Here is a 111,181-nt window from a genome sequence, read left to right as displayed (position 1 = left end):
CCCGGGTGGCCGCCCAGGTCGAGGAGATCGAGCGGATGGGCCGGCTGCGCCGCTTCCTGTCGCCGCAGCTGGCCGACGTCGTCGTCGACGACGAGAGCCTCCTGGCCAGCCACCGGCGTGAGATCGTCGTCGTCTTCTGCGACCTGCGCGGCTTCACGCCCTTCGCCGAGGCCTCCGAGCCCGAGGAGGTGATGCACGTCCTCGGCGAGTACCACCTGGCGCTCGGTGCGCGGATCGAGGAGCACGGCGGCACGCTCGAGCGGTTCACCGGCGACGGCGTGATGGTGTTCTTCAACGACCCCGTGCCCGTGCCCGACCCCGCCGGTGCGGCGATCTCGATGTCGCTGGCGGTGCGCGAGGACGTACGACGCCTCGCCGTGGGCTGGGAGCGCCGAGGACACGCCCTGGCACTGGGGATCGGCGTCGCACAGGGCTTCGCGACGCTGGGTCGGATCGGCTACCCCGGTCGCTCGGACTACGCGGCCATCGGCAGCGTCACCAACCTCGCGGCCCGCCTGTGCTCCGACGCCGGTCCGTGGCAGGTGCTGGTGACCGACCGCGTGCTGGCGCAGGTCGAGGAGCAGGTGTCTGCGCACGCCGTGGGCGACGTGCAGCCGAAGGGGTTCAGCCGGCCCGTGCGGGTGCACGACGTGCTGGCGCAGAAGACCGGGAGGTAGGCGGATGGACCAGTCAGGGACGGCGTTGGCGGACCTGGACGAGGAGCAGCGGTACGCCGCGTTCGACGTCCTCCAGGAGCAGCTGCCGCGGGTGTGGGAGGCCATGCGGCGCGACCGGCCCGAGGAGTCGGCGGTCGTGGTGCCGTCGATCAGCCTGGAGCGCACGACGGCGACGAGCGGGACGCTCATGCAGGCGATGGAGGAGCGCGCGCTGTTCCAGCTGCTGCTCCTGCGGCAGCCGATGCTGACCCTGGTCTTCGTCACCTCCTCGCCCATCGCCGACGAGATCGTCGACTACTACCTCGGCCTGCTGCCCGGCGTCATCCCGAGCAACGCGCGCCGCCGCCTGCGGCTGGTGTCGGTCGGCGACGCCTCCACGCGACCGCTCAGCCAGAAGGTGCTGGACCGGCCCCGCGTGCTGCGCCGGATCAGCGAGCTCGTCCCCGACCGGTCCGTCAGCCACCTCATCCCCTACACGACGACCGAGCTGGAGCGGGACGTCGCGATCAGCCTCGGCATCCCGATGTACGGCGCCGACCCGCGCCTCGCGCCGCTGGGCAGCAAGTCCGGCTGCCGGCGGCTCTTCGAGGACGTGGGCGTCCGGGCGCCGGCAGGGGCCGAGGGTCTCCGGACGGTGGACGACCTCACGACCGCGGTGACGCGGATCCGGGCCGACCTCCCGTCGGTGGCAGAGGTGATCGTGAAGATCAACGAGGGCGTGTCCGGGTCGGGCAACGCGCTCGTCGACCTCGCCGGCCTGCCCGCCTCCGGCGTCCCCGATGAGGGGGCCGCCGTGGCCGCCCGGATCCGCGAGCTGCAGCCCGAGGCGGTGGGCCTCGGCGTGGAGGAGTTCCTCGCGGCCTTCGAGCGCCTCGGCGGCGTGGTGGAGGAGCGGATCACCGGGAGCGCGCTCACCAGCCCGAGCGTCCAGATGCGGGTGCTGCCCGACCGAAGCGTCGAGCTGCTCTCGACCCACGACCAGCTCCTCGGGGGCGCGAGCGGCCAGCAGTACCTCGGTTGCGTCTTCCCCGCGGACCCCGCGTACTCCCGCTTCATCTCAGAGCCGGCCATGGCCGTCGGGCGCGACCTCGCCGAGCGCGGCGTGCTGGGGCGGTTTGCCGTCGACTTCGTCACGGTCCGCGACGCCACCGACCACTGGACGGCTTACGCGATCGAGCTCAACCTCCGCAAGGGCGGCACCACCCACCCCTTCCTCACCCTGCAGTACCTCGTCGGCGGGGCGTATGACGGTGACGCGGGGCTCTACCGCGCGGCGTCGGGCACACCCAAGTTCCTCGTCGCGACCGACCACCTCGAGGACGACCGGCTCATGGCGCTCACCCCCCGCGACGTGTTCGACGTCGTGGCACGCAAGCGGCTGCACTTCGACCACTCGCGCAAGACCGGCGTCGTGTTCCACATGATCAGCTGCGTCACCGAGTGCGGCCGCCTCGGCATGACGGCGATCGGGGACAGCCCCGAGCAGGCCTGGCAGACCTACCAGGACGCCACCGACGCCCTGCTGGAGGAGGCCGAGCTGGCGTGCACGCCGGGGGAGCTGCCCACGTGAGCCATGGCGGTCCTCTCGTCTGGTACGCCGCCTACGGGACGAACCTGTCGATCCCGCGGCTGGCCTGCTACCTCTCGGGCGGGCGCCCCCCGGGAGCCGCCCGACGCTACGACGGGTGCCGGGATCCCTCCCCGCCGCGGGACCACCGGCCGGTCGAGCTGATTGGGCGGCTGTCCTTCGCCGGCGAGTCGGGGGTGTGGGGCGGCGGCATGGCGTTCTTCACGCCCGGCTCCACCCCCGGTGCCCGACACGTCGTCCACGCGCGTGCGTACCTGCTGCGCCTCGAGCAGCTCGGCGACCTCGTCGCCCAGGAGGCGCGGCACCCGGTCGGGACGGACCTGTTGCTCGCCGGCGACGGCCGACCGACCCACCACGGGCTCTCCCGCACCTACGACGTGCTGGTGGATGTCGGTGAGCTGGACGGGCACCGCATGCTGACCCTGACCGGCACGACCGTCCCGACCCCCAACGCCCCGTCCGCGTCGTACGTCCGCACGATGCTCGAGGGGCTGGCCGACGGGTTCGGGCTCGACGCGGACGCCCGGGTCGCCTATCTTGCGACCGCCGACGGGGTTTCGCCTCGCTGGACCGCGCAGACGCTTCGTCGAATGTTGCCCCCGTGAGCCGGCTCCGGGATAGGTTCCCCCGGTGCCGAACCGAGGAGCAGCGCGCCTGCTCGTGCTGCTGCTCGCGGCGACCCTGCTGTCGATCGCCGGTCCCGCGTCCGCCGAGGAGTGGGTGCCGCGCCCCGTGCTCAACGTCGACTTCCCCGATCCCGCGGTCGTGGCCGCGCCCGGCGGACTGGTCGCCTACGCCACCGGTGACCTCGTCCCGCACGCGTGGTCGCGGCAGCCCGACGGGCCGTGGCGACGCGGGCCGGGCCTGCTGACGCACAAGCCGTCGTGGTCGCGCGAGGGCGGCGTGTGGGCGGTCGACGTGGCGCGCGTCCGCGGCCAGTGGCTCCTCTACTACGCGACCCCGGTGAAGGGGATGGGTGAGCACGGACGCTGCATCGGTGTCGCCCGTTCGCGCGCCGCGCGCGGGCCGTTCCGGCCGGTCGGCAGCGCTCCGCTCGTGTGCCCGTCGTATGCCGGCACGCCCACCGCGCAGGACCCGCTGCTGCCCCGCGACCCGACGCTCCCGCGCGCCGGGGTGATCGACCCGTCCTACTTCCGCGACGCCGACGGGTCGTCGTACCTCCTCTACAAGACCGATCGGATCCCCTCCACCGTCCGCGCGGTCGCCCTGACCCGCGACGGCCAGTCGGTGCAGACCGGGGCGACCAGCGTGGAGCTGATCCGCTCGGAGGGCGTGCTGGAGAACCCCGCGCTCACCCTGCGTCCCGAGGGCTACGTGCTGCTGGCCTCCGAGGGCGACTGGACGCGTTGCGGCTACCGGACGACGTGGCGGCGTTCGACCGTGCTGCTCGACTGGACCGCGGCCGTCGGCGGGGTCTTCCTCGACACGACGACCACCGGCCTCTGCGGCCCGGGCGGTGCCGACCTGGCGGAGCGCAAGGACGGCGAGCTGACGGCGTTCCTGCACGGCTGGACCTGCCGCGACACCGTGCTCCCGTGCACCGGCACCGGCAAGTGGGACCACAAGCCCGGCCAGCGGGGCCGGCGGGCGCTGTACGCCGCCGAGCTGGGCTGGCTCGACGGTGTGCCGCAGGTCACCCGCTGGCTCCGCGCCCGCTGACCAGGCTCGGACCTAGGCTCGGAGGATGGCCTCCGAGTGGGACACCCACACCTCCCTGACCGCGGCCGGTGACGGCCTCTTCGGCGCCGAGCTCGACCCCGGGTGGGTGGTCGGAGGTGGCGTCAACGGCGGCTACCTCCTCGGCGTCATCGGCCGGGCGGTCGCCGAGGCCGTGCCGGCGAAGCCGCACCCGCTGGCGGTCAGCGCCTACTACCTCTCCGCCTCGCGGCCCGGATCCGCGCAGGTCTCCACGCGCGTGCTGCGCGAAGGCGGCTCGGTCGCAACCGTCGCGGCCGAGCTCGGCCAGGAGGGCACCACCCGGATCACCGCCCTGGCGACGTACGGCGACCTGCGGACGATGCCGTCCGACGTGGGCACCACGGCCGAGGAGCCCAGCCTGCCGCCGATCGACGAGTGCGTCCCGGCGTCGCTCGCCCCGGAGGACGTGCGCCGGATGGCGCCGCTGCTGGAACGTTTCGACATGCGCTTCGACCCGGCCTGCGTGGGGTGGGCGATGGGCGCCCCGAGCGGCAACGGGCACATCCAGGCGTGGTTCCGGATGGCCGACGGCCACGACGTCGACCCGGTCGGCCTGCTGATGGTGTGCGACGCCCTGCCCCCGGTCACCTTCGACCTCGGCCGCCCCGGCTGGGCGCCGACCCTCGAGCTCACCGTCCACGTCCGCGCCGTCCCGGCGCCGGGGTGGTTGAAGGTCTCGCACCGCACCCGCAACGTCGCGGGCGGGATGTTCGAGGAGGATTGCGAGGTCTGGGACTCCGCCGGCCGCCTCGTCGCCCAGAGCCGCCAGCTGGCGATGCAGCCGCGCGCCTGACGACCGTCCACTGCACACTGAGTCGCCCAGAGACTCAACGTGCAGCCCGGGCGTGTCGTGGCGGCCGCTGGACAGTGAGTCGCCCAGAGACTCAACGTGCAGCCCGGGCGTGTCGCGCGACCGCTGGACAGTGAGTCGCCCGGAGACTCAACGCGCAGCCCGGGCGTGTCGCGGCGCGGGGTCAGTCGAACCAGCGCCGGTCCATCGACAGGATCCAGCGGCGACGGGGGTGCTCGGTGACCGACCAGATCCGGTCGGTCGAGGGCCAGTAGGTCAGGTCCTCCGGCCCCATCGGCAGCGCCCAGCGCCGCTCCCGCATCGAACCCGGCCGACCGGCGAAGACGCTGCCCGGCATCCACGGACCGTGGGACACCGTCACGTGGTAGCGGCCCGCGGCCAGGACGGCACCCTGCATCTGCCGCACCCCGCCCTCGTCGACCGCCAGCGGCCGCGAGAAGCCGTCGTCGCCGGTGGCGAGCTGCCAGGTCGCCGGGTCGAGCGCGTAGCGCGCGAGCCGGGTCGTCGCGTCGGGGTTCAGGGCGTACTCACCCGCGAGCAGCGCCGGCGGCTCCGAGCGCCGGTCGAGCGACATGAAGGAGTAGCGCAGCTTCTCGTGGCCCTTGTCGGCGAAGGCCTGGTAGGTGAAGCGGACGGGCAGGACGTAGCGGTGCCCGTAGGAGTAGAGCGAGGTCCCCTCGATGCCGAACCGGTCGGGGTGGTCGTCGTCCCCGGCCACCCGCATGATGTCGTCGACCCGCGCGGTGACGAAGCCGCGGCTCGTGGCCGCGACGTGGAGGTAGGGGCCGGCCCACACGATGCCCCCGGCGTGGATGCTCATCGGCCGCAGGGTGAGGTGGCCGGCCTTGTCGAAGACGGGCGAGACCAGCAGCACGTGGCGGTACTTCCCCGAGTCCAGGTCGACGAAGGTCACGCGCGAGCCGCGCTTCACGCCGTCCTTGCCCGTGGAGTACCACGTCGTCACCACGACCCGGCGCCCCCCGATGTCCTCGGTGTCGGAGGAGTCCGCGCTCGTCGAGATGCCCTGGGGGTACCACTGCTCGTCGCGCTCGTCGTAGTCGTCCCAGCGGTACGCCTCGCGCACCGCCCGGCCGAGGAGCCGGGGCACGACCCGCGCCCGCCGCACGTCGTACTTGAGGTCGTCGAGCAGCCCGTCGAGACCGGTGGGCTCGCCGAGCACCGAGGCCAGGGCCGCGATCTCGCGGACGTTCTCGTCGGTGCGTCGCAGGTGGACGCCCTGGACGTTCGGCGACTCCGAGGCGGTGGTCATCCTCCGACAGTAGCCAGCGGCCGCGGTGGAGAATGACCTCCGTGAGGGCGATCTTCTTCGACGAGGACGATGCACGGGCCGTCGTGGCCCGGCTGCGCGCCGACGGCTTCGAGGCCGACGCCGCGCGGGAGCGGCTGGCGGGCGAGGACGACGACGAGGACCACCCGTGGGCGGTGTTGAGCGACGCGCCGGCGTTCATGCTCGAGGTCCTCGTCGACACCCACGACGGCTGGCTCGACGAGGGGGAGGGCCCGGACGAGGTCGGCGGCACCGCGCGGGCGCTGCCCCCACCGTTGCACCTGCCGACCGCGCCCCGGCGGATCAAGCGGCCCGATCTAGGCTCTGACCCATGACCGACCACCGCATGCTGCTCGTCCACGCCCACCCCGACGACGAGTGCATCAACAACGGCGCCACCATGGCGCGCTACGTCGACGAAGGCGTCGGCGTCACCCTCGTGACCTGCACCGCCGGCGAGATGGGCGAGGTGCTCGTGCCGGAGCTCTCCTACCTCGCCTACGAGGAGAAGGGCGGGCTGGGGGAGCACCGCCGCGGCGAGCTGGACGAGGCGATGGAGGTCATCGGCGTCACCGACCACCGGTTCCTCGGCGGCTTCGGCCGCTTCCACGACTCGGGCATGGCGTGGCACGAGGAGGGACACGCGATCCCGGCCGAGGAGATCCCCGAGAACGCCTTCTGGAACGCCGACCTCACCGAGGCGGCGGACGAGCTGGTGAAGGTGATCCGCGAGGTGCGGCCGCAGGTGCTCGTGACCTACGACCAGTTCGGCGGCTACGGCCACCCCGACCACATCCAGGCCCACCGTGTCGCGATGTACGCCGCCCAGCTGGCGGCCGTGCCGTCCTACCGGCTCGAGCTCGGCGAGCCGCACGACATCGCCAAGATCTACTGGACCGCGATGAGCGAGTCGCGGATGCGCGAGAGCCTGCGCGAGCTGCGGGAGTCCGGTGACACGGAGACCTTCAAGGGCATGGAGCCCGACGGCAAGCTGCCGCCGTTCGTGACGCCCGACGAGCTGATCAGCGCGCGCGTCGACGGGCGGGCCACGGTCCAGCGGAAGATGGACGCGCTCGCCAAGCACGCGACCCAGGTCGAGCAGGACGGCCACTTCTTCTCCGGTGCCGAGAGCGGCCACTCCTGGTGGGCGGACGAGTACTACCGCCTGGCGAGGGGCACCGCCGGCACGACGGGTGCGGACGGGTTCGAGGAGGACCTGTTCGCGGGGCTGTGAGGACGGCGTACGGGCTGGCGGCCCTCGCCGTCGGGCTCGTGTCCGGTGTTGCGGGCACCCTCGTCCACCAGCGCTGGTGGGGCCTCGTCCTGGCCCTCGCCGCGGCGCTGGCCACGTTCGCCTGGCTGCCGGCGGGAGCCGTGCGGCTCGCGTTCGCGGTGGGCTGGTGCGTGCCGGTGCTGCGCGGGGCGCTGGAGCGTCCGGGCGGCGGCTTCCTGATCAGCGCGGACGCGGCCGGGTGGTCGTTCCTGGCCGGCTCCGCGGTGCTGCTGGTGGCCGCCTTCGCGACCGCCGGGGCGGGACGTCGTACGCCCGGGGAGACGGCGCTGGGGCGCGCCGACGATCCGGCAGTTCGGGGTCTGCCCTCCTAGACTCCCCGCGTGCCGACGAACCAGACCAGTGACGCTCAGCCCCGCGAGAAGGCGGGCGCCAAGGTCGTGCTGTGGCTGCTCCTCGGGCTCGTGGTGCTGTTCGGCGGGCTGTACGTCGCCGCGCACTACGTCGCCGCCGACAAGGTCCCGCGCAACACGACCGTCGCCGGTGTCCGCATCGGTGGGCACCCCCAGGACGAGGCCGCGGAGCGGCTCCGCGCCGGGCTCGCCGACCGGGTCGCGCGCGACATCGCGACGACCGTGGACGGCGAGGAGGTGGCCGTCGACCCCGCCAAGGCCGGCTTCTCGGTCGACTACCGGGCCTCCGTCGCCGAGGCCGGGGGCGAGGAGAGCTGGGACCCGGTCCGTCTCTGGAACTACTTCACCGGCGGCGAGGCCTTCGACGCCGAGGTAGAGGTCGACGAGCCCACCTACAACGCGTTCCTGACCGGTCTCGACGAGCAGTACGGCGCCACGCCTCGCGACGGGGCGATCGCCTTCACGGGCGAGCAGATCGAGACCACCCAGGCCCGGACGGGCCGGGCGCTCGACCCCAGCGACACGCTGACCGCGCTGCGGGACGCGTTCCTCGACGAGGACCCCGGTGTCGTGGCCCTGACGATGACCGAGGTGCAGCCCGACATCGACGGCTCCGACGTCCAGGAGGCGCTCGACGGCTTCGCGTCCCCGGCGGTCGCAGCGCCGGTGACGCTGACGTTCGAGGGTTCGACCGTCAAGATCTTCCCGGCCGACTACACCGCCGCCCTCACGCTGGTCCCGACCAACGGCGAGCTGGTGCCGACCCTCGACCCGGCGAAGCTCAACGAGGTCGTCGGCGCCCGGATCACCCAGGGCGCACCGGTCGACGCCACCGTCGCGCTGGTGGGCGGCCGACCGCAGGTCGTCCCGGCCAAGCCGGGCGTGACCTTCGACCCGGCCGAGCTCGAGGCCGGCTTCCTCGGCGCCGTCGCCAAGCCGCAGGGTGAGCGGACCCTGGCCCTCAGTGCCACGGTGGCCAAGCCCGACTTCACCACCAAGGAGGCCCGCGCACTGGGAGTCCGCGAGCGGGTCTCGACCTTCACGACCTACTTCCCCTACGCGGAGTACCGCAACGTCAACATCGGTCGTGCCGCGGAGATCATCGACGGCACCCTGCTCAAGCCCGGCGAGACCTTCTCCCTCAACGACACCGTCGGCGAGCGCACCGAGGCCAACGGCTTCACCAAGGGCTACGTCATCAACGACGGCATCCTCGTGCAGGACCTCGGCGGTGGCGTCTCGCAGATGGCCACCACCTTGTTCAACGGCATGTTCTTCGCCGGGCTCGAGGACGTCGAGCACAAGCCGCACTCGTTCTACATCGACCGCTACCCGGTGGGCCGCGAGGCGACCGTCGCCTGGGGCGCGGTCGACCTGCGCTTCCGCAACGACACCCCCTACGGCGTGCTGATCGACACCTCGTTCACCAACTCGACCCCGTCGTCGTCCGGTGCGGTGACCGTGACCATGTACTCCACGAAGTACTGGGACATCACCACCACCACGGGCGAGCGCTACAACCTGACCCCGCACAAGACCCGGCGCATCGACTCGCTGACGTGCCACCCCAACGAGGGCTTCGGCGGCTTCGACATCGACGTGGTCCGCTACTTCCGGCCGGTCGGTGAGAACACCGAGACGCGCGACGACGAGGTCTTCAGCACGACCTACACCCCCAGCGACACGGTGATCTGCACCAACCCCGACGCGGTCGACGAGTAGCTCCTAGGGACTTAGCCGGTTCAGGTCGCGCGGGAAGAGCGTGACCTCACGGATGTTGGCCGCTCCGACGAGCCGGCCGACCCACCGCTCGAGGCCGATGGCGAACCCGCCGTGGGGCGGCATCCCGTGACGGAACGCCTGCAGGTAGGCGTCGTACGCCGCCGGGTCCTCCCCGCGGGCGCGGATCGCGCGCTCGTAGTCCGACGCCCGGTGCAGCCGCTGGCCGCCCGTGACCAGCTCCAGCCCGCGGAAGAGCAGGTCGAAGGAGTTCGACCACTTCGCCGGCGCCTCCGCTCCGGTCCCGGGTCGGTCCCCGGTCCAGGGGTGGGTGTAGAACGGCCGGTTGGCCATCGGATAGCCCTCGACGGCGAGGAAGTCGCTGCCGTGCTCGGCGAGCGCCCAGGCGCCGAGGGCCCGCTCGTGCTCGGGCGCCAGGTCCGGCTCGTCGGCCGGTGCCCCGGCGAGCGCGAGCGCGTCGGCGAAGTGGAAGACCGGGACCTCGTTGGGGACCACCGGCAGCGACGCTCCGGTGCTGGCGACCGCAGCCTCCTCGGACGCCGCCGCCTCGACCATGCCGGCGAGCACGTCCCGCAGCACCGTCAGCACCTCACGGTGGTCGCGGACGGAGCCGAGCTCGACGTCGAGCGAGCGGTACTCCGCGAGGTGCCGGACGGTGTCGTGCGGCTCGGCGCGGAACACCGGGCCGACCTCGTAGACCCGCTCGAAGACGCCGACCAGCTGCTGTTTGTAGAACTGCGGACTCTGGGCGAGGTACGCCGGCCTCCCGAACCAGTCGACCGGGAACACGTTCGCCCCCGACTCGGTCGCCGTGCCCACCACCTTGGGAGTGGTGACCTCGGTGAAGCCCAGTCCGTCGAGCGTGGAGCGGAAGCCGCGCAGCGACGCGGCGGCGAGCTGCCAGCGTGCACGCTGGGCCGGGTGGCGCCACAGGACCGGGGCGTGGTCGAGCAGCGTGGGGAGGGAGACGTCGAGGGAGGGGCGCCAGAGCTCGGCCGGCGAGGTCTCGGCCGGCTCGGTGAGGGGCTCGAGGACGGCGCCCGTCACCTCGACGCCGCCGGGCGCCTGCTCGTTCGCGGTCGCCGTGCCGGTGACCCGGACCGTCGTCTCCTCGGGTGGGACCGCGGTGCCGGCCGGCAGGACGACCTGGGCGAACCCGCTGCGGTCGCGCAGGACGACGAAGGTGATGCGCGCGAGCTCGCGTCGGCGGTGCACCCACCCCTCGAGCGTGACGGCGGTGCCGGGCGCGGCACTCGGCAGGTGGGAGCAGAGCGTTCTCGGTGGGGTGGTCATGGTTCCTCCAGGGTGTGAGGCCCGGGAGGTGTGGGCGGAGGGCTGGGTCGCGGTGCCACCACACCTTCGCCGGCGGCCCGGGAGGGTGCCGGCCTCTCGTCGGTGACGCCGGACGCGCGGACGGCCGCTGCTCTGCCGGTGGGCAGGGGGTTCGTCAGGCCCCGCGGTCGTCGGGACGACCCTAGGTCGGGCGCCCGACCGGGTGCCACGTGTTTTCCGGCCGCCGCCGTCCTGCCGCGGCGGGTGGTCAGTCCCGGACGGCCGCCCGGGCGGTCAGCCCGAGCACGGCCACGGCCGCGATCGCGGCGACGACCCCCACGAGGGTGGAGGCCGGCTCGTCGGTGAGCCTGCCGACGGCGATCCAGGCAAGCCCCCAGGCGGCAGCCGCGGCCACGCTCCAGCGCGGACCCGTGCGGGCCACGACGACCGCCGCGACCACCACGACGACGGCGATCACGAGGACTGCGACGACCTCGCCCACCAGGGCCGAGGTCTCCACACCCTCTGCCACGAGGGTGGCGGTGATGTTGGCGCACGTCGCCACCGCGACCCAACCCAGGTAGAGGCCGAAGGTGCCGTCGACCACGACGCGTTGCACCAAGGACGGAGCGGGGCCGAGGTCGGCCAGGCGCTGGACCAGCACGCCGAGGACGACGACGAGGGCGAGGATCACCACGACGCTCGCCCACAGCCAGCCCTGCTGGGTGACCAGCAGCCAGGAGGCGTTCAGCACCATGGAGGCGGCAGCGAGCCACCCGGTGCTGCGGGCGCGCGGGTCCGTGCTCGAGGCGGGCAGCCACTGCCAGAGCGTGTAGGCGGCCAGTCCGGCGTACACCACCGACCAGATCGAGAAGGCCGGACCCAGCGGGGCGAGCAGGGTGGCGTCGGCGGAGAGAGCGCCGCCCGAGCTCTCCGCGACGCGGGTGCCGATGACGCCGACGCCGACGAGCGTGCCGACGATGCAGAACACCTCGGCGATCGTGACGCCGACCTGGCGGCCGCGGTCGGCTCCGGTCGGTGCGGGTGCGGTGGTGCGCTGCGCGGTGGTCACCCCGCCATCCAACAGGACGTCGGGTGAGGGCGAGCGGGGCTACGAGGCGACGAGGTAGCGGTTGGTGTGGTGAGTGACGAAGCCGTGCCGCTCGTAGAGCGCGATGGCGCCCTCGTTGTCGGTCTCCACGTGCAGCAGCGCGGTGGTCGCACCCAGCGACGCGCCCCAGTCGAGGAGCTCGGCCAGGACGGCCGTGGCCAGGCCGCGACGCCGTTCGGCGGCATCGACCACGACCGACTCGACGAGCAGCCAGTCGCCCGACAGCACCCCCCGGCCGGTCGCGGCGCCGGAGGCCAGCGACACCGTGGCCGAGCCCGGCCGCTCGTCGAGGGTGGCGGGGACGTCGGCGGCAGCCGCCCGCACCGAGCGCAGGGCGCGGGCCACGGACGCCAGCTGGGCGTGCGCGTCGCCGTCGCCCATCGGCGTGAAGCCCAGCGGGGCGAGGGTCTGCTCGACGTCCGAGCCTCGCTGCACCTGCACGAGCGGCGTCTGCTCGAGCTCCTCGTAGAAGCGGCGTACGCCGAAGGCCGCGTCGGCCCAGCCGATGCCGGGCTCGCGCATCGCGAGCGCCGAGTTGCCCCGGCGCCGCAGCCGGCCGCCGTGCGGGGGAGAGGCACGCAACAGCCAGCGGCCGAGCGGCTCGGTGGTGACCGACGCCCACAGCGCCGCCACGTGCTCCTCCACCTCCTGCGCCGGGACCCGCGACCGCACGGACGCCCGCGGCGGGACCGGCTTGCCGGTGACCACGTCCGCGAGCGCGATCACGACGGGTCCGGCCTGGCCGGGCGGGCCGTCCCGGTCGATGGTGAGCGAGTCCGTCCCCCACGACGTGCAGGTGCCGAGGACGTCGGTCGCCCGGCCGTCGGGCAGCAGGTGACGCACGACGACGCGCTGGCCCACCACGTGGGGGCCGAGCGCATGGCGCCCGGTCGTCTCGCTGGCATGGGGTTCCGACGTGTCCGGCACCCGCCGGATACTAGAGTGGAGCGACTGCAAGACCCGATCCGACCACCCCGACCCCACCCCGATCACACCCCGATCACATCCGCCTTTCAGGAGGACCTGGTGACCTACGTCATCGCCCAGCCGTGCGTCGACCTCAAGGACCGCGCGTGCGTCGACGAGTGCCCCGTCGACTGCATCTACGAGGGCAAGCGGATGCTCTACATCCACCCCGATGAGTGCGTGGACTGCGGTGCCTGCGAGCCGGTCTGCCCGGTCGAGGCGATCTTCTACGAGGACGACACCCCGGAGGAGTGGAAGGGCTACTACGACGCCAACGTCCACTTCTTCGACGACCTCGGCTCGCCCGGTGGCGCCGCCAAGATGGGTGTCATCGACAAGGACCACGAGCTCGTCGCCGCGCTTCCCCCGCAGGAGCACGACGAGTGACCGACCTTCCGTTGGTCGAGGAGGTCGCCCAGCGGCCGTCACGAGACCACCGGAAGGTCTCCCAGCGCCTCCCGGACTTCCCCTGGGACAAGCTGACGACGTACGCCGCGACGGCGCGCGCCCACGGCGGCGGCGTCTGTGACCTCTCCGTCGGCACCCCCGTCGACCCCACGCCTGACGTCGTCCAGGACGCCCTGCGGGCGGCGTCCGACTCGCCGGGCTACCCCACGACGATCGGTCTGGAGGCGACGCGCCAGGCGGCGATCGACTGGCTGGCGCGCCGGCACGGCGTGACGGGTCTCGGCCTCGACGGCGTGCTGCCGGTGACCGGCTCCAAGGAGCTCATCGGGTCGATGGCGCTCCACCTGGGCATCGGTCCGGGCGACCTGATCGGCTACCCGGCCCTGGCCTACCCGACGTACGAGGTCGGTGCGGCGCTGGCCGGCGCCGACAGCCTGGCCACCGACTCGCTCACGGCGTTCGGTCCTCGCACGCCACGCCTGCTGTGGCTCAACAGCCCGGCCAACCCGACGGGTCGGGTGCTGCCGCGGGCCCACCTCCGCAAGGTGGTCGACTGGTGCCGCGAGCGCGGCACGGTGCTCGTCTCCGACGAGTGCTACATCGAGTGCGGGTGGTCCGACGACCCCGCGGAGCGGCCGCTGTCCGTCCTCGACCCGCAGGTCAACGGCGGCTCGCTCGACGGCATCCTCGCCGTCCACTCCCTCTCCAAGCGGTCCAACCTCGCCGGCTACCGCTGCGCGTTCCTGGCCGGCGACCCGGCGCTGGTCGGGGAGCTGCTCGCGGTCCGCAAGAACCTCGGCCTCCAGATGCCCGGCCCGCAGCAGCGCGCGATGATCGCGGCCCTCGACGACGACGCCCACGTCGACGAGCAGCGCGCGACGTACGCCGCCCGCCGGCTGCTGCTGAAGGACGCGCTCGAGGCCGCCGGCTTCCGCATCGACCACTCCGAGGCGTCCCTCTACCTCTGGGCGACCCGGGGCGAGGACTGCTGGCAGACCGTCGCCTCGCTCGCCGAGGAGGGGATCCTCGTGGCGCCCGGTGAGTTCTACGGCCCGACCGGCCGCCAGCACGTACGCGTCGCCTTCACCGCCACCGACGAGCGGGTCGCCGCCGCGGTCGCCCGGCTCTCCGCCTGACCGGGACCGGCCGGCTACCGGCGTGCTGCCGGACCGCCCATGGCGGCGCGGGCCACGTCGCGGCCCGGCTCCCGGCGCAGCTCCTCGCCGATCGCCCGGGCCAGGTGCGGGGCAGGGCCGTCGAGGACGGCGCGCACCGCGGCACCGAGCTCGGTGGTCGTGGCCCGGTTCGGGTCCAGCGCGGTCCCCACTCCGGCGGCCTCGATCGCTGCGGCGCCCGCGAACTGGTCGGTGGAGAACGGCAGCACCACCATCGGCACGCCGGCGGTGAGCGCCTCGGTCACGCTGTTGTTGCCGCCATGGGTGACCATCACCGCCGCCCGCTGCAGCAGGGCGACCTGCGGAAGGTACGGACGCAGCAGCCAGTCCGGCGGCACGTCCGGCAGGCTGGTCGCGGAACCGGTCGCCACCGCGACCCGCAGGCCGAGCGGGCGCAGCGCGTCGAGCACTGTCGCCAGCACGTCGCCGCGCGCAGATAGGAAGCTGCCGAAGCTGACGTAGACCACCGGCCGGTCGTCGGCCGCGAGCCAGTCGCGGACGGCGTCGGTCGCCGGCTCGTCCCGCACGGCGGAGCCGAGGAACGCGTGCGCTGGCAGCAGCGCCGTACGTGCCGGGTCGTGCAAGTCCGCCGGGTAGTTCAGCATCAGCAGGTCACCGTGCTCGGCGAACGCGTCCGCCGACGGCGTTGCCCCGGGTGAGAGAACGCGGAGGGCGGCGTTCCACTCCGCAGTGAAGGCGTCGCGGACCTCGCAGCACAGCCGGTGCAGTGCGACGAGGTCGGATCGCGGCGCGGCGAAGGCGGCCGGCCAGGCGGGCGGGTAGCCGTACACCTCGTCACCGACCGGCAGCGCGGACGGGTGGCCGAGGACCACGTCGGCGTGCGGGACCTCCGCCACGGCGAGCGCGAGGCGGGCGCTGAACGCCAGGTGGTCGACGATCACCTGGTCGGGCCGCACCCGCTCGACGACGTCCAGGACGGCCCTGGCCCGATCGACCGGCTCCCACAGCAGGTCGGTGCGTCGCGCCTCGGCCTGGTAGCCCAAGGTGGCCACCATGCCGTGCCGAGTGGCCGCGAAGAAGCCACGCAGCGCGGCGTCCTCGCCGGGTGGCTGCTGCTCGGCCCGGATCACACCGGGGTTCGACCCGCGGCCCAGCACGAGATCGGCACGGTCGAAGCCGAACCCGGCGACGATGCCGGCGGTGGCCGGACCGGTCGCCACCACCACCGACTCACCGGCGTCGCGCCAGGCCGTCGCGAGCGTCGCCAACGGCAGCAGGTGCGAGGCGTAGTCCGGGCTGATCACCAACAGCGTCATGCGACGAACCGTGTCACGAGCGGTCCGCCGTACGGGCGGCCCCGGCATAGATCGCGCTCAACCGGTCGGCCATGGCCTGCACGGTGAAATCGGCGCGCACCCGTTCCACGGCTCGGTCCACCCGCTCGGCCTGGCCCGGCGCGGTGGCCAGGTCGAACGCGGCTCGGATCGCTCGGGCCACGTTGTCCGGTCGGCGGCTGTCGACGAGCACGCCGGTCACTCCGTCGTCGACGTAGGTGGCCGGTCCGCCGGCTGCCGGGCCCACCACCACCAGACCGGAGGCGAGAGCCTCCAGCAGGGCGAGGCCGAACTCCTCCTTGAGGCTGCTGCACACGTACACCCCGCCCGCACCGATGCCGCCTGCCCGGCCCGCCCGCGCGACCGCCAGCCACACCGCCACCACGTCGTTGGGGCGGTGCCCGGGCATCAGCAGGCCCGCCGCGGCCGCGGGGAACCGCGTCAGCACCTCGGCGATCAGGTCGAGCTGCTCGCGTTCGTCCTGGGAGGGATCGTCCAGGTCACCCCCGACGATGAGCAGGTTGCACCGCGAGGCCAGCTCGGTGTCGCCGGCCCACGCCTCGACCAGGGTCGCCATCCCCTTGACCCGGTGCAGGCGCCCGACGCTGATCACCAGCGGCAGCCGCCTGCGGTGCTCGGGCAGCGCGGCGACGAGCGCGTCGAGCTCGGCCAGCGCCGGGCCGGGCGTCCCGGGCCGCTCCAGCTCGGCTGCGGCCGCGGCCGTGACCCGCAGGTCGACGCCCTCCGGCACCACGGTGAACCGGTCGGGCCGAGCGGCCACGTCGAGGCCGAGGAGCTCGCGCATGTCGTGCTGCAGCTCCGGACGGGGGAAGAGGACGACGTGCGCCGACTCCACGGCCAGTCGCTGCACCAGGCGGGCACGGAACCAGTAGTGCTCGCGTTCGTCCTCGGTGCCGAAGTTGCCCCGGTGCAGGCCGCCGGTCATGTCGAGGGCATGGATCACGGCGTGCGGGTCGGGCGCGAGCGTGAACACCACCGGGATGCCCAGCTCGCGTGCCACCTCGGCCGCGGCCAGGCTGCCGACCTCCGCCATCCGCAGGTGCAGCACGTCGGCGCGGTGCGTCCGCAGCACGCGGCGGATCGCGCGCTCCGCCCTGACCCGCGACGGCCAGGCCTGCGCGGCCGACGCGGCCTCGGTGAGCAGCGGGACCGGGGTCAAGAGGTGACCCTCGGCCGGGGTCAGGGCGTCGAGCGCGGCGTGGGCGGCGCCTCGCGACAGCGTCAGCACCCGGTGGACACCCGGCCCGGACGCCAACGCGTCCCCGAGCCGGACCAGCAGGGTGGCGACGCCGCCGTTGTCACCCGCGCCCGCCTGACTGAGGTCACGGTCGATGTCGGCGTGCAGGAAGAGCTGGGCGACGGTCAGGCCGGGTGTGGCCTCACCTCGCTCGGTGGTATCGATGCCCAGGTCGAGGGCGGCGAGCCGGGCCACGACTCCCAGGTCGCCGTCGGCCTGGCTGAGCGCACGGACCACCGCCTCCGCGGCGGCCTCGGCCGGGCGGTCACCGAGAGCGGCGACGGCGGCCAGCCGGACGCTCGGGTGCTCGCCGCCGTCGGCGGCGAGCAGGAGCAGCGCGCGACCGGCGGTCGGACCGGGCACGAGGCCGAGGGTCTCGACCAGCCTGCTGCGGACCGCCGGCTCGGCTGCTCCCGTGAGCGCACCGTCGATGGCGTACGCCACCTGCCGGGGCGCGGACGACTCCCAGCGGGCGAGCGTGCGCTGGGCGAGCATGCCGGAGAACCCACCGCTGAGGACCACCTCGACCAGCCTGCCGATCGCGTCGAGGCGGGGGAGCCGGGCCTCGAGCGCCCAGCTCGCGTGCTCGCGCAGGAACGGCCGGGGGTGCGAGAGCAGATCGGACAGGACCGCGTCGGCGCCGTCGTCCGACACCTGGGCCAGGGCGTGCACGGCCGCCACCGCGGTCAGCTCGTCGTCCTCCTCGACCACCGTGGCCAGCAGCCGCACCGGTTCGGCCCCTCGCTCGCGGGCGGCGGCGGCCGCGAGCCGGTCGCCGCTGCGGAGGACATCCACCACGAACGGTCCTTGCTGGACCTCGTCCAGAGCCTGCCGAAGAGAGAGAGCCACGGTGCTTGTTCGGTGCCGGGCACCGCATCGGATTGCCGGGAGCCGGTGATCTGGACCACCCGACAGCAGGTAGTCGCCGTCAGACGTCAGTCGAAGACGTCGACGTGCACGTGGTCGCGGTGCTCCAGGATCGCCCGGTCGCCGCCTGAGGACGACGGCACGCGGTAGTCGCCCCACCCGTCGCCCGACCACGAGCCGGCGCGCCAGATGCGGTCGTCGAAGATCACGGTCTTGACGTCGAGCCGGTCGGCGTTGGCGACGAGGTAGGAGGCCATCGCCCAGCCGCGCTTCTTGTTCTCGTCGGTGACGGGTCGGAAGAACACGTCGATCGCGCGGCCCTCGTAGTGGGCCGAGCCCTCCATGTGGCCGCTCGACACGCCGCCGGGTTGGAACCCGCCGAGCGACAGTGCGCCGAAGCGCGTCTCGAGGTCACGGCGTACGACGGCGGCGCGCGACACCAGGCCGGTCTCGTCGATCGTGTCGTCCGCCTCGTCGGCGTCGCCGGGGACGTCGCACCACAGGGCGGCGCGCGAGTTGCCGGTGAGCGCGGAGGCGAGCGCGCGGCCGTCCTTCTCGTGGTCGGCGTACGCGTCGGGGTAGCCCGAGCGCTGCACCTCCTGCGCGGCGACGGTGATCTCCATGCTGTCGTAGCCGTCGACCTTCTGCAGGGCGTCGTAGAAGGCGTTGGTCGCGTACACGGGATCGGTCAGCTGCTCGACGCTGCCCCAGCCCTGGGAGGGCCGCTGCTGGAACAGGCCGACGGAGTCCCGGTCGCCGTAGTCGATGTTGTAGAGCTTCGACTCCTGGTACGCCGTCGCGAGGGCGATGCTCGCCGCCCGGGCGGGCATGCCGCGCTCGACGGCGACGGCTGTGATGAGGGAAGCGTTCTCGGCCTGCTCGAGGTCGACCTCGACGGTGTGGCCGTCGACCTCGGCGGTGCAGCCGCTGGTGTCGAGGATGGGCGGCACGGCCCCACGGTCCACGAGCACCACAGCGGTCGCGACGGCCCCGAGCGCGACCACCGCGCCGACGGCGGCCGTGCGGAGGGATGGCACGGCGGCCCTAGTTGGCGTGCAGTGCCGCGTTGAGGGCGATGCCCTCGCCCTTCCACGGCACCGCTTCGACGGCGCCGCTGACCGAGTTGCGGCGGAAGAGGATGTTGTCGACGCCCGAGAGGGTGGCGGCCTTCACGACCGCGGGCTTGCCGTCCATGTCGGTGACGGTCACCTTGGTGCCCGCGGTGACGTAGCAGCCGGCCTCCACGACGCAGTCGTCGCCGAGCGAGATGCCGATGCCGGCGTTGGCGCCGATCAGGCAGCGCTCGCCGACCGAGATGGTCTCCTTGCCGCCGCCGGACAGCGTGCCCATGATCGAGGAGCCGCCGCCGACGTCGGAGCCGTCGCCCACGACGACGCCCGCCGAGATGCGGCCCTCAACCATCGACGCGCCGAGCGTGCCGGCGTTGAAGTTCACGAATCCCTCGTGCATCACCGTGGTGCCCTCGGCCAGGTGGGCGCCGAGCCGCACCCGGTCGGCGTCGGCGATGCGTACGCCGGCGGGCAGGACGTAGTCGGTCATCCGTGGGAACTTGTCGACGCCGAAGACCTGCACGACGTGTCCGGGCACGACGGTCCGCAGCTTGGCGCGGACCTGCTCGAAGCCCTCGACGGCGCACGGGCCGGCGGAGGTCCACACGACGTTGGCGAGCAGGCCGAAGACGCCGTCGAGGTTGACGCCGTGCGGCTTGACGAGGCGGTGGGACAGCAGGTGGAGCCGCAGCCAGACGTCCTCGGTGCTCGCGGGCGCCGCGTCCAGGTCGGCGATCTCCACGAGGCGCACCACGCGGGTGACGCCGCGGAAGTCGTCCTCGCCGCCGTCGAGGTGGGCGAGCTCCTCCGACGGGTCTCCCTCGGTCGCGCCGAGGACGGGGGAGGGGAACCAGGCGTCGAGCACCGTGTCGCCGTGCAGGGTCAGCAGGCCGTAGCCAGAGGCAGCAGTCACCCGCACAGCCTACGGAGGTCGCCCCACCCGCCCGGGTGGCGGCCTACTGGCCGGCGCGGCCGTCGATGCACTCCCGCACGAGGTCGGCGTGCCCGCAGTGGCGGGCGTACTCCTCGATCATGTGCACCACGATGTCCCGCACCTCGGTGGGCTCACCGTGCACGTCGACCACGGCGTCGAGGTCGGTGCGCTCGAGCACCTCGCGGGCGTAGGAGATCTCCGACTGCCACAGCGCGTGGCTCGCGCGGACCAGCTCGTCGTCGGCGTCGGGGAAGGTGAAACCGGCGTCCTCGGCCTCGTCCTGGAACAGCCGCGGGAGGTCCATCCGCGCCTCGATCACCCGACGGAACCAGCTCTGCTCGACGCGCGCCATGTGCCGTACCAGGCCGAGCAGGGAGATGCTCGACGGCGGCACCGCCCTCGTCGCCAGCTGGTCGGCGGTGAGGCCATCACACTTGAGCGCCAGCGTCTGCCGGTAGTGCTCCAGGTAGCCGATGAGGCACTCGCGCTCGCCGCGCGTCGGCCCCATCTGCATCCGCGGGTCCTGGTCGGTCGGGAGCCACATGCCGTCGTATCCGGGGTTCGCCATGGCAGCAGCCAACCGCATGCCCGTCGGACGGACCACAGGGTTTCCGCGCGTGACGGCGCACGCGTCGGGCCGTCCCCGCCTCCCGGCATGGGTCCGCCCGACGCGACCCGTCAGCGCAGGCGCCTGCGGTAGGTCGCGTTGGCCCAGGCGTACGCCACCACGAGCAGGCCGACGCACCACGCCAGCGCCACCCAGAGGTCACCACCGGCGGGCTGCGCGTCGAGGAGCGCCCGGACCGCGTTGACGATCGACGTGACCGGCTGGTGCTCGGCGAACCACGCTACCGGGCCGGGCATGGAGTCGGTGGGCACGAAGGCGGAGCTGATGAAGGGAAGGAAGATCAGCGGATAGCTGAACGCGCTCGCACCGTCCACGGTCTTCGCCGACAGCCCGGCCACGACGGCCAGCCAGGTCAGGGCGAGGGTGAAGAGGAGCAGGATCCCCGTCGCGGCGGCCCACCCCGCGAGACCCGCGTCCGAGCGGAAGCCCATCAGGACCGCCACGCCCACCACGATGGCGAGCGAGACGGCGTTGGCGACCACGGAGGTCAGCACGTGGCCCCAGAGCACCGCGGACCGGCCGATGGGCATCGACCGGAACCGCTCGACGATGCCGCCCCGGAGGTCGAGGAACAGCCGGTACGACGTGTACGCGACGCCCGAGGCGATGGTCATCAGCAGGATGCCGGGAAGCAGGTAGGTGACGTAGGGCTCGTCCGAGCCGGTCTCGATGGCGCCGCCGAGCACGTAGACGAAGAGCAGCATCATGGCGACCGGCGTGACGGCCGTGGTGACGATCGTGTCGGGGCTGCGAAGGATGTGTCGCAGCGACCGGCCCGTCAGGGCGGCGGTGTCGGCGACGGCGTGAGCGGTGGACATCAGGACTCCTCCCGGCCCACGCCGGCGGCCGCCTCGCCGACGAGCGCGAGGAAGACGTCTTCGAGGCTGGGCTGCTTCTCGACGTACTCGACCGTGGCCGGGGGCAGCAGCCCCTTGAGCTCGGCGAGCGTGCCGTTCTGGATGATGCGGCCTCCGTGGAGGATCGCGATGCGGTCGGCGAGGTGCTCGGCCTCGTCGAGGTGCTGCGTGGTCAGCAGCACCGTCGTGCCGGAGGCGGCGAGCTCGCGCACGGTGCGCCACACCTCGATGCGCGCCTGGGGATCGAGCCCGGTGGTGGGCTCGTCGAGGAAGACGACGGCCGGGTCGCCGATCAGGCTCATCGCGATGTCGAGGCGTCGCCGCATGCCGCCGGAGTAGGTGCCGGCGCGGCGCCCGCCCGCCTCGGCGAGGTCGAAGCCCTCGAGGAGGCGGTCGGCCACGTCGCCCGGCCGCGGCACGTGCCGCAGCCGGGCGACCAGGACGAGGTTCTCGCGTCCGGTCAGCACCTCGTCGATGGCGGCGAACTGCCCGGTGAGGCTGATCGACTCGCGGACCTCGACGGCCGCGCCGGCGACGTCGTGGCCGTCGACTTCCGCGGATCCGGCGTCGGCCTGCAGCAGGGTCGAGAGGATCTTCACCAGCGTCGTCTTGCCGGCCCCGTTGGAGCCCAGCAGGGCGAAGATGCTGCCGCGGGCGACGTCGAGGTCGACCCCGCGGAGCACCGGCAGGTCGCCGTAGGCCTTCTCGATGCCCTGCACCCGGATCGCCGGAGCGAGGGTCGCGGTGCTCATGACCGGTCGCCCTTCTCGAGCTCCTCGAAGGCCTGGACCAGGCGAGCGCGCTCCTTGTCGATCCAGCGCCTGCCGCCGTAGGACTCCGCGTAGGTCTCCGCGAACTCGACCGGGTCCTCCCCGACGATGTCGCGGACCGGTGTCCCGTCGATCGCTGCGCGCTCCCACAGGTCGGCGAGGTCGACGAACATCCGCACGATGACGTCCCCGTCGACGACGCCGCCGAAGTACGTCAGGTAGCGGTTGAGGGCCTCGGCGGCCGAGGCGTACGGCTCGGGCAGCGACTCCAGCCGCGCCTTCGCCTCCTTGTAGTGCTTCTTCTGCTCCAGCGAGCCGGTGATCGCCTCGAGCCACCTGGCGGCCATGTCAGCCCTCCTTCTCGAGTGTGTCGATGCGTGCGGCGAGGAACTCCCAGTTCCTCCAGAACTCGGCAAGGACCGAGCGGCCCTCGGCGTTGAGCGTGTAGACCTTGCGCGGCGGCCCCTTCTCCGACGGGACCTTCTCCACGTCGACGAGCCCGCGCTGCTCGATGCGTACGAGGACGGCGTAGACCGTGCCCTCGACGATGTCGATGAAGCCCTGGTCACGGAGCCTCGCGGTGATCTCGTAGCCGTAGGCCGGCCGGGTCGCGAGAACCGCGAGCACGATCCCCTCGAGGGTGCCCTTGAGCATCTCGGTGAGCTGCTTGCTGCCCATGTCGTCGTCCCTCCTCTCGGTAGTCGGTAACACTGAATACCGGGCAATCGATTGGCGCGTGCGCTCGCCCCGGCCGTACGATCGCGGCAGGCGTCTGAGCCGTCATCAGCGGCGAGCCTCGAGAAGAACAGGTGCGGCGAGCCGGCCGTCACCTCACTAGAACTCGACGGGTGCGGCCCGACACAGCCGGAACGAAGCGGTCGTCTCCCCGCCGGGAGCGGCAAGCGAGGTGGTACCGCGGTCGGCAGATCGTCCTCGTGGTGAAGACCCGAGACGTACGACGCACCGCGAGGAGCACCGCAGATGACCTACCCCAAGGTGAGCCACACCGACGCGACCTCGGTCGCCGGCAGCCCCCGCTTCCCGGAGATCGAGGAGGCGGTGCTCGCCTACTGGGAGTCCGACGACACCTTCCGGGCGAGCGTCGAGCAGCGCGACGCCGGTGCCGACGGCGCGAACGAGTTCGTCTTCTACGACGGCCCGCCGTTCGCCAACGGTCTCCCGCACTACGGCCACCTGCTCACCGGCTACGTCAAGGACCTGATCCCTCGCTACCAGACGATGCGCGGCCACAAGGTCGAGCGCCGCTTCGGCTGGGACACCCACGGCCTGCCCGCCGAGCTCGAGGCGATGCGCCTCAACGGCATCAAGACCACCGACGAGATCGTCGAGCTGGGCATCGAGAAGTTCAACGAGGCGTGCCGCCAGTCGGTCCTGAAGTACACCGGCGAGTGGCGCGACTACGTCACCCGCCAGGCGCGCTGGGTCGACTTCGACAACGACTACCGCACGATGAACCCGGAGTTCATGGAGTCGGTCATCTGGGCCTTCAAGCAGCTGCACGAGAAGGGCCTGGTCTACGAGGGCTTCCGCGTGCTGCCCTACTGCTGGCAGGACGAGACGCCGCTGTCCAACCACGAGCTGCGGATGGACGACGACGTCTACCAGATGCGCCAGGACCCGGCCGTCACCGTCGGCTACGACGTCACGACCGACGGCCCGTTCGCAGGCGTGAAGGTGCTCGTCTGGACGACGACCCCGTGGACCCTCCCGTCCAACCTCGCGGTGATGGTCGGCGAGGACATCGACTACGTGGTCGTCGAGTCGGACGGACCGACCGGCAGCGCCGAGCGCTACCTCCTCGCCGAGGCCCGCCTGGCGTCGTACGCCCGCGAGCTGGGGGACGACCCGCAGGTCACCTGGCGCGGCAAGGGCAGCGACCTCGTCGGCCTGGAGTACGCCCCGCCGTTCTCCTACTACGCCGGCCACGAGCGCGCGTTCCGCCTCGTGCCCGCCGAGTTCGTCACGACCACCGACGGCACCGGGCTCGTGCACACCGCCGGCGCCTTCGGTGAGGACGACAAGGTCGTCACCGACCGCGAGGGCATCGAGGCGGTCATGCCGGTCGGCAGGGACGGGCGCTTCACGTTCCCGGTCACCGACTACGAGGGCATGCAGGTCTTCGACGCCAACCTCCAGATCATCGACCACCTCAAGGCGGCGACCCGCGCCCCGTCGGTCGAGGAGGGGGCCCAGCGCCCGTCACGAGACCAGGGCTCGGTCACCCCCGGCACCGTCCTGGTGCGCCGCGAGACGTACGACCACTCCTACCCGCACTGCTGGCGCTGCCGGCAGCCGCTGATCTACAAGGGCGTCTCCTCGTGGTTCGTCGAGGTGACCAAGGTCAAGGAGCGCCTGATGGAGCTCAACCAGGACATCCGCTGGGTGCCCGAGCACATCAAGTTCGGCCAGTTCGGCAAGTGGCTGGAGAACGCCCGCGACTGGTCGATCACCCGCAACCGCTTCTGGGGCAGCCCGGTGCCGGTGTGGAAGTCCGACGACGAGCACCACCCGCGCGTCGACGTCTACGGCTCCTTCGAGGAGATCGAGCGGGACTTCGGCACGCTGCCGCGCGACAAGGACGGCAACCCCGACCTGCACCGCCCGTTCGTCGACGAGCTGACGCGACCCAATCCCGACGACCCGACCGGGAAGTCCACCATGCGCCGCGTCACCGACGTCCTCGACGTGTGGTTCGACTCCGGCTCGATGTCCTTCGCGCAGGTGCACTACCCGTTCGAGAACAAGGACTGGTTCGACAACCACTTCCCCGGGGACTTCATCGTCGAGTACATCGGCCAGACGCGCGGCTGGTTCTACACGATGCACGTCCTGGCGGGCGCGATCTTCGACCGGCCGGCGTTCTCGACGTGCCTGAGCCACGGCATCGTGCTCGGCAACGACGGCCAGAAGATGTCGAAGTCGCTGCGCAACTACCCAGACGTGCGCGAGGTCTTCGACCGCGACGGCGCCGACGCGATGCGCTGGTTCCTCATGTCGAGCCCGATCCTGCGCGGCGGCAACCTCGTCGTCACCGAGCAGGGCATCCGCGACTCGGTGCGGCAGGTGCTGATCCCGCTGTGGAACAGCTGGTCCTTCTTCAGCCTGTACGCCAACGCGGCCAAGGGCGGCGAGGGCTACGACGCCACGTGGCGCACCGACAGCGGCCACCCGATGGACCGCTACATCCTGGCCAAGCTGCGCGACTACGTCGCCGCGATGACCGACCAGCTCGACAACTACGAGGTGGCGGCGGCGTGCGACTCGACGCGCAGCTTCCTCGACGTGCTGACCAACTGGTACATCCGACGCTCGCGCGAGCGCTTCTGGGACGAGGACTCCGACGCGTTCGACACCCTCCACACGGTGCTCGAGGTCGTCTGCCGCGCCACCGCGCCGCTGATGCCGCTGACCACCGAGGAGGTCTGGCGCGGCCTCACCGGCGAGCGCTCGGTCCACCTCGCCGACTGGCCGTCCGCCGACGACCTGCCCGCCGACGAGTCGCTGGTCGCGTCCATGGACACGGTGCGCGACGTCTGCTCGGCTGGCTCGGCGCTGCGCAAGGCCGCCAACCTCCGCAACCGCCTTCCGCTGGCACGCCTGACCGTCGTCACCGACGCCGACCTCGACGGCTTCGAGCAGCTGGTCGCCGACGAGCTGAACCTCAAGGCCGTCCAGGTCCTCGCGGTCGACGCGCCCGAGGCGGCGTCGTACGGCGTCTCGCAGCGGCTCACGGTCAACGCCCGCGCGGCCGGTCCGCGCCTCGGCAAGGACGTCCAGCTGGCGATCAAGGGCTCGAAGTCCGGTGACTGGTCGGTCGCCGACGACGGGACGGTGACCGCCGGCGGGCTCGCGCTCGTCGAGGGGGAGTACGCCCTCGAGACCGTCGCCGGGTCGTCGGACGCAGGCTCCGCGCTCGGCATGCTGCCGCGTGGCGGCTTCGTCGTCCTCGACACCGCCGTCACGCCCGAGCTCGAGGCCGAGGGCGCCGCCCGCGACCTGGTCCGCGCGGTGCAGCAGGCCCGCAAGGACGCCGGCCTGCAGGTCAGCGACCGGATCAGCCTCACGATCACCGGTCCCGAGGCCACCCTGGCCGCGGCCCGGACCCACGAGGCCCTGATCGCGGACGAGACCCTGGCCACCGCGGTGTCCTACGTCGACGCCGCCGAGCTCGCGGTCGAGGTCGTCGGCGCCTAGGCCGACAACCGTCGGAAGGCGCGCGCCGAGAGCGGCACGAACACCGCGGCCAGCACCAGCGGCCACACCAGCGCGACGGCCACGGCGTGGTCGGCGAGGATGCCGTCGGTGATCCCCGAAGGGTTGCCGAACAGCTCGCGGCACGCGGCGGCCGTGGCGGAGACCGGGTTCCACTGCGCGAGCAGGCCCAACCAGTGCGGCATGTCCTGCGGGGAGACGAACACGCTGGACAGGAAGCCGATCGGCCACACCAGGATCTGCACGGCCATCACCCCGCCCTCGCCGCGCAGCACGAGCCCGAGGAAGATCCCCAGCCACAGCACGGCGAAGCGCAGCCACAGCAGCAGGCCGACCGCGAGCAGCGACTCCGACCACGACCCGCCGGCCTGCCACCCGATAAGCAGGCCGCCCGCCATCAGCACCAGCAGCTCGACGGCCGAGTTGGTCAGGTCGGCACCGGCGCGGCCGAGCGGCACCGCGACGCTGCTGATGGGCAGGGAACGGAAGCGGTGCGTGACACCCTTCTTCGAGTCGTTGGCGATCGCGCTCATCGTGGCCTCGACGCCGAACAGCATCGCGAGGGCGAACATCCCGGGCATCAGGTAGTCCAGGTAGTCACCGCCGCCCGGCAGCGCGATCGACCCGCCGAAGAGGTAGCCGAAGACGAGCACGAGCATGATGGTGAAGGCGATGCCGAACAGTGGGGTCCACGGCTCCCGCTGCCAGTGCTTGAGGTCGCGGAGCATGATGATCCAGCTCTGTCGCAAGGTGGTCGTCGCAGTCATCGGTGACCTCCGTCACGGGTGGTGGGCCGGTCCGTGAGGTGCAGGAACACCTCGTCGAGCGTGGGCTCGCGCAGCTGTACGTGGGTGGGGGTGATCGCCGCGGCGTCCAGGGCACGCACGACGGCGAGGAGGGCGGTCGTGCCGCCCGCGGTGCCGGCCTCGACCACGAGCTCGGACCGCTCGTCGTCGAGGTGGACCTCGCTGGCCACCGCCGCCGCGACAGCGGCGCGGGCAGCGGCCGCGTCCGGCCCCGTCGGGAGGCCGACGATCACCCGGTCCCCGCCGAGCGTGGCCTTCAGCTCGGACGGGGTGCCCTCGGCGACGACCCGGCCGGCGTCCATCACCGTGATCCGGTCGGCGAGGCGGTCGGCCTCCTCGAGGTACTGCGTGGTGAGCAGCACCGTGGTGCCCAGCGCGACCACGCGGCGGACGGCCTCCCAGACGTCGGCCCGCCCGCGCGGGTCGAGCCCGGTCGTCGGCTCGTCGAGGAAGAGAACCGCCGGTCGGGTGAGGAGCGCGGCGGCGATGTCGAGGCGACGCCGCATGCCGCCGGAGTAGGTGGACACCTTGCGGTCCGCCGCGTCGGCGACGTCCATCGCCTCGAGCAGCTCGGCGGCGCGGGACTGCGCCGCGGCGGCGTCGAGGCCGTGCAGGCGGGCGAACATCACGAGGTTCTCGCGCCCGTGGAGGATCTCGTCGAGCGCGGCCGACTGCCCGACCAGGCCGATCACAGAGCGCACCTGCGCGTGCTGGGTGCGGACGTCGAACCCGGCGACGCGGGCCTCGCCCTCGTCGATGCGGGTCAGCGTGGCGAGGGTGTGGACGGCCGTGCTCTTGCCCGCGCCGTTCGGCCCGAGGAGCGCGTGCACCGAGCGGGCCGACACGTCGAGGTCGAAGCCGTCGAGGGCGAACGTGTCGCCGTACCTCTTGCGCAGTCCGCGGGCTTCGATGGGTGGTGGAAGTGGCATCAGGCCTCCAGTTCGTACGGTGTACGGAGTTCAACGGCTCCACGGTAGCATTTGTTCCGTACGGCGTACGAAGAAGTTAGGGTGGGCCCGTGCCCGACCCTGATCCCGTGCTCCGGCTGCTGTGGCGGCACAGCCTTCCCAGCCCCGAGGGCGGTGCCGCGCGCCGCGGCCCGAAGCAGAAGGTCACGGTCGACGACGTGGTCGACGCCGCGATCGACCTCGCCGACCGAGACGGCCTGGCCGCGTTGTCCATGCGGGGCCTGGCCCAGCACCTCGGGCTCGGGGCGATGACGCTCTACACCTACGTCGCCACCCGCAACGACCTCCTCGTGCTCATGGTCGACCAGGTGCTCGGCCGCACGGTGCTGCCCGCGCACGCCGTCGACCTGCGCGAGCGGCTCGAGCAGCTGGCCCGCGTGCAGTACGACGACTACCGGGCCCATCCGTGGCTGCTGGAGGTGACGGGCGTACGCGCCTGGCTCGGTCCGCACATGGCCGACCGCTACGAGTGGCAGCTCGAGGCCGTGGAGGGGATCGGTCTCGACGACATCGAGATGGACCAGGCCGTCACCCTCCTGGCGTCCTTCGCCGCCGGGGTCGCCCGCGCCGAGCAGGTCGTCCGCCACGCCGAGCGCGAGTCCGGGATGAGCGACGCCGAGTGGTGGGAGGCCAACCACGAGGCCCTCGGCGAGGTCATGGCGGGACGCGAGTACCCGCTCGCCGGCCGGGTCGGCACCGCCGCGGGGGAGGCCTACCAGGCCGCCAGCGACCAGCGGCGCGAGCTCGACTTCGGACTGGCCCGCATCGTCGACGGGCTGGTCGCCCACCTCCCCGACGGGTCCTGACGCCCGCGGTGGGCCGACGCTGACAAGATGGCCGACATGGCCCACCTCGACCTGTCCGCCGACGTCGTCTCCCTGACCCAGCAGCTCGTCGACATCGAGTCGGTCTCCCACCACGAGCAGGAGATCGCCGACGCCGTCGAGGCTGCCCTGACGTCGCTGCCGCACCTCACCGTGACCCGGCGCGGCCACACGATCGTCGCGCGCACCGAGCTCGGCCTGGGGGAGCGGGTGGTGGTCGCCGGCCACCTCGACACCGTCCCGCTCAACGACAACCTGCCGTCCCGCCTGGAGGACGGCGTCCTGCACGGGCTCGGCAGCTGCGACATGAAGGGCGGCGACGCGGTGATGCTGAAGCTCGCCGCCGACATCACCTCGCCCAACCGTGACCTCACCTTCATCTTCTACGAGGCGGAGGAGGTCGACTCGGTCCACAACGGCCTGCGCAAGCTGACCGAGAGCGACCCCGACCTGCTGCAGGCCGACTTCGCGATCCTGATGGAGCCCAGCAACGCCTCGATCGAGGCGGGCTGCCAGGGCACGATGCGGGTCGACGTACGCACCACGGGCGAGCGGTCGCACAGCGCACGCAGCTGGAAGGGCGTCAACGCCATCCACCTCGCCGGTCCCGTGCTGGGCCGGCTCAACGACTACGTCGCGCGGCAGCCGGAGATCGACGGCCTCGCCTTCCACGAGGGCCTCAACGCGACCGGCATCCGCGGCGGGGTCGCCGGCAACGTGATCCCCGACGAGTGCGTCGTCGAGGTCAACTTCCGCTTCGCCCCCGACCGCAGCGAGGCCGACGCCGAGGCGTTCGTGCGCGACTTCTTCGACGGCTACGACGTCACGGTGACCGACATGGCCGCCGGCGCGATGCCGGGGCTGGACCGACCGGCGGCGAAGGCGTTCGTCGAGGCGGTCGGCGGCGAGGTCGCGCCGAAGTTCGGTTGGACCGACGTCGCACAGTTCACCAGGCTCGGCGTACCTGCGGTGAACTTCGGCCCCGGAGATCCGATGTTCGCCCACAAGCAGGACGAGCACGTCCCCACCGAGCACATCGAGCGGTGTGAGCGGATCCTCAAGGAGTGGCTGGCATGAACCCCCGACGCAACGACCGGCAGGCCGACCGCGTGACGGGTCCCGTCATCGAGCGTCGCGGCCAGGTGCACGAGGGCAGCACCACCGACCAGCGCCTCCTCGACTCCCGCGGCAGGACCGACTGGGTCCACACCGACCCGTGGCGTGTCCTGCGGATCCAGGCGGAGTTCGTCGAGGGCTTCGGCGCGCTCGCCGAGACCGGTCCGGCCATCGCGGTCTTCGGCTCCGCTCGCACACCGGTCGACCACCCCTACTACGCGATCGGCGAGGAGGCCGGCCGCAAGCTCGTCGAGGCCGGCTTCGCGGTGATCACCGGGGGCGGCCCCGGAGCGATGGAGGCGGCCAACAAGGGCGCCTGCGAGGCCGGTGGCGCGAGCATCGGCCTCGGCATCGAGCTGCCCTTCGAGTCCGGCCTCAACCAGTGGGTCGACAAGGGCATCAACTTCCGCTACTTCTTCGCCCGCAAGACGATGTTCGTCAAGTACTCCCAGGGCTTCGTGGTCCTGCCCGGCGGCCTCGGCACCCTCGACGAGCTCTTCGAGGCGCTGACGCTGGTGCAGACGCGCAAGGTCACGTCGTTCCCCATCGTGCTCATCGGCACGGCGTACTGGTCCGGCCTGTTCGACTGGCTCCGGCAGACGGTGCTGGCAGAGGGCAAGATCAACGCCACCGACCTCGACATGATGGTGGTGACCGACGACGTCGACGAGGCGGTGGCGCTGATGGTGGCCGCGCGTGAGGACCGCTGGCCCTCCCCTGAGCCGGAGCGGCCCGAATGATGATGTGGTTCTTCGCCGTCCTCGTCGTCCTCGCCATGGGTGGCGTGGCGATGGTGGCCTCCGGTCGCGGCGGCTCGATGGCGCCGGCGTACGACGACCGCCCTGACCTCGCGCTGCCCGACGACCGACCGATCGCGGCGCAGGACCTGCGCGCGGTGCGGTTCCCGCTCGCGTTCCGCGGCTACCGGATGTCCGACGTCGACGAGCTCCTCGCCCGGCTGGCGTCCGAGCTGGAGGAGCGACACCCCGACGAGCCGTGGCCCGACGCCTCGTCTGGCGAGCCGCCGCGCGACTAGGGCAGACTGCCGCGTCATGTCGTTCCCGATCGTCGTCTGGATCCTCACGGGGCTCGCTGCCGTGGCGATCGTGCTGACGCGGCTCCGCCTGAGCGGCGCCGCAGCGGCGGGTCGCTTCTCGATCAGCCGCCGCGTGCCCCTCACGCACTTCGTGGCCGGCATCGTCGCCCTCGTTCTGTGGCTGGGCGTACTGGTGGCGCCGGAGGACTCCCTGCTCGGCGGGCCGCTCGTCGGCATCCTCGCGATCGCCTGCTGGTGGCTCACCGCCATCTGCGGGCTGCTGATCCTCGCCCGCTGGCTGCCCGCCAAGGGGCGGCACGCCCCCGAGGCCGCCGGCGACTCGTGGAGCGACGGACCGGGGCTGTCCCTTCTGGCACACCTCGGCATGGTGCTCGGCGTCCTGGTCTTCACCTACGCCTACCTCACCGCAGCCGTCTGATGCGCGCGCTGCGCACCCGGTCGGCGTACGCCGCCGTGCTGGCGACCGCGGCCCTGACCGCCGCGGGGCTCACCCAGCCCGCACCGGCCGCGCCCGCCTCCGCAGCCGCGCCCGGCGACCGCCCGGCCGTCGTCGAGGTCCGCACGATCGGCCACTCCGTCAAGGGACGTCCGATCCGCGCGTGGCGGCTCGGGGAGCCGGGCAGGCGACGCATCGTGCTGGTCTCGACGATGCACGGCGACGAGCCGCACACCCGCCGGATCCTGGAGACCCTGCGCGACGGGCGGCCGGTGCGCGGCGTCGACCTCTGGGTCCTCCCGACCTACAACCCCGACGGGCTCGCGCGGGGCACCCGCCGCAACGCCCGCGGCGTCGACCTCAACCGCAACTTCCCGCACCGGTGGAAGGACCTCGAGGGCACCTACGAGTCCGGCCCCCGCCCGGCGAGCGAGCCGGAGACCCGGGCGGTCATGGCCTTCCTCGAGGAGGTCGACCCGCGCCGGGTGATCAGCTTCCACCAGCCGTTGCACGGCGTCGACACCGACACCAAGGACGCCGGCTTCGCGCGGCGCCTGGCGCGTGCGCTGCGGCTGCCCCGCACGTCCCTCGACTGCGGCGGGCTCTGCCACGGCACCATGACGATGTGGTTCAACCACCGCTTCCGCGGGTCGGCGCTCACCGTCGAGTACGGCGGCCGGCCCTCGCGGCACCGGATGGCCGTCCAGGCGCCCCGGCAGCTGCTCGGCGCGATCGGCGCCCACCGCACGCGCCGCGGCTGAGGCTCGGCGGCCGTGGCTCAGCGACCGTGGAAGGCCGGCTTCTCCTTGGCCATGAACGCGTCCACCGCGGCGAGGTGGTCCTCGGTGCCGCCGGTCAGCGCCATCTTGCCGGCCTCGAAGGCCAGTGACTCCTCCAGGGGGTGCGCGGCGGCGTACGCCACTGCCTGGCGGATCGAGCCGAACGCCACCGTCGGGCCCGACGCCAACCGTGCGGCGAGCTCGCCCACGGCCTGCGGGAGCTCCTCGGCGGTGACGACTTTCGTGGCCAGGCCCAGCTCGAGCGCCTCCTGGGCCGAGACGGTGCGCGGGAAGTACAGGAGCTCCATCGCCTTGGCGCGACCCACGAGGCGGGGGAGCGTCCAGCTCGACCCGGTGTCGCAGGAGAGCGCGACGCCGGCGAAGGAGGTGTTGAAGCCGGCCGAGTCGACGACGACCCGGAAGTCGGCGGCGAAGGCCAGGCTCGCCCCGGCGCCGGCCGCGACGCCGTTGACGGCCGCGATCACAGGCTTGGGCATCGTCGCGAGCGCCAGGGCGATCGGGTTGTAGTGCTGCTCGACGGTCTCCGACAGCGGGACGTCCGCCTCGCCCTTCAGCCCGGCGAGGTGATCCTTGAGGTCCTGTCCTACGCAGAAGGCGCGGCCGCTGCCGGTGAGCACGACGCACCGCACCTCCGGGTCCGCGGCGACCCGGTGGACGGTGTCGCGCAGCAGGTCCTTGGTGGCGACGTCGAGGCCGTTCATCGCCTCCGGTCGGTTGAGCGTGATCGTCGCGACGCCGTCCTCCACGTGGAGCAGGACGGGGTCGGCGCCGGTGCTGTCGACCGCGCTGGGTCCGGCGGCACGGTCGGGCTGGGAGGTCGTCATGGCCGCAGTCTGCCTGACCAAGTCGGGGTGTTACTGCCCTGTGGTGCCGATCACGCGGGTCATGGGGGATAATGGCCGTCGTACGACGCCGATCGAGGTGGCCGAACCAGTCAGCCGCCTCGATTCGCATGTGATGAGCCACATCCAGTGATGGCTGAACAGGAAGAGGTGCGCCGATGGCCGCCATGAAGCCCCGCACGGGCGACGGACCGCTCGAGGTCACCAAGGAAGGACGCGGCATCGTCATGCGCGTCCCGCTCGAGGGCGGTGGACGGCTGGTGGTGGAGCTCAACGCCGAGGAGGCCTCGGCTCTCGGTGACGCCCTCAAGGACGTCGTCGGCTGATCGTGCCCAGCACCGCACTGCCGCCCCAGGTCTCGCCGCCCGAGTTCGCCCTGAGCCCCGCGCTGCCGCACCAGATCGGCGGCGCGGAGGTCTGGGCGTTCCCGGTCCTCCCCGACGACGACGGGCCGCTGCTCGGACCGGGTGCCGACGAGGCCGGTGACGCCCTCGGCGTCGACCTCCTCGCGGCGCTCGAGGCATCGCGAGCCACCGGTCGCGCCGGCGAGCTGACCTCGGTACCGGTCGCCGGCCGCGCCGCCGGGGACGCGGCGCCCGACGGGCCCGGCCTCGTGCTGCTCGTCGGTGTCGGCGAGGCGACCCCGACGGACTTCCGTCGTGCCGGTGCTGCGCTCGCCCGCGCCACCAAGGACCGCGGCAACGTCGTGACGTCACTCGCGGCGATCGCGCCCGACGAGGGCCTCGGCGCCTTCGTCGTCGGGGCGATGCTCGGCTCGTTCGCCTTCCACTGGCGCTCCGACGGACCCAAGGAGCGACCGGTCGCCCAGATCGTGCTCGCCGGCGTGGACGGCGACGGCGCCGACGACGAGCTTGCCCGGGCGATCGCGCACGGCGGCGCCGGCTGGCGCTCACGCACCCTCGCCACCGTCCCGGCCAACCTGAAGACTCCCGCCTGGTTGGCCGAGCAGGCCGTGGAGGTCGGCGAGGAGACCGGCCTCGAGGTGCAGGTCTGGGACGACGCGCGGCTCGAGGCCGAGGGCTTCGGCGGCATCCGCGCCGTCGGCGGCGCCTCCGTCAACGAGCCCCGGCTCATCCGCATGGACTACACCCCGCGCGGGGCGACCAAGCGCATGCCCACGGTGGTCCTCGTCGGCAAGGGCATCACCTTCGACACCGGCGGCCTCGACATCAAGCCCAGCGAGAGCATGCTGACGATGAAGCGCGACATGAGCGGCGGCGGCGCCGTCATCGCCACCATGGCTGCGCTCCGCGACGTCGACTGCCCGGTCCGCGTCATCGGCCTGGTGCCGACCGCGGAGAACGCCGTGAGCGGCTCTGCGATGCGCCCCGGCGACGTCATCACCCACTTCGGTGGTCGCACGTCCGAGGTCAACAACACCGACGCCGAGGGCCGCCTCGTGCTGGCCGACGCGATGGCCTACGCCGTCAGCGAGCTCGCGCCCGCCGTCCTCGTCGACATCGCCACCCTCACCGGTGCGATGAAGGTGTCGCTCGGGCAGTGGACCGGCGGCTACTTCGCCAACCACGAGGGCCTGGCCGACCAGGTGCAGGCCGCGTCGGCCGCGTCGGGCGAGACCACCTGGCGGATGCCGCTGGTCGCCGACTACGAGGACAAGGTCGCCTCCGGCATCGCCGACGGCGACAACGCCGCGGGAGGCGCCGGCGCGATCACGGCCGCGCTCTTCCTCCAGCACTTCGCCGGCGACGTGCCGTGGGCCCACATCGACTTCGCCTCCGCCGCGGAGTCACCGACCGACCGCCACGAGTGGACGGCTGGCCCCAGCGGCTGGGGTCCGCGCCTGCTGCTGAGCTGGCTCGGCTCCGACGACCCCTTGGCCGGGATCGTCTGATGCTCGGGCTCACCGTCCGCTGGTCCCTGGCCGAGGCGCCGGAGGGGGTCGAGGAGCAGCTGGCGTCCTACGTCGCCGAGACCTCCCACGCCCGGTTCACCGGGATGGCCGGTCTGCGGTTCAAGACCTGGCGCCAGGTGCCGGGGGAGTGGTTCGAGGGCTGCTACGTCTTCGCCACGAGCGAGGCGCGGGAGGACTTCCAGCGCAGCTTCACCGAAGGTGCCGCCGACGCGCCCGGCAGCCGGATCATCGGGAGCCCGCCGATCCTCGTCGAGGCGTGCGACATCGTCGCGATCGCCGAGGGCTGGGAAGGTTTCGAAGCCTGGGGTAGGGCCTGACAACCCCTGTTGCCCAACCCTGCCCACCCTCCCAAGCCACCGAGCACGCGCGAGCGGAGCGAGCGCCTATGTTTCTGGCGCCCATTCCTTCTTGGCCGCCAACAGGCCGTCGCCGACGGGCAGCAGCACCGGCACGAGTGCCTCGTGCTCGAGGATCGTCCGGCCGAGGTCGCGGATGGTGACGGTCTCCTCGTCGCGCTGGGCCGGGTCGGCGACCCGGTCGTGCCACAGCGCGTTGTCGAACGCCACGACCCCGCCGGGACGCAGCAGTCGCAGCGCCTCCTTGAGGTAGGCGGCGTACTCGCGCTTGTCGCCGTCGCAGAAGACGAGGTCGTAGTGGCCGTCGGTCAGGCGGGGCAGCACGTCGAGCCCGGCTCCCGCGATGGTGCGGGCGCGGTTGCCGGGGATCCCGGCCTCGGTGAACGTCTCCTTGGCGAGGCGCTGGTGCTCGGCCTCGATGTCGACGGTCGTGAGCACGCCGTCGGCGCGCATGCCGCGCAGCAGCCAGAGCCCGGACACGCCGGTGCCGGTGCCGATCTCGACGACCGCGCGCGCGTCGAGCACGGACGCGAGGAAGCGCAGGGCGGCGCCGACGCCGGGCCCGACGGGGGCCACGCCCACCTCCTCGGCGCGGCTGCGGGCGGCGGCCAGGAGCTCGTCCTCGGCCACGAACGTCTCGGCGTAGGTCCAGCTCGCGGGCTTGATCGGCGCGGTGTTGTTCGGCACGCGGCGACTCTATCGCGCAGCAACCGCCGGACGTGGCCGGGAACACACGGACCCCCTCGGTCGTTGGAGGCGGTGACCCGGGGAGAAGTTCTTGGTCGGTCCGCATGCGGTTCACAGGGAACTCTCAGGCGGGATACCTAGCGTCAGGAAGGACATCGAACCGTTGCAGCTGCGGTCGAGGAAGACGAGCCAGGGAGCACCCGTGGGTGATCACGTCGACGCCACAGCCGATGCCGTCGCCGTGCCCACCTGGGACGAGGTCGTGGAGCAGCACTCCGACCGGGTGTTCCGGCTGGCCTACCGCCTGACCGGCAACCGGCCCGACGCCGAGGACCTCACCCAGGAGGTGTTCGTGCGGGTCTTCCGTTCCCTCGACACCTACACGCCGGGCACCTTCGAGGGGTGGCTGCACCGCATCACCACCAACCTCTTCCTCGACGGTGCGCGCCGCAAGCAGCGCATCCGCTTCGACCCGCTGTCCGACGAGCGCGCCGCCCGGCTGACCAGCGCGGCCCCGGCGCCCGAGCTCGCCGTGGCGGACCGGACCTTCGACGACGACATCGAGACGGCACTGGCGACCCTGCCGCCCGACTTCCGCGCCGCGGTCGTGCTGTGCGACGTCGAAGGCCTCAGCTACGAGGAGATCGCCGAGATCATGGATGCCAAGCTCGGCACCGTGCGCTCGCGCATCCACCGCGGGCGCACGATGCTCCGCAAGGCTCTCGCGCACCGCGAGCCGGCCGCGGGGCGCTCGCGCTACTCGGGTCCGGTCGCCGCCCCCCACCCCCGCGGGCCGGTGTCGTGATGAGCCACCTCGGATCACGGGTCAGCGCACTCCTCGACGGTCGTCTCGCGCCGGAGGAGGAGGAGCGCTGCTGGAGCCACGTCCACGAGTGCCACGCCTGCCGTGACCTCGTCGAGCAGGAGGGATGGGTCAAGACCCAGCTGGCCCAGCTGTCCTTCGGTCCGGGCCAGCCCTCCCACGACTTCAAGTCGGAGCTGGTGGGCCGCTGCTCGGCCATGCAGCCCGGCGATGGCCACGGCCTGGCCGCGCCCCAGTTCTCGACGTCCAGCCACCGACCCCGCCGCGGCCTCGTCGCCATCGGCGGCGGCGCAGCGAGCGCCTGCGTCGTGGGCGTGCTCGTCCTCGGCGCGGCCGGCGCCCCGCGCGTCGACCCCCGGCCGCCGGTCACCGACCTGAGCCGGCCGACCGGTCCCGCGAGCCCGGCCGTCACGGGTGACGACCGCGCCTCCCGGGGACCGGTCTCACCCTCCCGGACGCCCCTGGCCGAGCGCCTTGTGGCGATCCGGGAGAAGATTGCTCCGTGAGCGACGAGCACAGGCACGACGAGCAGTCCCCGGACGAGCAGGTCACCGACCAGCCGCTTCCGGGTGCGCACGACGAGGAGCCCACCCAGCCCCTGGCCGGCTGGCGCCCCACCGAGCCCGAGCCCGCTCCCGCCGTGCAGCCGGAGGGCCGCGCCTACGGCGCTCGCGACGACGGTGACCACACGCGCGCCGGTGACGATCCGGGTCCTGACGGTGTCGGTCCGGACGCCGCCGGCCCCGACGACGGCGCTTCGCCCCGGGCCGGGATGCTCGGCGGCCCGCCTCCGCACCGGACGCCGTTCGGCGAGCAGCAGGCCCCGCTCCAGCACCAGCCGGGCGCCGCCCACGAGCCCGCGGCGCCGACCACGCCGTACCCGACCCAGGGTCCCTACCCACAGCAACCGGGCCAGCCGTGGTTCGGCCCGGGTGCCCAACCGCGCCCGATGTACGCCGGTCCGACGACGGTCTCGCGCAAGATCCCGCTGTGGGTGTGGCCGGCCGTCGCCTGCCTCGCCGTGGTCGTCGGCATGCTCGGCGGCCTCGCCGGCGGCGCGATCCAGGACGAGCTCGCCGCCCGCCCGGGCACCAACGACAACGGGATCAACGGTGTGCGGACGCAGACCGCCGCCCCGCTCGAGGCCGACAACGGCTCGGTCGCCGCGGTGGCGCAGGCGCTGCTCCCCAGCACCGTCCAGATCGTGGCCGAGCTCGACGGACGCGAGGGCGGCGCCACCGGCTCTGGCTTCGTGCTCGACCGCGAAGGCCACGTCGTGACCAACGACCACGTGGTCGCCTCCGCGGCCGAGGACGACGGCCCGATCGTCGTCATCGACCACCGGGGCCAGCGGCTCGAGGCGACCGTGGTCGGCCGCAGCTCGGTCTACGACCTCGCCGTGCTGGCCGTCGAGGGTGGCGGCAAGCTCGAGCCCGCGGCGCTGGGGGCCTCGCAGGTCCTGCGCGTCGGTGACCCCGTAATCGCGTTCGGCGCGCCGCTCGGGCTGAGCCAGACCGTGACCTCGGGCATCGTCAGCGCCCTCAACCGGCCGGTGACGACCTCGGGGCAGTCCGAGGACAACTCCTCCTACATCAACGCGGTGCAGACCGACGCCGCGATCAACCCGGGCAACTCCGGTGGGCCGCTGGTCAACCTCGCCGGCGAGGTCGTCGGGGTGAACTCCGCGATCGCCACGAACGGCGGCGCGTCCGGCGAGGCGGGCAACATCGGTGTCGGCTTCGCGATCCCGATCGAGCAGGTGCGCACGACCGTCGACCAGATCCTGCGCACCGGCAAGGCGGAGTACCCCGTCATCGGCGCCCAGGTGCGCACGGGCAACGAGCCCGATGCCGAGGGAGCCACGATCACCGAGGTCATGCCCGACACCCCGGCCGAGCGCGCGGGACTGGAGGAGGACGACGTCATCACGGCGGTCGGGGGCCAGCCGGTCAACGACGGCATCGCGCTGATCGTGGCGATCCGCACCCACCTGCCGGGGGAGACCGTCGAGATGTCGGTGGTCCGCGGCGGCGAGGAACGGGTCGTGCAGGTGGAGCTCGACGGCAAGGTGGGCTGACGTCCGTCAGTCGGTGTCGGGCTCCGCATCCACGAACGGGTGCTCGTCGACGAACGTGCGCGTCTCGGCGTACATCCGCTCGATGAACTCCTCGAGCTGCACCCGCTCGACGCGCCACTGGCCGCGTCCGCCGATCTTGATCGCCGGCAGCTCGCCACGACGGACCAGCGCGTAGACCTGGGCTCCGGAGGTGTTGAGCACCTCCGCGACGTCGGCGAGCGTCAGGAAGCGGGGGTCGTCGGCCATGGGTCCATCGTGCCACCGGGCGTCCCGCTCCCGTCGCCGCCCGGCCGTCCCCTGTGGAGAGACAGGTGTGAAGTCCGGCCGGGGCGGCAATGATGGCGTCGTGCCTCGGACCACCTCTCGGACCTCTTCTCGCGGCTCCTCCCGCCACGCGCCCTCGCCCGACGTCCCGACGACGGCCCGCGCCACCGGCGTGCCGCCCGCGACCCGGGCCACGACGCCCGGGTGGCGCGACCCGCGGCTGTGGATCGGGGTGGCCCTGGTCACGGGGTCGGTGGTGGCGGGCGCGCGCATCCTGTCCGGTGCCGACGACATGACCTCGGTGTGGGCCGCCTCGTCCGACCTGGTGGTGGGCCAGACGCTCACCGCCGACGACCTCCAGGCGACCCGGGTGCAGTTCGACGAGTCCGCCGACCACGACCGCTACCTCGCCGTCGACGAGGAGCTGCCGGCAGCGCTCACCCTCACCCGGCCCCTCTCGGCGGGCGAGCTCGTGCCGGCCGCCGCGCTGGGGGAGCAGACGGCCGACGACACCGTGTCGCTGTCGATCGCGGTCGCGCCCGAGCACGTCCCCACCGACCTGGCCCGCGGGTCGCGGGTCGACGTGTGGGTCGTGGCCGACCGGACCGTCGCGCAGCGCCGCGGCGGCGCGGCCGCCGAGCTCGTCCTCGGCGACGTCGCGGTCCTCGACGCGCCGGTGGTGTCCGACGCCTTCGCGTCGGCGACCAGCCGCCAGCTGGTCCTCGCCGTCCCCGAGGTCGACGAGGAGCAGCTCGGCGAGGTCCTGGCCGCCGTCGGCGACGACCGGGTCCGGGTCGTCGGCAGGGGGTGACGACGTGATCTGCGTGCTGTTGCTCGCGGCGGGCGAGGCGTGGGAGTCGCCGGCCCTCACCGACCTCGAGGCCCACCCGGGGGTGGTCGTCCTCAAGCGCTGCGTCGACGTCGACGACCTGCTCGCGGCCGTCACGAGCGGCCAGGCCGACGTCGCCGTCGTCTCCCTGGACGCCCCGGGCCTCGACCCGACGAGCGTCGCCCACCTGCGCCGCCACGCCGTGCGCCCGGTAGCCGTGACCTCGGCGCTCCCCGAGGACCCCGACGCCCGCGAGCACGCGGGACGACTGGGCATCACCGCGCTGGTCGGCCGGGGTCAGCTGTCGTCGCTGCCGCGGGTGGTCACCACCGTCGAGGACGTTGCTGACACCCGCGTGCGCGAGGAGGTGCCTGCGCACGACGTGGAGGTCGACCACGCGCCGGCGGCCGATCCGGGGCGCCTCGTGGCCGTGTGGGGTCCGGCGGGCGCCCCCGGGCGTACGACGGTCGCGACCAACCTGGCGTGTGAGCTCGCCCGGCGCGACGCGACGGTGGTGCTCGCCGACCTCGACCCCTATGGCGGCGCGGTCGCCCAGCAGCTCGGGATCCTCGACGAGGTGTCCGGCCTGCTGTCCGCCTCGCGCCTCGCGGCGGCCGGCCAGCTCGACGATCGCTTCCCCTCGGTCTGCCGGGGCGTCGGCGACCACCTGGCCGTGGTCACCGGCCTGCCGCGCGCCGACCGGTGGCGGGAGGTGCGGGCGGCACAGGTCGACCAGCTGCTCGAGCGGGCGCGCGCCCACGGGCAGGTGGTGGTCGACACCGGCTTCAGCCTGGAGGACGACACCGGCTCCGACTTCGGCGGCCGTCCCGGGCGCAACGCCCTGACACTCACCGCCCTGGAGCAGGCCGACGAGGTGGTCGTCGTGGGCTCGGCCGACCCCGTGGGACTCACCCGGCTCGCTCGCGGCCTGGTCGACCTGCGCGACCGTGCTCCCGGCACGCCGGTGCGGGTGGCGGTCAACCGGATGCGGCCCTCGATCGGGTGGTCGGAGAGGGAGATCGCCGGCATGGTCGAGGGCTTCAGCCGGGTCGCCGGCCTGCACTTCCTCCCCGACGACCGCGCGGGGCTCGACCAGGCGCTCGTGAGCGGTCGCCCGGTGGCCGACCTGGGCGCCTCACCGCTCGTGCACGCCCTCGCCGCTCTCGCCGACGCCGTGTTCCCGGCCCACGCCCGCGGAGGCGCCGACGGACCGTCCGTCCGTGCCTGCCTGCGTCGGGGCCGCGTCCCGACCGGCCACGGCGGGGGACGACGGTCCGCGCGGTCGAGATGAGGCAAGGCTGTGTCAAAATTCTGAAAAGCGTAAAGATTTGACGTAATTTGGGTCCTGATCCAAGGGAGAACCCATATGTCACGTCATCACCGCATCGTCGCCATCTCCAGCCTCGCCGTCGTCCTGGCTGCTTCGCCCGCATCGGCCAAGCTGCTCCAGGGCACCACCGGCGACGACACCATCAGGGGCAAGAACCGCGCCGACAAGATCATGGCCATCGGCGGCCAGGACGAGGTGACGGCCCGCGGCGGCAACGACAAGGTCTACGCCGGCAACGGGCACGACACGGTCAGCGGCGACGACGGCGACGACTGGATCACCCTCCAGCCCGGCAACGACTGGGGCTCGGGCGGGCTCGGCAACGACTCCGTCGACGGTGGCCAGGGCGACGACCTGATGTACGGCGGCGAGGGCAACGACAAGCTGACCGCCGGCGCCGGCAACGACGTCCTGCACGGCGAGGGCGGCAACGACCTCGTCGGCGGCGGCGAGGGCGACGACCAGCTCTTCGGCGGAGACGGCATCGACAAGCACATCGGCAACGACGGCATCGACTGGATCGACGCGGGCCCCGGGGACGACGGAGCGATCCAGGGCGGTCCCGGCAACGACGTGCTGATCGACGGCGACGGCAACGACGTCAAGATCAAGGGCGACGAGGGCGACGACACCGTCTTCCTGGGGCCCGGTGCCGACAAGGTCTTCACCGAGCAGGGCAACGACACGATCTACGTGCTCCCGGACGGCCAGCAGGACAAGATCCACTGCGACGACCCGACCCAGAACGACAGCGGCAACGATGACCGGGTGGTCTTCATCGGCTGGCGCGACGCCGCCGACGTGATCGACTACCGCGGCTCGTGCGAGGTCGTCGAGGTCACCGACGCGCTGCCGGCGGGCTGGCCCTACGGCCCGGTCCAGCGCTGAGTCAGGCCGCGAACAGCAGGTACAACCCGCCGACGGTGAAGGCGACCATCGCCACCAGCAGCGGCAGCTGACCGGTGAGCTGGTGCCGTCGTGGCAGCAGCCTGATCGCACGGTCGTGGGCGGCCACCACGCCCACGACGTGGCCCAGCGTGACCGCAGCGACCTTGCTCACCGCGAGGAACGTCGGGTGCGTGGAGAGCCAGTAGTTGACCTGCAGGTCGGCCGTGCCGAGGTAGTCGTCGCCCCGGCTGAACGGGTCGCTGAGCTGGATGAGCGTCTGCTGGCCGTACTCCACGAAGTAGGTCAGGTAGTGGGCCACGATGTAGCCCACGATGATCGGGATCACCGAGTGGGCGAACAGGTTGGGCAGCGTCCGGCGCGGGATGTCGCTCCTGACGCCCGTCGCCATGGTGGCGACGGTCAGCACCAGAGTGACGCCGGCCGAGAAGGCGATGAGCGCGAGGGTGTCGGGCCACACCCGGGACGTCGACATCGACTGCACGAGCTGGAGCCAGGGCGTCGACTCCCGGAAGGAGTCGAACGCGGTGCTGCCGAACAGGACGCCGACCACCATCACCAGCCCGGGCCGCGGGACCACGGTGTCGAGGTTGGCGAGCGGGCTGCGCAGCACCAGCACGCCGTCGCGACGCCCCCAGATCGAGAGCTTGGCGACCAGCGAGGAGTAGACCTCGAACGGGTCGGCGCGGGCCAGGAACGTCGTACCCCACAGGGCCGAGCCGATGAACATGATGCCGAGGTAGGCCGCGAACCAGAGCCGGACGGGCCCGACGTCGGTGGAGTAGGGGTAGACCAGCTCGAGCCAGACGAAGGCGAACAGGCCGGCTGCGGCAGGCCAGTAGCCGAGGCGGGCGGGGTAGGCGTACAGGCCCTCGCCCTCGGGGACGCCGGAGATCTTCGCGAACAGCATGCTGATCGTGCGTGCCGGGCTGATCGCGCGGAACACCGGCCCGAGCAGCAGCGACGCCGGCACCAGGCCGACCCACAGGATCACGTAGACGGTGCCGAGGAACGGGTTGATCAGGGTGTCCTCGCCGAACACCGCGGCCGCGGCGACGTAGAGGAAGAACGCCATCCCCAGCACGCGGGCGGCGATCGCCAGCGCGCGCGACGACACGATGCGGTCCAGCCACTCCGGAGCCGGACGACCGCTGGTCGCCGGGTCGTAGCGCGGCTCGCGCCACGCCACCGCAAGCACGGTGAAGGAGACGACGAGCGCGGCGACGGCACCGGCGATCGCCAGCTCCGACGGGATCGGCAGGTCCTTGGCACCGCCGAGGCCGTGCGCCGAGATCGAGCCGCCGACGGCGAGGGGGGTCACCGGACTTCGAGCTGGAGCAGGATCACGTCGGGCTCGTGGCTCTCCACCTCGACGACGCCCGGACGGTCGATGACGATCTCGTGCTCCGAGGTCCCCGCGTCGTAGGCGATCTCCTGCTCGGGCGTGCTGTGCACGTGGAGCTCACCGGCCTCGTCGGCCTCGATCGTCAGGACCAGAGCCTGGTCGATCCCGAGCTCGACGCGCTCCCCGTTGGGGGTGAAGGAGTCACCCTCGCGCGTCACGGTCACGGCGACGCCCTCGTCCGTGCTGCTGGACGGGGAGCCGGAGGGGGAGGAGCTGGCGCTCTGGTCGGTGGCCGGCGCGTCGGTGTCCCCGTCTCCTCCGCAGGCGCTGAGCGAGGCGGCCAGGACGAGGACGAGGGGGACGAGGCGCGTGACGACGCGACCGGACACGAGTGATCTCCTTCTGCAGCTGCACGGGAAGGCAGCGGCCACGGCACCCGCCTGGTCACTGCCTCTGCCAGAATCCCATGAGGGACAACATCGTCGACGAGAGGGCACCAGATGAGCGAGCGGAGCGAGCGAATAGTTCAGCGCCGCGCGATTCGTGCCTCATGCGCGCACGGAGCGAAGCGAGTACGTGCATGAGTGTTCGGCTCCGGCCGCGGGACCTGGCCATCCTGGCCGCAGAGTCCCCCACGACGCCCATGCACAACGCGACGGTGGAGATCTTCGACCCGGGGGATTCCGGCTTCGACCACGACCGGCTCGTGCAGCTGATCGCGGACCGGATCGCCTTCGTCCCGCGCTACCGGCAGCGCCTGCAGCTGGTGCCGGGGCGGCTGGCCAACCCGGCCTGGGTGGACGACGACGGCTTCGACCTCGGCTACCACGTACGACGCTCCGCGCTGCCGCGCCCGGGATCGATGGACCAGCTCCGCGAGCTCGTCGCGCGCATCGCGTCGCGGCCGCTCGACCGGAGCCGTCCGCTGTGGGAGTGCTACTTCGTCGAGGGCCTCGAGCACGGCCGCGTCGCGCTGCTGACCAAGAGCCACCAGATCCTGGTCGACGGCCGCGAGACCGTCGACATCGGCCAGGTGCTGCTCGACACGTCCCCCGACCGGTCGACCCTCGGGCACGACGACGACTGGCGCCCGGGACGGCCGGCCGGACCTGTGGGCGCTGCCGTCGCCGCGGTGACGGACAGCCTCGAGAGCCCCCGCACCCTCTGGATGACCACTCGCGCCAACGCCGAGTCCATCGGCCGCGCGGCCTCGGCCTCGGGCGCCCGGGTCGCCGAGGTCGCCAACGCCCTCGCCGGACGCGGCCCGGTGCACTCCACGCCGGTGCACCGTCGGCTCTCGCAGCAGCGCCGGTTCGTCACGGTGCACACCGAGCTCTCCGACTACCGCGCGATCCGCGAGGTGCACGGCGGCACGGTCAACGACGTCATCCTGGCCACCATCGCCGGCGGCCTCCGCGGCTGGCTGATGGCGCGCGCCGAGTCGCTGGGCGGGCTGCGGACCATCAAGGCGATCGTGCCGATGTCGGTCATCGACGACGAGCTCGAGCCGACATCGCTCGGCAGCCAGATCACCGGGCACCTCGTGCACCTGCCGATCGGCGAGCCCAGCCCGGTCGTGCGGCTGCACCAGGTCAGCTACGACCTGCGGGCACACCGCGACAACGGCCGCAACGTCTCGGCCCGTCGGCTCTCCGGCATCGCCGGCTTCGCGCCGACGACGTTCCACGCCCTCGGGGCGCGGCTGGCCACGGCCGAGCTGCGACGCGGCTTCCACGTGTCCGTCACCAACGTCCCGGGGCCGCAGTTCCCCCTCTACGCCGACGGCGCCCGGATGCTCGAGTCCTACCCCGTCCATCCGCTGCTGCCCGACCACCCGCTCGCCATCGGCGTGACGTCGTACGACGGCGGCGTGTTCTACGGCATCACGACCGACCGCGACGCCGTGCCCGACGCCGACGTCCTGCGCCAGTGCGTGCTCGAGGCGCTGGACGAGCTGAAGGACTCGGCCTCCGACACCAGGCCGCGCGCCCCACGCGGGCGCAGGAACGCAGCCGCGAAGGAGAAGACGTGACCCGCCGCTACCTCCCGTCGTCCCTGCCGCGGCTGGCCGAGGACTGGGCGGCCGACGGCCCTCGCGTCGTCGACGCGGTGCTTGCCCCGGACGACGGCGAGGAGAGCGAGTACGGCGCCCTGATGACCGCCGCGGACGCGTCCGCCGAGCTGGTGGCCGGCCTGCCCGACGGCAAGCGCCGTCGGGTCGTGGTGGTCGCCGAGACGTCCGCGGCCGACGGCGCGGTCCGCTGGCGCGACGTGGTCGCGGTGCACGTCGACACCGAGGACGACGCGGACGCCGACGACGACCTGGCGTGGTGGGCCACCCAGGAGATCGGCGACCTCGTCGCCTCGCAGTAGTCGGCACTTTGGGGCGTGCAGACGGGTCTGACACCATCAGCCGCATGGACGCGATCACCTTTCCTCCGGCTCCCACCAACGAGCCGAACCTGACCTATGCGCCGGGCGCCCCGGAGCGCGAGGCGCTGGTCACCGAGCTCGCCCGGCTCGAGGGCGAGCAGCACACCTTCCACGCCGTCATCGGCGGTGAGCACCGCGAGGGTGGCGGTGCGGAGACCGCCGTCGTCCAGCCCCACGACCACCAGCACGTGCTGGGCACGCTGCGGGGTGCGACGACCAAGGACACCGAGGACGCGATCGCGGCCGCGGCCGCGGCGGCGCCTGGATGGCAGGCGATGCCGTTCGACGAGCGGTGCGCGATCATCCTCAAGGCCGCCGACCTGCTGGCGGGTCCGTGGCGCCAGCGGCTGAACGCCGCGACGATGCTGGGCCAGTCGAAGACGGCGTTCCAGGCCGAGATCGACGCGGCGTGCGAGCTCATCGACTTCTGGCGCTTCAACGTCCACTACGCCAAGCAGATCCTCACCGACCAGCCGATCGCCAACAGCCCCGGCATCTGGAACCGCACGGACCACCGCCCGCTCGAGGGCTTCGTCTACGCGATCACGCCCTTCAACTTCACCGCGATCGCGGGCAACCTGCCCACCGCGCCGGCGCTGATGGGCAACACGGTGCTGTGGAAGCCGTCCCCGACCCAGCAGCTGGCCGCCTCGCTGACCATGGAGCTGCTGGAGGAGGCCGGCATGCCGCCGGGCGTCATCAACATGCTCCCCGGCGACGGCCTCGACGTCTCGAAGGTCGCCCTGGCCCACCGCGACCTGGCGGGCATCCACTTCACCGGCTCGACCCCGACATTCCAGCACCTGTGGCGCACCGTCGGCGAGAACATCACCGGCTACCGCGCCTACCCGCGCATCGTCGGTGAGACCGGTGGCAAGGACTTCATCGTGGCCCACCCGTCGGCCGACCCCGACGTGCTGCGCGTCGCAATGATCCGTGGCTCCTTCGAGTTCCAGGGCCAGAAGTGCTCGGCCGCCTCGCGCGCCTACGTGCCACGGTCGGTCTGGGTCAAGATCAAGGACCAGCTCATCGCCGACACCGAGGCGCTGGCGATGGGTGACGTCACCGACCTGTCGAACTTCATGGGCGCAGTCATCGACGACCGGGCGTTCGCCAAGCACAAGACCGCCATCGAGCGGGCCAGGGCCACCGACGGGCTCGACGTCCTGGCCGGCGGCCAGGTCGACGACTCGGTCGGCTACTTCGTGCGGCCCACGATCGTCGAGGGCGGCGACCCCACGGACGAGATGTTCAGCACCGAGTACTTCGGCCCGATCCTCACCGTCCACGTCTACGACGACGCCGACTTCGAGAAGGTCGTGGCGCAGATGGAGTCGTTCGCCCCGTACGCCCTCACCGGCGCGATCATCGCGCAGGACCGCTCCGCCATCGCGTGGGCGCGCAAGACGCTGCGCTTCGCCGCGGGCAACTTCTACATCAACGACAAGCCCACCGGCGCGGTCGTCGGGCAGCAGCCCTTCGGCGGCGGTCGCGCGTCCGGCACCAACGACAAGGCCGGCGCGCCGGTCAACCTCCTGCGCTGGACCTCGCCGCGGTCGATCAAGGAGACCTTCGTCCCGCCGACCGACCACCGCTACCCGCACCAGGGCTGACGTCCCGACGCCCGAGCGGATGGGGGAGGATGGGGGCGTGCTCGCCCCCGTCCTCCCGCTCCGCCCTCTGTGGCACATGGGGGCGCTGCATCCCTACGAGCAGGCGCTCACGCTGCTGCTGGCGTTCGGGCCGTTCGTCGTGCTCGGCCTGGTGATCTGGCGCCGGCGCGGCGAGGACGACGAGCACCTCAGCTGAAGACGGGCACGACCAGTCCCGCTAGCGCGTCCCGCTCCACGGCGGTCGGCTCGGCGCGGCCGGTGCCGACCAGGACGACCCGCTCGGCCGACCACCCGTCGAGGGTCCGGCCGAGCAGGGCCTCCACGACCCGGCGCGCCTCGTCGAGGCCCGCGGCCGGGGGGCCGGGGGCGTCGAGGTGGGCGACGAGGTCGGCGTGGTGGAGCGTGGCCTCCACCGCCAACGTGCTGACGAGGTCGTCGACGCGGAGGGCATGCCCCTGCGTCGCGACCACCTCACCGGCAGGCACGGCGGCCACCGCACGGACGGTCGCGGCCGCTGCCTCGAGGTAGCGCTCCCGCAGGGCGGCGAGCTCGTGGAGCCCGGCCTCGACGCGGGTCAACCGGCGGCTGCGCTCGTCGGCGTCCGGGTCGCTGCCCCACGACCGCCAGTAGGCGACCGCGTCGCAGTCGGCGGGGCGACCGGCCGGCGTGTGCGCGGCCACCAGGCCGCGTACGGCATCGGCGTGCAGGTGCCACAGCAGGTCACGCACGCTCCAGCCGGTGCACCCCGTGGGCGCCCAGGCGTCCTCGTCGCGCAGCCGCGACGCGACGGCGGCGAGCGCGTCGTACGACTCGGTGAGCAGCGCGCTCATCGAGAGGCGAGCCACTCCACGCCGGTGCGGTGCTCGGTGTCGAGCGCCTTGCCCAGCATGTCGGCGACGAGGCCCTCGAGCTTGCCGCCGACCAGCGGCAGCCGCACGGTCACCTCGAGGTCGACGCGCTCGGTGGTCCGCCCGCCCGACTCGACCAGCGTCGCGGTGCCGGCCATCTCGCCCGGCTTGCCGGGGATGGCGACCTCGACGTCGGCGTGCTCGGTCGTGCGCCAGGACTCGACCTGCACGATCCTGATCTCGTCGCCGACGAGCTTGGTCGCGAACGATGGCAGGCTGGAGGACGACTGCACCTGCTCGATCGTCACGACGCCGTCCACGACGGTGACGCTGCCGCGCACGACCCGCATCCGCTCGAGCACGCGCTCGCGGAAGGTCCGGTCGGTGAGCATCGCCGCGACCTCCTCGAGAGAGGCGTCGTAGGTGAGGTCCTTGACCACGCGCTTGCCCATCCAGGGTCCTCCGGGGTGCTCGTCCGAGCGGCCGGGGCGGACGCCCCGGCCGGTGCCGACATCATGGCCGACGGGGCAGCCGGGGGCGAGGACCGGCACCCCCTTCCACGCCCCGACGGGCGAGGTGACCGCCGGGTACCGACCCGTGTTGTGACGGTCACAGTGGGGGTCCTAGTGTCGGAGCGTGGCGACGCCTGAGGAGACCAAGGACCAGCAGCTCGACGCAGCGACGGCGGCACGTCCGGAGTGGGGTGACCTCGTCCGCGCCTACTACCGCCACGTCGCTCCCGAGGAGGTCGCCGAGCGCTCCCCGGAGGACCTGCTCGGCGCCGTCTCCTCGCACCGCGAGCTCGCCTCCTCCCGCCCGCAGGGCACCGCGGCCGTTCGCGTCGTGACCCCCACGATCGCCGACGCCGGCTGGTCGGCGTCGGGTCGATCGGTCGTCGAGGTGGTCACCGACGACATGCCGTTCCTCGTCGACTCGGTGACGATGGAGCTCAACCGGCTCGGGCACAACGTGCACGCGATCATCCACCCGCAGCTCGCCGTCGAGCGTGACATCACCGGCGAGCTCCGGCAGGTGCACGCCTACGAGGCGCGGGGCGGTGCCCGGGCCGCCGTCCAGGCCGAGACCCAGCCCTCCGCCCAGGCGGGCGCGGAGTCGTGGATGCACGTCGAGATCGACCGCACCGACGACGACGAGGCGGCCGAGATCACCGAGGCCCTCCAGCGGGTGCTGCGCGACGTCCGTGAGTCCGTCGAGGACTGGGAGAAGATGCACACCCAGGCGCTCGCCGTGGTCGACGAGCTCGACCAGGACCCCCCGCCGCTCGGCGCCGAGGAGCTGCGCCAGGGCCGCGAGTTCCTCACCTGGCTGGCCGACGACCACTTCACGTTCCTCGGCTACCGCGAGTACCAGCTCGAGGCGGAGGAGGGGGCGCCCGAGGAGTGCGGGCTGCGCGCCGTCCCGGGGTCCGGCCTCGGCATCCTGCGCCACGACCAGGACCTGTCCGCCTCGTTCGCCAAGCTGCCCCCGATCGTGAAGGCCAAGGCCCGGGAGAAGAAGCTGCTCGTGCTGGCGAAGGCCAACTCGCGCTCCACCGTGCACCGCCCCGCCTACCTCGACTACGTCGGCGTCAAGACGTTCGGCCCTGACGGCGAGGTCGTGGGGGAGCGCCGCTTCCTCGGCCTGTTCTCCAGCGCCGCCTACACCGAGTCGGTCACTCGCATCCCCGTGCTGCGCGAGAAGGTCACCGAGGTCATGCGCCACGCAGGCTTCGACCCGCGCAGCCACGCCGGCAAGGCGCTGATGGACACGCTGGAGAACTACCCGCGCGACGAGCTGTTCCACACCTCGCCCGACGAGCTGGCGCCGGTCGCGCAGGACGTGATGAGCGCCCGCGAGCGCCGCCAGCTGCGGGCGTTCGTGCGCCGCGACACCTACGGCCGCTACGTCTCGGTCCTCGTCTACCTCCCGCGCGACCGCTACAGCACCGCGGTGCGCGAGCGCTTCTCCGAGATCCTGCGCGACCAGCTCGGCGGCGAGCACGTCGAGTTCACCGCGCGGGTCAACGAGTCGACGACCGCGCGGGTGCACTTCGTCGTCCATCCGCCCAAGGGCAGGCAGGTCCCCGACATCGACGTCGCCGACCTCGAGCGCCGGCTGATGGAGGCCTCACGGTCGTGGCGCGACGACTTCGTGGCCGCCGTCGTCAGCGAGTACGGCGTCGACGAGGGGTCGCGGCTGGCGCGGGCCTGGGCGCGCGCCTTCCCCGAGGCGTACAAGGAGGACTACCAGCCCCAGCGCGGATCAGCCGACCTCGGCCGCATCGAGGCCATCCAGGGTGAGGTGGGCATCGACCTCGCGCTCTTCGAGCAGGACGAGCGCGGCGGCCACTACCGCCGCGGCGAGTCGCGCCTCAAGGTCTTCCGGGTCGGCGAGCCGCTGTCGCTGAGCGCGATGCTGCCGATGCTCACGTCGATGGGCGTCGAGGTCGTCGACGAGCGCCCCTACGAGCTCACCGGGCTCGCCCGGCCCTCCTTCATCTACGAGTTCGGCCTACGTCACGGTCGGACGCTCGCTCCCCGCGAGCGCGTGCTGTTCGCCGAAGCGCTGCGCGCGGTGTGGGACGGCTACAACGAGATCGACGGGTTCAACCAGCTCGTCCTCGCCGCCGGGCTGACCTGGCGCCAGGCCACCGTGCTGCGCGCGTACGCCAAGTACCTCAAGCAGGGCAACTCGCCCTTCGCCCTCGACTACATCGAGGAGGCGCTCCGCAGCAACGTCGACATCACCCGGCTGCTGGTCGAGCTCTTCGAGTCGCGCTTCGACCCGGGTCGCGGCGACCGCCTGCTGGAGCACGACGCCGAGGCGCGGGTGGCCAAGGTGGAGGCGGTCGAGGAGCGGCTCGCCAAGGCCCTCGACGACGTCGTCAGCCTCGACCACGACCGCATCCTGCGCTCCTACCGCACGCTGGTCCGGGCGACGCTGCGCACCAACTTCTTCCAGCGCTCTGCTGACGGCGAGCTCCACCCCTACATCTCCTTCAAGCTCGAGCCGTCGGCCATCCCCGACCTGCCCGAGCCGCGTCCGCGCTTCGAGATCTTCGTCTACAGCCCCCGCGTCGAGGGCTCCCACCTCCGCTTCGGCGCGGTGGCGCGCGGCGGCCTGCGCTGGTCCGACCGTCGCGACGACTTCCGCACCGAGGTGCTCGGACTGGTCAAGGCGCAGATGGTGAAGAACACCGTGATCGTGCCCGTCGGCGCGAAGGGCGCGTTCTTCTGCAAGCAGCTCCCCGACGTCTCCGACCGCGACGCGTGGCTCGCCGAGGGCGTGGCCTGCTACAAGACCTTCATCTCCGGGCTGCTCGACATCACCGACAACCTCGTCGACGGCGTCACGGTGCCGGCCCGCGAGGTCGTGCGGCACGACGGCGACGACTCCTACCTCGTCGTCGCCGCCGACAAGGGCACCGCGACGTTCTCCGACATCGCCAACGGCGTGGCCAAGGACTACGGCTTCTGGCTGGGCGACGCGTTCGCCTCGGGTGGCTCCGTCGGCTACGACCACAAGGCGATGGGCATCACCGCCAAGGGCGCCTGGGTGTCCGTGCAGCGCCACTTCCGCGAGATGGGCGTCGACTGCCAGGCCGAGGACTTCACCGCGGTCGGCATCGGCGACATGTCCGGCGACGTCTTCGGCAACGGCATGCTCTGCTCCGAGCACATCCGGCTGGTGGCGGCCTTCGACCACCGCGACATCTTCATCGACCCCTCGCCCGACGCCGCGTCGTCGTACGCCGAGCGGCGCCGCCTCTTCGAGCTGCCGAGGTCGAGCTGGAAGGACTACGACGCCTCCCTCATCTCCGAGGGCGGCGGGGTCTGGCCGCGCTCGGCCAAGTCCATCCCGGTGTCCGCCCAGGCGCGCAAGGCCCTCGGGCTCGCCGACGACGTCACCTCGCTGACGCCCGCCGAGCTGATGAAGGCGATCCTGGTCGCGCCGGTCGACCTGCTCTGGAACGGCGGCATCGGCACCTACGTGAAGTCGTCGGAGGAGACCAACGCCGACGCCGGGGACAAGGCCAACGACGCGATCCGCGTCAACGGCGAGGACCTGCGCGCCCGGTGCGTCGGCGAGGGAGGCAACCTCGGCTTCACCCAGCTCGGGCGGGTGGAGTACGCCCGGTTCGGGGTCAACGGCGACGGAGGCCGGATCAACACCGACTTCATCGACAACTCCGCCGGCGTCGACACGTCCGACCACGAGGTCAACATCAAGATCCTCCTCGACCGCGTCGTGCGGTCGGGGGCGATGGACGAGGACGCCCGCAACGGGCTGCTCGCCGAGATGACCGAGGAGGTCGGCCAGCTCGTCCTGCGCGACAACTACGAGCAGAACCTCGCGCTCGCCAACGCCCAGGCCCACGCGCCGTCCCTGCTGCACGTGCACGAGGACTGGATGCGCGCGCTGGAGAAGCGCGGCGTGCTCAACCGTGAGCTGGAGGGACTGCCGAGCACCCGTCAGGTCCGGCGTCGCCTCGACCGCAAGCAGGCGCTGTCGGCGCCCGAGCTGTCGGTGCTGCTGGCGTGGACGAAGATCGTGCTGGCTGACGAGCTCGTCCACTCCGACCTGCCCGACGACCCGTACCTGCGCGAGGACCTGCTCGCCTACTTCCCGAGCCGCATGAAGCCCGACCTCGAGGCGGCCATCGAGGACCACCCGCTGCGGCGCGAGATCATCGTGACGCAGGTGGTCAACGACCTCGTCAACGGCGCCGGCATGACGTTCTGGCCCCGCCTGCAGGGCGAGACCGGGGCCAGTCCGGCCGACCTGACGCGGGCCAACTTCGTCGCCCGCGAGATCTTCGGCTCGCTGCCCCTGCGCCAGGAGATCGCCGCGCTGGACAACCGGGTGCCGGCCGAGCGCCAGACCCGGATGCGCATCGAGATGCGCACCCTGGTCGAGCGCGCGTCGCGCTGGCTGGTCACCACCCGGCGACCGCCGCTCGACTCCAGCGCCACGGTCGCGTTCTTCCGCGGTCCCGTCCAGAGGGTCATGGCCGAGCTGCCCCGCATCATGAGCGGGCGCGAGCTCGACGACTACCGCGCCCGCGAGAAGCGGCTCACCGACCACGGCGTGCCCGCCGACCTCGCCTCCCGCGTGGCCGTGCTGGCGTCCGCCTACGCCCTGCTCGGCATCGTCGAGACCGCCGACCGGCTCGGCCTCGACCCGGTCGACGTGGCACGGGTCCACTTCGCGCTCGGGGAGCGGCTGGGCCTGCCGGCGCTCGTGGAGCGGATCTTCGCCCTGCCCCGCGACGACCGGTGGCAGACGATGGCGCGGGCCGCGGTGCGCGACGACCTCTACGGCGTCCACCAGCAGCTGACCGCCCAGGTCCTCGAGTCCACCGACGCCACCGACTCGGCGCCGGCCCGGGTGGCCGCCTGGGAGGACGCCGACGAGGAGCTGGTGGGCCGCGCCGCGTCGACGCTGGAGGAGATCTGCCGCGAGGAGACCGCCGAGCTGGCCCGCCTGTCCGTCGGTCTCCGGGTGGTGCGCGGGCTGCTGTCCTGACGGACGGGTCGGGTCGTCAGAACAGCAGGAGCGCGGCGACGACGCCGGCGGCGACGACCGCCCACCGGAAGACCGCGTCCGGGAGCTTGCGGCCGATGCGGGCGCCGACGTAGCCACCCACCAGTGAGCCGGCCGCGAGCAGGACGACGACGTCCCAGCGAGGGTCGGCCACCACGATGAAGATCAGGCCGGCGACGACGTTGCCGACCATCAGCGACAGGGTCTTGAGGCCGTTGACGATGCGCAGCTCGAGGTCGGTGCCGATGCCGAGGACCGCCACCATCATCACGCCCGCGCCCGCCCCGAAGTAACCGCCGTAGACGCCCGTGATGGTGGCGAACGCCGTCGTCGCGGGTGACATGTGCCGGCGCTCGGCCAGGGCGACGCCGTGTCGCGCCTCGTGGCGTGCCCGTAGCCACCTCGCGATGCGGGGCTGCACGCCGACGAGCAGGCAGGTGAAGAGGATGAGGTAGGGGACGATCGCCTCGAAGACGCCGGGCGGCAGCCCGAGCAGCAGGGCCGCGCCGACGACGGCCCCCAGGGCGCAGACCAGGATGATCGTCCTCGCGATCGGGCCGGCCTCGCGGACCTCGGTGCGGTAGCCCACCACCCCGCCGAGACCGCCCGGGATCAGGCCGAGGGTGTTGGACACGTTGGCCACGACCGGTGGGAGGCCGAGCGCGACGAGCACGGGGAAGCTCAGGAGGGACGCCACCCCGACCGTGGACGAGAGCACGCCGGCTCCGAACCCGGTGACCAGCACCAGGAGCGCCTCGAGAGAGGTCACTGCGCCTCGCGGATGATGGCGACGTCACTGACCATCGCGACGTGGGCGTGCATCGCCTCCGCCGCCGCGGCCGGGTCGGCGGCGCGGATCGCCTCGGCGATCGCACGGTGCCCGGCCAGGGAGTCCTGCGGTCGGCCGGGCTGGCCGAGCGACTCGAGCCGGGTCTCCTTGATCAGGTCGCCGATCTCGTCCATCAGGCGGGCGAGGAGGAGGGAGTGGGAGGCGGCGGTGACGGCGCCGTGGAAGCGCTCGTCGCCCTCCACGCCGCGGCCGCCGGCCTCGATGTCGGCCGCCATGAAGGCGAGCGCGTCGTCGATGCGGGCGAGGTCGTCGTCGGTGCGTCGTACGGCGGCGAGCGAGGCGATCTTGGTCTCCAGCGCGTCGCGGGTCTCGATCACCTCGGGCAGCCGGTCGGCGTGGCTGCGGATCGCCTCGACGATGCGGCTCGACTTCTGGTGGCGCGCGGTCACGACGGTGCCGTCGCCGTGGCGTACCTCGACCACGCCGACCACCTCGAGCGCCACCAGCGCCTGGCTCAGCGTGGCGCGGCTGACGCCGAGGCGCTGCGCGAGCTCGCGCTCCGGCGGCAGCTTGTCGCCGGCCTGCAGACCGTTGTCGTCGATCCACGACGAGATCTGCCCGGCCACCTGCTCGTAGAGGCGCGTGCGGAGCAACCGCGGCGGGAAGGGGGACGACTCGGACATGGGACCAGCCTATTGACGATCGGCTCATTGTCCTATTGGCTAGGCCACTGAGCCAGCAATGTGACGAGGGCCACCCCCCGCGACCCCGCCGTGCCGGCCTTCACTCGGAAGGTGACCGCTATGGGTCCGGAATGGATTGCGATCATCGCGCTCGTCGCGCTGTTCGTGGTCGGCACCGTGCTGCCGATCAACATGGGAGCGCTGGCCTACGTGGCCGCGTGGTTCGTGGGCATGTACGCCCTCGACCTGGACGAGAAGGAGATCATCGCCGGCGTCAGCGGCGACCTGATCCTGACGCTGATCGGCGTCACTTACCTGTTCGCCATCGCCCGCAACAACGGCACCGTCGACCTGATCGTGCGCACGGCGGTGCGCGGCGTGGGTGGCCGGGTGGCGCTCATCCCGTGGGTGATGTTCGCCGTCACCGCCGTCCTCACGGGCATCGGCGCGGTGAGCCCCGCCGCCTGCGCGATCATCGGCCCCATCGCGCTCGGCTTCGCCGGCCGCTACGGCATCAGCCCGCTGATGATGGGCATGTTCGTCGTGCACGGCGCGCAGGCCGGCGGCTTCTCGCCGATCAGCATCTACGGCGTCATCACCAACACCGTGATGCAGGACGCAGGCCTGCCCTCCAGCGAGATCACCGTCTTCCTCGCCAGCCTGGTGGTGAACACCATCATGGCGGCGATCCTCTTCGTCGTCCTGGGTGGCCGCAAGCTGATGGCGATGCGCATCGATCCCGACGAGCCCGACACGCTCGACGCGGACCTGCACCGCGGCGGCGCGACCGTCCCGGCGCGCGGAATGGGCGCCAACGCGCCGGTGGGCACGCAGGCCCACGGCGTGCGCCGCGACCAGATCCTCACCCTTCTTGCCTTCGTCGGCGTCGCGCTCGTCGCGCTGGTCTTCGACAAGAACATCGGCTTCGTCGCGATCACCGCCGCGGTCATCCTGGCGATGCTGAACGCCCAGGAGCACAAGGACGCGGTCAAGCAGATCGCCTGGCCGACCGTCCTGCTGGTGGCCGGCGTCAGCACCTACGCCACCATCCTCACGACGGCGGGCTCGCCCGAGTTCGTCGGCAACTGGGCCGCCGGCCTCGGCGCCGCGGCCATCGGCGCGCTCGTCCTCTGCTACGTCGGCGGTGTCGTCTCGGCGTTCGCCTCGTCGACGGCGCTGCTGCCCGTCATCATCCCGATCGGCGTGCCGCTCGTCGCCGACGGTGGCATCAACGCGGCCCTCTTCGTGGCCGCGCTCGCGGTCTCGTCGACGATCGTCGACGTCAGCCCGTTCTCGACCAACGGCGCACTGATGCTGGCCAACAGGCCCGACTCCATCAGCGAGCCGGTCTACTACAAGCAGATCCTCGGCTACGGCGTCATCGTCACCCTCGTCGGGCCGCTGCTCGTCTGGGCCGCCCTCGTCCTCCCGGGATGGTGAACACCGACATGACCGAATCCATGACCGAATCCACGACCGAATCCACGACCGAATCCACGACCGGGTCCGCCGCCGGACCTCTCGCCGACCTCCTGGTCGTCGACCTGACCCGCGCGCTCGCGGGCCCGCACGCCACCCAGATGCTGGGCGACCTCGGCGCCCGCGTGATCAAGGTGGAGGCGCCGGGCAGCGGCGACGACACCCGCGGCTGGGGCCCGCCGTTCGTCGGCGAGCCCGACGCCCGCCAGTCGACGTACTTCCTGTGCACCAACCGCAACAAGGAGTCGATCGCCCTCGATCTCAAGGACGAGGTCGACAAGGACGTGCTGGTCGGGCTGGTCGAGCGAGCGGACGTGCTCGTCGAGAACTTCCGCACCGGCGTCCTGGAGCGGCTCGGCCTCGGCATCGAGGAGCTGATGCGGCGCAACCCACGCCTCGTCGTCCTGTCGATCACCGGGTTCGGCCACGACGGACCGGAGGGCGGCCGCGCCGGCTACGACCAGATCGCGCAGGGCGAGGCCGGCCTGATGTCGCTGACGGGGTCCGGACCCGACGACCCGCAGCGGGTCGGCGTACCCATCGCGGACCTGCTGTCCGGCATGTACGGCGCCTACGGCGTCCTCGCCGCGCTCCACGAGCGGGAGCGCACCGGCAGGGGCACGGTCGTGCGTACGTCGCTGCTGGCCTCGGTCGTCGGCGTGCACGCCTTCCAGGGCACCCGGTGGACCGTGGCCGGCGAGGTCGGGCGCGCGCAGGGCAACCACCACCCGTCGATCGCGCCCTACGGGCTCTTCCACTGCCGCGACGGCGCCGTGCAGATCGCCCTCGGCAGCGAGGGACTGTGGAAGAAGTTCTGCGCGGGCTTCGGGCTCGACCCCGACGCCGAGGGCATGGCCACCAACGGTGAGCGGGTCGGCCACCGCGAGCAGGTCATCGAGGTCGTCGAGCAGGCGTTCGCCGACTGGGACGCCGAGCCGCTGCTGGCCCGGCTCGCCGAGGTGGGCGTGCCGGCGGGCAAGGTGCGCACCCTCGACGAGGTCTACGAGTGGGACCAGGTCGCCAGCCAGGGGCTGCTGGTCGACGTCGAGCACCCGACGCTCGGCGGCCTCACGCTCCCCGGCCCGCCGCTGCGCTTCTTCGACGCCGAGGGCACCGAGGTGACCCGCCGCGACCACGTCGCACCGCCGCTGCTCGACCAGCACGCCGACGAGATCCGCACCTGGGTCGGCGGGGGTGGGGCATGAGCACGTCCCGGGACCCGGTGACCCGGGAGGGCGAGGCCAGGCGCTGGACGGCGCATGAGCTGCTCGACCTGGTGCTCGACGAGGGCACCTTCGCGTCGTGGGACGAGCCGATCGACCTGTCCTACGCCGACCCCGGCTACCGGTCCGAGCTCGAGGCCGCGGCGGCGAAGGCCGGCACCGACGAGTCGGTGCTGACCGGGCGCGGCGAGGTCCGCGGCCGCCCGGTCGCGGTGGTCGTCAACGAGTTCCGCTTCCTCGCCGGCTCGATCGGCCGGGCCGCCGCGGACCGCATCACCGCGGCCGTGCGCCGGGCCACCGCCGAGGGGCTGCCCCTGCTGGCCAGCACGGCGTCGGGCGGCACCCGCATGCAGGAGGGCACGCCCGCCTTCGTGCGGATGGTCGAGATCTCCCGCGCGCTGATGGACCACCGCGCCGCCGGCCTGCCCTACCTCGTCCACCTGCGCCACCCCACGACCGGCGGGGTGTACGCCTCGTGGGGCTCGCTCGGCCACGTGACCGTCGCGGAGCCCGGTGCGCTGGTGGGCTTTCTCGGCCCCAAGGTTTACGCCGGCCTCAACGGTCGGCCGTTCCGGCCGGGAGTCCAGGTCGCGGAGAACCTCGCCGCCGCCGGTGTCATCGACGGGGTCGTGGCCGCCGAGGACCTGCCCGCGATGGTCGACAGCGCGCTCGCGGTGCTGGTCGACGGGCCCGGCGCGGGCCGGTTGCCGCTGCGCGCCTCGCGCCCGGTGGGCGACCACGCCGCGTGGGACAGCGTCGAGCGGACCCGTCGTACGGACCGGGTGGGGGTGCGCGACCTCCTCGCCCACGGCGCCACCGGCACGTTGCAGCTGCGGGGCACCGACGAGGGCGAGCGCGACTCGACCGTCCTCGTCGCGCTGACCCGACTCGACGACCAGCCGTGCGTCGTCATCGGCCAGGACCGTTCCCGCCAGGTGCCGGGCCACGCCATGGGACCCGGGGCGCTGCGCGAGGCGCGGCGCGGGATGCGGCTGGCCCAGGAGCTAGGGCTGCCGCTGGTCAGCGTGATCGACACCCCGGGCGCCGAGCTGTCGCCCGAGGCTGAGGAGCGTGCCATCGCCGGCGAGATCGCCCGCTGCATCGCGACCCTCACCACGATGACGGTGCCGACGGTCTCGGTGATCCTGGGCCAGGGCTGCGGGGGAGGGGCGCTGGCGTTCCTGCCGGCGCGGACGGTCATCGCGACCGAGCACGCCTGGCTCTCACCGCTCCCGCCCGAGGGCGCGAGCCTGATCGTGCACGGCGACACGGCGCACGCGGCCGAGATGGCCGCGCGCCAGCGCGTGCGCGCCGCGGACCTCCTCGCTGACGGCGTGGTCCAGCACGTGGTGCCCGAGCTCGACGACGAGTCCCCACGCGACCTCGCGGTCGCCGTGGCCGCCGAGGTCGGCGCGCGACTGCGCGAGCTCACGGGACGTACGCCGGTCGCGCACGCCTCCTGACCGTCCTCGCGGGGCTGTCGTCGCTTCCGGGCGGTGAGTGACGCAGGATCTGGACCTCGAAAAGGTGTTTCACTCACCGCTCGCGCCCCCGCCGAGGGCTGAGCGGTGCGTGACGCAGGTTCTGGGCGCGCGGAACATGTCTCAGACACCGCTCGCCGGCGCGTCGTACGCCGGCTCGCGCCCGGCGGTGCGTGAGGGGGATCTTCGGTGCGCAAAAAACCTCCTCAGCCACCGCTCGCCGGCGCGTCGTACGCCGGCTCGCGCCCGGGCGGTGCGTGAGGAGGATTTTCGGTGCCGGGAACCCTCCTCACACACCGCTCGCCGGCGCGTCGTACGCAGGCTCGCGCCCGGGCGGTGCGTGAGGGGGAGTTTCGGTGCGGGGAACCCTCCTCAGCCACCGCTTGCCGCCGCGTCGTACGCCGACGCGCGCCCGCGCGGTGCGCCAGCCACACTTCGCGCGCGCTGAATGTGGGTCAGCCACCGCTCGATCGAGCGACGGACGACGGCTCAGCTGGCCTTCTTGGCCTGCTTCTTCGCGGCGGTCTTCTTGGTCGCGGTCTTCTTGGCCGTCGACTTCTTGGCAGCCGTCTTCTTCGCGGGGGCCTTCTTCGCGGCGGACTTCCTGGCTGACGTCTTCCTCGCCGGCTTCTCGTCGTCGGCCTCGTCGTCGGAGTCGTCGTCCGCATCGGCCTCGCCCCGGGCGGACTTCGCGGCCGCCACCGACTTCTGCAGCGCGGCGAGCAGGTCGACGACCTCGCCCGAGGTCTTGGTCGAGGTCTCGGTGCGCTTGATCTCGCCGCCCTCGATCTTGGACTTCACGAGCGCGTCGACGGCACCGGCGTAGTCGTCCTCGAACTCGCTCGCGTCGAAGTCGCCGGCAAGCGTCTCGACGAGCATGTGGGCCATCTTGACCTCTTGCGGCTTGGCGTCGTCGACCTCGACCTTGAAGTCGGGCACGCGCACCTCGTCGGGCCACATCATCGTCTGGAGCACGATGACCTCACCGGCCTCGGTCTCGCGCACCCGCAGCACCGCGATCGTCGTTCGCTGGCGCAGCGCGACGGTCACCACCGCCATCCGGTCGGCGTCCTTCAGCGCCTGGCGCAGCAGCGCATAGGGCTTGGCGCCGGCGCCCTCGGGCTCGAGGTAGTAGGACTTCTCGAAGAGCAGCGGGTCGATCTGCTCGCGGGGCACGAACTTCTCCACCGCGATCTCGCGGGAGGATGTCGAGGGCAGCTGCGACATGTCGTCGTCGGTGAGGATGACCATCTCGCCGTCCTCGGTCTCGTAGCCCTTCGCGATGTCGGCGTAGGCCACCTCCTCGCCGTCGAGCGAGCAGACGCGCTGGTACTTGATGCGGCCGCCGTCCTTGGCGTGCACCTGGCGGAACGACACGTCGTGGCTCTCGGTGGCGGCATAGAGCTTGACCGGGACACTGACCAGGCCGAAGGAGACGGCACCCTTCCAGATCGCGCGCATGAGCCGACGATAGCCGTCACCGCCGACAGCCGTCTCCCCTCGGAGGGTGCCGCGGTTGCGGAGCGGCGGGTGCCAGACTGCTCGCGTGCGCCCGATGCTCGCCAGCAAGACCGACCGCGTCCCGACCGGCGCGCAGTGGCTGCACGAGGTCAAGTGGGACGGCGTGCGCGTGCTCGTCGACGTCCGCGACGGCGTCGTGCGCATGACCAGCCGCAACGACAACGACGTCACCCTCGCGTGGCCCGACCTCGCCGCGCCGCCGCTCGGCGACCGCGACCTGATGGTCGACGGCGAGGTGATCGCCCTGAACGAGCGCGGCGTCCCCGACTTCCGCGTGCTCCAGCACCGGATGCACGTCCGCAACGCCCGGGAGGTCGCCCGCCTCGTGACGTCCGTGCCGGCGACCCTCATGGTCTTCGACCTGCTCCGCCTCGACGGCGAGGACCTCACCGCCCGTCCGCTGGAGGAGCGGCGTGCGCTGCTCGAGGGGCTGGCGCTGGGCGACTCGAAGTGGCAGGTGCCGGCGGCGTACGACGACGGCGACATGCTGTTCGACGCCACCCTGCAGCAGGGTTTGGAGGGGGTCGTGAGCAAGCGTCGCGGCTCGCGCTACCGCTTCGACGCCCGCAGCGAGGACTGGCGCAAGCTCGCCCACCGCCACCGCGGGTCGTTCGTCGTCGGCGGCTGGCGCCCGCAGACGGGTACGACGGACCGGTTGGCGTCGCTGCTCGTCGGTGAACTGACCCCCGACGGCCTGCTCTACCGCGGCCGCGTCGGAAGCGGCATCGCCGGAGCGACCAGCACCCGACTCGGCGCCCTGATGGCACCGCTGGCGGCGGGGTCGTCGCCGTTCGCCGACGAGGTGCCCCGCATCGACGCCGCCGGCACGTTCTGGGTGGAGCCGCGCGTCGTGGTCGACATCGACACCCACGGCCTTGGCTACGACCGTCTCCGCCAGCCGTCGTTCCAGGGCGTCCGCGACGACCTCTCGCCCGAGGACCTCACATGACGCGGCTGCTGGTGGCGACGACGGCCACGCTCGTGGCGGGGCTGCTCGCGCCGACGAGCGCAGGAGCCGAGGTCCGGCGGGCCGACGTCGTCCGGCTCGACGGCGTACGCGTCGAGCTCCGCGCCGGCACGACGCAGGTCGTCACCGTCGACCACACTCGCGGCGTGCGCGCCCGCGTCTCGCTGTGGCGACTGACCGCGGGCGGGTGGGAGCGGCAGCTGACCACGACGGACGGCCGCACCGGCTACGGCGGCCTCGTCGACGGTGACCGACGGCGCCAGGGATCGGGGACGACGCCGCTCGGCACCTACGGACTGGTCTCCACGTTCGGCACCCACGCCGCCGACCGGCGCGCGTTGCTGCCGCACCACCGGATCCGCGAGGGGGACCACTGGGTGCAGGACAACGCCTCCGACTTCTACAACCAGCTGCGCAACCGGCGCGACGGCGGCTTCCGCTGGTGGCTGCCCACGTCCGACCCCGACTCCTCCGAGCGGCTGACCGACTACCCCCGGCAGTACGAGTGGTCCATCGTCACCGACTTCAACGTCGAGCAGGTGCGCCACCGCGGCTCCGGGATCTTCCTCCACGTCAACGGGCGCGGGGCGACCGCGGGCTGCGTGAGCGCCCCGCGACGGTTCATCCGCTCGCTGGTGCGGCTCCTCGACCCTGCCCGTGTGCCGGTGATCGGGGTCGGCCGATGAGCGAGCTGCAGGTCGATGTCGACGGGCGCACCCTCACCATCAGCAACCTCGACAAGGTGCTCTACCCGCGCACGGGCACGACCAAGGGCGAGGTGCTCAACTACTACGCGCAGGTCTCGCCGGCCCTGCTCCCGCACCTGCAGGACCGTGCGGTCACCCGGATCCGCTGGCCGCACGGGGTGGAGGGGTCGAGCTTCTTCGAGAAGAACGCGCCGGGCGGCACGCCGTCGTGGGTGCGTACGCACGAGGTGTCGACCACCGGCTCGCGCTCCGGCAAGGGCGAGGGCACGATCCGCTTCCCGATCTGCGACGACCTCGCCACCCTCACCTGGCTGGCCAACCTCGCCTCGCTCGAGCTGCACGTCCACCAGTGGACCGTCGACGCGAAGGGCAGGCCCCGCAACCCCAACCGTCTCGTCATCGACCTCGACCCCGGCGAGCCGGCCGGGCTGCACGAGTGCGCACGGGTGGCGCTGATGGTGCGCGACGCGCTGGCCGAGCGCGACCTCGGCTGCACCCCGGTGCTCAGCGGCAGCAAGGGCCTCCACCTGTACGCCCCGCTGCCGGACGGCCGCGGCAGCCTGGACAGCGACGGCACGACGGCGCTCGCCAAGGAGGTCGCCGAGGAGCTCATGAAGGAGCACCCCGACCTGGTGACCAGCGTGATGACGAAGGCCAAGCGGCCGGGGAAGGTGTTCCTCGACTGGTCGCAGAACTCCGGCTCCAAGACCACGATCTCGCCGTACTCGCTGCGCGGGCGCGAGCGTCCTACCGCCGCCGCGCCGCTGACGTGGGACGAGGTCGAGGAGGGTGCCGACGACGACCTGGCGCTCGAGCAGCTCACGATGGACCAGGTGCTGGAGCGGGTGGCTCGGCTGGGTGACGTCTTCGAGGCCTGACACCTCCGTGCGGGTGAGCCGTGCAGGCGACCCTCCGATTCGCCCCATGAGGGTCGGGACCTGCATCTATGCTCATCGCCATGGCTCACGACGTGCTGGTGGTTGAGGACGAGGAGGACATCGCCGTCCCCCTCATGCGCACCCTCGAGCGCGAGGGCTACGAGGTCAACCGCGTGTCCGTGGGCGCCGAGGCCGTCTCGTTCGCCGTGGGCGAGGGTCCTGCGGTCGTGATCCTCGACCTCGGCCTCCCCGACATGGACGGCATCGACGTGTGCCGCCAGATGCGAGCGGGCGGCTACCTCGGCGGCATCATCATGGTGACCGCCCGCGCCGGAGAGCTGGACCGCGTGGTCGGCCTCGACGTCGGCGCCGACGACTACCTCGCCAAGCCGTTCGGCCTCGCCGAGCTCCTCGCCCGCGTGCGCGCGCTCCTGCGCCGCAGCGGCAGCACCCCGGCCCCTGACGACACCACCGTGACCACCTCCTCGGGCCTCAAGATCGACGCCGCCTCGCGCCGGGTGCACCTCGGCGACCGCGAGATCGCGCTGACCGCCAAGGAGTTCGACGTCCTCGCCGTCCTGGCCAACAGCCACGACAAGGTCGTGCCGCGCGAGACGCTGATGAACGAGGTCTGGGACCAGAACTGGTACGGCTCCACCAAGACCCTCGACGTCACCATCGGCCGCCTCCGCAGCAAGCTCGAGGCAGCCGCGGCGGGCGAGAAGGTCGTCGCGATCCGCGGCGTCGGCTTCCGGCTCGAGACCGGCACCTGAGGTCCGACGGCTAGTTTGGAGGGGTGCCCGACACCCCGCAGCACCATGACGTCCTGATCGTCGGTGGCGGCAACGCCGGCACCTCCCTCGCAGCGCGCCTGCTGCGTGCCGGCGCGCCCGACGTCGCGGTCATCGAGTCGCGCCCGGTGCACCGCTACCGCCCCCTGCTGAGCTACGTCGGCGGCGGCGAGGCCACCATGTCGTCCCTCTCGCGCCCGGCCGACCGCGTGGTGCCGGACGGGTGCACGACGCTGCGCGACGAGGTCGTCTCGGTCGACCCCTCCGCGATGTCCGTCGACACCCTGTCCGGGCGACGCTTCACCTGCACCACCCTGGTCGTGTGCCCCGGACTCGACGAGGACTGGGATGCCATCCCCGGGCTGCGGGAGGCGTACGACGCCGGGTGGGCCGCGTCGACCTTCGACGACGACGCCGCCGCGCGCGTGTGGCCCTCGATGCGCGGGTTGCAGTCCGGGCGGGTGGTCTTCACCGTGCCGCCCGAGCCGGCGCCGTGCGGCGCGACGGCGCTCAAGCCGCTCTTCATGGCCTGCGACCACTGGCGCCGCGCCGGTGTGCTGGACGACATCGACGTGGACCTGGTGATCCCCGGCGCCTCGCCGCTCGGGCTCGACGGCCCGGACGCGCGGATCGAGGAGGCGCTGGCGTCGTACGACGTCCGCGTCCACCGCGAGGCGACCGTCTCCCGGCTCGACGGCCGCGGCGTCACCCTCAGCACTCCGGCGGGGGAGGAGGTGGTCGACAACCTCGCGTTCGCCCACGTCGTGCCGCACTACCGCGCGCCGGGCTGGGTGGTGGACGCCGGCCTCGCCGGCGAGCACCCGGCCGGCCTGGTCGACGTCGACCCGCTGACGATGCGCCACCGCCGCTTCTCCGACGTGTGGTCGCTCGGCGACGTCGCCGACCTGCGGACCCGGCCGTCCGGAGGAGCCCTGCGCAAGCAGGTCGCCGTCCTGGCACCCAACATCCTCGCCGCGCGCCTCGGGCGCCCGCTCGGCCACTACGACGGCTACACCGTCATGCCGATCACGACCGCCCGCCACCGGCTGATGCTCGTCGAGGTCGACCGCGAGGGCCGGCCGCAGCCGACGGTGCCCGGGGTCGACCTGACGAAGCCGCGGGCGGTCACGTGGTGGGTGGACCGCTACGCGCTGCCGCAGGTCTACTGGCGGCGGATCCTGCGCGGCCGCGTCTGACGAGTTCTCCACAACCTTTGCCCTGGGTCTGTTTTCCTGCGCTCCGCGCTGGGTAGCGTGACGGTGCACAATCTCGGGGAAGCAGGTGCCGCACGATGGCCGTTGATCGCGTCACGCGACCGCACGCCGACGACCTCGTCGAGCGACTCGACCTGCAGGTGCGCGAGCGTGTCCGGCGCGAGGGCGTCGACCCGCAGCGCGAGGCCCTCGTCGTACGCCGCATCGCCGAGGACGTCGTCCGCGACCACGACGACCTCAGCCTCACCGGAGCGGTCGCGCCGGTCGCCGACGACAGCGCGATGGTGGGTGAGCTCGTCGCCCGCGTGTCGGGGTTCGGCCCGCTGCAGCCCTTCCTCGACGACCCGGAGGTCGAGGAGGTCTGGATCAACGACCCGACCCGGGTCTTCATCGCCCGCCGCGGGCGCCACGAGCTGACCAACCTCCGGCTCGACGCCGCACAGGTCAACGAGCTCGTCGAGCGGATGCTGAAGTCCAGCGGGCGCCGCCTCGACATCTCGACCCCGTTCGTCGACGCGATGCTCCCCGAGGGACACCGCCTCCACGTCGTGCTCGAAGGCATCACCCGCGGTTTCACCGCGGTCAACATCCGGAAGTTCCTGCTGCGCGCGCACCGGTTGTCCGACCTCGTGGCCCTGGGCAGCCTGACGCCCCAGGCGGCGCGCTTCCTGGAGGCGTCGGTGCGCGCGGGCCTCAACGTCCTCGTCGCGGGCGGCACCCAGGCCGGCAAGACCACCATGCTCAACTGCCTCGCGGCCGCGGTGCCCGGGGGTGAACGGGTGGTGAGCGCGGAGGAGGTCTTCGAGCTCCGTTTCTCCCACCCCGACTGGGTCGCGATGCAGACCCGGCAGGCCGGGTTGGAGCAGACCGGCGAGATCGTGCTCCGCGACCTCGTGAAGGAGGCGCTCCGGATGCGCCCGAGCCGGATCCTCGTCGGCGAGGTCCGCGCGGCCGAGTGCCTCGACCTGCTGCTCGCCCTCAACTCCGGCCTGCCGGGCATGTGCACCCTCCACGCCAACAGCGCCCGCGAGGCGCTGGTCAAGATGTGCACCCTGCCGCTGCTGGCCGGCGACAACATCTCGGCGCGCTTCGTGGTGCCGACGGTCGCCACCAGCGTCGACCTCGTCGTCCACCTCGGCCTCGGCGCCGACGGCGTACGCCGCGTCAACGAGATCGTGTCCGTGCCGGGGCGGGTGGAGGCCGACGTCATCGAGGTCGAGCCGATCTTCGTCCGGCACGGTGCCGAGCTGCGGCGCACCGGGGGAGTGCCCGCGCGAGTCGAGCGCTACGAACGGGTCGGCATCGACGTCCACCAGCTGCTCGCCTCCGAGGAGGTCGCTCGCTGATGGGCGCGCTCGTCGGGTTGGGGGTGGGCATCGGCCTGCTGCTGATCTGGTCCGCCTTCGCCCTGCCGCGCCGGCCGCGGTCCACGTCACCGACCCCGACGGCACTGGGCCGCCTCCTCGGCCGGGCCGGCCTGGCGGACGTCACGCCCGCGAGCGTGCTGTCGCTGTGCGCCGTCCTCTTCGCCGTGGCCTTCGCGCTCGTGCAGGCCGTGTCCCGGACCGTCCCGGTGGCGGTCGTGTTCGCTGCCATGGCCGCCTACCTCCCGATCGCCGTCCTCCGTCAGCGCGCTGCCCGCCGGCTGCGCGACTTCGCCGAGGTGTGGCCCGAGGCGGTCGACAACCTCGCGAGCGCCGTGCGCGCCGGGCTCTCCCTCCCCGACGCCGTCGCCGCGCTCGGCACCAACGGACCCGAGGCGCTGCGCGCCGACTTCGCCCAGTTCGCCCTCGACTACCAGGTCACCGGCCGGTTCGGTGAGTGCCTGGACCGGCTCAAGGACCGGCTCGCCGACCCCGTCGGCGACCGGGTGATCGAAGGGCTGCGGCTGGCGCGCGAGGTCGGCGGCGGCGATCTCGGCCGCCTGCTGCGCAACCTGTCCGGCTTCCTGCGCGACGACGCCCGCACGCGCTCCGAGCTGGAGTCACGGCAGGCGTGGACCGTCAACGGTGCCCGGCTCGCCGTCGCCGCACCGTGGATCGTCCTGCTGCTGATGTCCTTCCAGACGACGGCGATCCGGCAGTACGCCTCGCCGGGTGGCGTCCTCGTGCTGGGCATCGGCTTCGGCGTCTGCGTGCTCGCCTACTGGGCGATGATGCGCATCGGCCGGCTGCCGACCGAGAAGCGGATCCTGTCGTGAGCACCACGGTGTGGGGCGCCCTCCTCGGTGGCGTGGCCGGCCTGGGTCTGCTCCTCGTCGGCCTGCGGATGGCGGTGTTGCGCCGTCCGCAGCTGTCGGTCCGCGTGCTGCCCTACCTGCGCGACGTGCCGCGTCTCGACGAGGGCGCGCTGCTGCGGCCACTGACGCCCGCGCCCACCTCCGCCGTCGCGGGGATCTTCGGCCCACCGCTGCGCCGCGCCGCCGACCTGGTCGAGCGGGTGCTCGGTGGCACCGCGTCCGTACGCCGTCGGCTCCAGCGCGCCGGCCTCGACCGCACGGTCCAGGACTTCCGGATCGAGCAGGTCGTCTGGGGCCTGGTGGGCTTCGGGGCCGCCGCCGCGGTCGTCCTGCTGCGCGCGCTCGGTGGCGTCGGGAGCGTCGGCACGGGCGCGGTGTTCTGCGTGATCGGTTTCGTGTGCGGCGTCTTCCTCCGCGACAACCGGCTCAGCACCCAGGTCAGGAACCGCGAGCGACAGGTGCTCGTCGAATTCCCGACGGTCGCCGAGCTGCTGGCGCTGTCGGTCGCCGCCGGCGAGAGCCCGGTGTCGGCGCTCGACCGCGTCGTCCGCCGCAGCCACGGCGCGCTCTCCGACGACCTCGCGCAGGTGCTCGCCCGGATCCGCACGGGCGAGCCCGTCGGCGCCGCCTTCGAGTCACTCGCCCGCTCCACCGGGCTGCCGATCGTGGCTCGGTTCGCCACCGGCATCACCGTGGCGATGGAGCGCGGCACCCCGCTCGCCGACGTCCTCCACGCCCAGGCCGCTGACGTACGAGAAGCAGGCCGGCGCCTGCTCATCGAGACCGCCGCCCGCAAGGAGATCGCGATGATGGCGCCCGTCGTGTTCTTCGTGCTGCCCGTGACGATCCTGTTCGCCTTCTACCCCGGGGTGCTGGGCCTGCGGCTCACCACGCCATGACGCTCCCCTTGATGCCTCCAACGAAAGGACACGCCATGCATCCGTCCGTCTCGGGACTTCTCCTCCAGCTCGCGACACGACACCGCGACGACCGTGGCGACGTGCCCGGCTGGGTGATGGTCACGCTGATGACCGCCATCGTCGTCGCCGCCCTGACGCCGTTCGTCAGCGACGAGCTGCGCGCGCTGCTGGCGAGCGCCTTCGCGATGGTCAGCGGCTAGGCCGGAGGTGTCTCGCCGCGCCCGCACCAGCGAGCGCGGGGCTGCGGTCGTCGACTTCGTCCTCGTCCTGCTCGTCCTCCTGCCGCTGGTCATCGGGATCTTGCAGCTCGCGCTGGTGCTCCACGTGCGCAACACCCTCGCCTCCGCTGCAGCGGAGGGCGCCCGCCACGCAGCGGTCGCCGGCTCGTCCGCCCCCGCCGGCAGGGCCAAGGTGCAGGAGCTGGTCAGCGGTGCCCTCTCCGCCGACTTCGTCCGCTCGGTCACCGTCCGCCCGGCCCTCGTCGGGGGCGCCCCGGGCTACGAGGCGGTCGTGACCGCCGACGTCGGCCTGCTCGGGTTCGGAGGCGCAGGCGTGCCCGTCCGGGTCTCGGGCCACGCCATCGCCGAGGTGGCGCCACCGTGACCCGCTCGAGACCGTCCGGACGGCGCGACGAGCAGGGCTCCGCCCTCGTCGAGCTCAGCTGGCTCGCGATCATCCTGCTGGTCCCGCTGATCTGGATCGTGATCTCGGTCTTCGAGGTGCAGCAGGGGGCGTTCGCCACCAGCGCCGCTGCGCGCGCTGCGGGCCGGGCGTACGCCTTGGCTCCGGACGACGCCACGGGAGCGGCCCGCGCCGAGGCCGTCGTACGACATGTGCTGGCCGACCAGGGCACCCCCGGCCAGCGTGCCCGGGTGAGGGTCACGTGCGACGCTCCCGCGGGCAACTGCCACGTCGGCACGTCGGTCATCACCGTCCGCGTCGACTCCGGCGTGGAGCTGCCGTTCTTCCCGGCGATCCTCGGCAAGGGCGCCGCCGTCTTCTCGCTCGACGCGACGCACACGGTGCCGATCGGGCAGTACGTCGAGAGCGGGTCCGACGACGGCGAGGGCCCCGGTCGATGAGGCGCCGCGACGAGCAGGGCCAGGTCACGCTGCTGATCATCGGCTTCGCGAGCATCCTGCTGATGGCCATCGTGGTCGTCATCGACGCGTCGGCCGCCTACCTCCAGCGGCAGGGCCTCGACAACCTCGCCGACGGTGCGGCGCTCTACGGCGCCGACCTCGGGTCCGCCGGCATCTACGAGCAGGGCCTCGACGGAGAGCGCCTCACCCAGCAGGAGGCTGCGGTCGAGGCCGCGGTGCGCGACTACCTCGCTCGCGCCGACGCCGGCTCGAAGTACCCCGGCATCGACGTCGGCGTGCGCGTCGACCCGGTCGGTCGCTCGGTCACGGTCCGCTTGAGCGCGCCGCTCGACCTGCCGCTCACCATCCCCGGCTCGCCGAGCAACCCGACAGTCGGCGCGAGCAGCACGGCCGCCGTGACCGTGGTGCCCGGTGACTGAGGTCGCGGAGGAGGTGCCGGAGGTCCCCCCGTGGCGGCACCCGGGTGACGGTCGGTTGACTGCCCGCAAGCGCCTGCGTCATACGAAGGCGCACCCACAGGTACGGATCCGTATGACGCAGCGGGCGAAGCCCGACAAGGTCCGCCGCTGACGTAGCGGGCGGTGCCGGTGACCGGCGTCACCGCCCCCACCCCATCGAATGGTCCGTTACGGGGCCGGCGGCGTGTCGCCGGTAGTTTCTTCCGCATGACCGAGACTTGGCCCGGCACTGCCTACCCCCTGGGTGCCACCTTCGACGGCACCGGCACGAACTTCGCGCTGTTCAGCGAGGTCGCCGAGCGCGTCGAGCTGTGCCTGTTCGACCCCGACCCCGACAACCCCGGCTCGTTCACCGAGACGCGGCTCGAGGTCACCGAGGTCGACGCCTACGTCTGGCACTGCTACATCCCGACCGTGCAGCCCGGCCAGCGCTACGGCTACCGCGTCCACGGCCCGTGGGACCCGGACAAGGGCCTGCGCTGCAACCCGAACAAGCTGCTCCTCGACCCCTACGCGAAGGCCACGGCCGGCGAGATCGACTGGGACCAGTCGCTCTTCGGCTACAACTTCGGCGACGAGGACTCCCGCAACGACGACGACTCCGCGGCGCACATGACCCACGGCGTGGTCATCAACCCGTTCTTCGACTGGGAGGGCGACCGCCGCCTCTCCATCCCCTACAACGAGTCCTTCATCTACGAGGCGCACGTCAAGGGCCTGACCCAGCTGCACCCCGACGTGCCCGAGGAGCAGCGCGGGACGTACGCCGGCCTGGCGCACCCGTCGGTCACCGCCCACCTGAAGAAGCTGGGCGTCACGGCGATCGAGCTGATGCCGGTGCACCAGTTCGTGCAGGACTCGACCCTGCTCGACCAGGGCCTGCGCAACTACTGGGGCTACAACACCCTGGCCTTCCTCGCTCCGCACGCCGACTACGCCTCGAGCCAGCAGGGCCAGCAGGTCCAGGAGTTCAAGGCGATGGTCAAGGCGATGCACGCCGCGGGCATCGAGGTCATCCTCGACGTCGTCTACAACCACACGGCCGAGGGCAACCACCTCGGCCCGACGCTGAGCTTCAAGGGCATCGACAACGCGGCCTACTACCGCCTCGTCGAGGACGACCAGCGCTACTACATGGACTACACCGGCACCGGCAACACCCTCAACGTGCGCCACCCGCACTCGGTGCAGCTGATCATGGACTCGCTGCGCTACTGGGTCACCGAGATGCACGTCGACGGCTTTCGCTTCGACCTGGCCGCAAGCCTGGCGCGGGAGTTCTACGACGTCGACAAGCTCTCCACCTTCTTCGAGATGGTGCAGCAGGACCCGGTCGTCAGCCAGGTCAAGCTCATCGCCGAGCCGTGGGACATCGGCCCCGGCGGCTACCAGGTCGGCGGCTTCCCGCCCCAGTGGACCGAGTGGAACGGCGCCTACCGCGACACGGTCCGCGACTTCTGGCGCGGCGAGCCGTCGCTCGGCGACTTCGCCTCCCGGCTGTCCGGGTCCTCCGACCTCTACGAGCACTCCGGTCGCCGGCCGTTCGCCAGCATCAACTTCGTCACCGCCCACGACGGCTTCACGCTGCGTGACCTCGTCTCCTACAACGAGAAGCACAACGAGGCCAACGGCGAGGACAACAAGGACGGCGAGAGCCACAACCGCTCGTGGAACCACGGCGTCGAGGGACCGACCGACGACCCCGAGGTCCTCCAGGCTCGGGCTCGCGAGCAGCGCAACTTCATCGCCACGCTGCTGCTCAGCCAGGGCGTGCCGATGCTGCTGCACGGCGACGAGCTCAGCCGCACCCAGGGCGGCAACAACAACACGTACGCGCAGGACAGCGAGATCAGCTGGGTGCACTGGGACGACGCCGACCGGCCGCTCATCGAGTTCACCGCGGCGGTGGCCAAGCTGCGCGCCGACCACCCGACCTTCCACCGCAAGCGGTTCTTCACCGGCAGCACGGTGCGCACCGGCGACGGCGAGCGCCTCAACGACATCGTCTGGCTCGACCTCGACGGCGAGCCGATGGAGGACGGCGACTGGGAGGGTGGCAAGGCGATCGGGATGTACCTCAACGGCAACGGCATCGCCGGCAAGGACGTCCGCGGCGCCACCATCACCGATGACCACTTCCTGCTCTACTTCAACGCTGACGGCCCGGCGCAGGTGACGCTGCCGACGGAGGAGTACGCCGCCGCCTGGGACGTCGTGATCGACACCAGCGGCAACCCGGACGCCGATCCGACCCTCCCGGCAGGGGCGACGTTCGACCTCGACACGCACAGCCTCGTCGTGCTCCGCGAGCACTCCGAGCCAGAGGTCAGCCCCGACCACTCGGTCGCGGCATCACTTGCGGCCCGGTCGGGTACGGACGCCCCGTGACCGAGACGCCTGCCCGGCCCGAGCGACGTACGCCGCACAGCACCTATCGCCTGCAGGTCAGCCCCGACTTCACCTTGTACGACGCCGCGCAGGTGCTGCCCTACCTGCACGACCTCGGCGTGGACTGGGTCTACCTCTCGCCGCTGCTGGCCTCCGAGCCCGGCAGCACCCACGGCTACGACGTCGTCGCCTTTGACCACGTCGACCCCGAGCGGGGCGGCGAGGAGGGGCTGGCGGCGCTGTCGGCCGAGGCGCGCCGCCTCGGGCTGGGCGTGCTGGTCGACATCGTGCCCAACCACGTCGGCGTCGCCACGCCGTCGGAGGACCCGTGGTGGTGGGACGTCCTCAAGCTGGGCCGCGAGTCCGAGCACGCCTCGGCCTTCGACGTCGACTGGGCGGCCGGTGACGGCCGCATCGTGATCCCGGTCGTCGGTGACGACGACGAGGGCGCGATCCGGATCGTGAAGGGGGAGGTGCGCTACCACGACCAGCGATTCCCTCTCGCTCCCGGCACCTCGACGCTCGAGGAGCAGCACTACGAGCTGGTCAACTGGCGCGCGGCCGATGAGGACCTCAACTACCGCCGCTTCTTCGCCGTCAACACCCTCGCTGCCGTGCGGGTCGAGGACCCCGAGGTCTTCGCCGAGACGCACGTCGAGGTCAAGCGGTGGTTCGACGAGGGCCTCGTCGACGGGCTGCGCGTCGACCACCCCGACGGCCTGCGCGACCCCAAGCGCTACCTCGACGACCTGGCCGCCCTCACCGGCGGCGCCTACGTGCTCGTCGAGAAGATCCTCGAGCCGGGCGAGCGCCTGCCCGCCGAATGGGCCACCGACGGCACCACGGGCTACGACGCGCTCGCGCTCATCGACCGGCTGCTCACCGATCCCGCCGGCGAGGCGCCGCTGACCGCGCTGGAGGACCGGCTCCGCGGCACGACCGTGGACTGGGAGCAGATGGTCCACGACAACAAGCGCGCCGTCGCCGACGGCATCCTCCACTCCGAGGTCCTGCGGATCACGCGCGAGGTCGAGCGCGTGCTGGCATCGAAGGGGGAGAGCGCCGACGAGGACGCCGTCGCCGACACGATCGGCGAGCTGCTCGCCTGCTTCCCGGTCTACCGCTCCTACCTGCCCGAGGGCCGCGACCACCTCGACCAGGCCTTCGCCGCCGCGCGGAAGCAGCGCCCCGACCTCGCGACGACGTACGACGTCCTCGAGCCCCTGCTCCACGACGAGTGGAGCCAGCCGGCCCGACGCTTCCAGCAGACCTCCGGCATGGTGATGGCGAAGGGCGTCGAGGACTGCTCGTTCTACCGCTGGTCGCGGCTGACCTCGCTCAACGAGGTCGGCGGCGACCCGTCGGTCTTCGCGATCGGCGTCGGAGAGTGGCACGAGGCGATGGCCGCGCGCCAGCGCGACTGGCCCGAGGCGATGGTCACCCTCTCCACGCACGACACCAAGCGCGGCGAGGACGTCCGCGCCCGGATCACGGTGCTCGCCGAGGAGCCCGGCCACTGGGAGCGTGCGCTCGACGAGCTGCTCCGCCTCGCTCCCGTCCCCGACGAGGGCTTCGGCTCGCTGCTGTGGCAGGCCGTGCTCGGCGCCTGGACGCCCGACCACCTGCCCGACCTCCGCGACCGGTTGCACGGCTACGCCGAGAAGGCGATGCGCGAGGCCGGCGACCGGACGACGTGGACCGAGCCCGACGAGGCGTACGAGGATAAGGTGCACGCCGCGGTCGACGCGGTCTTCGACTCCGACGAGGTGCGCGCGGTGCTGGTCGACCTCGCCACCCGCATCGACGAGCCCGCCCAGGCCAACTCGCTCGCGGCCAAGCTGCTCGCGATCACGATGCCGGGCGTGCCCGACGTCTACCAGGGCAGTGAGCTCTGGGAGACCTCGCTCGTCGACCCCGACAACCGGCGCCCCGTCGACTTCGACCACCGGGCCGCGGTGCTCGCCGGCACTGCCGAGGACGACGCGGCGAGCAAGCTGCACGTCACCTGCACCGCCCTGACCCTGCGGCGTGAGCGGCCGGAGCTGTTCACCGGCTACACGCCGGTCACCGCGTCCGGGTCCGCCGCGGCCCATGCGGTCGCCTTCGACCGCGGGGGCGCGATCACCGTCGCCACCCGCCTCCCCGTGGGGCTGGCCGCGGCCGGCGGCTGGGGCGACACCGCCCTCGACCTTCCCGAGGGTCGGTGGCACGACGTGCTCACCGGCCTCGACACCGACGGCCGGCTCGCGGCCCTGCTCGCGGTCCACCCCGTCGCCCTGCTGGTGAAGAAGGACTGAGGAAGGACCGACATGACCACGCCCTCTCGGGGACCTTTCGACGTCTGGGCGCCGCGCCCGCAGCGCGTACGGCTGGTCGTCGACGGCGACGGCGGCGGCGTGCTGGAGATGCAGCGCGGCGAAGACGGCTGGTGGACCCCGGCCGAACCGCTGCCCGCGGCGGTCGACCACCTGGACTACGGCTACCTCCTCGACGACGACCCCGCCCCGCGCCCCGACCCGCGCTCGCGCCGGCAGCCCGGCGGCGTGCACGAGCTGTCGCGGTGGGAGCGCACGACGTACGAGTGGGGCGACGCCGGCTGGACCGGGCGCCAGCTGCCGGGCTCGGTCATCTACGAGCTGCACATCGGCACCTTCACCCCGGCCGGCACCCTGGACTCCGCCGTCGAGCGGCTCGACCACCTCGTCGACCTCGGCGTCGACCTCGTCGAGCTGCTGCCGGTCAACGCCTTCAACGGCACCCACAACTGGGGCTACGACGGCGTCGGCTGGTTCGCCGTCCACGAGCAGTACGGCGGCCCGGACGCCTACCGCCGGTTCGTCGACGCCTGCCACGCGAAGGGCCTCGGGGTGGTGCAGGACGTCGTGCACAACCACCTCGGCCCGTCGGGCAACTACCTCCCGCTGTTCGGTCCCTACCTGAAGGCCGGACGCAACACCTGGGGTGATCTGGTCAACCTCGACGGCGAGGACGCGGCGGAGGTGCGCCGCTACATCCTCGACAACGTCCGGATGTGGTTCGAGGACTACCACGTCGACGCGCTGCGGCTCGACGCCGTGCACGCGCTGCAGGACACCTCGCAGGTCCACCTGCTCGAGGAGATGGCGGTCGAGACCGCCGCGCTGTCGGCCCACCTGCGCCGCCCGCTGACCCTGATCGCCGAGTCCGACCTCAACGACACGCTCCTCGTACGCCCACGCGAGGCCGGCGGCTACGGCCTCGACGCGCAGTGGAGCGACGACTTCCACCACGCCGTGCACGTCGCGTTGAGCGGCGAGACCACCGGCTACTACGCCGACTTCGAGCCGCTCGAGGCGCTGGCCAAGGTGTGCGAGAAGGGGTTCTTCCACGACGGGACGTTCTCGTCGTTCCGCGAGCGCGACCACGGCGCGCCCGTCGACACCGCGCACATGCCGACCTGGCGGCTCGTGGTGGCCAACCAGAACCACGACCAGATCGGCAACCGCGCCCGCGGCGACCGGCTCGCCGAGCACCTCGACGACGACCAGCTCGCCTGCGCCGCGCTGCTGACGCTCGCCGGGCCGTTCACCCCGATGCTGTTCATGGGGGAGGAGTGGGCGGCCTCGACGCCGTTCGCGTTCTTCACCTCCCACCTGGAGCCCGAGCTCGGGAAGGCGACCGCGGACGGCCGGATCGCCGAGTTCGAGAAGATGGGCTGGGACCCCGACGAGGTCCTCGACCCGCAGGATCCCGAGACGTTCCGCCGCTCGAAGCTGGACTGGGACGAGCTGTCCGGAGGTCGCCACGCGGTGGTGCTGGGGTGCTACCACAGACTCGGCCGGCTGCGCCGCGAGCTGCCCCAGCTGACAGACCCGGCCTTCGGCTCGGTCTCGTGCACCGTCGAGGGCCGGCTGTTCACGATGCGCCGCGATGACCTGCTCGTCGTCGTCAACACCGGCGACACGGCCGCGACGACCGAGGTGGGGGAGCGCGAGGTGCTCTTCGAGACCCCGGCCGGCGTCGACGTACGCGACGGGGCGCTGTCGGTGCCGGCGCACGCCGGAGCTCTTCTTGGACCGGTCACAACTTTCTCCTGACCGGCAGCGTCTCCCTCGTTGAACGGCCCGTTCCCGGGCCCCACACCGACGGGGAAGAACCATGAACCGCATCACCGCACTGGCCGCCACCGTGGCGCTCGCCGCCGGCTCGCTGGCGCTCGCCACGCCGACGCAGGCTGCGCCTGCGAAGGCCCAGGCCTACAAGGTCACCGCCAAGGCCAACATCGAGGTCGCCGTCGCCAAGGAGGACACCGTCAAGGTCAAGGGCCGCGTGACGCCCAAGGCCGCCGGCGAGAAGGTCGTCCTGCAGCAGCGCGTGGGCAACAAGAAGTCGTGGAAGTCCACGGGCAACGCCAAGATCAAGAAGAACGGCACCTACGTCCTGAAGGACAAGCCCTCGACCCAGGGCCCGCGCGAGTACCGCGTCCTCAAGCCGGCCTCGAAGGGCCTGAGCAAGGGCTACAGCAAGGCCCTGGCCGTCGAGGTCTACAAGTGGGAGAAGCTGGTCTACCGGCTCAGCGGCCCGCGCGTGAACGTCGAGCCCACCGGCGTGCTGATCGGCGCCGAGTACTACGGCCAGAGCCTGGCGACCACGACCTCGGGGACCCCGTCGTCCGTGGAGTACACGCTCGGTCGCAAGTGCACCGACCTGCGGGCGACGTACGCCCTCACCGACAGCTCCGCCACCGGCTCCAGCGGTGCCGTGACCGTCAGCGCCGACGGCGCCGTGCTGACCACCCACTCGCTGTCCGTCGGCACGGTCGTCGCCGACCAGGTCCTCGACGTGTCGGACGTCTTCCGGCTCAAGATCGACCTCGCCACCTCCGCCACGCCGGCCGCCGTCGCCGCCGTCGCGACGCCCGAGGTGCTCTGCACGCGCTGACGCGCACCCGATCCGCAGCGGCGGGCACGACCGGAATCACAGGCCGGGAGTGCTCGCCGCTGCTGCTCGTCCCACCTGCTGCTTTCGACACCCTTCCCGCGCGAGCCGTACTGTTGCTCCTTGTGGCAGGCATCGACTTCGACGTAGAGATCAAGCAGCTCCGGGCGACCATGAAGACCGTCGGTCAGGTCCTCAACCTCGACCGCATGCGCGGGGAGATCGCCGACCTGGGCGAGCAGGTCGCGGTCCCCGACCTGTGGGACGACGTCGCGAGCGCCACCCGCATCACCGGTCGCCTCTCCGCCCTCCAGGGCGAGATGGACCGCTTCACCGGCCTCGAGAACCGGATCGAGGACCTCGCCCTCATGGTCGAGATGGGCCAGGAGGAGGGCGACGCGGACACGCTCGCAGACTCCGAGGCCGAGCTCGGTCGCATCAAGAAGTCCGTCGAGTCGCTCGAGATCCGCACCCTGCTGTCGGGGGAGTACGACGAGCGCGAGGCGATCGTGACGATCCGCTCGGGCGCCGGTGGCGTGGACGCCGCCGACTTCGCCGAGATGCTCATGCGGATGTACACGCGCTGGGCCGAGCAGCACAAGTACGGCGTCGAGGTCTACGACGTCTCCTACGCCGAGGAGGCGGGCATCAAGTCCGCCGAGTTCGCCATCCACGCCCCCTACGCCTACGGCACGCTCTCGGTCGAGGCCGGCACCCACCGCCTCGTGCGGATCAGCCCCTTCGACAACCAGGGCCGCCGGCAGACCTCCTTCGCCGCGGTCGAGGTCGTGCCGATGATGGAGCAGACCGACGAGATCGAGGTCGACGAGAACGAGATCCGCACCGACGTCTTCCGCTCCGGTGGTCCCGGCGGCCAGTCGGTCAACACCACCGACTCCGCCGTCCGGCTCACCCACATCCCGACCGGCATCGTCGTGTCCTGCCAGAACGAGAAGTCGCAGCTGCAGAACAAGGCGTCCGCGATGGTCGTCCTCAAGGCCAAGCTGCTCGCCAAGAAGAAGGCCGAGGAGGCCGCGCTCAAGAAGGACCTCAAGGGCGACGTCGCCGCGAGCTGGGGCGACCAGATGCGCAACTACGTCCTCAACCCCTACCAGATCGTCAAGGACCTGCGGACCGGCCACGAGTCCGGCAACCCGAGCGCGGTCTTCGACGGCGACCTCGACGACTTCATGGAGGCCGGCATCCGCTGGCGCCGGGGAGCGGAGAAGGTCGACGCCTGAGGCCCCGGATTCGTCGATCGCGTCCACCCCTCACGTAGCCTCGACGCCGTGATTCGCTTCGAGAAGGTGACCAAGAGCTATCCCGGCCACCCGCACCCCGCCCTCGACAACGTCACGGTCGACGTCGAGAAGGGGGAGTTCGTCTTCCTCGTGGGCTCCTCGGGGTCGGGCAAGTCGACCTTCCTGCGCCTGGTGCTCCGCGAGTACCGCCCGACCAGCGGTCGCGTCTACGTGGCGGGCAAGGAGATCAACCGGCTCGCCGGCTGGAAGGTGCCGCGGCTGCGGCGCGACATCGGCACGGTGTTCCAGGACTTCCGGCTCCTGCCCAACAAGACCGTGACGGAGAACGTCGCGTTCGCGCTCCAGGTGATCGGCAAGTCCCGCAAGGAGATCAAGGACGTCGTCCCCGAGACCCTCGAGCTGGTCGGCCTGAGCGGCAAGGGCGACCGGATGCCCGACGAGCTCTCCGGTGGCGAGCAGCAGCGCGTCGCCGTGGCGCGCGCGTTCGTCAACCGGCCGATGATCCTCATCGCCGACGAGCCCACCGGAAACCTCGACCCCACGACCTCGGTCGGGATCATGAAGCTCCTCGACCGGATCAACCGCACCGGCACCACGGTCGTGATGGCCACCCACGACGCCGGCATCGTCGACCAGATGCGCAAGCGCGTCATCGAGCTCGACAACGGGCACGTCGTGCGCGACCAGGCGCAGGGCGTCTACGGCCACCAGAACTGACGCCGAGCCTCGGCCCTGACCTGATCCGCCTCCCCGAACGAATCGAGACCCCCACTCCATGCAGCTGCGCTACGTCTACTCCGAGCTCGGCCAGGGCCTGCGACGCAACCTGACGATGCACCTGGCGGTGATCCTCACCCTGGTCGTCTCGCTGACGCTGGTGGGCATCGGCCTGCTGTTCCAGCAGCAGGCCACGCGCGCGGCCGAGCACTTCGGCAACCAGCTCCAGATCACCGTCTACCTGTGCCGGCTCAACGACTCCAACCCGGTCTGCCCCAACCCGGTGACCGAGGCGCAGAAGGCTGAGATCGAGGCCGTGGTCGAGGCCAACCCGGAGGTGGCGAGCCATCGCTTCGAGTCCGGCGAGGTGGCGCTCGAGAAGGCGAAGGAGCTCTACGGTGAGGAGCTGTTCTCCGGCGACAACCCCGCGCTGACCGCCGAGGACATGCCGCAGACGATCTGGATCACGCTCGAGGACCCGGAGCAGTACGAGGGCATCAGCAGCGCGGTCCAGGGCCTCGACGGCGTCTCGCGGGTGCGCGACCTGCGCGAGCAGGTCGGACCGATCCTCGCGACCATCACCAAGATGCGGACGTACGCCCTGGGCACGGCCGCCCTGCTGGTGCTCGCGGCCCTGCTGCTCGTCGCCAACACGATCCGCCTCGCCGCCTTCGCGCGACGCAAGGAGATCGGCATCATGCGGCTGGTGGGTGCCTCCACGCTCTACATCGCGCTGCCGTTCCTCCTCGAGGCACTGGTCACCGCGCTGATCAGCGTCGCCCTCGCCGTCGGGGCGCTGGCGGCGTTCCTGCGCTTCGCGATCGGCGACCTCCAGCAGAACCTGAGGTTCGTGCCGTGGATCGGCTGGAACGAGTTCTGGGTGGCCGCCGGGGCCGTCGCGATCCTCGGTCCGGTGCTGACCTTGCTCCCGACACTCGTGTTGACGCGCAAATACCTCAAAGTCTGACCGCCGGAGGTTAGCGTCTAGGCGTCCCGCCCGGCTCGGCGTCGGGAGGACACCCTTCCCCGCTTCCCCGACGCAAAGGCTTCCCCCGGTGCGCACCTTCCCCCGTGCCGCTCATCGCCCTGTGGCTGCAGCTCTCGTTGCCGTCATGGCGCTGGGCGTGTCCGCTGCTCATGCCGATGACCTCAAGGACAAGAAGAGCAAGGTCGAGCGCGAGCTCAAGGGCGCGCACCAGGACCTCGACGAGTCCAGTGCCCAGCTGCGCAAGGCGGCGGCCCGCCTCGCCGCGGCCCAGGAGCAGCTCGCCGTCGCGAAGACCCGGCTCGCCACGGCACGCGGCAAGGTGGAGGTCGCCACCGAGCGCGACGAGCAGATGCAGGCCGAGCTGGTGGCCGCGGAGGCCCAGCTCGCCGCCGCCGAGGCCGCCCTCGCGCAGGGCCAGGTCGACCGCGACGTCCAGCGGGAGAAGGTCGCCCGCACCGTCACCGACATGTACGCCGAGGGCGACCCCGAGCTGATCGCCTTCTCCTCCCTCCTCGACGCCGAGTCCACCGAGGAGCTCACCCGGCGCGAGGGCGTCCGCGACGTCGTCATCGGCCAGGAGGCGCGCGAGTACGACGAGCTCAAGGCCGCGGAGGTGCTCCTCGAGGTGCGGGAGGACCAGGTCGCCGAGGCCCGCGACGCCGTGGCCGTCAAGCGCGAGGCCGCAGCCGAGCACCTCGAGCTGATGCAGTCCCTCGAGGCCGAGGAGCAGGCGGCCAAGGACTCCGTCGTCTCGCTCGTGATCGAGCGCCGCGACGCCCGAGCGGGGGCCAGCGAGGCACGCGCCAAGGACCTCTCCAAGCTGAGGAAGCTCGAGAAGGAGCAGCAGCAGATCGAGGAGATGCTGCGCAAGCGAGCCCTCGCCGCCCTCCGTCGCCAGCGCGCGCAGGCGCGTGCCAACGCCCGGTCGCAGGCAGCCACCCCGAGCCCCGGCCTGCTCGCCTCTCCGGTCGAGGGCTACGTCACCTCGCCGTTCGGCTTCCGGACCCACCCGATCTACCACTACTGGGGCCTGCACGACGGCGTGGACTTCGGTGGCGGCTGCGGCACGCCGCTGCGCGCCGCGGCGCCCGGCACGGTCGTGTCGTCCTACTTCAGCGGCGTCTACGGCAACCGCCTGGTGATCGACCACGGCGTGCTCGGCGGCAAGGGCGTCGCCACGATCTACAACCACGCCAGCGGCTACAACGTCGGCGTCGGCGACCAGGTCCAGGAGGGCCAGGTCATCGGCTTCGAGGGCAGCACCGGTTGGTCCACCGGGTGCCACCTCCACTTCACCGTCATGGCCAACGGCCAGGCAGTGGACCCGATGAACTGGCTCTGATCGCGTCACGAACATCGGATTGGACACGCTCTGGGACAATGGACCCATGGCGAAGGAGCAGGGCCAGAAGATGGTCGCGCAGAACAAGAAGGCCCGCCACGACTACCACATCGAGGACACCTGGGAGGCCGGGCTCGTCCTCATGGGGACCGAGGTGAAGTCGCTGCGCCAGGGCCGCGCGTCGCTGGTCGACGGCTTCGCCGAGATCGACAACGGCGAGGCGTGGCTGCTGGGTGTGCACATCCCGGAGTACAGCCAGGGCACGTGGACCAACCACTCCGCCCGCCGCCGCCGCAAGCTGCTCCTCAACCGGTCCGAGATCGACAAGATCGAGCGCAAGATCACCGACAAGGGCTACACGATCGTGCCGCTCGCGCTCTACTTCAAGGACGGCCGCGCCAAGGTCGAGATCGCCCTCGCCAAGGGCAAGAAGTCCTACGACAAGCGCCACACGCTCGCCGAGCGCACGGCCAATCGGGAGAAGGTCGACGCGGTCCAGCGGCGGCTCAAGGGCCACCGGGACTGAGGCGGGCTTGACTCCCGTCGACTTCGCGCAGGCCCTCGGCCTGCCCGGCCTGATCGACCTGCACACCCACTTCCTGCCGCCGCGGGTGATGGCCAAGGTCCGTGCGCAGTTCGACGCTGCCGGCCCACTGATCGGTCGGCCGTGGCCGCTGCACTACCGCGACGAGGACGAGGCCCTCGTCGAGGTGCTCCGCTCGTACGGCGTACGCCGCTTCACCGCGCTGCCCTACGCCCACAAGCCCGGCATGGCCGAGTTTCTCAACGACTGGGCGGCCGGGTTCGCGGAGCGGGTCCCCGAGGCCGCGGTGTGCGGCACCTTCTTCCCCGAGCCCGGCGTGACGGCGTACGTCGCCTCCCGCACGGCCGCATCAGCCCGGCGGGTCGAGGTCTGGAAGGTGCACGTGCAGGTCGGGGCATTCGCCGTCACCGATCCGCTGCTGGACGAGGCGTGGGGCGTCGTGGCGGACGCCGGGACGCCGGTGGTGCTGCACGCGGGCAGCGGCCCCGTGCCCACCGAGCACACCGGTCCGGGGCCGGTGGCGGAGCTGCTGGCGCGCCACCCACGGCTGCGGCTGGTGGTCGCGCACACGGGGGCGCCGGAGTACGCCGAGTTCCTGGCGTTGGCCGAGTCCCACGAGCGGGTGGCGCTCGACACCACGATGGCCTTCACCCCGTTCTTCGAGGAGATGGGCGGCGCCTATCCGCCCGACCTGCTGCCCCGGCTGCGCGACCTCGGGCTGGCCGGGAAGGTGCACCTCGGCAGCGACTTCCCCAACATCCCCTACCCCTACGTCGTCCAGCTCGAGTCGCTGGCGCGGCTGGGTATGGGGGAGGAGTGGCTCCGCGCCGTGTGCTGGGACAGCTCGGCCGCCCTCCTCGGCTGAGGCTCGTTGCTCCCGGCCTGAGCGGTGCATGAGGGGGATTCCGCGCCGCGGAAGTGCCCCCTGGCCACCGCTGTGGGGGTGTCGTACGCCGACGCGCAGGTGGGCGGTGTGTGAGGGGCGTTCCGGCTCTCCGGAGTACCCCTCAGCCACCGCTCGGGGACGGGAAGACCCCACGTCTTGATGCGCAGGTACTTGACGCAGGATATGTAAGTGCGCTGAACTAACTAACGTGACACCGCACACACCGGTCGGCCGCCAGCTCCGCCCACGGGGCAAGCTGCTCCAGGAGGACGCCCGCCGCCACCACCGATCGCTGCTGCTCCAGCAGCTGTTCCGAGAGGGGCCGGCGAGCCGCGCCGACCTCGCGCGCTCGAGCGGCCTGACCCGGGTCACGGTGTCCGACCTGGTCGGGGAGATGCTCACCGAGGGCTTCCTGGCCGAGCTCGGCGCTCCCGCGGAGTCGCGGGTCGGCAAGCCGCCGACCCTGGTCGGCCTCGCTCCTGACTCCCACCACATCATCGGCCTCGACCTCTCCGAGACCGACCGCATGTCCGGCGCGGTCGTCAACCTCGCCGGCACGGTCCAGGCGCGCCACGAGGTGCACCACGACGGCGCCGAGGGGGAGCAGGCGGTCGAGCTCGTCCTCGCCCTCGCCGCGCAGCTGATGACGATGACGGACCGCCCCGTCCTGGGCGTCGGCGTCGGCAGCCCCGGCGTCGTCGACGCCAACGGCACCGTCGTCGACGCGCCCAACCTCGCGTGGACCGACACCCCGCTCGCCGCCAGGCTCGCCGAGACGCTGGACGTGCCGGTGTTCGTCGCCAACGATGCCAACACCGCCGTCCTGGGCGAGCACACCTTCGGTGAGTCCGGCGACGGAGGGCTGATGGTGCTGCGCGTCGGCACCGGTGTCGGCGCCGGCCTGGTCCTCGGCGGGTCGCTGCTCCACGGCCACCTCGGCGCCGCGGGCGAGATCGGCCACGTCGTGGTCGATCCCGAGGGTGAGCGGTGCGCCTGCTCGCGCACCGGCTGCCTCGAGACGCTGCTCGCGGCGCCGCGGCTGCGACGCCGCGTCGGCGCGCCCGGAGTCGACGGCCCCGCCGTGCTGGCCGAGGTCGGCACCCGCCTGGGCGAGGTGCTCGCGCCGGTCGTCGCCGCGCTCAACCTGCACGAGATCGTGCTGAGCGGCCCCGCGGAGCTGCTCGACGGACCGCTGCTCGACGCGGCGGACCGGACCATCCGCGAGCGGACGATGCCGATCAGCTCGACAGGGCTGGCCGTCCGCACCTCCAAGCTCGGCGAGGACGTCGTGGTCGTGGGAGCGGCCGTGCTCGTACTCGCCGGGGAGCTGGGCGTCTCGTGAGCGCCTCTCGCCCCCACTTGGGAACCCACTGGAAGATCGATGGAAGGAACACTGTGGTGCGCATCAAGAAGTCATGGACCGGGGTGGCGGTCGCCGCGCTCGCGCTGACGACGCTCGCCGCGTGCGGCAGCGACGACGAGGGTTCGTCCACCGACGACGACGGCGGTGCCGAGTCGGCGGACATCCGCGTCTGGCTCAACGGCACGGACACTCCGCAGGAGGCCCGCGACTGGTTGAAGAAGACCTTCGAGGAGGACAACCCGGGGTCCACGCTGACCATCGAGCAGCAGGAGTGGGACGGCCTCGTCGAGAAGCTGACGACCGCGCTCTCCAGCGAGTCCGAGACCCCCGACGTCGTGGAGATCGGCAACACCCAGGCGCCGACGTTCACTTCGGCGGGCGCGTTCTCACCGCTGACCGACGAGCTCGACGACCTCGGGGGCGACGACCTGCTGCCCGGGTTCGTCGAGGGTGCGACGGTCGACGGCGAGACGTACGCCGTGCCGTACTACGCCGGCTCGAAGTACATCTTCTACCGCAAGGACCTCTTCGAGAAGTCCGGCATCGAGGTGCCCACGACGCTCGACGAGTTCGTCCAGGCTGCGGCGACCCTGAAGAAGGACAACCCCAAGCCGGGCAACTTCTCCGGCTTCTGGTTCCCCGGGCAGGACTGGCGCAACGGCGCGACCTTCGTGTGGTCCGCCGGCGGCGACCTGGCCGTCGAGGACGGGGGCGAGTGGACCGGCTCGCTGTCGTCGCCCGAGTCCGTGGCCGGCCTGGAGATGGCCCAGCAGCTCTTCACCGAGGCGTCGGGCGCACCCAAGGACGGCAACGAGGCCGACCCGTGGACCCCGTTCTGCGCCGGCGAGGTCGGCATGATGTCGACGCCCGGCTGGGTGAAGGGGCTCCTCGAGGACCCCGAGACCGGCTGCCCGGACGGCCACGCCAAGCAGGTCGGCGTCTTCGCGCTGCCCGGCCCGGACGGTGAGCCGGCGCCCGTGCTGCTCGGCGGCTCGGACATCGCCATCGCGGCCAAGTCGGCCAACCAGGACCTCGCCCAGGAGGCGGTCGAGCTGATGCTCAGCGAGGACTACCAGACGCTGATGGCCGAGGCCGGTCTCACGCCTGCCCTCACGTCGCTCGCCCCGCTCCTCGGCGACGACGAGTACGCCGAGGCCACCGTGGCCGCGGCGTCCAACGCCAAGCTCACGCCGGCCGCTCCGGGCTGGGCGACGGTCGAGGGCTCGCGGGCCCTGGAGGACCTCTTCAGCGCCATCGCCCAGGGCGGCGACGTGGAGGAGCTCGCAGCGAAGACCGACGAGCAGATGAACAGCCAGCTCAACGGCTGACGTCCGACGACGACCGGTGGGGGCGGCGCCAGCCGCTGCCCCCACCGGGGCGCGCCCGCGCGACAATCACACCGGCACAGGAGAGGAGGACCGATGAGCAGCACGCTCAGCGACACGACCCGTGACACCTCCACCGCGACCGTGACCGGCACGCCCCCCGGCCGCACCCGGCCAGGCCTGCTGCCGTACGCGCTCCTGGTCCCCGCCGTGCTGGCGCTGACGGTGGCGCTGGGCTACCCGCTCGTGCGCCAGGTCGTGCTGTCCCTGCAGGACTACGGCCTCGCCCAGCAGTTCGGCCAACCTCCGGAGTGGGTGGGCGCCAACAACTACCGCCGGCTCGTCGCCGACGGCTACCTGTGGCGGGTCACCCTCCGCTCCATCGCCTTCTGCCTCGTCAACGCGGCGCTCACGATGGCGATCGGCGTCGGCCTCGCGCTGCTGATGCGGCACATGTCGCGCGGCGTACGTCTCCTCGTGCAGACCGGGCTCCTGCTCGCGTGGGCGATGCCGGTCGTCGCCTCGCTCACGGTGTGGCAGTGGCTCTTCGACACGCAGTACGGCGTCGTGAACCACGTCCTCACCGGTCTCGGCCTCGACTACGAGGGTCACGGGTGGCTGCTGAGGCCGCTGTCCTTCTTCTTCGTCGCGACCGTGATCGTCGTGTGGATGAGCGTGCCGTTCGTCGCGTTCACGGTGTACGCCGCGCTCACGCAGCTGCCCGAGGAGCTGGTCGAGGCCTCCGAGATCGACGGGGCCGGTCCGGTCTCGCGCTTCCGCCACGTCGTGCTGCCGACCATCCGCCCGGTGCTGCTCGTCGTGGGCCTGCTGCAGATCATCTGGGACCTCCGCGTCTTCTCGCAGATCTACATCCTCCAGAAGGCGGGCGGCAGCGCCCGCGACACCAACCTGCTCGGCACCTACATCTACCGGCTCGGCATCGGCGGTGGTGAGTTCGGCATGTCGGCGGCCGTGGCGATCTTCATGCTCGCCCTCACGGTCGTGCTGACCGCGCCCTACGTCCGCGCCATGCTCCGACAGGAGGGGGAGGCATGAACACCCCACGACGTTCTTCGACTCCTCCGCTGCGCTCCTCCGGCGAACAACGCCGCGGGGGCCCCCGATGAGCCGGCCGACCCGCCGAGCCCTGCGCGTCACCGCCAACACGCTCGGTGTCCTCGCGTTCCTCGTCTCGGCCTTCCCCGTCTACTGGATGGTCAACAGCTCGTTCCTCGCGCGCAACGAGATCCGCAGCCCGACCCCTACCTGGGTGCCCTTCGGCGGCGACCTCGACAACTACCGCACGGTCTTCCGCACCGACCAGTTCCTCGACGCGCTCCAGGTCAGCCTCATGGTCACCGGCCTGACGATCACCGTCGCGCTGCTCTTCGCGTTCGTCGCTGCCGTGGCGGTGAGCCGGTTCCGGTTCCGCGGTCGGCTGTCGTTCATCATCACCCTGCTGGTCATCCAGATGATCCCGGTGGAGGGGCTGTTCATCAGCCAGTACAAGATGCTGGAGACGATGGACCTGCTCAACACCGTCGTCGGGCTCACGCTGGTCTACGTCGCCGGCGTGCTGCCCTTCACGATCTGGACCCTGCGCGGCTTCGTCGCGGGAGTGCCGTACGAGCTGGAGGAGGCCGCGATGATGGACGGGTGCTCGCGCGTGCAGGCGTTCTTCCGCGTGACGCTGCCGCTGCTCGCCCCCGGCCTGGTCGCGACCGGCGTCTTCGGCTTCATCCAGGCGTGGAACGAGTTCACCCTCGCGCTCGTGGTGATGACGCGTGAGGACCAGCGGACGCTGCCGCTGTGGCTGTCCACCTTCACCGACGTCAACCGCGGCACCGACTGGGGCGGGATCATGGCCGGCTCCACGCTCATCGCCGTGCCCGTCATCATCTTCTTCCTCGTCGTTCAGGGCCGGATGGTCAGCGGCCTCACCTCGGGAGCCGTGAAGGGATGAAAAACACCCCACGACGTTCTTCTCCTCCGCTGCGCTCCCCCGAACAACGCCGCGGGGACCCCGAGTCCATCGAGGGTCGCACCGATGATCTCGGCACCCTGGCGCTGCGCGTGCTGCTGCCCGGCTTCGCGGGCACGACGCTGCCCGACGCCTACCGGGCGCTGCTCGTGCAGGGCCTCGGCGGCGTCTGCTACTTCGGCAGCAACACCGCCGACGGCCCCGCCGCCCTGGCCGCCCTCAGCGCCGAGATCCGCGGCGCCAACCCCGCCGCCGTGGTCGCGGTGGACGAGGAGGGCGGCGACGTCAGCCGGCTGCACACCCGCGAGCCGAGCCCCGTGCTCGGTGCCGCGGCCCTCGGTGGCGCCGCCGACCTGGAGCTCACCGAGTCCGTCGGCCGCTGGGTGGGCCACGAGCTCGCGTCGGTGGGCGTCACCCTCGACCTCGCCCCGGACGCCGACGTCAACAGCGACCCCGGCAACCCCGTGATCGGCACCCGCAGTTTCGGCGTGGACCCCGAGCAGGTCGCCGCGCACGTCGCGGCCTGGACGCGCGGACTCCAGTCGACCGGTGTCGCGGCGTGCGCCAAGCACTTCCCCGGCCACGGCGACACCTCCACCGACAGCCACCTCGACCTGCCCCGCATCGACATCGACGCGGACACCCTCGCGGTCCGCGAGCTGGTGCCCTTCGACGCCGCGGTCGAGGCGGGCACCGCCGCCGTGATGACGTCGCACATCGTCGTGCCGGCGATCGATCCCGACCGTCCGGCGACCCTGAGCCCGCTCGTCCTCGGCATGCTGCGCGAGGTGCTCGGCTTCGACGGCGTGGTCGTCAGCGACGCGCTCGACATGGCCGGGGCGTCCGCCGCGCTCGGCATCCCGGAGGCGGCCGTGCAGGCCCTCGCCGCCGGGTGCGACCTCCTCTGCCTGGGCCCCGACAAGCCCGCCGCGCTGGTGCTCGAGGTCCGCGACGCGATCGTGGCTGCCGTCGGTGACGGCCGTCTGACGCACGACCGGCTCGCGGACGCCGCCCGTCGCGTCGCCGCGATGGGCGTGCCGGCGACCGCGACCCAGCCGGAGCTGCCCGACGCGTCACGACAGGCCGGTGCGGCCGCCTCGGCGACGCGGGTCGACGGCGACCTGCCCCACCTCGCCGGCGCCGCCGTCGTCAGCGTCGACACCGTGGCCAACATCGCGGTCGGCGACGTCGCGTGGGGCCTCCCGCCGGACCACCGCCTCGACCCGGTTTCGCTGGCGGACGGGCTGCCGGGCGCGGTCCCCGACGGCGTACCCCTCGTCGTGCAGGTGCGCGACGCGGGCCGACAACCCGAGGTGCTGGCCTTCCTGCGCGCACTCGCGGAGGAGGGCCGGCCGGCGGTCGTCGTCGAGTGGGGCTGGCCATCGACGCGCGACGTCGGGCTCACCACCATCAGCACGCGGGGCTCGTCCGCGCCGGGCGTCGCCGCGGTGACGCAGCTGCTGCGCGGGGCCGGGTGGACGCGGTGACCGCCGCAAGATCGGGCGCGCGGAGCGTCGGCCTCGACATCGGAGGCACCAAGACGCACGGCGTCGTGCTCGGCCAGGGCGGCACGGTCCTCGCCCAGGTCAGGGAGTCCACCCGCTCCGGCGCCGACGGGGTGGTCGCGACCGCGGCGCGGGTGTTCGAGGCCCTCGCCCGGGAGAGCGGCGGCCGCCTGGAGTGCGGCGTCGGTGTCGGCGTACCGGGACTGGTCGACAGCGAGCGCGGGGTGCTGCGGCACGCGGTCAATCTCGGCGTCAACGGCGACGACCTGCCGCTGCGCGACCTGCTGGCGGAGCGCCTCGGCGTGCCGGTGGTCGTGGAGAACGACGTGAACGCCGCCGCGCTCGCCGCCTGCGCGCTGGTCGAGGCCGACGACGTGGTCTACCTCAGCGTCGGCACGGGGCTGGCAGCCGGGCTGGTCGTCGACGGCCGGCTGCGTCGCGGCGAGCACGGCGCGGCCGGCGAGATCGGCCACCTGCCGGTCGACCCCGCGGGCGAGGCCTGCGGCTGCGGCCAGACCGGCTGCCTGGAGACCATCGCGTCGGGGCGGGCCCTCGCGCGGGCCTGGCCCACACCCGACGGACCGCCCGCCGCGGCGCTCTTCGCCGCCGCCGCCGCCGGAGACCCCGCGGCCGTGGCCGTGCGCGACCGCTTCTGCTGGGGCGTGGCCAGCGCGGTCCGCGCCCTCGGCCTGACGATCGATCCGGAGCGCATCGTGCTGGGCGGCGGTGTGGCCGAGGTCGGCGAACCGCTGCGCGAGCAGGTGGTCCGACAGCTGCGCTCGCTGGGGGAGGGGTCGCCCTTCCTCGCGTCGCTCGGCCTCGCCGACCGGCTCAGCATGGTTCCGCTGCACTACCCGGTCGCCGCGGTCGGCGCCGCGCTGGTGGCCGCTCGCTGAGCCCGGGCCACCCATCTCCCGCCTGCTGCGACGGCGTCGACGGGCGGCCCCGGGCTAGGTTGTGGCCGTGGAAGCCGGTACGTGGATCGACGTCCTGCTCGTGCTCGCGTTCATCCTCGTGGGCGGCGTGTTCGCCGCGACCGAGATCGCCCTGGTCTCCCTGCGCTCCGGCCAGGTCGAGCGCCTCGACACCCAGGGGGGCCGCGGGCACGCGGTGGCGTCCCTCGCCCGTGACCCCAACCGGTTCCTCTCGGCCGTGCAGATCGGCGTCACCGTGGCGGGCTTCTTCTCCGCCGCCTTCGGTGCCTCGACGCTCGCGCCGTCCTTCGCGCCCGTATTCGAGGGCCTCGGCGTCCCGGCGCCCGACACGGTGTCGCTGGTCGTGACCACCCTCGTCGTGTCGTACCTGTCGCTGGTCCTCGGTGAGCTCGTGCCCAAGCGGCTCGCGCTGCAGCGATCGGTGGGGGTCGCCAAGCTGTTCGCGCCGCCGCTCGGGAGGTTCGCCACCGTGATGACGCCGGTCATCTGGTTGCTGTCGCTCTCGACCAACCTGCTCGTCCGCCTCCTCGGCGGCAACCCCGACGCCGCCGGCGACGAGGTCGACGAGGAGGAGCTGCGGATGATGATCTCGGGCCACGAGGACATCCCCGAGGGCGAGCGGCGGCTCGTCGACGACGTCTTCGAGGCCGGTGACCGCTCGCTCAGCGAGGTGATGAAGCCGCGGGGCGACGTCGTGTTCCTGCGCGGTGACCTCTCCCTCGCCGAGGCCGTGGCCGTCATCGTCGACCAGCCCTACACCCGGTACCCGGTGACCGGCACGTCGTTCGACGAGGTGCTCGGCTACCTCCACCTCCGCGACGTGCTCGGCCGCGCGGACGACAGCTCGACCACCGTGGCCGACCTCGCCCGCGAGCTGCCGGTGCTGCCGCGCACCAACCGGGTCCTGCCCTCCATCGACCAGCTGCGCAGCCTCGGAGCGCACATCGCCCTGGTGGTCGACGAGTACGGCGGCACCGACGGCATCGTCACCCTCGAGGACCTCATGGAGGAGCTCGTCGGCGAGATCCACGACGAGTACGACACCGACGCCGAGATCGCCGCGTCGATGGACCCGACGACGGTCGACGCCGGGCTGACGATCGAGGAGTTCGGCGAGCGGACCGGTGTCGCGCTGGATGACGGGCCCTACGAGACGGTCGCCGGCTACGTGCTCCACCGCCTCGCGCGGTTGGGCGAGGTCGGTGACTCGGTGGTGGTCGAGGACCGGCGCCTCGAGGTCGTCGGGGTCGACGGCCGCCGCATCACGCGCGTACGCCTGCATGCCGCGCCCGCCCCGCCCGGAGAGGGCGATGCCGACGAGACGGACGAGCGCGCTGCGGGACCGACGCCCCAGCAGCGGGCGTTCGCCGACCACTTCGCCACCTGGGGGCTCTTCCTGCCCGACGACGCCGTCGCCGCGCACCGCGACGGGCACCTCAAGGGGCACGGCTGGTCGGTCCGGTTCCGGTGGCGCGAGGACGGCACGCTCCTGGTGCGGGCCGCCCACCGGATGACGGACGAGCGCCTCTTCGGGATCGCCCCCGACGGCAGCGACGTACCCCCCGACTGGGAGGTGCCGCACGGCGGCGTGGTCCATCACGTCGGGGCCACCGACCCGGAGAAGGCCGACGCCAGGGCCAGGCACGCCGGTGCCTGGACCGCGTACACCGAGGCCGTCCGAGAGGCCGGGCTCGACTTCGACCACGACGTCCCTGCCGACCTGGCCGTGGGCAACGACCGTCAGCTGTGGCGCCTCGACGACGACGTGTGGCACTCCGAGCCGCTGCGTCCGAGGGAATAGCGTTCGCCCCTCGTCGGTTGCGACCAGTAGACTCGGGCCGTGGGCTCGGGCCTGCTTGACAACACAAGAGGGGCTGATCGGTTTCGACTTGGGACGTTAGTTCCAGGGGAAGCGGGTCGAGAAGCCAGCGTCATCTCGTAAACGACCGCTGGAAAACCATAGTTGCCAACACCAATCGCAACGACTTCGCTCTCGCTGCCTGAGCAGTGATCGAAGGGTCTGACCGGGCACCCGTCTCCGTCCCGGATCCAGGCCTCATCTAGGAGACTTGCTGGTCACTCTCTGTCAGGAGGGGTGACCGGGACTCAATCCTGACTGGGCCTGTCGGCGACGTGTCTGTGCGAGCGCCGGGGCCGAGAAAAGCGACAACACTGACTGCACCCGGAGAAGACCTGGATCGACGCTCGAGGACCGGGGTTCGATTCCCCGCAGCTCCACGCCAAGCCCCATCAACGATGAGACCTCCCTGCCACGCGAGTCCGGCAGGGAGGTCTTTCGTCGTCCCCGGCCGACGCTGGTGCCGCTCATCCCGCACGGGTGAGGCGGGTTCGGCGACGCCGAAGCAGGCTGAGGGGATGACACCCCTGGTGCAGGCGCCACGAGTGCCTGTCGTGCCGGCCGTCCGGCCTCAGCCGCAACTGGTCCTCGACGTCGCCCTCGGCATGGCCGGTGTGGTCGTCGGCACCGGGGTCGCGGTGGGTCGCGCGGTCGTGGACCTTCCCCTGCTGCACCGGAGGATGATCTGGCGCCCGAGCTTCGTCCCCGAGCGCTGGCAGCCGGCCTCGCTGCTCGACGACGCGGCCCTCCTCGGTGCGGCTCGCCGGGCCGAGATGGTACGAGCGGCGCAGGCGCTGCTCGACCACTGGACGCCCGCCATCGTGGAGCTCATCGTCTCCCGCCTCGACCTGACCGGGCTGGTCATCCGCCACGTCGACCTCGACGACGTCGTGCGGGCGGTGGACATCGAGGCGGTCGTCGACCGCGTCGACCTGGACGCGATCGTGACGCGGATCGACCTCGATGCAGCAGTCGCCGGTGTCGACCTCGATGCCGCCGTGGGCGGTGTCGACATCGATGCGATCGCCGGCAGGCTCGACGTCGACGCGGTGATCGGCCGGATCGACCTGGTCGCGATGGTCGAGGAGGTGATCGCCGCCATCGACCTGCCCGCCATCATCCGTGACTCGACCGGCTCCATCACGTCGGAGACGATCCGGGGTGCGCGAATGACGGGGATCTCGGCTGACGAGGCCATCAGCCGGAGTGTCGAGAACCACCTGTTCCGTCGCCGTCGCAGGCGCGTCGCTCCCGCGGACCCGCTGTGAACGAGCCGGAGATGCTGGGCGTCCCCCGGGAGGCGCGGTCCTACCAGGGCGCCAGTGCCGGAGTCGTCACGCGTCTGGCAGCCGGCATCGTCGACGTCCTCCTGGTGGCGGTCTCCGTGGCCGGCACCTACGCCGCCTGGGCGGCAGTCCGGTTCGTGCTCGAGCCGCGGGAGTTCCGCATGCCCGACCCCTCGCTCCTGTGGATCGTGATGACCTTCTTCGGCTACCTGGTGCTGTACCTGACGGTGGCCTGGTGGATGGCGGGTCGCAGCATCGGCGACCACGTCTGGGGGGTCCGGGTGACGAGCAGGAGCGGCGTCGAGCTGGGGCTGGCCCGCGCGTTCGTACGGGCAGTGGCGTGCGCCGTCTTCCCCGTGGGTCTGCTCTGGTGCGCGATCGACCGCGACCGTCGCTCGCTCCAGGACCTGGTGCTGCGCACCTCGGTGGTCTACGACTGGATGTCCCATCCCTCCGGCCGGTGGGCGGCGAGCCCAGAGGCCGGCTGAGGACCCCGCCGTCACCCCGCCGTCAGAGGAGGAAGGGCACGAGCGCCTCGATCGAGTCCGTCGGCGTCTTCAACGCGATGCCGGTGCCGATCGTACGGAGCTTCCAGACCGGTCCGTCGCGGAACAGCTTCGCCATGACGAGCCCCGTCTCGCGGACCCCGAGCGTGAGGGTGAAGCGGGCGAGCTCGGTGCCGTCGTGGTCAACGAGACGGCAGTAGGCGTTGCGGATGAACTCCAGTGAGTGGCCCTGGTAGCTGCTGACCATGAACAGGATCGCGTCCACCCGAGGGTAGACGCGACCCAGGTCCACGGTGATGACCTCGTCGTCACCCTCACCCTTGCCGGTGGTGTTGTCGCCGAGGTGCACCACGGAGCCGTCCCGGGTGGCGAGGTGGTTGAAGAACGCCAGGTCGAAGAACTGGTCGCCGGCGAACTGCACGGCCGAGGCGTCGAGGTCGATCGGCGGTGCTCCGCTGCCGATGAACCCGGCCGTGGGGGAGTGGTCCCAGCCGACGGCCATCTGCACGGTGGTCAGGCTCGACCCGTCCTCGGTGGTGAGGGTGAGCTCCTGCCCCTTGGCCAGCTCGATCACGGGTCGCTCCTCCGGTCGATGACGCTCTGAACGTACAGGAACGACCCGATCAGCCGCCGATCTCCAGCTCGGTGATGAGGCCGTCGGCGAGGGTGAAGCGGTAGTCGAGGTCGACGACGCCGCCGGGGAAGTCGCCCTCCAGGTGGTTGACGGCGACCCAGTGGGTCTCGTCGATCCGCCGACCGCCGAGCAGCTCGGTGGTGTAGGTGAACTCCCCGCCCTGGTGGCGCAGGAAGGCGAGCACCTCGGTGGCGCCGCGGAACGTCTCGCCCTGGTCCCGGACGACGGCGGTGGGGGCGAAGGCCCGGGCGGCGGCGTCCGCGTCGCGGGCGGCGTGGTCGACGAGGAAGGTGCGGATGGTGGCGGGGAGCTGGCTGGGTGTCACATCTGTCGTGGTCATGACCACCACGCTGTGGCGTACACCCGCGGGAGGGTCAAGCACTGGACCCTCCCGCAGGGGGAGGGTGCACACTGCGCGCATGCTGGCGATCGGCGAGTTCTCGCGACTGACCCACCTGAGCGTGCGCACGCTGCGCCGCTACCACGACGCGGACCTGCTGGTGCCGGCCACCGTCGACCCCGCCAGCGGCTACCGCTACTACAGCGTCGACCAGATCCCGACCGCCCAGGTCATCCACCGGCTCCGAGAGCTCGACGTCCCGCTGCCCGAGGTCCGACGCATCGTGTCCTCGTCCGACCCCGACACACGCGCACGTCTCGTCGCCGAGCACCTGCACCGCCTCGAGTCGGAGCTGGACCGCACGCGCGCTGCCGTGGCGTCTCTGCGCCGGCTGCTTGCACCCGAGCCCGCCCCCGTCCACGTCGAGCTCCGGTCGGTCCCGGCGACCGAGGTCGCGGCGGTCGAGGGCGACGTGGCGCAGGACGAGGTCCTGGGCTGGTACGCCGGAGCGATGGCCGAGCTGGACGCGATGGTCCGCGAGCCGGCCGGGGCGCCGGGTGGGGTGTACGACAACGCCCTCTTCGAGGTCGGCCGCGGCCACGTGCTGGTGCACGTGCCGACGCCCGAGGCCCCGCGGGCCGGGCGGGTGCATCCCGTCGTGCTGCCGCCGGTCGAGCTGGCGGTCGCCACCCATGTCGGGAGCCACGACGACATCGAGGTCACCTACGGCGAGGTGGGCGCGTGGGTGGTGGGCAACGCGCTCGCGGTGGCCGGGCCGATCCGGGAGACCTACCTCGTCGGCCCGCGGGACACCGTCGACCCGAGCCGCTGGCGCACCGAGATCGGCTGGCCGGTGTTCCGGGTCGCCGGGGGTCGGGATGGGTGACCTCATCGACCCCGCCGCGATCCGCATCGCCGCGCTCACGCGGGCGCACGCCGAGGACCTGGCCACCTGGCGCTACGAGCCGCCGTACGACGTCTACGACCTCACCGGAGCCGATCCCGACGAGCTGCTCGACCCGGCGCTCGGCTTCCACGCGGTGCTGGCGGGGGAGCGCCTCATCGGCTTCCGGTCGTTCGGACCGGACGGGCAGGTGCCGGGGTGGGACTACGACGACGCGGCGCTCGACACCGGCGGCGGGCTGCGGCCCTCGCTCACGGGGCAGGGTCTCGGGCGTGCGGTGATCAGGGCCGGGCTCGCGTTCGGCCGCGCCACGTACGCGCCGCCGGCGTTCCGGGTGACGGTGGCGTCGTTCAACGTGCGTGCGCGTCGCACCGTCGAGTCGCTCGGCTTCGAGCGGGTCGGGTCGTTCGCCGCACGACGCGACGGACGACGGTTCGACGTGCTGGTGCGTCCGGAGGGCGGCTGACGACTGCCGTCAGACCGAGCGAGCGTGCGCCGACGGGGCGACCGACCGAGGGTGCAGGATCCCGGCGAGCGCCTCGACGCCGTCGACGAGTCGCGGACCCGGGCGTGCGAAGTGCCCGTCGGCGTCGACGGCCCACACCGGCACGCCGGGGAACCGGTCGCGCACCTCCTTCGCGAGCGTGACCCCTCCCTCGAGGTCGAAGCCGCACGGCGCGCAGACCACGACGTCCGGCTCGGAGGCGACGGCGTCGTCCCAGGTGATGCGGCTCGACCTCGTGCCCGCGACGCCCAGGGTGGGCTCGCCGCCGGCGCGGGTGACCATCTCCGGGATCCAGTGCCCGGGCGCGAAGGGCGGGTCGGTCCACTCGAGCACCAGAACGCGGGGCCGGTCGAGGCCCGCGACGCGTTCGGCGACGGACGAGAGGCGTGCCTCGAGCTCGGTCACCAGCACGGTCGCCTGCTCGTCGCGGCCCGTCCTTCGCCCGAGCTCGGTGATCGACGCCAGCACGTCGTCGAGGGTGTGCGGGTCGACCGTCGCCACCTCCGCGCGGCACCCGAGGAAGCCGAGCGCCTCGTCGACGGTGCCGACGTCCACCGCGCAGACGGCGCAGAGGTCCTGGGTGACGACCAGGTCGGCGTCGAGCTCGGCGAGCGCGTCGGCGTCGAGGCGGTAGAGGTCCTCGCCCGCCGCGAGCGCCGCGGCGACGAAGTCGTCGATCTCCTTCGGCCCGAGCCCCTCCGGCATCGCCGACGTCGAGACCACGCGCCGCTCGCGGGCGGCCGGCGGGTGGTCGCACTCGAACGTGACACCCACGACGTCGTCACCCGCCCCGATCGCGAACAGGATCTCCGTGGCGGAGGGGATCAGCGAGACGATGCGCACCGGGGCAGCCTAAACGTCGAAGACGTCCCAGCAGATCGCGTTGCGCCGGCGCTGGTCCTCGAGCACCAGGTCGCGCACCTCGTCAGGGAGGCGGTCGCGCTGCCACCGGCACTCGTCGCGGCGCGCCTCCTCCTCGTGCCCCGCCGGGGCGGCCGCCACGGCGGCCTTGATGGCGTACGCCGCTGCCCCCAGGTCGTGCTCGGCGACGTGGGCGACCACCGCGCCCTGCCCGGCGGCGTACGCCGCGAAGCGTGGTGCCCCCCGCAGGTCGCGAGCCGCACCCATGGCGTGCCCGCCGAGCGCGCGGGTCTGCATCATCGCCAGCTCGCCGCGCGTCCAGGCACGCGCGGCCGCGATCGCCTCACGCGGCCGGCGGTCGTCGGGCCGGGCGGCCTCGAAGACCCCGAGCACGTGCTCGGCGCACGCGGCTGCCCACAGCGCGAGCCGGTGGTGGTCCTCGTCGGTCAGCGAGCCGCCGCGCCTGACGGTGACCAGGCGCGGGTCACGCACGGCCGGCAGGATCATGGCCCGACGCTAGCGCCAAGGAGGCTCAGGGCGTCGTCACCAGCAGCCGTGCCACGCACCCCGCGCGTGGTCGCGGGCGTGGTGGATGGCGCGCACGTACTCGCGGTGCCGGGTGACGGGCGTGCCGCCGAAGACGTAGGGCCGGGTGAAGCCGTCCCAGGCCTGGCGGAACGAGAGGTCGCCGTACCCGCCCTGGCGCTGCACGTAGCGCAGCAGTCGGCCGTAGCGGTCCTTCGCGGCCTGGGTGCGGTCGGACACGAGGTGGACGGTTGAGCCGACCGGGGCGAGCCTGCGGAGGTTGGCGGTGGCGTCGTCCGCGCCGCAGCGGCCCCGCTCGGGGGTGTCGATCCCGAGCATGCGCACGGAGACCTGCGCCCCGCCGCGCAGGCGGACGTGGAGCGTGTCGCCGTCGACGACACGGACGACGTTGCCGGTCTCGCGGTAGGTCCGGGGCCCCTGCTCGGCGTGGGTCTGGGTGCTCCCGGTGTCGGCGAGCGGCTGCGGGGCGGTGTTGCCGCGGCCGATGCACGGGCACGGGTTGGACTCGCACGCGACGCCGTCGCCGTCGTCGTCGAGGCGGTGCGGGTCGCCGCTGCCGGTGCCCAGGAAGAAGTTCTGCGCAGCGGCCTGGCTGGCGAAGTCGCCGCAGTCGCGGTCGATGACGGCAGAGGCAGGCGCCGGCGCCGAGAGGCCGAGGCCCAGGGCGACGATGGCGAGCGCGAGCGCGCGGACGAGCTGGTGGTGCATGTGTTCCCCCACGGAAGTCGGTGGTGCTGACACCGAAGGTTCACACCGAAGGGGCCCGCGCGTGGGTGGAACGGGCGAAGTTTCCTCCCGTCAGGTGAAGTACGGGTCGACGCCCCGAGAACCGCCGCTGGGGAACGGGGCGCAGGCCGATCGGGGGCTCGCGGCTGCACCTGGTTCCCCACGCGCAGGCTACGACCCGCGCCGCGTCTGCCACCCCTTCTTCGCGGCGCGGCTACGCCGGCGGCGGGCACGTTCGGCCTCCTCCAGCAGGCGCTCGGCAGCGCGCTGCTCGCGTCGTACGGCGTTCTCCGCCCGGCGCCGCTCGGCCTCGACCACGGCGGGGGAGCGGACGGGCCACACGTAGGGGAGGTCGTCGGGTGCGTCGGGGAAGCGCGGGCGGTAGAAGTCGGGGTCCTTGCGCACCAGCGCGGACCGGTGGCTGCGGTGCAGGTCGGCGTCGCCCAGCCACGGCGGCAGGCCGCCGGCGCCCGCGAGCTCCGCCTGCGTGCGCACGGTCGTCACCCCTGCTGCGGCGAGGTCCGCCGCGATCGTGGCGGCGCACGTGTCCCCGAACCCGAGCTCGAGCCACACCTCGCAGCACACGAAGCCGTAGCGGCCGAGCGCCTCCTCGTAGCCCTTCCACATGAGCGCTGCCGGGTGGTTGGCCCAGCCGTAGCCCGCGACCGTCAGGGCGCGGACCACCTGGATGGTCTCGACCCGCTGCTTCCCGAGCCGCTTCTGGTCGAGCGCGCGCGCCGACGCCTCGAAGTCCGGGTAGGGGAGGAACGTCTGCACCCCGTCGAGGCTAGGCACGGCGCGGGGCGTCGCGCCCCACCCCGACGGTCGGTGCCCCGTGGCACCATCCCTGACGTGGACGGATGCGTGTTCTGCCAGATCATCGCGGGCGAGGTGCCCGGGCACCTCGTGCTGGAGACCGACGACCTGGTGGCGTTCCTCGACACCCGGCCGGTGTTCAAGGGACACGTCCTGCTCGTGCCGCGCACCCACCTCGAGACGCTCCCGGACCTCCCCGCGGCGCAGCGCGACGGGTTCCTGGCGGCGGCCCAGCGGCTCGCGACGGCGGTCAAGGACGCGCTCGGCGCACAAGGCTCGTTCGTGGCCATCAACAACACGGTCAGCCAGTCCGTCCCGCACCTCCACCTCCACGTGGTCCCGCGCACCAAGGGCGACGGCCTGCGCGGCTTCTTCTGGCCGCGCACGAAGTACGGCGACGGCGAGGCGGCGGCGTACGCCGAGCGGCTCCGGGACACCCTCGCGACCGGCTGACCGGTCAGGAGCGGACCTGCTCCGCCTCGCGGGCTCGGGCCTCGCCGAGCGACCACGTCCGGTCGCGGCGCCGGAGCGGGTGGCCGGTCGTCCAGGCGGCGAGCACCAGGGACAGCGTGCCGACGGCGAACCCGCCGAGGACGTCGACGAAGAAGTGCCACCCGAGGTAGACGGTGGACAGGCAGGTCAGCGCGGCGAAGGCCCAGCCGGACAGGCGCACCCAGCGGGGGAGCCGGAGCAGCTCGGCCACCAGGCAGGTGGTGACCGTGATGGCCACGTGCAGCGACGCGAAGGCGGCGACGGTCTGCACGGCGCGGGTGTCCCAGGCGTCGGCCAGCACGGCGACGCGGTCGTCAAGCAGCAGGTCCTGCACCGAGGTGTTGAACGTGTGGGGCAGGTCGGCGAACTCCTGCGGGCGCGAGTAGATCGGCCCGAGGGACGGGACGAGGTAGTAGACGGCCGCGCCGAGCAGCCAGTTGAAGGACACGGCCGTGACGTAGAGCGCGCCGGTGATGGAGCGCCGGGTCCACACCAGCGCGATCGCCAGGGCCGCCGGCACCAACCCGATCCACAGCACGTAGACCCCGGACAGCAGCCACGCGACCCAGCCGGTGCCGAGCACGTGGTGGAGGACGACGGCCGGGTCGTGGCCCAGCCACAGCAGGCGGTCGAGCCGGTGCAGCTCGGTGTCCCAGAGGCGCTCGTTGACGAACGGCAGGTAGCCCTTGAGGTTGCGGAACGCGACGTAGGCGACGTACCACGCCACCAGCCCGCTCAGGGTGAACCACAGCTGCTCCCGCGTCCACCGGGCGCGGACCACCGAGCGCAGCGCCGCCCAGGCGCCGGGACGCGGTGTCGTGCGGGTGTACGCCGCCCACCGCGCGACGACGTCGAGGAGCACGGCGGCCAGCACGATCACCGGGAGCCGCACCCACGTCGGGACCGAGACGCCGTCGGGGTCGCGCACGGGCAGGTCGTAGGCGGCTGCGACCACCCACGTGGTCACCGCCATGGCGACGGCGACGCCGATCGCGCCGCGGAAGTACCCCCGTCCCATGCGTGGAACGGTATGGCACCTGCCGCGGCAGCGCGAGCGGTCTGCACCGGATCTCCACAAGTCGGGTGAGCCCCCCGCGACGCCACGCACTACCCTCACGGACAGACGTCACCGAGCCTGAGGAGTCATCGAGATGGGTCGCTACGACCGCCGTGTCGCCGTCATCACCGGAGCAGCGCGAGGCATCGGCTTCGGCATCGCGCAGCGCCTCGCGAGCGAGGGCGCCTCCATCGCGGTCCTCGACCTCGACGAGGCCGCCGCCCAGGAGGCCGCCGGCCGTCTCGAGCTTGCCGACGGCGCCCGGGCGGTGGGCATCGGCTGCGACGTCGTCGATGCGGCCGCCGCGGAGGCCTCCGTGCAGCGGGTGGTCGACGAGCTCGGCGGGATCCACGTGCTGGTCAACAACGCCGGCATCACCCGCGACAACCTGCTCTTCAAGATGACCGAGGACGACTGGGACCTGGTGATGAACGTCCACCTCAAGGGCGTGTTCAACATGACCAAGGCCGCGCAGGCCCGGTTCGTGGAGCAGAAGTACGGCAAGATCCTCAACCTGTCGAGCGTCTCCGCCCTCGGCAACCGCGGCCAGGCCAACTACTCCGCGGCGAAGATGGGCATCCAGGGCCTCACCCGCACGCTCGGCATCGAGCTCGGCCCGTTCGGCATCACCGCCAACGCCATCGCGCCGGGCTTCATCGCCACCGAGATGACCGACGCCACCGCGCGCCGCCTCAAGATGGAGCCCGAGGAGCTGCAGCGCCTCAACGCCGAGGCGACGCCCGTGCGGCGCGTCGGGCAGCCCGAGGACATCGCTGCCGCCGCCGCGTTCCTGTGCAGCGACGAGGCGTCGTTCATCACCGGTCAGACGCTGTACGTCGACGGCGGCCGCAAGCTCGGCTGAGCGCGGTCGGGCGTGATCCTGGCCACGTCCGACGCTCGTGGGCGTGACCTCTTTTTGCGTGCTTTGGGGTCGTCTGTCACCTTGGTGAGCGGTCGAAAGACCCAACCGTCCCGGGCTACGCCGAGTCCTGCCCGGCCGGGACGACCCCCGAGACACACCGGGGCAGGAGTGGGGGACCCACAGGTTCCACCGCCGGTCATCGACCGGCTCGGGGCGAAGCCGCCCGCCTCTCGTCAGCACGACGGGAGCGCGGTGCCAGGGCACTTTCCAGCCCTAGCCCGACAGCTCACCTCACAGGCGTGGGAAAGGAACAACCATGCCTGCGACCCCTCGCATCGTGCGAGCCTCCGCGCTCGCCCTCGCCGGGCTCGGCCTCACCGCATCGACGATGAGCGCCCTGCCCGCAACCGCCGCCACTGGTGGCGACACCTCCGTCACGACCACCACCACGGCGAAGAAGAAGGCCGGGACGGTCAGCGCCAGGAAGCGCGTGGCCAACCGGGTGCTCAGCGCGCGCAACATCGCGATGGCCCAGCGCGGTGACGCCTACGCGTACGGCGCTGCCGGCCCGGCGAGCTTCGACTGCTCCGGCCTGATCCGCTACGCGTACAGCCGGGCCGGGCTCGCCGTGCCGCGGACCTCGAGCGCCCAGGCTGCTGCTGCGCGTCGCATCGCCAAGAAGGACCTGCGCTCCGGCGACCTGATGTTCTTCTACGGCAGCGGCGGGGTCTACCACGCCGCGATCTTCCTGCGCTGGTCGCGCGGGCACGCCGTGATGGTGCACTCACCGGGCTCGGGGCAGCGCGTACGCGTCGCCGTCCCGTGGACGTCCGCGTGGTTCGCCGGGACCCTGCGCCGCGCCTGAGCGGCGCCCGCACCCGGGTGACAGGCCCGGATTGGTAGGTACTTCCTGCTGATCTACCCTGTGGCGCGCCTTCCCTGATCGGTGAGGGCGCGCCCCCAGACTTTCCAGAGAACTGCCGAACCCGAGCCCCCGGCTCGACACCCCCGCTCGATCGGAGCCCCCCGTGCGTCACCGTCGCCACCTCTCGTCGCCCCGTGCGATCGTCGCCACCCTCGCGGCGGCCACGCTGCTCCTCGCCGGCTGCAGCGGCGGCGGCGACGACCCGGCCCCGAGCGCGTCCGCCTCCTCCGAGCCGACCAGCTCGGAGACGACCGAGGCGCCGCCGGAGCCGACGTACTGGCCCCTGACCGGGCTCGAGCGCAAGGGCGACGCGCCCCGACACCCCGTCGTCGTCACCAAGGTCGACAACACGTCCTCCAGCGCCCCGCAAGTGGGCCTCGGCTCGGCCGACCTCGTCGTCGAGGAGCTCGTCGAGGGCGGCTACACCCGCCTCGCGGCGTTCTACTACTCGAAGGTGCCCGCCGCCATCGGCCCGGTCCGCTCGATGCGCGCCAGCGACATCGGGATCGTCCCGCCCGGCGCGACCGTGGTGACCAGCGGCGCGGCCCCGGTCACGATCAACCGGATCAAGGGCGCCGGCATCCCGTGGATCACCGAGGGCGAGGCCGGCGTCTACCGCGAGACGTCGCGCTCGGCGCCCTACAACCTCTTCGCCCGGCTCGGTGACATCTCCAAGCGCCTCAAGGCCGAGGAGGAGCCGCCCCCCTACCTCCCGTGGGGCGACGAGGCCGACCTGCCGAAGGGCGCGAAGGCCAGCACGCTCACCGCGGACTTCGGTGCCCACTCGACCAGCTGGCAGTTCCAGCAGGGCGGCTACGTCAACACCGACTCCTACGCCGCGGAGGGCGACCAGTTCCCGGCCGACTCGGTGCTCGTGCTGCGGGTCCGCGTCGGCGACGCGGGCTACCGCGACCCGGCCGGCTACCCGGTCCCGGAGACCAAGTTCGAGGGCAAGGGCGCCGCGCTGCTCTTCCACGGCGGCCGCGTCGTGAAGGGCACCTGGACCAAGGACGGCCTGACGGGCGCGATCGAGCTCGCCACCAAGGGCGGCGACCTCACGGTGCCTGCCGGCCACGTGTGGGTGGAGCTCGTCCCGGCCGTCAACGGCAACGTCACGTTCGCGAAGTAGCCCCCGGCGCCAACGCTCCGGCGCCTTCGTCGAGGAGGCGCTGGAGCCCGGCGAGGATGACGCCGATCGCCGCCTCGACCCGCAGCGCCGCGGCGGCGGGGTCGTCGCTGACGGCGACCGAGCCTCCCGCAGCCGACATGGCGCCGAAGAAGATGCGGGTGAACGTGTCGAGCATGGCGTCGTCGAGGTCTCTTCCCTCGGCGGTCAGCACCGAGCGCACGATCTCGTCGACGAGGGCGTACGTCGAGCGCTCCTCCTGCTCGCGGTAGCGCTCGTGGCCGAGGACCGAGGGGCCGTCGGAGACGACGACCTGGCGGTAGCCCGGCTCCTGGACCGCCTCCAGGAAGGCCCGCATCCCGGCCTGCGCCTTGTCCCACGGGTCCGGGTGCCCCGCGGCCGCGTCGGCGATCCCCGTCGTCGCCCTGGACTGCACCCGCTCGAAGGCCGCCTCGAAGATCGCCTGCTTGCCGCTGAAGTGGTGGTAGAGCGCGCCCTTGGTGACGTCGGCGCCCGCGGCGATGGCGTCCAGCGACGTCGCGGAGTAGCCGTGTGCGGTGAAGAGACGCTCGGCCACCTCGACGAGCGCCTGCTTGGTCGCCTCGGAGTAGCGCTGCCGCCGGGTCTCCATGGATCGCAGCCTAGGTGACCCCGGCGTCGCCCCGGTCCGCTTCGGAGGGTCCGGCCGCGGCTCGCGCGGGTGGTGTGCCACGGCGCGGGGTCGGCCATAGTGGATCCATGCAGCTCGCTTCGGGGATGTTGCTGGTGGCGACGCCGGCGCTGCAGGACCCCAACTTCGCCGACACGGTCGTGCTGCTGCTCGACGTCACCGAGGAAGGCGCCCTCGGCGTGGTCCTCAACCGGCCCTCCCAGATCCTGGTCGCCGACGTCCTCGAGCCGTGGCGTGACGTGGTGGCGGAGCCGGAGGTGCTGTTCCGCGGCGGGCCGGTCGGGACGGACGGCGCCCTGGCCGTCGGCGCGCTGCGCGACCCCGGCGACCCGCCCGTCGGGTGGCGGCCGGTCGCCGGGCTGCTGGGCATGGTCGACCTCGACACCCCGACCGAGCTCGTCGACGGCACGCTGAGCGCGATGCGTGTCTTCGCCGGTTACGCCGGCTGGGGCGCGGGCCAGCTCGACGGCGAGGTCGAGGAGGGCAGCTGGTACGTCGTCACCAGCGAGGCCGCCGACGCGTTCCGCGACGACCCGAGCGGCCTGTGGCGCGACGTGATGCGCCGGCAGCCCGGCATGCTCGCCTGGCACGTGAACCGCCCCGTCGATCCCGACTTGAACTAGTCCTCGCGTTAGGGTTGTCCATCATGAGCACCATCGGATTCTCGCCGGGCACCGAGACGATCGAAGAGCGTCAGACCGTCCCGACGGACGAGGGTGACCACGAGCGGTTCTCGCACTACGTGCCGAAGGACAAGCTCACCGAGGCGATGGTCATGGGCACCCCCGTGATCGCGCTGTGCGGCAAGGTGTGGGTGCCCTCACGGTCCCCTGAGAAGTACCCGGTCTGCCCGGAGTGCAAGGAGATCTGGGACTCGATGAACCCGGGCAAGTCCGGCGGCGACGGCTCCGACGGCTCGGGCCCCGAGGCGTGACGGGGCGGCCCGACGCGCCGCTGCCTCCCGCGTGGCCCGACAGGGCTGCCTGGGGCACCGCGCCCTCCCTCCGTGCCTGGCAGCAGGCGGCGATGGACGCCTACCAGTCCCGTCAGCCGCGCGACTTCCTCGCGGTGGCGACCCCCGGCGCCGGGAAGACCACCTTCGCGCTGACCGTGGCGGCCGACCTGCTGAGCCGTCGCATCGTCGACCGGATCACGGTGGTGGCACCCACCGAGCACCTCAAGACCCAGTGGGCGGAGGCCGCGGCCCGAGCCGGCATCCCGATCGACCCGACCTACTCCGCGGGCAAGGGCCGCACCTCCGACGACTACGTCGGCATCGCGGTCACCTACGCCGGTGTCGCGGTCAACCCGCTCGCGATGCGGATCCGCACCGAGCGCTTCAAGACGCTGGTGATCCTCGACGAGATCCACCACGCCGGCGACGCGCTGTCGTGGGGCGAGGGGGTCCGTGAGTCGTTCGACCCGGCCACCCGCCGGCTCGCGCTGACGGGGACGCCGTTCCGCTCCGACATCAACCCGATCCCGTTCGTCAGCTACGCACCCGGCGACGACGGCATCCCGACCTCGTCGGCCGACTTCACCTACGGCTACGCCCACGCGCTAGCCGACCACGTCGTGCGGCCGGTGCTCTTCATGGCCTACTCCGGCGAGATGCAGTGGCGCACGCGCGCCGGTGACGAGGTCGTCGCCCGGCTTGGCGAGCCGCTGACGAAGGACATGCACGCGCAGGCGCTGCGTACGGCCCTCGACCCCCGCGGGTCGTGGATCCCCGCGGTGCTGGAGGCGGCCGACCGGCGGCTCTCGGAGGTACGCCGCCACGTGCCCGACGCCGGTGGCCTGGTCATCGCCGGCGACCAGGAGACCGCCCGCGCCTACGCGGCGCTGCTGAAGAAGATCAGCGGCGAGACGCCGACCGTGGTGCTGTCGGACGAGAAGGGCTCCTCGAAGAAGATCGAGAAGTTCACCCACTCCGAGCAGCGCTGGATGGTCGCGGTCCGGATGGTGTCCGAGGGTGTCGACGTGCCGCGCCTGGCCGTCGGGGTGTGGGCGACCACGGTGTCGACGCCGCTGTTCTTCGCGCAGGCCGTGGGCCGCTTCGTGCGCGCCCGGTCGCGCGGCGAGACCGCGTCGGTGTTCCTGCCCTCGGTGCCGCACCTGCTCGAGTTCGCCTCCGACATGGAGGCGCAGCGTGACCACGTGCTGGGCCGCCGGGTCAACGACGAGGACGACATCTTCGCCGCCGAGGAGGGTCTGCTCGCCGCGGCCAACGCCGAGGACGCCGCGTCCGGCGAGCTCGAGATGTCATGGGAGGCGCTCGGCTCGACCGCGTCCTTCGACCACGTGCTCTACGAGGGTGCGCAGTTCGGCCACTCCGGCGAGGTGATGGCCGGCTCGGAGGAGGAGATGGACTTCCTCGGCATCCCGGGCCTGCTCGAGCCCGACCAGGTGCGTGAGCTGCTGCACTCGCGGCAGAGCGAGCGCGCCCGCAAGCAGAAGGCCGATGGTGGGGGCGACCGCATCGTCGACTCGGTGCAGGAGCTCAGCACGCACCAGCAGCTCGGCGTGCTCCGGCGCGAGCTCAACGGCCTCGTCGCGGCCTGGCACCACCGGACCGGTCAGGCCCACGGCATCACCCACAACGCGCTCCGCAAGGAGTGCGGCGGGCCGCCGGCGGCCGTCGCCAACGCCGAGCAGCTGCACGAGCGGATCAACCGGATCCGCGAGTGGGCCGTGCGCAAGACCTCCTGAGCCTGGATCCGCTGCCATAGTGGGCGTGTGCCCACCGAGACCTCGCAGACGCTCGACCGCGGCCTGCGCGTCCTGCGCGTGCTGGCCGAGAGCCCCGAGGGCCTGACGGTCACCGAGCTCTCGAACCGCCTCGAGGTCAACCGCACGGTCGTCTACCGGCTGATCAGCACCCTCGAGCAGCACGGGCTGGTCCGCCGCGACGCGCGCTCCCGGCTCTTCGTCGGGCTCGGCGTGCTGCACCTGGCCAGCGGCGTGCAGCCCCTGCTGCGCGACCTCGCGATGCCGGTGCTGCGGGGGCTCGCGGAGTCGCTCGGCTCGACCGCCCACCTCACCGTGGCCGACGGTGAGGAGGCGCTCGCGCTCGCCGTCGTCGAGCCGTCGTGGACCGACTTCCACGTCTCCTACCGGGTCGGCGCCCGCCACCCGCTGACGCAGGGCGCGGCCGGGAAGGCCATCGGGCTGGTGGAGCGGGACGAGGCGGCGTACGCCGTCACGAGCGGGGAGCTGCAGACCGGCGCCCGCGGCCTCGCCGCGCCCGTGCGGGGCGTCGACGGACTGCGCGCCAGTGTCGGCGTCGTGACGCTCGACGGCGCCATCGACGAGGACGTCGTGGCACCCCAGGTGATCGCCGCCGCGGCGGCCGTCGCCGAGCGGCTCAGGTGAGACGGGCGGGGGCGACGCACCCCCGCCCGCCACGTGTCACCGGCAGGTGACCTCCACGCGGTAGGTCACGTCGGCGCCGGCCCGCCAGACCGCCACGTCGACCGCCACCCGGTAGAGGCCGTCCTTGCCGGCCCGGACGTTCTCGCCGCGGGCGCCGCGCACCTTGCTGATCGTGCACCCGTCCTGGTCGCCCACCGTCACCACGTGGGTGCCCGGCTCGACGGCCTCGATGTGCGCCTCGCGGAAGGCGAGCAGCTCCGGGGCGTACTCGGAGTACTTCACGTTGGACGCGCCGTTGGTGTCGGTCCAGTAGGCCGCCATGCCGAGCTGGGCGACGCCGTTCTTCCAGAAGCGGGCGTCGATCTCGACCGTCGCGTCCTCGAGGACCTTGAAGTTGTCGGTCTTGCTCTGCCTCGGCACGAAGCAGTGCTTGTTGCCCGCGGTATCGCAGTCGTAGGACCCGATCGGCGTGACCCACACCTTGTAGACGCCACCGTTGTTGGGCGTGTTGTTGTAGGGGAACAGCTGTACTGTCGCGCCGCCGTCCTCCCCGTCCTCGCCCGTCACGTGCGGACAGGTGCCCGTGGCGTCCTGGATGACGCCGCCGACCACGGTGAACTGGCGGCACTCGATCGGGTCCGTGGACAGGAGCGTCCTGCCGCTCGGGTCGGTGACCTGGAAGTAGTAGGTGCCGTCGGGCAGACCCGCTGCGTCGTCGGGTGCGTTGATGCCCGGACCGCCGTTGAGGTAGACGTCCTCCTTGCTGGCGTAGTGGTTGAGGTTGACCGGCTCGCCGCTGGAGTCGGACGTGAAGATCGCACCGCTCACCGGTGCGGGATCGGGAGCAGCCGATGACGGCTGGCTCGTGACGAGGAGGGCGGCCATGGAGACCAGGGCGGCCGCGACAAGAGGTGTTCGAGACATGACACTCCTAACGGGGGGATGAGTGTGACCGAGATGTCGTACGACCTCTCGACGCTAGGTCGACCCCGCCCCCGGGGCATCGCCACAATCAGTCAAACGTGGTCAAGTCGGGTGGCCGCGCGCGCCAGTGGCACGACGCGGTAGGGGATCTGCGTCGCCAGCGCGATGACGGTCGTCGAGCGGTCGATGCCGGGCTCGGTCAGCACCAGGTCGATCACCCGCTGGAGGTCGGCGTTCGAGCGCGCGACGACGCGTGCCCACATGTCGCCGGCGCCGGTGATCGTGTAGGCCTCGAGCACCTCGGGGATGCCGGCGAGGTGGGCGGCGACGGCGTCGTGGCCGCCGCGGTCGGCGGAGCCCTGCCGGATCTCCAGGGTCAGGAACGCCGTCACGGGGTAGCCGATCGCCTCGGGGGAGAGGTCCGGCCCCCAGCCCGTGATCACCCCGGCCGCGGCGAGCTTGTCCAGCCGCGCCTGCACGGTCCCGCGGGCGATGCCGAGCCGCCGGCTCGCCTCGAGCACGCCGAGCCGCGGCTCGCTGGCGAACAGATCGATCAACCTGCCGTCGATCACGTCCATGAGTGCCCCTCGGCTGTGCAACTTGTCCGACGTTTCGACGTACTGTTGCACACGTTGCCGCAACTGGGCAGGGTTCGCCTCATGACGACTGACATCGCCTCGACCGGTGGCGCACTGACCGTGGACGAGATGAAGGCCGACCTGTCGCTCGAGCAGCTGCGCCAGCTCGTCGGCCTCGTGGAGTACGACGCCGACGCCGACCCGTTCCCCGTGACCGGGTGGGACGCGATCTGCTTCGTGGTCGGCAACGCGACCCAGGCAGCCCACTACTACGCCTCGGCGTGGGGGATGGAGCTCATCGCCTACTCCGGCCCTGAGAACGGCAACCGCGACCACAAGTCGTACGTCCTCAAGTCCGGCTCCATCAAGTTCGTGGTGAGCGGCGCCGTCGCGCCCGACAGCGACCTCATCGCCCACCACGCCCGGCACGGCGACGGTGTCGTCGACATCGCCCTCGAGGTCCCCGACGTCGACCAGTGCATCGCGCAGGCCCGCAAGGCCGGCGCGACCGTCCTCGTCGAGCCGGAGACCGTGGCCGACGAGCACGGCAAGGTCCGCGTCGCCGCCATCGCGACCTACGGCGAGACCCGCCACACGCTGGTGCAGCGCACCGTCGACGGCGAGACGTACGCCGGTCCCTACCTCCCCGGCTACGTGCCCGTCCAGCCGCGCTGGCAGAAGAGGGATGGCGAGCCCAAGCGCCTGTTCCAGGCGCTCGACCACATCGTCGGCAACGTCGAGCTCGGTCGGATGGACGAGTGGGTCACCTTCTACAACAAGGTGATGGGCTTCGTGAACATGGCCGAGTTCATCGGTGACGACATCGCCACCGACTACTCCGCGCTGATGTCGAAGGTGGTCGCCAACGGCAACCACCGCGTGAAGTTCCCGCTCAACGAGCCCGCGATCGCGAAGAAGAAGTCGCAGATCGACGAGTACCTCGAGTTCTACAACGGCCCCGGCGCCCAGCACCTCGCCGTTGCGACCGGCGACATCCTCGCCAGCGTCGACGCCCTGCGCGCCAACGGCGTGGAGTTCCTCAACACCCCCGACTCCTACTACGAGGACCCCGAGCTGCGCGCCCGCATCGGGGAGGTGCGGGTGCCGATCGAGGAGCTGCAGAAGCGCGGCATCCTCGTCGACCGCGACGAGGACGGCTACCTCCTGCAGATCTTCACCAAGCCCCTCGGAGACCGACCCACCGTGTTCTTCGAGCTGATCGAGCGCCACGGCTCCCTCGGTTTCGGCAAGGGCAACTTCAAGGCGCTCTTCGAGGCGATCGAGCGCGAGCAGGACGCCCGCGGCAACCTCTGACTCGTTGTCCCGCCGCCGAGCGGTGAGTGAGGCACCTTTTCCGGCCTGGAAACCTGTCTCACTCACCGCTCGGCGCATGTTCGGACGTCCAGCGGTGAGTGAGGCACCTTTTCCTGCCTGGAAACCTGTCTCACTCACCGCTCGGCGCGTGTTCGGCGCTCGA

General features: G+C 72.2%; 112 protein-coding genes, 1 other RNA gene and 1 riboswitch (1 of these 114 only partly in view). Of the genes, 78 read left to right on the top strand and 35 right to left on the bottom strand.

What is annotated here, in order from left to right; translation table 11 throughout:
* The 5 genes in view from ACFQW6_RS01900 to ACFQW6_RS01880 are tightly spaced (at most 25 nt apart) and all read left to right on the top strand, a layout consistent with a single transcriptional unit that may run on beyond the window.
* A protein-coding gene (locus ACFQW6_RS01900) for an adenylate/guanylate cyclase domain-containing protein (RefSeq protein ID WP_378540564.1) crosses the window boundary here: on the top strand, positions 1–677 show its 3' portion. 436 nt of this gene lie to the left of the window's left edge; only the last 677 of its 1,113 coding nucleotides appear in the window; the start codon falls outside the window, past its left edge; its stop codon occupies positions 675–677.
* Between the two features lie 4 nt (positions 678–681).
* Positions 682–2,247: a peptide ligase PGM1-related protein gene (locus ACFQW6_RS01895; protein ID WP_378540562.1), complete on the top strand. Its 1,566-nt coding sequence runs from the start codon at positions 682–684 to the stop codon at positions 2,245–2,247.
* Complete coding sequence (locus ACFQW6_RS01890; protein WP_378540560.1) at positions 2,244–2,870, top strand: histone deacetylase; 627 nt, start codon at positions 2,244–2,246, stop codon at positions 2,868–2,870. Before ACFQW6_RS01895 ends, ACFQW6_RS01890 begins: the two co-directional genes overlap by 4 nt.
* 25 nt (positions 2,871–2,895) lie before the next feature.
* Positions 2,896–3,945, top strand: a complete 1,050-nt coding sequence (locus ACFQW6_RS01885; RefSeq protein WP_378540558.1) for a family 43 glycosylhydrolase — start codon at positions 2,896–2,898, stop codon at positions 3,943–3,945.
* Positions 3,946–3,970: 25 nt separating this feature from the next.
* The gene (locus ACFQW6_RS01880) at positions 3,971–4,777 is read left to right on the top strand and encodes a thioesterase family protein (protein ID WP_378540556.1); all 807 of its coding nucleotides are present in this window, start codon (positions 3,971–3,973) and stop codon (positions 4,775–4,777) included.
* Positions 4,778–4,958: 181 nt separating this feature from the next.
* Here ACFQW6_RS01880 and ACFQW6_RS01875 read toward each other — a convergent pair whose 3' ends face one another.
* A complete protein-coding gene (locus ACFQW6_RS01875; RefSeq protein ID WP_378540554.1) occupies positions 4,959–6,065 on the bottom strand; it encodes a hypothetical protein in 1,107 nt (368 codons plus the stop codon).
* 41 nt (positions 6,066–6,106) lie between these two features.
* Here ACFQW6_RS01875 and ACFQW6_RS01870 point away from each other — a divergent pair, with 41 nt between their 5' ends.
* From ACFQW6_RS01870 to ACFQW6_RS01855, 4 genes are read left to right on the top strand one after another with little or no spacing between them, the layout of a single operon-like run.
* Complete coding sequence (locus tag ACFQW6_RS01870) at positions 6,107–6,418, top strand: hypothetical protein (RefSeq protein ID WP_378540552.1); 312 nt, start codon at positions 6,107–6,109, stop codon at positions 6,416–6,418.
* Positions 6,415–7,317, top strand: coding sequence for an N-acetyl-1-D-myo-inositol-2-amino-2-deoxy-alpha-D-glucopyranoside deacetylase (gene mshB / locus ACFQW6_RS01865; protein ID WP_378540550.1), 903 nt, complete (start codon positions 6,415–6,417; stop codon positions 7,315–7,317). The genes ACFQW6_RS01870 and mshB overlap by 4 nt, the downstream gene beginning before the upstream one ends.
* Positions 7,314–7,688: a hypothetical protein gene (locus ACFQW6_RS01860; protein WP_378540548.1), complete on the top strand. Its 375-nt coding sequence runs from the start codon at positions 7,314–7,316 to the stop codon at positions 7,686–7,688. The genes mshB and ACFQW6_RS01860 overlap by 4 nt, the downstream gene beginning before the upstream one ends.
* 9 nt (positions 7,689–7,697) lie before the next feature.
* Positions 7,698–9,449 (top strand): VanW family protein, encoded by a 1,752-nt coding sequence (locus ACFQW6_RS01855; protein ID WP_378540546.1) that lies wholly within the window; start codon positions 7,698–7,700, stop codon positions 9,447–9,449.
* Positions 9,450–9,452: 3 nt separating this feature from the next.
* On the opposite strand, the gene aspS is transcribed toward ACFQW6_RS01855, so the two are convergent.
* The 3 genes from aspS to ACFQW6_RS01840 all read right to left on the bottom strand — a co-directional run bounded on the left by aspS (position 9,453) and on the right by ACFQW6_RS01840 (position 12,777).
* Positions 9,453–10,760 carry an aspartate--tRNA(Asn) ligase gene (gene aspS / locus ACFQW6_RS01850; RefSeq protein ID WP_378540544.1) on the bottom strand — a complete coding sequence of 436 codons (1,308 nt, stop codon included), beginning with the start codon at positions 10,758–10,760 and terminating at the stop codon, positions 9,453–9,455.
* Positions 10,761–11,007: 247 nt separating this feature from the next.
* Entirely contained in the window at positions 11,008–11,811 is an 804-nt protein-coding gene (locus ACFQW6_RS01845; protein WP_378540543.1) for a hypothetical protein, read from the bottom strand.
* A 39-nt stretch (positions 11,812–11,850) separates the two neighbouring features.
* A complete protein-coding gene (locus ACFQW6_RS01840; protein WP_378540541.1) occupies positions 11,851–12,777 on the bottom strand; it encodes a GNAT family N-acetyltransferase in 927 nt (308 codons plus the stop codon).
* Between the two features lie 99 nt (positions 12,778–12,876).
* Here ACFQW6_RS01840 and fdxA point away from each other — a divergent pair, with 99 nt between their 5' ends.
* Both fdxA and dapC read left to right on the top strand, forming a co-directional pair.
* On the top strand, positions 12,877–13,203 hold the full coding sequence (gene fdxA / locus ACFQW6_RS01835) for a ferredoxin (protein ID WP_056604759.1): 327 nt from the start codon (positions 12,877–12,879) through the stop codon (positions 13,201–13,203).
* Positions 13,200–14,360, top strand: a complete 1,161-nt coding sequence (gene dapC, locus ACFQW6_RS01830) for a succinyldiaminopimelate transaminase (protein ID WP_378540539.1) — start codon at positions 13,200–13,202, stop codon at positions 14,358–14,360. Before fdxA ends, dapC begins: the two co-directional genes overlap by 4 nt.
* 14 nt (positions 14,361–14,374) lie before the next feature.
* Here the strand turns inward: dapC and ACFQW6_RS01825 are convergent, their stop codons facing one another.
* From ACFQW6_RS01825 to ACFQW6_RS01785, 9 genes are all read right to left on the bottom strand, one after another.
* Positions 14,375–15,676: a nucleotide disphospho-sugar-binding domain-containing protein gene (locus ACFQW6_RS01825; protein WP_378540537.1), complete on the bottom strand. Its 1,302-nt coding sequence runs from the start codon at positions 15,674–15,676 to the stop codon at positions 14,375–14,377.
* Between the two features lie 13 nt (positions 15,677–15,689).
* The gene (locus tag ACFQW6_RS01820; protein ID WP_378540535.1) at positions 15,690–17,750 is read right to left on the bottom strand and encodes a glycosyltransferase; all 2,061 of its coding nucleotides are present in this window, start codon (positions 17,748–17,750) and stop codon (positions 15,690–15,692) included.
* A gap of 137 nt (positions 17,751–17,887) precedes the next feature.
* Positions 17,888–18,856: a hypothetical protein gene (locus tag ACFQW6_RS01815; protein ID WP_378540533.1), complete on the bottom strand. Its 969-nt coding sequence runs from the start codon at positions 18,854–18,856 to the stop codon at positions 17,888–17,890.
* A gap of 7 nt (positions 18,857–18,863) precedes the next feature.
* Positions 18,864–19,802 carry a 2,3,4,5-tetrahydropyridine-2,6-dicarboxylate N-succinyltransferase gene (dapD, locus tag ACFQW6_RS01810; protein WP_378540531.1) on the bottom strand — a complete coding sequence of 313 codons (939 nt, stop codon included), beginning with the start codon at positions 19,800–19,802 and terminating at the stop codon, positions 18,864–18,866.
* Positions 19,803–19,845: 43 nt separating this feature from the next.
* Positions 19,846–20,391, bottom strand: a complete 546-nt coding sequence (locus ACFQW6_RS01805) for a DinB family protein (protein WP_378540530.1) — start codon at positions 20,389–20,391, stop codon at positions 19,846–19,848.
* 110 nt (positions 20,392–20,501) lie between these two features.
* On the bottom strand, positions 20,502–21,269 hold the full coding sequence (locus ACFQW6_RS01800) for an ABC transporter permease (protein WP_378540528.1): 768 nt from the start codon (positions 21,267–21,269) through the stop codon (positions 20,502–20,504).
* On the bottom strand, positions 21,269–22,060 hold the full coding sequence (locus tag ACFQW6_RS01795; RefSeq protein ID WP_378540526.1) for an ABC transporter ATP-binding protein: 792 nt from the start codon (positions 22,058–22,060) through the stop codon (positions 21,269–21,271). Before ACFQW6_RS01795 ends, ACFQW6_RS01800 begins: the two co-directional genes overlap by 1 nt.
* Complete coding sequence (locus ACFQW6_RS01790; RefSeq protein ID WP_378540524.1) at positions 22,057–22,425, bottom strand: DUF1048 domain-containing protein; 369 nt, start codon at positions 22,423–22,425, stop codon at positions 22,057–22,059. The genes ACFQW6_RS01795 and ACFQW6_RS01790 overlap by 4 nt, the downstream gene beginning before the upstream one ends.
* Before the next feature lies 1 nt (position 22,426).
* Positions 22,427–22,756, bottom strand: coding sequence for a PadR family transcriptional regulator (locus ACFQW6_RS01785; protein ID WP_378540522.1), 330 nt, complete (start codon positions 22,754–22,756; stop codon positions 22,427–22,429).
* A 303-nt stretch (positions 22,757–23,059) separates the two neighbouring features.
* Between ACFQW6_RS01785 and ileS the strand changes: the two genes are divergently transcribed.
* Positions 23,060–26,293, top strand: a complete 3,234-nt coding sequence (ileS, locus tag ACFQW6_RS01780) for an isoleucine--tRNA ligase (protein ID WP_378540520.1) — start codon at positions 23,060–23,062, stop codon at positions 26,291–26,293.
* On the opposite strand, the gene ACFQW6_RS01775 is transcribed toward ileS, so the two are convergent.
* On the bottom strand, positions 26,290–27,078 hold the full coding sequence (locus ACFQW6_RS01775) for an ABC transporter permease (protein ID WP_378540518.1): 789 nt from the start codon (positions 27,076–27,078) through the stop codon (positions 26,290–26,292). The two genes, ileS and ACFQW6_RS01775, sit on opposite strands and share 4 nt — an antisense overlap.
* Positions 27,075–28,046: an ATP-binding cassette domain-containing protein gene (locus ACFQW6_RS01770; protein WP_378540516.1), complete on the bottom strand. Its 972-nt coding sequence runs from the start codon at positions 28,044–28,046 to the stop codon at positions 27,075–27,077. The genes ACFQW6_RS01775 and ACFQW6_RS01770 overlap by 4 nt, the downstream gene beginning before the upstream one ends.
* 89 nt (positions 28,047–28,135) lie before the next feature.
* On the opposite strand from ACFQW6_RS01770, the gene ACFQW6_RS01765 reads away from it, so the two are divergent.
* The 6 genes from ACFQW6_RS01765 to ACFQW6_RS01740 are packed head-to-tail and all read left to right on the top strand — an operon-like array spanning position 28,136 to position 32,279.
* Positions 28,136–28,891 carry a TetR/AcrR family transcriptional regulator gene (locus tag ACFQW6_RS01765; protein WP_378540514.1) on the top strand — a complete coding sequence of 252 codons (756 nt, stop codon included), beginning with the start codon at positions 28,136–28,138 and terminating at the stop codon, positions 28,889–28,891.
* Positions 28,892–28,927: 36 nt separating this feature from the next.
* The gene (gene dapE / locus ACFQW6_RS01760; protein ID WP_378541060.1) at positions 28,928–29,986 is read left to right on the top strand and encodes a succinyl-diaminopimelate desuccinylase; all 1,059 of its coding nucleotides are present in this window, start codon (positions 28,928–28,930) and stop codon (positions 29,984–29,986) included.
* Complete coding sequence (locus tag ACFQW6_RS01755) at positions 29,983–30,765, top strand: TIGR00730 family Rossman fold protein (protein WP_378540512.1); 783 nt, start codon at positions 29,983–29,985, stop codon at positions 30,763–30,765. The genes dapE and ACFQW6_RS01755 overlap by 4 nt, the downstream gene beginning before the upstream one ends.
* Positions 30,762–31,061, top strand: a complete 300-nt coding sequence (locus ACFQW6_RS01750; protein WP_378540510.1) for a DivIVA domain-containing protein — start codon at positions 30,762–30,764, stop codon at positions 31,059–31,061. Before ACFQW6_RS01755 ends, ACFQW6_RS01750 begins: the two co-directional genes overlap by 4 nt.
* Before the next feature lie 16 nt (positions 31,062–31,077).
* Complete coding sequence (locus ACFQW6_RS01745) at positions 31,078–31,500, top strand: hypothetical protein (protein ID WP_378540508.1); 423 nt, start codon at positions 31,078–31,080, stop codon at positions 31,498–31,500.
* Positions 31,500–32,279, top strand: a complete 780-nt coding sequence (locus ACFQW6_RS01740; RefSeq protein WP_378540506.1) for a M14 family zinc carboxypeptidase — start codon at positions 31,500–31,502, stop codon at positions 32,277–32,279. The genes ACFQW6_RS01745 and ACFQW6_RS01740 overlap by 1 nt, the downstream gene beginning before the upstream one ends.
* Positions 32,280–32,296: 17 nt before the next feature.
* On the opposite strand, the gene ACFQW6_RS01735 is transcribed toward ACFQW6_RS01740, so the two are convergent.
* A complete protein-coding gene (locus ACFQW6_RS01735; protein ID WP_378540504.1) occupies positions 32,297–33,142 on the bottom strand; it encodes an enoyl-CoA hydratase/isomerase family protein in 846 nt (281 codons plus the stop codon).
* A gap of 176 nt (positions 33,143–33,318) precedes the next feature.
* On the opposite strand from ACFQW6_RS01735, the gene ACFQW6_RS01730 reads away from it, so the two are divergent.
* From ACFQW6_RS01730 to ACFQW6_RS01720, 3 genes are read left to right on the top strand one after another with little or no spacing between them, the layout of a single operon-like run.
* Entirely contained in the window at positions 33,319–33,486 is a 168-nt protein-coding gene (locus tag ACFQW6_RS01730; RefSeq protein WP_191196319.1) for a DUF3117 domain-containing protein, read from the top strand.
* A gap of 2 nt (positions 33,487–33,488) precedes the next feature.
* Positions 33,489–35,033 carry a leucyl aminopeptidase family protein gene (locus tag ACFQW6_RS01725; protein WP_378540502.1) on the top strand — a complete coding sequence of 515 codons (1,545 nt, stop codon included), beginning with the start codon at positions 33,489–33,491 and terminating at the stop codon, positions 35,031–35,033.
* Entirely contained in the window at positions 35,033–35,371 is a 339-nt protein-coding gene (locus ACFQW6_RS01720) for a hypothetical protein (RefSeq protein WP_378540500.1), read from the top strand. The genes ACFQW6_RS01725 and ACFQW6_RS01720 overlap by 1 nt, the downstream gene beginning before the upstream one ends.
* Positions 35,372–35,437: 66 nt before the next feature.
* On the opposite strand, the gene ACFQW6_RS01715 is transcribed toward ACFQW6_RS01720, so the two are convergent.
* Positions 35,438–36,097, bottom strand: coding sequence for an O-methyltransferase (locus ACFQW6_RS01715; RefSeq protein ID WP_378540498.1), 660 nt, complete (start codon positions 36,095–36,097; stop codon positions 35,438–35,440).
* Between the two features lie 202 nt (positions 36,098–36,299).
* Between ACFQW6_RS01715 and sigE the strand changes: the two genes are divergently transcribed.
* Genes sigE through ACFQW6_RS01700 form a run of 3 tightly spaced genes read left to right on the top strand, consistent with a single transcriptional unit; the run spans position 36,300 to position 38,997 of the window.
* Complete coding sequence (gene sigE / locus ACFQW6_RS01710) at positions 36,300–36,902, top strand: RNA polymerase sigma factor SigE (RefSeq protein ID WP_378540496.1); 603 nt, start codon at positions 36,300–36,302, stop codon at positions 36,900–36,902.
* On the top strand, positions 36,902–37,426 hold the full coding sequence (locus tag ACFQW6_RS01705; protein ID WP_378540494.1) for an anti-sigma factor family protein: 525 nt from the start codon (positions 36,902–36,904) through the stop codon (positions 37,424–37,426). Before sigE ends, ACFQW6_RS01705 begins: the two co-directional genes overlap by 1 nt.
* Positions 37,423–38,997: a trypsin-like peptidase domain-containing protein gene (locus tag ACFQW6_RS01700; protein ID WP_378540493.1), complete on the top strand. Its 1,575-nt coding sequence runs from the start codon at positions 37,423–37,425 to the stop codon at positions 38,995–38,997. The genes ACFQW6_RS01705 and ACFQW6_RS01700 overlap by 4 nt, the downstream gene beginning before the upstream one ends.
* A 6-nt stretch (positions 38,998–39,003) precedes the next feature.
* Here ACFQW6_RS01700 and ACFQW6_RS01695 read toward each other — a convergent pair whose 3' ends face one another.
* A complete protein-coding gene (locus ACFQW6_RS01695) occupies positions 39,004–39,243 on the bottom strand; it encodes a helix-turn-helix domain-containing protein (protein WP_378540491.1) in 240 nt (79 codons plus the stop codon).
* 100 nt (positions 39,244–39,343) lie between these two features.
* On the opposite strand from ACFQW6_RS01695, the gene ACFQW6_RS01690 reads away from it, so the two are divergent.
* The 3 genes from ACFQW6_RS01690 to ACFQW6_RS01680 all read left to right on the top strand — a co-directional run bounded on the left by ACFQW6_RS01690 (position 39,344) and on the right by ACFQW6_RS01680 (position 42,308).
* Entirely contained in the window at positions 39,344–40,072 is a 729-nt protein-coding gene (locus ACFQW6_RS01690) for a hypothetical protein (RefSeq protein WP_378540489.1), read from the top strand.
* A gap of 13 nt (positions 40,073–40,085) precedes the next feature.
* Positions 40,086–41,381: a CpaE family protein gene (locus tag ACFQW6_RS01685; protein ID WP_378540487.1), complete on the top strand. Its 1,296-nt coding sequence runs from the start codon at positions 40,086–40,088 to the stop codon at positions 41,379–41,381.
* 75 nt (positions 41,382–41,456) lie between these two features.
* The gene (locus tag ACFQW6_RS01680) at positions 41,457–42,308 is read left to right on the top strand and encodes a calcium-binding protein (RefSeq protein WP_378540485.1); all 852 of its coding nucleotides are present in this window, start codon (positions 41,457–41,459) and stop codon (positions 42,306–42,308) included.
* A 1-nt stretch (position 42,309) separates the two neighbouring features.
* Here ACFQW6_RS01680 and ACFQW6_RS01675 read toward each other — a convergent pair whose 3' ends face one another.
* Both ACFQW6_RS01675 and ACFQW6_RS01670 read right to left on the bottom strand, forming a co-directional pair.
* Positions 42,310–43,647 (bottom strand): hypothetical protein, encoded by a 1,338-nt coding sequence (locus ACFQW6_RS01675; protein ID WP_378540483.1) that lies wholly within the window; start codon positions 43,645–43,647, stop codon positions 42,310–42,312.
* Positions 43,644–44,060: a hypothetical protein gene (locus ACFQW6_RS01670; RefSeq protein ID WP_378540481.1), complete on the bottom strand. Its 417-nt coding sequence runs from the start codon at positions 44,058–44,060 to the stop codon at positions 43,644–43,646. The genes ACFQW6_RS01675 and ACFQW6_RS01670 overlap by 4 nt, the downstream gene beginning before the upstream one ends.
* Positions 44,061–44,251: 191 nt before the next feature.
* On the opposite strand from ACFQW6_RS01670, the gene ACFQW6_RS01665 reads away from it, so the two are divergent.
* The 4 genes from ACFQW6_RS01665 to ACFQW6_RS01650 are packed head-to-tail and all read left to right on the top strand — an operon-like array spanning position 44,252 to position 47,913.
* Positions 44,252–45,703, top strand: coding sequence for a wax ester/triacylglycerol synthase family O-acyltransferase (locus ACFQW6_RS01665; protein ID WP_378540479.1), 1,452 nt, complete (start codon positions 44,252–44,254; stop codon positions 45,701–45,703).
* Positions 45,700–46,044 (top strand): DUF6912 family protein, encoded by a 345-nt coding sequence (locus ACFQW6_RS01660; RefSeq protein WP_378540477.1) that lies wholly within the window; start codon positions 45,700–45,702, stop codon positions 46,042–46,044. The genes ACFQW6_RS01665 and ACFQW6_RS01660 overlap by 4 nt, the downstream gene beginning before the upstream one ends.
* Before the next feature lie 44 nt (positions 46,045–46,088).
* On the top strand, positions 46,089–47,717 hold the full coding sequence (gene pruA / locus ACFQW6_RS01655) for an L-glutamate gamma-semialdehyde dehydrogenase (protein ID WP_378540475.1): 1,629 nt from the start codon (positions 46,089–46,091) through the stop codon (positions 47,715–47,717).
* Between the two features lie 37 nt (positions 47,718–47,754).
* The gene (locus tag ACFQW6_RS01650) at positions 47,755–47,913 is read left to right on the top strand and encodes a hypothetical protein (protein WP_300046351.1); all 159 of its coding nucleotides are present in this window, start codon (positions 47,755–47,757) and stop codon (positions 47,911–47,913) included.
* Here ACFQW6_RS01650 and ACFQW6_RS01645 read toward each other — a convergent pair.
* Both ACFQW6_RS01645 and ACFQW6_RS01640 read right to left on the bottom strand, forming a co-directional pair.
* Positions 47,906–48,547, bottom strand: a complete 642-nt coding sequence (locus ACFQW6_RS01645) for a maleylpyruvate isomerase N-terminal domain-containing protein (RefSeq protein ID WP_378540473.1) — start codon at positions 48,545–48,547, stop codon at positions 47,906–47,908. The two genes, ACFQW6_RS01650 and ACFQW6_RS01645, sit on opposite strands and share 8 nt — an antisense overlap.
* A complete protein-coding gene (locus ACFQW6_RS01640) occupies positions 48,544–49,017 on the bottom strand; it encodes a DUF2505 domain-containing protein (RefSeq protein ID WP_378540471.1) in 474 nt (157 codons plus the stop codon). The genes ACFQW6_RS01645 and ACFQW6_RS01640 overlap by 4 nt, the downstream gene beginning before the upstream one ends.
* Positions 49,018–49,201: 184 nt before the next feature.
* On the opposite strand from ACFQW6_RS01640, the gene ACFQW6_RS01635 reads away from it, so the two are divergent.
* On the top strand, positions 49,202–54,091 hold the full coding sequence (locus ACFQW6_RS01635) for an NAD-glutamate dehydrogenase (RefSeq protein ID WP_378540469.1): 4,890 nt from the start codon (positions 49,202–49,204) through the stop codon (positions 54,089–54,091).
* Between the two features lie 16 nt (positions 54,092–54,107).
* Here the strand turns inward: ACFQW6_RS01635 and ACFQW6_RS01630 are convergent, their stop codons facing one another.
* Both ACFQW6_RS01630 and ACFQW6_RS01625 read right to left on the bottom strand, forming a co-directional pair.
* Complete coding sequence (locus ACFQW6_RS01630; RefSeq protein ID WP_378540467.1) at positions 54,108–54,878, bottom strand: sulfite exporter TauE/SafE family protein; 771 nt, start codon at positions 54,876–54,878, stop codon at positions 54,108–54,110.
* Positions 54,875–55,582 carry a FadR/GntR family transcriptional regulator gene (locus ACFQW6_RS01625; protein ID WP_378540465.1) on the bottom strand — a complete coding sequence of 236 codons (708 nt, stop codon included), beginning with the start codon at positions 55,580–55,582 and terminating at the stop codon, positions 54,875–54,877. The genes ACFQW6_RS01630 and ACFQW6_RS01625 overlap by 4 nt, the downstream gene beginning before the upstream one ends.
* A 120-nt stretch (positions 55,583–55,702) precedes the next feature.
* Here ACFQW6_RS01625 and ACFQW6_RS01620 point away from each other — a divergent pair, with 120 nt between their 5' ends.
* From ACFQW6_RS01620 to ACFQW6_RS01610, 3 genes are read left to right on the top strand one after another with little or no spacing between them, the layout of a single operon-like run.
* On the top strand, positions 55,703–57,022 hold the full coding sequence (locus ACFQW6_RS01620; RefSeq protein WP_378541058.1) for an SLC13 family permease: 1,320 nt from the start codon (positions 55,703–55,705) through the stop codon (positions 57,020–57,022).
* A 20-nt stretch (positions 57,023–57,042) separates the two neighbouring features.
* Positions 57,043–58,266 (top strand): CaiB/BaiF CoA transferase family protein, encoded by a 1,224-nt coding sequence (locus ACFQW6_RS01615; RefSeq protein WP_378540463.1) that lies wholly within the window; start codon positions 57,043–57,045, stop codon positions 58,264–58,266.
* Positions 58,263–59,747, top strand: a complete 1,485-nt coding sequence (locus tag ACFQW6_RS01610) for a carboxyl transferase domain-containing protein (protein ID WP_378540461.1) — start codon at positions 58,263–58,265, stop codon at positions 59,745–59,747. The genes ACFQW6_RS01615 and ACFQW6_RS01610 overlap by 4 nt, the downstream gene beginning before the upstream one ends.
* A 507-nt stretch (positions 59,748–60,254) precedes the next feature.
* Here ACFQW6_RS01610 and ACFQW6_RS01605 read toward each other — a convergent pair.
* Positions 60,255–61,226, bottom strand: coding sequence for a Ku protein (locus ACFQW6_RS01605; RefSeq protein WP_378540459.1), 972 nt, complete (start codon positions 61,224–61,226; stop codon positions 60,255–60,257).
* A 94-nt stretch (positions 61,227–61,320) separates the two neighbouring features.
* Between ACFQW6_RS01605 and ligD (ACFQW6_RS01600) the strand changes: the two genes are divergently transcribed.
* The 32 genes from ligD (ACFQW6_RS01600) to ACFQW6_RS01445 all read left to right on the top strand — a co-directional run bounded on the left by ligD (ACFQW6_RS01600) (position 61,321) and on the right by ACFQW6_RS01445 (position 94,348).
* On the top strand, positions 61,321–62,235 hold the full coding sequence (gene ligD / locus ACFQW6_RS01600; RefSeq protein WP_378541056.1) for a non-homologous end-joining DNA ligase: 915 nt from the start codon (positions 61,321–61,323) through the stop codon (positions 62,233–62,235).
* Positions 62,232–62,939 (top strand): L,D-transpeptidase family protein, encoded by a 708-nt coding sequence (locus ACFQW6_RS01595; RefSeq protein WP_378540457.1) that lies wholly within the window; start codon positions 62,232–62,234, stop codon positions 62,937–62,939. Before ligD (ACFQW6_RS01600) ends, ACFQW6_RS01595 begins: the two co-directional genes overlap by 4 nt.
* Entirely contained in the window at positions 62,936–63,838 is a 903-nt protein-coding gene (gene ligD / locus ACFQW6_RS01590; protein ID WP_378540455.1) for a non-homologous end-joining DNA ligase, read from the top strand. The genes ACFQW6_RS01595 and ligD (ACFQW6_RS01590) overlap by 4 nt, the downstream gene beginning before the upstream one ends.
* An 80-nt stretch (positions 63,839–63,918) precedes the next feature.
* Positions 63,919–64,611 (top strand): response regulator transcription factor, encoded by a 693-nt coding sequence (locus ACFQW6_RS01585; protein WP_378540453.1) that lies wholly within the window; start codon positions 63,919–63,921, stop codon positions 64,609–64,611.
* A gap of 23 nt (positions 64,612–64,634) precedes the next feature.
* Positions 64,635–65,825, top strand: a complete 1,191-nt coding sequence (locus tag ACFQW6_RS01580; RefSeq protein WP_378540451.1) for an FAD-dependent oxidoreductase — start codon at positions 64,635–64,637, stop codon at positions 65,823–65,825.
* 95 nt (positions 65,826–65,920) lie between these two features.
* Positions 65,921–67,189, top strand: a complete 1,269-nt coding sequence (locus ACFQW6_RS01575; protein WP_378540450.1) for a CpaF family protein — start codon at positions 65,921–65,923, stop codon at positions 67,187–67,189.
* Positions 67,189–68,043, top strand: coding sequence for a type II secretion system F family protein (locus tag ACFQW6_RS01570; protein WP_378540448.1), 855 nt, complete (start codon positions 67,189–67,191; stop codon positions 68,041–68,043). Before ACFQW6_RS01575 ends, ACFQW6_RS01570 begins: the two co-directional genes overlap by 1 nt.
* Positions 68,040–68,981, top strand: coding sequence for a type II secretion system F family protein (locus ACFQW6_RS01565; RefSeq protein WP_378540446.1), 942 nt, complete (start codon positions 68,040–68,042; stop codon positions 68,979–68,981). The genes ACFQW6_RS01570 and ACFQW6_RS01565 overlap by 4 nt, the downstream gene beginning before the upstream one ends.
* Before the next feature lie 35 nt (positions 68,982–69,016).
* Positions 69,017–69,202 (top strand): hypothetical protein, encoded by a 186-nt coding sequence (locus ACFQW6_RS01560; RefSeq protein WP_378540444.1) that lies wholly within the window; start codon positions 69,017–69,019, stop codon positions 69,200–69,202.
* A 7-nt stretch (positions 69,203–69,209) separates the two neighbouring features.
* Positions 69,210–69,605 carry a TadE/TadG family type IV pilus assembly protein gene (locus ACFQW6_RS01555; protein WP_378540442.1) on the top strand — a complete coding sequence of 132 codons (396 nt, stop codon included), beginning with the start codon at positions 69,210–69,212 and terminating at the stop codon, positions 69,603–69,605.
* Positions 69,602–70,084 (top strand): hypothetical protein, encoded by a 483-nt coding sequence (locus ACFQW6_RS01550; RefSeq protein ID WP_378540440.1) that lies wholly within the window; start codon positions 69,602–69,604, stop codon positions 70,082–70,084. The genes ACFQW6_RS01555 and ACFQW6_RS01550 overlap by 4 nt, the downstream gene beginning before the upstream one ends.
* The gene (locus tag ACFQW6_RS01545; protein WP_378540438.1) at positions 70,081–70,524 is read left to right on the top strand and encodes a TadE/TadG family type IV pilus assembly protein; all 444 of its coding nucleotides are present in this window, start codon (positions 70,081–70,083) and stop codon (positions 70,522–70,524) included. Before ACFQW6_RS01550 ends, ACFQW6_RS01545 begins: the two co-directional genes overlap by 4 nt.
* Before the next feature lie 246 nt (positions 70,525–70,770).
* The gene (gene glgX / locus ACFQW6_RS01540; RefSeq protein ID WP_378540436.1) at positions 70,771–72,951 is read left to right on the top strand and encodes a glycogen debranching protein GlgX; all 2,181 of its coding nucleotides are present in this window, start codon (positions 70,771–70,773) and stop codon (positions 72,949–72,951) included.
* Entirely contained in the window at positions 72,948–75,248 is a 2,301-nt protein-coding gene (treY, locus tag ACFQW6_RS01535; RefSeq protein WP_378540434.1) for a malto-oligosyltrehalose synthase, read from the top strand. Before glgX ends, treY begins: the two co-directional genes overlap by 4 nt.
* Before the next feature lie 12 nt (positions 75,249–75,260).
* Positions 75,261–77,027 (top strand): malto-oligosyltrehalose trehalohydrolase, encoded by a 1,767-nt coding sequence (gene treZ / locus ACFQW6_RS01530; RefSeq protein ID WP_378540432.1) that lies wholly within the window; start codon positions 75,261–75,263, stop codon positions 77,025–77,027.
* Positions 77,028–77,088: 61 nt separating this feature from the next.
* The gene (locus tag ACFQW6_RS01525; protein ID WP_378540430.1) at positions 77,089–77,871 is read left to right on the top strand and encodes a hypothetical protein; all 783 of its coding nucleotides are present in this window, start codon (positions 77,089–77,091) and stop codon (positions 77,869–77,871) included.
* A gap of 122 nt (positions 77,872–77,993) precedes the next feature.
* Positions 77,994–79,109, top strand: coding sequence for a peptide chain release factor 2 (prfB, locus tag ACFQW6_RS01520; RefSeq protein WP_378540428.1), 1,116 nt, complete (start codon positions 77,994–77,996; stop codon positions 79,107–79,109).
* Between the two features lie 48 nt (positions 79,110–79,157).
* The gene (gene ftsE, locus ACFQW6_RS01515) at positions 79,158–79,847 is read left to right on the top strand and encodes a cell division ATP-binding protein FtsE (RefSeq protein WP_378540426.1); all 690 of its coding nucleotides are present in this window, start codon (positions 79,158–79,160) and stop codon (positions 79,845–79,847) included.
* 58 nt (positions 79,848–79,905) lie between these two features.
* Positions 79,906–80,814, top strand: coding sequence for a permease-like cell division protein FtsX (gene ftsX, locus ACFQW6_RS01510; RefSeq protein ID WP_378540424.1), 909 nt, complete (start codon positions 79,906–79,908; stop codon positions 80,812–80,814).
* A gap of 145 nt (positions 80,815–80,959) precedes the next feature.
* Complete coding sequence (locus ACFQW6_RS01505) at positions 80,960–82,177, top strand: peptidoglycan DD-metalloendopeptidase family protein (protein ID WP_378540422.1); 1,218 nt, start codon at positions 80,960–80,962, stop codon at positions 82,175–82,177.
* Positions 82,178–82,223: 46 nt separating this feature from the next.
* Positions 82,224–82,703, top strand: a complete 480-nt coding sequence (gene smpB / locus ACFQW6_RS01500) for an SsrA-binding protein SmpB (protein WP_378540420.1) — start codon at positions 82,224–82,226, stop codon at positions 82,701–82,703.
* A gap of 7 nt (positions 82,704–82,710) precedes the next feature.
* Positions 82,711–83,586: an amidohydrolase family protein gene (locus ACFQW6_RS01495; protein ID WP_378540418.1), complete on the top strand. Its 876-nt coding sequence runs from the start codon at positions 82,711–82,713 to the stop codon at positions 83,584–83,586.
* Positions 83,587–83,815: 229 nt separating this feature from the next.
* Complete coding sequence (locus tag ACFQW6_RS01490) at positions 83,816–84,949, top strand: ROK family protein (protein ID WP_378540416.1); 1,134 nt, start codon at positions 83,816–83,818, stop codon at positions 84,947–84,949.
* A gap of 56 nt (positions 84,950–85,005) precedes the next feature.
* Positions 85,006–86,298 (top strand): extracellular solute-binding protein, encoded by a 1,293-nt coding sequence (locus ACFQW6_RS01485; protein WP_378540414.1) that lies wholly within the window; start codon positions 85,006–85,008, stop codon positions 86,296–86,298.
* A gap of 93 nt (positions 86,299–86,391) precedes the next feature.
* Entirely contained in the window at positions 86,392–87,351 is a 960-nt protein-coding gene (locus tag ACFQW6_RS01480; protein WP_378540413.1) for a carbohydrate ABC transporter permease, read from the top strand.
* Positions 87,352–87,418: 67 nt separating this feature from the next.
* Complete coding sequence (locus ACFQW6_RS01475) at positions 87,419–88,258, top strand: carbohydrate ABC transporter permease (protein ID WP_378540412.1); 840 nt, start codon at positions 87,419–87,421, stop codon at positions 88,256–88,258.
* Positions 88,255–89,763, top strand: a complete 1,509-nt coding sequence (locus tag ACFQW6_RS01470) for a glycoside hydrolase family 3 protein (RefSeq protein WP_378540411.1) — start codon at positions 88,255–88,257, stop codon at positions 89,761–89,763. Before ACFQW6_RS01475 ends, ACFQW6_RS01470 begins: the two co-directional genes overlap by 4 nt.
* Positions 89,760–90,677 carry an ROK family protein gene (locus tag ACFQW6_RS01465; protein ID WP_378540410.1) on the top strand — a complete coding sequence of 306 codons (918 nt, stop codon included), beginning with the start codon at positions 89,760–89,762 and terminating at the stop codon, positions 90,675–90,677. Before ACFQW6_RS01470 ends, ACFQW6_RS01465 begins: the two co-directional genes overlap by 4 nt.
* Positions 90,678–90,744: 67 nt before the next feature.
* Positions 90,745–92,517, top strand: coding sequence for a hemolysin family protein (locus tag ACFQW6_RS01460; RefSeq protein WP_378540409.1), 1,773 nt, complete (start codon positions 90,745–90,747; stop codon positions 92,515–92,517).
* A gap of 69 nt (positions 92,518–92,586) precedes the next feature.
* Positions 92,587–92,957, top strand: a transfer-messenger RNA (tmRNA) gene (gene ssrA / locus ACFQW6_RS01455).
* A gap of 135 nt (positions 92,958–93,092) precedes the next feature.
* Positions 93,093–93,842, top strand: coding sequence for a hypothetical protein (locus ACFQW6_RS01450; protein WP_378540408.1), 750 nt, complete (start codon positions 93,093–93,095; stop codon positions 93,840–93,842).
* An 11-nt stretch (positions 93,843–93,853) separates the two neighbouring features.
* Positions 93,854–94,348: an RDD family protein gene (locus tag ACFQW6_RS01445; RefSeq protein WP_378540407.1), complete on the top strand. Its 495-nt coding sequence runs from the start codon at positions 93,854–93,856 to the stop codon at positions 94,346–94,348.
* Between the two features lie 22 nt (positions 94,349–94,370).
* On the opposite strand, the gene ACFQW6_RS01440 is transcribed toward ACFQW6_RS01445, so the two are convergent.
* On the bottom strand, positions 94,371–94,940 hold the full coding sequence (locus ACFQW6_RS01440) for a TerD family protein (protein ID WP_378540406.1): 570 nt from the start codon (positions 94,938–94,940) through the stop codon (positions 94,371–94,373).
* Between the two features lie 49 nt (positions 94,941–94,989).
* Complete coding sequence (locus tag ACFQW6_RS01435) at positions 94,990–95,340, bottom strand: nuclear transport factor 2 family protein (protein ID WP_378540405.1); 351 nt, start codon at positions 95,338–95,340, stop codon at positions 94,990–94,992.
* 79 nt (positions 95,341–95,419) lie between these two features.
* On the opposite strand from ACFQW6_RS01435, the gene ACFQW6_RS01430 reads away from it, so the two are divergent.
* Positions 95,420–96,226 carry a MerR family transcriptional regulator gene (locus tag ACFQW6_RS01430; protein WP_378540404.1) on the top strand — a complete coding sequence of 269 codons (807 nt, stop codon included), beginning with the start codon at positions 95,420–95,422 and terminating at the stop codon, positions 96,224–96,226.
* On the top strand, positions 96,219–96,710 hold the full coding sequence (locus ACFQW6_RS01425) for a GNAT family N-acetyltransferase (protein WP_378540403.1): 492 nt from the start codon (positions 96,219–96,221) through the stop codon (positions 96,708–96,710). The genes ACFQW6_RS01430 and ACFQW6_RS01425 overlap by 8 nt, the downstream gene beginning before the upstream one ends.
* A gap of 9 nt (positions 96,711–96,719) precedes the next feature.
* Here ACFQW6_RS01425 and ACFQW6_RS01420 read toward each other — a convergent pair whose 3' ends face one another.
* The 4 genes from ACFQW6_RS01420 to ACFQW6_RS01405 all read right to left on the bottom strand — a co-directional run bounded on the left by ACFQW6_RS01420 (position 96,720) and on the right by ACFQW6_RS01405 (position 99,659).
* Positions 96,720–97,592: a cobalamin-binding protein gene (locus ACFQW6_RS01420; RefSeq protein ID WP_378540402.1), complete on the bottom strand. Its 873-nt coding sequence runs from the start codon at positions 97,590–97,592 to the stop codon at positions 96,720–96,722.
* Positions 97,593–97,601: 9 nt separating this feature from the next.
* Positions 97,602–98,117 (bottom strand): putative immunity protein, encoded by a 516-nt coding sequence (locus tag ACFQW6_RS01415; RefSeq protein WP_378540401.1) that lies wholly within the window; start codon positions 98,115–98,117, stop codon positions 97,602–97,604.
* A 36-nt stretch (positions 98,118–98,153) separates the two neighbouring features.
* Complete coding sequence (locus ACFQW6_RS01410) at positions 98,154–98,864, bottom strand: excalibur calcium-binding domain-containing protein (RefSeq protein WP_378540400.1); 711 nt, start codon at positions 98,862–98,864, stop codon at positions 98,154–98,156.
* A 189-nt stretch (positions 98,865–99,053) separates the two neighbouring features.
* Positions 99,054–99,659 (bottom strand): MSMEG_6728 family protein, encoded by a 606-nt coding sequence (locus ACFQW6_RS01405; protein WP_378540399.1) that lies wholly within the window; start codon positions 99,657–99,659, stop codon positions 99,054–99,056.
* Between the two features lie 75 nt (positions 99,660–99,734).
* Here ACFQW6_RS01405 and ACFQW6_RS01400 point away from each other — a divergent pair, with 75 nt between their 5' ends.
* On the top strand, positions 99,735–100,151 hold the full coding sequence (locus tag ACFQW6_RS01400) for an HIT family protein (protein ID WP_378540398.1): 417 nt from the start codon (positions 99,735–99,737) through the stop codon (positions 100,149–100,151).
* A 4-nt stretch (positions 100,152–100,155) separates the two neighbouring features.
* On the opposite strand, the gene ACFQW6_RS01395 is transcribed toward ACFQW6_RS01400, so the two are convergent.
* Entirely contained in the window at positions 100,156–101,208 is a 1,053-nt protein-coding gene (locus ACFQW6_RS01395; RefSeq protein ID WP_378540397.1) for a phosphatase PAP2 family protein, read from the bottom strand.
* Between the two features lie 133 nt (positions 101,209–101,341).
* Here ACFQW6_RS01395 and ACFQW6_RS01390 point away from each other — a divergent pair, with 133 nt between their 5' ends.
* The 3 genes from ACFQW6_RS01390 (at position 101,342) to ACFQW6_RS01380 (ending at position 104,163) form a co-directional block, all read left to right on the top strand.
* Positions 101,342–102,109 (top strand): SDR family NAD(P)-dependent oxidoreductase, encoded by a 768-nt coding sequence (locus ACFQW6_RS01390; protein WP_378540396.1) that lies wholly within the window; start codon positions 101,342–101,344, stop codon positions 102,107–102,109.
* 108 nt (positions 102,110–102,217) lie between these two features.
* Positions 102,218–102,422, top strand: a riboswitch (cyclic di-AMP (ydaO/yuaA leader).
* 3 nt (positions 102,423–102,425) lie between these two features.
* A complete protein-coding gene (locus ACFQW6_RS01385) occupies positions 102,426–102,974 on the top strand; it encodes a C40 family peptidase (RefSeq protein ID WP_378540395.1) in 549 nt (182 codons plus the stop codon).
* 163 nt (positions 102,975–103,137) lie between these two features.
* Positions 103,138–104,163 carry a DUF3048 domain-containing protein gene (locus ACFQW6_RS01380; protein ID WP_378540394.1) on the top strand — a complete coding sequence of 342 codons (1,026 nt, stop codon included), beginning with the start codon at positions 103,138–103,140 and terminating at the stop codon, positions 104,161–104,163.
* Here the strand turns inward: ACFQW6_RS01380 and ACFQW6_RS01375 are convergent.
* Positions 104,147–104,791, bottom strand: a complete 645-nt coding sequence (locus ACFQW6_RS01375; protein ID WP_378540393.1) for a TetR/AcrR family transcriptional regulator — start codon at positions 104,789–104,791, stop codon at positions 104,147–104,149. The genes ACFQW6_RS01380 and ACFQW6_RS01375 overlap by 17 nt on opposite strands.
* Before the next feature lie 107 nt (positions 104,792–104,898).
* On the opposite strand from ACFQW6_RS01375, the gene ACFQW6_RS01370 reads away from it, so the two are divergent.
* The 4 genes from ACFQW6_RS01370 to ACFQW6_RS01355 all read left to right on the top strand — a co-directional run bounded on the left by ACFQW6_RS01370 (position 104,899) and on the right by ACFQW6_RS01355 (position 108,202).
* The gene (locus ACFQW6_RS01370) at positions 104,899–105,453 is read left to right on the top strand and encodes a YqgE/AlgH family protein (protein ID WP_378540392.1); all 555 of its coding nucleotides are present in this window, start codon (positions 104,899–104,901) and stop codon (positions 105,451–105,453) included.
* A 23-nt stretch (positions 105,454–105,476) separates the two neighbouring features.
* On the top strand, positions 105,477–105,764 hold the full coding sequence (locus ACFQW6_RS01365; protein ID WP_378540391.1) for a DUF3039 domain-containing protein: 288 nt from the start codon (positions 105,477–105,479) through the stop codon (positions 105,762–105,764).
* Between the two features lie 92 nt (positions 105,765–105,856).
* Positions 105,857–107,539 carry a DEAD/DEAH box helicase gene (locus ACFQW6_RS01360; protein WP_378540390.1) on the top strand — a complete coding sequence of 561 codons (1,683 nt, stop codon included), beginning with the start codon at positions 105,857–105,859 and terminating at the stop codon, positions 107,537–107,539.
* A gap of 27 nt (positions 107,540–107,566) precedes the next feature.
* Positions 107,567–108,202 carry an IclR family transcriptional regulator gene (locus ACFQW6_RS01355; RefSeq protein ID WP_378540389.1) on the top strand — a complete coding sequence of 212 codons (636 nt, stop codon included), beginning with the start codon at positions 107,567–107,569 and terminating at the stop codon, positions 108,200–108,202.
* Positions 108,203–108,238: 36 nt separating this feature from the next.
* Here ACFQW6_RS01355 and ACFQW6_RS01350 read toward each other — a convergent pair whose 3' ends face one another.
* Positions 108,239–109,126 carry a hypothetical protein gene (locus tag ACFQW6_RS01350; protein WP_378540388.1) on the bottom strand — a complete coding sequence of 296 codons (888 nt, stop codon included), beginning with the start codon at positions 109,124–109,126 and terminating at the stop codon, positions 108,239–108,241.
* Between the two features lie 92 nt (positions 109,127–109,218).
* On the bottom strand, positions 109,219–109,704 hold the full coding sequence (locus ACFQW6_RS01345; protein WP_378540387.1) for an Lrp/AsnC family transcriptional regulator: 486 nt from the start codon (positions 109,702–109,704) through the stop codon (positions 109,219–109,221).
* 81 nt (positions 109,705–109,785) lie between these two features.
* Here ACFQW6_RS01345 and hppD point away from each other — a divergent pair, with 81 nt between their 5' ends.
* A complete protein-coding gene (gene hppD / locus ACFQW6_RS01340) occupies positions 109,786–111,018 on the top strand; it encodes a 4-hydroxyphenylpyruvate dioxygenase (RefSeq protein ID WP_378540386.1) in 1,233 nt (410 codons plus the stop codon).
* Positions 111,019–111,181: the final 163 nt, after the last annotated feature.

Origin of the sequence: Nocardioides sp. GCM10028917 (genome assembly GCF_042666175.1) — a bacterium.
GTDB lineage: Bacteria > Actinomycetota > Actinomycetes > Propionibacteriales > Nocardioidaceae > Nocardioides.
This window is presented reverse-complemented; position numbering and strand designations above follow the sequence as displayed.

What these genes read in the sequence shown, in the direction of transcription:
- ACFQW6_RS01895 (WP_378540562.1), top strand. Translation starts at nt 682, where the DNA reads ATGGACCAGTCAGGGACGGCGTTGGCGGACCTGGACGAGGAGCAGCGG.
- ACFQW6_RS01880 (WP_378540556.1), top strand. Translation starts at nt 3,971, where the DNA reads ATGGCCTCCGAGTGGGACACCCACACCTCCCTGACCGCGGCCGGTGAC.
- ACFQW6_RS01875 (WP_378540554.1), bottom strand. Translation starts at nt 6,065, where the DNA reads ATGACCACCGCCTCGGAGTCGCCGAACGTCCAGGGCGTCCACCTGCGA.
- mshB (WP_378540550.1), top strand. Translation starts at nt 6,415, where the DNA reads ATGACCGACCACCGCATGCTGCTCGTCCACGCCCACCCCGACGACGAG.
- aspS (WP_378540544.1), bottom strand. Translation starts at nt 10,760, where the DNA reads ATGACCACCCCACCGAGAACGCTCTGCTCCCACCTGCCGAGTGCCGCG.
- ACFQW6_RS01825 (WP_378540537.1), bottom strand. Translation starts at nt 15,676, where the DNA reads ATGACGCTGTTGGTGATCAGCCCGGACTACGCCTCGCACCTGCTGCCG.
- ACFQW6_RS01805 (WP_378540530.1), bottom strand. Translation starts at nt 20,391, where the DNA reads ATGGCGAACCCCGGATACGACGGCATGTGGCTCCCGACCGACCAGGAC.
- ACFQW6_RS01800 (WP_378540528.1), bottom strand. Translation starts at nt 21,269, where the DNA reads ATGTCCACCGCTCACGCCGTCGCCGACACCGCCGCCCTGACGGGCCGG.
- ACFQW6_RS01795 (WP_378540526.1), bottom strand. Translation starts at nt 22,060, where the DNA reads ATGAGCACCGCGACCCTCGCTCCGGCGATCCGGGTGCAGGGCATCGAG.
- ACFQW6_RS01790 (WP_378540524.1), bottom strand. Translation starts at nt 22,425, where the DNA reads ATGGCCGCCAGGTGGCTCGAGGCGATCACCGGCTCGCTGGAGCAGAAG.
- ACFQW6_RS01785 (WP_378540522.1), bottom strand. Translation starts at nt 22,756, where the DNA reads ATGGGCAGCAAGCAGCTCACCGAGATGCTCAAGGGCACCCTCGAGGGG.
- ileS (WP_378540520.1), top strand. Translation starts at nt 23,060, where the DNA reads ATGACCTACCCCAAGGTGAGCCACACCGACGCGACCTCGGTCGCCGGC.
- ACFQW6_RS01775 (WP_378540518.1), bottom strand. Translation starts at nt 27,078, where the DNA reads ATGACTGCGACGACCACCTTGCGACAGAGCTGGATCATCATGCTCCGC.
- ACFQW6_RS01770 (WP_378540516.1), bottom strand. Translation starts at nt 28,046, where the DNA reads ATGCCACTTCCACCACCCATCGAAGCCCGCGGACTGCGCAAGAGGTAC.
- dapE (WP_378541060.1), top strand. Translation starts at nt 28,928, where the DNA reads ATGGCCCACCTCGACCTGTCCGCCGACGTCGTCTCCCTGACCCAGCAG.
- ACFQW6_RS01755 (WP_378540512.1), top strand. Translation starts at nt 29,983, where the DNA reads ATGAACCCCCGACGCAACGACCGGCAGGCCGACCGCGTGACGGGTCCC.
- ACFQW6_RS01750 (WP_378540510.1), top strand. Translation starts at nt 30,762, where the DNA reads ATGATGATGTGGTTCTTCGCCGTCCTCGTCGTCCTCGCCATGGGTGGC.
- ACFQW6_RS01745 (WP_378540508.1), top strand. Translation starts at nt 31,078, where the DNA reads ATGTCGTTCCCGATCGTCGTCTGGATCCTCACGGGGCTCGCTGCCGTG.
- ACFQW6_RS01740 (WP_378540506.1), top strand. Translation starts at nt 31,500, where the DNA reads ATGCGCGCGCTGCGCACCCGGTCGGCGTACGCCGCCGTGCTGGCGACC.
- ACFQW6_RS01735 (WP_378540504.1), bottom strand. Translation starts at nt 33,142, where the DNA reads ATGACGACCTCCCAGCCCGACCGTGCCGCCGGACCCAGCGCGGTCGAC.
- ACFQW6_RS01730 (WP_191196319.1), top strand. Translation starts at nt 33,319, where the DNA reads ATGGCCGCCATGAAGCCCCGCACGGGCGACGGACCGCTCGAGGTCACC.
- ACFQW6_RS01720 (WP_378540500.1), top strand. Translation starts at nt 35,033, where the DNA reads ATGCTCGGGCTCACCGTCCGCTGGTCCCTGGCCGAGGCGCCGGAGGGG.
- ACFQW6_RS01705 (WP_378540494.1), top strand. Translation starts at nt 36,902, where the DNA reads ATGAGCCACCTCGGATCACGGGTCAGCGCACTCCTCGACGGTCGTCTC.
- ACFQW6_RS01695 (WP_378540491.1), bottom strand. Translation starts at nt 39,243, where the DNA reads ATGGCCGACGACCCCCGCTTCCTGACGCTCGCCGACGTCGCGGAGGTG.
- ACFQW6_RS01680 (WP_378540485.1), top strand. Translation starts at nt 41,457, where the DNA reads ATGTCACGTCATCACCGCATCGTCGCCATCTCCAGCCTCGCCGTCGTC.
- ACFQW6_RS01665 (WP_378540479.1), top strand. Translation starts at nt 44,252, where the DNA reads ATGAGTGTTCGGCTCCGGCCGCGGGACCTGGCCATCCTGGCCGCAGAG.
- pruA (WP_378540475.1), top strand. Translation starts at nt 46,089, where the DNA reads ATGGACGCGATCACCTTTCCTCCGGCTCCCACCAACGAGCCGAACCTG.
- ACFQW6_RS01645 (WP_378540473.1), bottom strand. Translation starts at nt 48,547, where the DNA reads ATGAGCGCGCTGCTCACCGAGTCGTACGACGCGCTCGCCGCCGTCGCG.
- ACFQW6_RS01640 (WP_378540471.1), bottom strand. Translation starts at nt 49,017, where the DNA reads ATGGGCAAGCGCGTGGTCAAGGACCTCACCTACGACGCCTCTCTCGAG.
- ACFQW6_RS01625 (WP_378540465.1), bottom strand. Translation starts at nt 55,582, where the DNA reads ATGTCCGAGTCGTCCCCCTTCCCGCCGCGGTTGCTCCGCACGCGCCTC.
- ACFQW6_RS01620 (WP_378541058.1), top strand. Translation starts at nt 55,703, where the DNA reads ATGGGTCCGGAATGGATTGCGATCATCGCGCTCGTCGCGCTGTTCGTG.
- ACFQW6_RS01615 (WP_378540463.1), top strand. Translation starts at nt 57,043, where the DNA reads ATGACCGAATCCACGACCGAATCCACGACCGAATCCACGACCGGGTCC.
- ACFQW6_RS01610 (WP_378540461.1), top strand. Translation starts at nt 58,263, where the DNA reads ATGAGCACGTCCCGGGACCCGGTGACCCGGGAGGGCGAGGCCAGGCGC.
- ACFQW6_RS01605 (WP_378540459.1), bottom strand. Translation starts at nt 61,226, where the DNA reads ATGCGCGCGATCTGGAAGGGTGCCGTCTCCTTCGGCCTGGTCAGTGTC.
- ligD (WP_378541056.1), top strand. Translation starts at nt 61,321, where the DNA reads ATGCTCGCCAGCAAGACCGACCGCGTCCCGACCGGCGCGCAGTGGCTG.
- ACFQW6_RS01595 (WP_378540457.1), top strand. Translation starts at nt 62,232, where the DNA reads ATGACGCGGCTGCTGGTGGCGACGACGGCCACGCTCGTGGCGGGGCTG.
- ligD (WP_378540455.1), top strand. Translation starts at nt 62,936, where the DNA reads ATGAGCGAGCTGCAGGTCGATGTCGACGGGCGCACCCTCACCATCAGC.
- ACFQW6_RS01585 (WP_378540453.1), top strand. Translation starts at nt 63,919, where the DNA reads ATGGCTCACGACGTGCTGGTGGTTGAGGACGAGGAGGACATCGCCGTC.
- ACFQW6_RS01575 (WP_378540450.1), top strand. Translation starts at nt 65,921, where the DNA reads ATGGCCGTTGATCGCGTCACGCGACCGCACGCCGACGACCTCGTCGAG.
- ACFQW6_RS01570 (WP_378540448.1), top strand. Translation starts at nt 67,189, where the DNA reads ATGGGCGCGCTCGTCGGGTTGGGGGTGGGCATCGGCCTGCTGCTGATC.
- ACFQW6_RS01560 (WP_378540444.1), top strand. Translation starts at nt 69,017, where the DNA reads ATGCATCCGTCCGTCTCGGGACTTCTCCTCCAGCTCGCGACACGACAC.
- ACFQW6_RS01545 (WP_378540438.1), top strand. Translation starts at nt 70,081, where the DNA reads ATGAGGCGCCGCGACGAGCAGGGCCAGGTCACGCTGCTGATCATCGGC.
- glgX (WP_378540436.1), top strand. Translation starts at nt 70,771, where the DNA reads ATGACCGAGACTTGGCCCGGCACTGCCTACCCCCTGGGTGCCACCTTC.
- treZ (WP_378540432.1), top strand. Translation starts at nt 75,261, where the DNA reads ATGACCACGCCCTCTCGGGGACCTTTCGACGTCTGGGCGCCGCGCCCG.
- ACFQW6_RS01525 (WP_378540430.1), top strand. Translation starts at nt 77,089, where the DNA reads ATGAACCGCATCACCGCACTGGCCGCCACCGTGGCGCTCGCCGCCGGC.
- ftsX (WP_378540424.1), top strand. Translation starts at nt 79,906, where the DNA reads ATGCAGCTGCGCTACGTCTACTCCGAGCTCGGCCAGGGCCTGCGACGC.
- ACFQW6_RS01505 (WP_378540422.1), top strand. Translation starts at nt 80,960, where the DNA reads ATGGCGCTGGGCGTGTCCGCTGCTCATGCCGATGACCTCAAGGACAAG.
- smpB (WP_378540420.1), top strand. Translation starts at nt 82,224, where the DNA reads ATGGCGAAGGAGCAGGGCCAGAAGATGGTCGCGCAGAACAAGAAGGCC.
- ACFQW6_RS01480 (WP_378540413.1), top strand. Translation starts at nt 86,392, where the DNA reads ATGAGCAGCACGCTCAGCGACACGACCCGTGACACCTCCACCGCGACC.
- ACFQW6_RS01475 (WP_378540412.1), top strand. Translation starts at nt 87,419, where the DNA reads ATGAGCCGGCCGACCCGCCGAGCCCTGCGCGTCACCGCCAACACGCTC.
- ACFQW6_RS01470 (WP_378540411.1), top strand. Translation starts at nt 88,255, where the DNA reads ATGAAAAACACCCCACGACGTTCTTCTCCTCCGCTGCGCTCCCCCGAA.
- ACFQW6_RS01450 (WP_378540408.1), top strand. Translation starts at nt 93,093, where the DNA reads ATGACACCCCTGGTGCAGGCGCCACGAGTGCCTGTCGTGCCGGCCGTC.
- ACFQW6_RS01445 (WP_378540407.1), top strand. Translation starts at nt 93,854, where the DNA reads ATGCTGGGCGTCCCCCGGGAGGCGCGGTCCTACCAGGGCGCCAGTGCC.
- ACFQW6_RS01435 (WP_378540405.1), bottom strand. Translation starts at nt 95,340, where the DNA reads ATGACCACGACAGATGTGACACCCAGCCAGCTCCCCGCCACCATCCGC.
- ACFQW6_RS01430 (WP_378540404.1), top strand. Translation starts at nt 95,420, where the DNA reads ATGCTGGCGATCGGCGAGTTCTCGCGACTGACCCACCTGAGCGTGCGC.
- ACFQW6_RS01425 (WP_378540403.1), top strand. Translation starts at nt 96,219, where the DNA reads ATGGGTGACCTCATCGACCCCGCCGCGATCCGCATCGCCGCGCTCACG.
- ACFQW6_RS01415 (WP_378540401.1), bottom strand. Translation starts at nt 98,117, where the DNA reads ATGATCCTGCCGGCCGTGCGTGACCCGCGCCTGGTCACCGTCAGGCGC.
- ACFQW6_RS01410 (WP_378540400.1), bottom strand. Translation starts at nt 98,864, where the DNA reads ATGCACCACCAGCTCGTCCGCGCGCTCGCGCTCGCCATCGTCGCCCTG.
- ACFQW6_RS01395 (WP_378540397.1), bottom strand. Translation starts at nt 101,208, where the DNA reads ATGGGACGGGGGTACTTCCGCGGCGCGATCGGCGTCGCCGTCGCCATG.
- ACFQW6_RS01390 (WP_378540396.1), top strand. Translation starts at nt 101,342, where the DNA reads ATGGGTCGCTACGACCGCCGTGTCGCCGTCATCACCGGAGCAGCGCGA.
- ACFQW6_RS01385 (WP_378540395.1), top strand. Translation starts at nt 102,426, where the DNA reads ATGCCTGCGACCCCTCGCATCGTGCGAGCCTCCGCGCTCGCCCTCGCC.
- ACFQW6_RS01375 (WP_378540393.1), bottom strand. Translation starts at nt 104,791, where the DNA reads ATGGAGACCCGGCGGCAGCGCTACTCCGAGGCGACCAAGCAGGCGCTC.
- ACFQW6_RS01370 (WP_378540392.1), top strand. Translation starts at nt 104,899, where the DNA reads ATGCAGCTCGCTTCGGGGATGTTGCTGGTGGCGACGCCGGCGCTGCAG.
- ACFQW6_RS01365 (WP_378540391.1), top strand. Translation starts at nt 105,477, where the DNA reads ATGAGCACCATCGGATTCTCGCCGGGCACCGAGACGATCGAAGAGCGT.
- ACFQW6_RS01360 (WP_378540390.1), top strand. Translation starts at nt 105,857, where the DNA reads ATGGACGCCTACCAGTCCCGTCAGCCGCGCGACTTCCTCGCGGTGGCG.
- ACFQW6_RS01350 (WP_378540388.1), bottom strand. Translation starts at nt 109,126, where the DNA reads ATGTCTCGAACACCTCTTGTCGCGGCCGCCCTGGTCTCCATGGCCGCC.
- ACFQW6_RS01345 (WP_378540387.1), bottom strand. Translation starts at nt 109,704, where the DNA reads ATGGACGTGATCGACGGCAGGTTGATCGATCTGTTCGCCAGCGAGCCG.
- hppD (WP_378540386.1), top strand. Translation starts at nt 109,786, where the DNA reads ATGACGACTGACATCGCCTCGACCGGTGGCGCACTGACCGTGGACGAG.